92 protein-coding genes and 1 pseudogene (2 of these 93 only partly in view) are annotated in these 115,343 nt (G+C 71.5%); 42 read left to right on the plus strand and 51 right to left on the minus strand.

Annotated features, from left to right (window positions below; genetic code table 11):
- The 4 genes from B4N89_RS26155 to B4N89_RS26170 all read left to right on the plus strand — a co-directional run.
- Positions 1 to 10 carry the end of an ABC transporter ATP-binding protein gene (locus B4N89_RS26155; protein WP_235618793.1) on the plus strand. The gene continues 803 nt to the left of window position 1, outside the view, so the window shows 10 of its 813 coding nt (coding positions 804-813); the start codon falls outside the window, past its left edge; it ends in the stop codon at positions 8 to 10.
- Positions 11 to 82: 72 nt separating this feature from the next.
- The gene (locus B4N89_RS26160; RefSeq protein WP_078978245.1) at positions 83 to 565 is read left to right on the plus strand and encodes a (2Fe-2S)-binding protein; all 483 of its coding nucleotides are present in this window, start codon (positions 83 to 85) and stop codon (positions 563 to 565) included.
- Between the two features lie 5 nt (positions 566 to 570).
- Entirely contained in the window at positions 571 to 1,560 is a 990-nt protein-coding gene (locus B4N89_RS26165; protein ID WP_078978246.1) for an FAD binding domain-containing protein, read from the plus strand.
- Positions 1,557 to 3,764: a xanthine dehydrogenase family protein molybdopterin-binding subunit gene (locus tag B4N89_RS26170; protein ID WP_078978247.1), complete on the plus strand. Its 2,208-nt coding sequence runs from the start codon at positions 1,557 to 1,559 to the stop codon at positions 3,762 to 3,764. Before B4N89_RS26165 ends, B4N89_RS26170 begins: the two co-directional genes overlap by 4 nt.
- On the opposite strand, the gene B4N89_RS26175 is transcribed toward B4N89_RS26170, so the two are convergent.
- Together B4N89_RS26175 and B4N89_RS26180 are read right to left on the minus strand one after the other, a co-directional pair.
- Entirely contained in the window at positions 3,732 to 5,402 is a 1,671-nt protein-coding gene (locus B4N89_RS26175) for a sensor histidine kinase (RefSeq protein WP_201260906.1), read from the minus strand. The genes B4N89_RS26170 and B4N89_RS26175 overlap by 33 nt on opposite strands.
- Before the next feature lie 115 nt (positions 5,403 to 5,517).
- Positions 5,518 to 6,024 carry a DUF2269 family protein gene (locus tag B4N89_RS26180; protein WP_078978248.1) on the minus strand — a complete coding sequence of 169 codons (507 nt, stop codon included), beginning with the start codon at positions 6,022 to 6,024 and terminating at the stop codon, positions 5,518 to 5,520.
- 237 nt (positions 6,025 to 6,261) lie between these two features.
- Between B4N89_RS26180 and B4N89_RS26185 the strand changes: the two genes are divergently transcribed.
- Both B4N89_RS26185 and B4N89_RS26190 read left to right on the plus strand, forming a co-directional pair.
- Positions 6,262 to 7,983, plus strand: a complete 1,722-nt coding sequence (locus tag B4N89_RS26185; RefSeq protein WP_201260907.1) for a glycoside hydrolase family 13 protein — start codon at positions 6,262 to 6,264, stop codon at positions 7,981 to 7,983.
- 60 nt (positions 7,984 to 8,043) lie between these two features.
- Positions 8,044 to 9,207 carry a N(5)-(carboxyethyl)ornithine synthase gene (locus tag B4N89_RS26190; protein ID WP_078978249.1) on the plus strand — a complete coding sequence of 388 codons (1,164 nt, stop codon included), beginning with the start codon at positions 8,044 to 8,046 and terminating at the stop codon, positions 9,205 to 9,207.
- Positions 9,208 to 9,349: 142 nt separating this feature from the next.
- On the opposite strand, the gene B4N89_RS26195 is transcribed toward B4N89_RS26190, so the two are convergent.
- The 8 genes from B4N89_RS26195 to B4N89_RS26230 form a co-directional block, all read right to left on the minus strand.
- Positions 9,350 to 10,528, minus strand: coding sequence for an MFS transporter (locus B4N89_RS26195; protein ID WP_161500813.1), 1,179 nt, complete (start codon positions 10,526 to 10,528; stop codon positions 9,350 to 9,352).
- Positions 10,529 to 10,924: 396 nt separating this feature from the next.
- Positions 10,925 to 11,959: an N-acetylglucosamine kinase gene (locus B4N89_RS26200; protein ID WP_078978251.1), complete on the minus strand. Its 1,035-nt coding sequence runs from the start codon at positions 11,957 to 11,959 to the stop codon at positions 10,925 to 10,927.
- Positions 11,947 to 13,233, minus strand: coding sequence for a 6-phospho-beta-glucosidase (locus B4N89_RS26205; protein ID WP_078978252.1), 1,287 nt, complete (start codon positions 13,231 to 13,233; stop codon positions 11,947 to 11,949). Before B4N89_RS26205 ends, B4N89_RS26200 begins: the two co-directional genes overlap by 13 nt.
- Positions 13,230 to 14,135 (minus strand): carbohydrate ABC transporter permease, encoded by a 906-nt coding sequence (locus tag B4N89_RS26210; RefSeq protein WP_078978253.1) that lies wholly within the window; start codon positions 14,133 to 14,135, stop codon positions 13,230 to 13,232. The genes B4N89_RS26205 and B4N89_RS26210 overlap by 4 nt, the downstream gene beginning before the upstream one ends.
- Before the next feature lie 82 nt (positions 14,136 to 14,217).
- Positions 14,218 to 15,183, minus strand: coding sequence for a carbohydrate ABC transporter permease (locus tag B4N89_RS26215; RefSeq protein WP_078978254.1), 966 nt, complete (start codon positions 15,181 to 15,183; stop codon positions 14,218 to 14,220).
- A gap of 4 nt (positions 15,184 to 15,187) precedes the next feature.
- Complete coding sequence (locus tag B4N89_RS26220; protein ID WP_078978255.1) at positions 15,188 to 16,477, minus strand: ABC transporter substrate-binding protein; 1,290 nt, start codon at positions 16,475 to 16,477, stop codon at positions 15,188 to 15,190.
- A 351-nt stretch (positions 16,478 to 16,828) separates the two neighbouring features.
- Positions 16,829 to 18,040, minus strand: coding sequence for an ROK family transcriptional regulator (locus B4N89_RS26225; protein WP_078978256.1), 1,212 nt, complete (start codon positions 18,038 to 18,040; stop codon positions 16,829 to 16,831).
- A 360-nt stretch (positions 18,041 to 18,400) separates the two neighbouring features.
- Positions 18,401 to 20,749, minus strand: coding sequence for a M4 family metallopeptidase (locus tag B4N89_RS26230; protein WP_078978257.1), 2,349 nt, complete (start codon positions 20,747 to 20,749; stop codon positions 18,401 to 18,403).
- A 390-nt stretch (positions 20,750 to 21,139) separates the two neighbouring features.
- On the opposite strand from B4N89_RS26230, the gene B4N89_RS26235 reads away from it, so the two are divergent.
- Complete coding sequence (locus tag B4N89_RS26235) at positions 21,140 to 22,606, plus strand: sugar porter family MFS transporter (RefSeq protein ID WP_101897355.1); 1,467 nt, start codon at positions 21,140 to 21,142, stop codon at positions 22,604 to 22,606.
- 43 nt (positions 22,607 to 22,649) lie between these two features.
- Here B4N89_RS26235 and B4N89_RS26240 read toward each other — a convergent pair whose 3' ends face one another.
- Both B4N89_RS26240 and B4N89_RS26245 read right to left on the minus strand, forming a co-directional pair.
- The gene (locus B4N89_RS26240; protein WP_078978259.1) at positions 22,650 to 24,296 is read right to left on the minus strand and encodes an ABC transporter permease; all 1,647 of its coding nucleotides are present in this window, start codon (positions 24,294 to 24,296) and stop codon (positions 22,650 to 22,652) included.
- Complete coding sequence (locus B4N89_RS26245) at positions 24,293 to 25,216, minus strand: ABC transporter ATP-binding protein (RefSeq protein WP_078978260.1); 924 nt, start codon at positions 25,214 to 25,216, stop codon at positions 24,293 to 24,295. The genes B4N89_RS26240 and B4N89_RS26245 overlap by 4 nt, the downstream gene beginning before the upstream one ends.
- A 117-nt stretch (positions 25,217 to 25,333) precedes the next feature.
- On the opposite strand from B4N89_RS26245, the gene B4N89_RS26250 reads away from it, so the two are divergent.
- Positions 25,334 to 25,831 (plus strand): GbsR/MarR family transcriptional regulator, encoded by a 498-nt coding sequence (locus B4N89_RS26250; RefSeq protein WP_078978261.1) that lies wholly within the window; start codon positions 25,334 to 25,336, stop codon positions 25,829 to 25,831.
- Between the two features lie 409 nt (positions 25,832 to 26,240).
- Here B4N89_RS26250 and B4N89_RS26255 read toward each other — a convergent pair whose 3' ends face one another.
- Positions 26,241 to 26,942 carry an HNH endonuclease family protein gene (locus B4N89_RS26255; protein ID WP_235618794.1) on the minus strand — a complete coding sequence of 234 codons (702 nt, stop codon included), beginning with the start codon at positions 26,940 to 26,942 and terminating at the stop codon, positions 26,241 to 26,243.
- Positions 26,943 to 27,224: 282 nt separating this feature from the next.
- Between B4N89_RS26255 and B4N89_RS26260 the strand changes: the two genes are divergently transcribed.
- Positions 27,225 to 28,718 carry an APC family permease gene (locus tag B4N89_RS26260; RefSeq protein ID WP_078978263.1) on the plus strand — a complete coding sequence of 498 codons (1,494 nt, stop codon included), beginning with the start codon at positions 27,225 to 27,227 and terminating at the stop codon, positions 28,716 to 28,718.
- Positions 28,718 to 30,310, plus strand: coding sequence for a serine hydrolase domain-containing protein (locus tag B4N89_RS26265; RefSeq protein WP_161500814.1), 1,593 nt, complete (start codon positions 28,718 to 28,720; stop codon positions 30,308 to 30,310). The genes B4N89_RS26260 and B4N89_RS26265 overlap by 1 nt, the downstream gene beginning before the upstream one ends.
- Here the strand turns inward: B4N89_RS26265 and B4N89_RS26270 are convergent.
- Positions 30,295 to 31,863: a helix-turn-helix domain-containing protein gene (locus tag B4N89_RS26270; RefSeq protein WP_235618795.1), complete on the minus strand. Its 1,569-nt coding sequence runs from the start codon at positions 31,861 to 31,863 to the stop codon at positions 30,295 to 30,297. The genes B4N89_RS26265 and B4N89_RS26270 overlap by 16 nt on opposite strands.
- A gap of 183 nt (positions 31,864 to 32,046) precedes the next feature.
- Here B4N89_RS26270 and lysA point away from each other — a divergent pair, with 183 nt between their 5' ends.
- On the plus strand, positions 32,047 to 33,357 hold the full coding sequence (lysA, locus tag B4N89_RS26275) for a diaminopimelate decarboxylase (protein ID WP_078978266.1): 1,311 nt from the start codon (positions 32,047 to 32,049) through the stop codon (positions 33,355 to 33,357).
- Between the two features lie 32 nt (positions 33,358 to 33,389).
- A complete protein-coding gene (locus tag B4N89_RS26280; protein ID WP_143658086.1) occupies positions 33,390 to 33,917 on the plus strand; it encodes a hypothetical protein in 528 nt (175 codons plus the stop codon).
- A gap of 32 nt (positions 33,918 to 33,949) precedes the next feature.
- Here the strand turns inward: B4N89_RS26280 and B4N89_RS26285 are convergent, their stop codons facing one another.
- Positions 33,950 to 34,645: a hypothetical protein gene (locus B4N89_RS26285; protein WP_143658087.1), complete on the minus strand. Its 696-nt coding sequence runs from the start codon at positions 34,643 to 34,645 to the stop codon at positions 33,950 to 33,952.
- 45 nt (positions 34,646 to 34,690) lie between these two features.
- Positions 34,691 to 35,119, minus strand: a complete 429-nt coding sequence (locus B4N89_RS26290) for an ATP-binding protein (protein WP_201260908.1) — start codon at positions 35,117 to 35,119, stop codon at positions 34,691 to 34,693.
- A gap of 246 nt (positions 35,120 to 35,365) precedes the next feature.
- Here B4N89_RS26290 and B4N89_RS26295 point away from each other — a divergent pair, with 246 nt between their 5' ends.
- Together B4N89_RS26295 and B4N89_RS26300 are read left to right on the plus strand one after the other, a co-directional pair.
- Complete coding sequence (locus B4N89_RS26295; RefSeq protein WP_078978270.1) at positions 35,366 to 36,229, plus strand: helix-turn-helix domain-containing protein; 864 nt, start codon at positions 35,366 to 35,368, stop codon at positions 36,227 to 36,229.
- Positions 36,226 to 36,420 (plus strand): DUF397 domain-containing protein, encoded by a 195-nt coding sequence (locus tag B4N89_RS26300; RefSeq protein WP_078978271.1) that lies wholly within the window; start codon positions 36,226 to 36,228, stop codon positions 36,418 to 36,420. Before B4N89_RS26295 ends, B4N89_RS26300 begins: the two co-directional genes overlap by 4 nt.
- Positions 36,421 to 36,495: 75 nt before the next feature.
- Here the strand turns inward: B4N89_RS26300 and B4N89_RS26305 are convergent, their stop codons facing one another.
- Together B4N89_RS26305 and B4N89_RS26310 are read right to left on the minus strand one after the other, a co-directional pair.
- Positions 36,496 to 37,617: a methyltransferase gene (locus B4N89_RS26305; RefSeq protein WP_078979645.1), complete on the minus strand. Its 1,122-nt coding sequence runs from the start codon at positions 37,615 to 37,617 to the stop codon at positions 36,496 to 36,498.
- A 285-nt stretch (positions 37,618 to 37,902) separates the two neighbouring features.
- Positions 37,903 to 38,352, minus strand: coding sequence for a carboxymuconolactone decarboxylase family protein (locus tag B4N89_RS26310; RefSeq protein ID WP_078978272.1), 450 nt, complete (start codon positions 38,350 to 38,352; stop codon positions 37,903 to 37,905).
- Between the two features lie 83 nt (positions 38,353 to 38,435).
- Here B4N89_RS26310 and B4N89_RS26315 point away from each other — a divergent pair, with 83 nt between their 5' ends.
- Positions 38,436 to 39,302, plus strand: a complete 867-nt coding sequence (locus B4N89_RS26315) for a sigma-70 family RNA polymerase sigma factor (protein WP_078978273.1) — start codon at positions 38,436 to 38,438, stop codon at positions 39,300 to 39,302.
- 58 nt (positions 39,303 to 39,360) lie between these two features.
- Here the strand turns inward: B4N89_RS26315 and B4N89_RS26320 are convergent, their stop codons facing one another.
- The 3 genes from B4N89_RS26320 to B4N89_RS26330 all read right to left on the minus strand — a co-directional run bounded on the left by B4N89_RS26320 (position 39,361) and on the right by B4N89_RS26330 (position 41,891).
- Positions 39,361 to 40,545, minus strand: a complete 1,185-nt coding sequence (locus B4N89_RS26320; protein ID WP_078978274.1) for an epoxide hydrolase family protein — start codon at positions 40,543 to 40,545, stop codon at positions 39,361 to 39,363.
- A gap of 77 nt (positions 40,546 to 40,622) precedes the next feature.
- Entirely contained in the window at positions 40,623 to 41,141 is a 519-nt protein-coding gene (locus B4N89_RS26325; protein WP_078978275.1) for a DUF4240 domain-containing protein, read from the minus strand.
- Positions 41,142 to 41,240: 99 nt separating this feature from the next.
- Positions 41,241 to 41,891: a TetR/AcrR family transcriptional regulator gene (locus B4N89_RS26330; RefSeq protein WP_078978276.1), complete on the minus strand. Its 651-nt coding sequence runs from the start codon at positions 41,889 to 41,891 to the stop codon at positions 41,241 to 41,243.
- Positions 41,892 to 41,957: 66 nt separating this feature from the next.
- On the opposite strand from B4N89_RS26330, the gene B4N89_RS26335 reads away from it, so the two are divergent.
- The gene (locus tag B4N89_RS26335; protein ID WP_078978277.1) at positions 41,958 to 42,488 is read left to right on the plus strand and encodes an SRPBCC family protein; all 531 of its coding nucleotides are present in this window, start codon (positions 41,958 to 41,960) and stop codon (positions 42,486 to 42,488) included.
- A gap of 3 nt (positions 42,489 to 42,491) precedes the next feature.
- On the opposite strand, the gene B4N89_RS26340 is transcribed toward B4N89_RS26335, so the two are convergent.
- From B4N89_RS26340 to B4N89_RS50800, 4 genes are all read right to left on the minus strand, one after another.
- A complete protein-coding gene (locus B4N89_RS26340) occupies positions 42,492 to 43,076 on the minus strand; it encodes a MepB family protein (RefSeq protein ID WP_078978278.1) in 585 nt (194 codons plus the stop codon).
- 173 nt (positions 43,077 to 43,249) lie between these two features.
- Positions 43,250 to 46,444 (minus strand): M28 family peptidase, encoded by a 3,195-nt coding sequence (locus tag B4N89_RS26345; RefSeq protein ID WP_078978279.1) that lies wholly within the window; start codon positions 46,442 to 46,444, stop codon positions 43,250 to 43,252.
- Positions 46,445 to 46,706: 262 nt separating this feature from the next.
- The gene (locus tag B4N89_RS26350; protein WP_414646392.1) at positions 46,707 to 48,134 is read right to left on the minus strand and encodes a helix-turn-helix domain-containing protein; all 1,428 of its coding nucleotides are present in this window, start codon (positions 48,132 to 48,134) and stop codon (positions 46,707 to 46,709) included.
- Between the two features lie 550 nt (positions 48,135 to 48,684).
- Positions 48,685 to 49,452, minus strand: coding sequence for a winged helix-turn-helix transcriptional regulator (locus B4N89_RS50800; RefSeq protein WP_201260909.1), 768 nt, complete (start codon positions 49,450 to 49,452; stop codon positions 48,685 to 48,687).
- A 172-nt stretch (positions 49,453 to 49,624) separates the two neighbouring features.
- Between B4N89_RS50800 and B4N89_RS26360 the strand changes: the two genes are divergently transcribed.
- Complete coding sequence (locus tag B4N89_RS26360; protein ID WP_235618796.1) at positions 49,625 to 51,061, plus strand: MFS transporter; 1,437 nt, start codon at positions 49,625 to 49,627, stop codon at positions 51,059 to 51,061.
- 185 nt (positions 51,062 to 51,246) lie between these two features.
- Here B4N89_RS26360 and B4N89_RS26365 read toward each other — a convergent pair whose 3' ends face one another.
- The 3 genes from B4N89_RS26365 to B4N89_RS26375 form a co-directional block, all read right to left on the minus strand.
- Positions 51,247 to 51,843 carry an HhH-GPD-type base excision DNA repair protein gene (locus B4N89_RS26365; protein ID WP_078978282.1) on the minus strand — a complete coding sequence of 199 codons (597 nt, stop codon included), beginning with the start codon at positions 51,841 to 51,843 and terminating at the stop codon, positions 51,247 to 51,249.
- Positions 51,844 to 51,925: 82 nt separating this feature from the next.
- On the minus strand, positions 51,926 to 52,609 hold the full coding sequence (locus B4N89_RS26370; protein WP_078978283.1) for a response regulator: 684 nt from the start codon (positions 52,607 to 52,609) through the stop codon (positions 51,926 to 51,928).
- On the minus strand, positions 52,606 to 53,679 hold the full coding sequence (locus B4N89_RS26375; RefSeq protein ID WP_078978284.1) for a sensor histidine kinase: 1,074 nt from the start codon (positions 53,677 to 53,679) through the stop codon (positions 52,606 to 52,608). Before B4N89_RS26375 ends, B4N89_RS26370 begins: the two co-directional genes overlap by 4 nt.
- A gap of 189 nt (positions 53,680 to 53,868) precedes the next feature.
- Between B4N89_RS26375 and B4N89_RS26380 the strand changes: the two genes are divergently transcribed.
- From B4N89_RS26380 to B4N89_RS26400, 5 genes are all read left to right on the plus strand, one after another.
- Positions 53,869 to 54,798 (plus strand): ABC transporter ATP-binding protein, encoded by a 930-nt coding sequence (locus tag B4N89_RS26380; protein ID WP_078978285.1) that lies wholly within the window; start codon positions 53,869 to 53,871, stop codon positions 54,796 to 54,798.
- The gene (locus B4N89_RS26385) at positions 54,798 to 56,291 is read left to right on the plus strand and encodes an ABC transporter permease subunit (protein WP_078978286.1); all 1,494 of its coding nucleotides are present in this window, start codon (positions 54,798 to 54,800) and stop codon (positions 56,289 to 56,291) included. Before B4N89_RS26380 ends, B4N89_RS26385 begins: the two co-directional genes overlap by 1 nt.
- The gene (locus tag B4N89_RS26390; RefSeq protein WP_078978287.1) at positions 56,288 to 57,076 is read left to right on the plus strand and encodes an ABC transporter permease; all 789 of its coding nucleotides are present in this window, start codon (positions 56,288 to 56,290) and stop codon (positions 57,074 to 57,076) included. Before B4N89_RS26385 ends, B4N89_RS26390 begins: the two co-directional genes overlap by 4 nt.
- Before the next feature lie 260 nt (positions 57,077 to 57,336).
- Positions 57,337 to 58,131: a DUF5984 family protein gene (locus tag B4N89_RS26395; RefSeq protein ID WP_235618797.1), complete on the plus strand. Its 795-nt coding sequence runs from the start codon at positions 57,337 to 57,339 to the stop codon at positions 58,129 to 58,131.
- A gap of 80 nt (positions 58,132 to 58,211) precedes the next feature.
- A complete protein-coding gene (locus B4N89_RS26400; RefSeq protein ID WP_143658088.1) occupies positions 58,212 to 59,312 on the plus strand; it encodes a nucleotidyl transferase AbiEii/AbiGii toxin family protein in 1,101 nt (366 codons plus the stop codon).
- Here B4N89_RS26400 and B4N89_RS26405 read toward each other — a convergent pair.
- Positions 59,309 to 60,982 (minus strand): AMP-binding protein, encoded by a 1,674-nt coding sequence (locus B4N89_RS26405; RefSeq protein WP_235618798.1) that lies wholly within the window; start codon positions 60,980 to 60,982, stop codon positions 59,309 to 59,311. The genes B4N89_RS26400 and B4N89_RS26405 overlap by 4 nt on opposite strands.
- 216 nt (positions 60,983 to 61,198) lie before the next feature.
- Between B4N89_RS26405 and B4N89_RS26410 the strand changes: the two genes are divergently transcribed.
- On the plus strand, positions 61,199 to 62,071 hold the full coding sequence (locus B4N89_RS26410) for a helix-turn-helix transcriptional regulator (protein WP_078978289.1): 873 nt from the start codon (positions 61,199 to 61,201) through the stop codon (positions 62,069 to 62,071).
- Positions 62,072 to 62,558: 487 nt separating this feature from the next.
- Here the strand turns inward: B4N89_RS26410 and B4N89_RS50805 are convergent, their stop codons facing one another.
- Both B4N89_RS50805 and B4N89_RS26420 read right to left on the minus strand, forming a co-directional pair.
- The gene (locus B4N89_RS50805) at positions 62,559 to 62,708 is read right to left on the minus strand and encodes a hypothetical protein (RefSeq protein WP_201261031.1); all 150 of its coding nucleotides are present in this window, start codon (positions 62,706 to 62,708) and stop codon (positions 62,559 to 62,561) included.
- 25 nt (positions 62,709 to 62,733) lie between these two features.
- Positions 62,734 to 63,117, minus strand: a complete 384-nt coding sequence (locus B4N89_RS26420; RefSeq protein ID WP_078978291.1) for a hypothetical protein — start codon at positions 63,115 to 63,117, stop codon at positions 62,734 to 62,736.
- 228 nt (positions 63,118 to 63,345) lie between these two features.
- On the opposite strand from B4N89_RS26420, the gene B4N89_RS26425 reads away from it, so the two are divergent.
- Both B4N89_RS26425 and mtnC read left to right on the plus strand, forming a co-directional pair.
- Positions 63,346 to 63,927, plus strand: a complete 582-nt coding sequence (locus B4N89_RS26425; RefSeq protein WP_078978292.1) for a 1,2-dihydroxy-3-keto-5-methylthiopentene dioxygenase — start codon at positions 63,346 to 63,348, stop codon at positions 63,925 to 63,927.
- The gene (gene mtnC, locus B4N89_RS26430; protein WP_078978293.1) at positions 63,924 to 64,676 is read left to right on the plus strand and encodes an acireductone synthase; all 753 of its coding nucleotides are present in this window, start codon (positions 63,924 to 63,926) and stop codon (positions 64,674 to 64,676) included. Before B4N89_RS26425 ends, mtnC begins: the two co-directional genes overlap by 4 nt.
- A gap of 74 nt (positions 64,677 to 64,750) precedes the next feature.
- Here mtnC and B4N89_RS26435 read toward each other — a convergent pair whose 3' ends face one another.
- From B4N89_RS26435 to B4N89_RS26470, 8 genes are all read right to left on the minus strand, one after another.
- Positions 64,751 to 65,548, minus strand: coding sequence for a ferredoxin reductase (locus B4N89_RS26435; RefSeq protein ID WP_235618799.1), 798 nt, complete (start codon positions 65,546 to 65,548; stop codon positions 64,751 to 64,753).
- On the minus strand, positions 65,541 to 66,155 hold the full coding sequence (locus B4N89_RS26440) for a sulfite oxidase-like oxidoreductase (protein WP_078978294.1): 615 nt from the start codon (positions 66,153 to 66,155) through the stop codon (positions 65,541 to 65,543). Before B4N89_RS26440 ends, B4N89_RS26435 begins: the two co-directional genes overlap by 8 nt.
- Positions 66,152 to 67,501 carry an amidohydrolase family protein gene (locus B4N89_RS26445; protein ID WP_078978295.1) on the minus strand — a complete coding sequence of 450 codons (1,350 nt, stop codon included), beginning with the start codon at positions 67,499 to 67,501 and terminating at the stop codon, positions 66,152 to 66,154. The genes B4N89_RS26440 and B4N89_RS26445 overlap by 4 nt, the downstream gene beginning before the upstream one ends.
- Entirely contained in the window at positions 67,498 to 68,277 is a 780-nt protein-coding gene (locus B4N89_RS26450) for a nucleoside phosphorylase (protein WP_078978296.1), read from the minus strand. The genes B4N89_RS26445 and B4N89_RS26450 overlap by 4 nt, the downstream gene beginning before the upstream one ends.
- Positions 68,274 to 69,242, minus strand: coding sequence for an ABC transporter permease (locus tag B4N89_RS26455; protein WP_078979649.1), 969 nt, complete (start codon positions 69,240 to 69,242; stop codon positions 68,274 to 68,276). The genes B4N89_RS26450 and B4N89_RS26455 overlap by 4 nt, the downstream gene beginning before the upstream one ends.
- A 2-nt stretch (positions 69,243 to 69,244) precedes the next feature.
- Complete coding sequence (locus tag B4N89_RS26460) at positions 69,245 to 70,444, minus strand: ABC transporter permease (RefSeq protein ID WP_078978297.1); 1,200 nt, start codon at positions 70,442 to 70,444, stop codon at positions 69,245 to 69,247.
- A gap of 13 nt (positions 70,445 to 70,457) precedes the next feature.
- Positions 70,458 to 72,068: an ABC transporter ATP-binding protein gene (locus tag B4N89_RS26465; protein WP_078978298.1), complete on the minus strand. Its 1,611-nt coding sequence runs from the start codon at positions 72,066 to 72,068 to the stop codon at positions 70,458 to 70,460.
- Positions 72,069 to 72,164: 96 nt separating this feature from the next.
- Positions 72,165 to 73,241: a BMP family ABC transporter substrate-binding protein gene (locus tag B4N89_RS26470; protein WP_078978299.1), complete on the minus strand. Its 1,077-nt coding sequence runs from the start codon at positions 73,239 to 73,241 to the stop codon at positions 72,165 to 72,167.
- Between the two features lie 662 nt (positions 73,242 to 73,903).
- Here B4N89_RS26470 and mtnA point away from each other — a divergent pair.
- Together mtnA and mtnB are read left to right on the plus strand one after the other, a co-directional pair.
- Positions 73,904 to 74,899, plus strand: a complete 996-nt coding sequence (gene mtnA / locus B4N89_RS26475; protein WP_078978300.1) for an S-methyl-5-thioribose-1-phosphate isomerase — start codon at positions 73,904 to 73,906, stop codon at positions 74,897 to 74,899.
- Positions 74,900 to 75,152: 253 nt separating this feature from the next.
- The gene (gene mtnB / locus B4N89_RS26480) at positions 75,153 to 75,797 is read left to right on the plus strand and encodes a methylthioribulose 1-phosphate dehydratase (RefSeq protein WP_078978301.1); all 645 of its coding nucleotides are present in this window, start codon (positions 75,153 to 75,155) and stop codon (positions 75,795 to 75,797) included.
- A 13-nt stretch (positions 75,798 to 75,810) separates the two neighbouring features.
- Here mtnB and B4N89_RS26485 read toward each other — a convergent pair.
- Positions 75,811 to 76,793: pseudogene (locus B4N89_RS26485) on the minus strand (LysR family transcriptional regulator).
- Positions 76,794 to 77,055: 262 nt separating this feature from the next.
- Between B4N89_RS26485 and snpA the strand changes: the two are divergent.
- The 3 genes from snpA to B4N89_RS26500 all read left to right on the plus strand — a co-directional run bounded on the left by snpA (position 77,056) and on the right by B4N89_RS26500 (position 78,810).
- Complete coding sequence (snpA, locus tag B4N89_RS26490) at positions 77,056 to 77,718, plus strand: snapalysin (RefSeq protein ID WP_078978302.1); 663 nt, start codon at positions 77,056 to 77,058, stop codon at positions 77,716 to 77,718.
- A 161-nt stretch (positions 77,719 to 77,879) separates the two neighbouring features.
- On the plus strand, positions 77,880 to 78,281 hold the full coding sequence (locus B4N89_RS26495) for an NTP pyrophosphohydrolase (protein ID WP_101897178.1): 402 nt from the start codon (positions 77,880 to 77,882) through the stop codon (positions 78,279 to 78,281).
- Between the two features lie 73 nt (positions 78,282 to 78,354).
- The gene (locus tag B4N89_RS26500) at positions 78,355 to 78,810 is read left to right on the plus strand and encodes a hypothetical protein (protein ID WP_078979650.1); all 456 of its coding nucleotides are present in this window, start codon (positions 78,355 to 78,357) and stop codon (positions 78,808 to 78,810) included.
- Between the two features lie 7 nt (positions 78,811 to 78,817).
- On the opposite strand, the gene B4N89_RS26505 is transcribed toward B4N89_RS26500, so the two are convergent.
- The gene (locus B4N89_RS26505) at positions 78,818 to 79,762 is read right to left on the minus strand and encodes an XRE family transcriptional regulator (protein ID WP_143658090.1); all 945 of its coding nucleotides are present in this window, start codon (positions 79,760 to 79,762) and stop codon (positions 78,818 to 78,820) included.
- Between the two features lie 338 nt (positions 79,763 to 80,100).
- On the opposite strand from B4N89_RS26505, the gene thpR reads away from it, so the two are divergent.
- Both thpR and B4N89_RS26515 read left to right on the plus strand, forming a co-directional pair.
- On the plus strand, positions 80,101 to 80,688 hold the full coding sequence (thpR, locus tag B4N89_RS26510; RefSeq protein WP_078978304.1) for an RNA 2',3'-cyclic phosphodiesterase: 588 nt from the start codon (positions 80,101 to 80,103) through the stop codon (positions 80,686 to 80,688).
- Positions 80,689 to 80,823: 135 nt separating this feature from the next.
- Positions 80,824 to 82,086: a sulfite oxidase gene (locus B4N89_RS26515; protein ID WP_078978305.1), complete on the plus strand. Its 1,263-nt coding sequence runs from the start codon at positions 80,824 to 80,826 to the stop codon at positions 82,084 to 82,086.
- 55 nt (positions 82,087 to 82,141) lie between these two features.
- Here the strand turns inward: B4N89_RS26515 and B4N89_RS26520 are convergent, their stop codons facing one another.
- Positions 82,142 to 84,361, minus strand: coding sequence for an NADP-dependent isocitrate dehydrogenase (locus B4N89_RS26520; protein ID WP_078978306.1), 2,220 nt, complete (start codon positions 84,359 to 84,361; stop codon positions 82,142 to 82,144).
- 196 nt (positions 84,362 to 84,557) lie between these two features.
- Here B4N89_RS26520 and B4N89_RS26525 point away from each other — a divergent pair, with 196 nt between their 5' ends.
- On the plus strand, positions 84,558 to 85,856 hold the full coding sequence (locus B4N89_RS26525; RefSeq protein WP_078978307.1) for an NAD(P)/FAD-dependent oxidoreductase: 1,299 nt from the start codon (positions 84,558 to 84,560) through the stop codon (positions 85,854 to 85,856).
- Positions 85,857 to 85,950: 94 nt separating this feature from the next.
- Here the strand turns inward: B4N89_RS26525 and B4N89_RS26530 are convergent, their stop codons facing one another.
- Together B4N89_RS26530 and B4N89_RS26535 are read right to left on the minus strand one after the other, a co-directional pair.
- Positions 85,951 to 87,072, minus strand: a complete 1,122-nt coding sequence (locus tag B4N89_RS26530; RefSeq protein ID WP_235618800.1) for a glycerophosphodiester phosphodiesterase — start codon at positions 87,070 to 87,072, stop codon at positions 85,951 to 85,953.
- A gap of 180 nt (positions 87,073 to 87,252) precedes the next feature.
- A complete protein-coding gene (locus tag B4N89_RS26535; RefSeq protein ID WP_078978308.1) occupies positions 87,253 to 88,383 on the minus strand; it encodes a saccharopine dehydrogenase family protein in 1,131 nt (376 codons plus the stop codon).
- Between the two features lie 548 nt (positions 88,384 to 88,931).
- On the opposite strand from B4N89_RS26535, the gene B4N89_RS26540 reads away from it, so the two are divergent.
- The 4 genes from B4N89_RS26540 to B4N89_RS26555 all read left to right on the plus strand — a co-directional run bounded on the left by B4N89_RS26540 (position 88,932) and on the right by B4N89_RS26555 (position 99,053).
- Complete coding sequence (locus B4N89_RS26540) at positions 88,932 to 91,370, plus strand: AfsR/SARP family transcriptional regulator (RefSeq protein ID WP_078978309.1); 2,439 nt, start codon at positions 88,932 to 88,934, stop codon at positions 91,368 to 91,370.
- Between the two features lie 719 nt (positions 91,371 to 92,089).
- Complete coding sequence (locus B4N89_RS26545) at positions 92,090 to 95,533, plus strand: non-ribosomal peptide synthetase (RefSeq protein WP_161500815.1); 3,444 nt, start codon at positions 92,090 to 92,092, stop codon at positions 95,531 to 95,533.
- A 960-nt stretch (positions 95,534 to 96,493) separates the two neighbouring features.
- Positions 96,494 to 97,894 carry a M1 family metallopeptidase gene (locus B4N89_RS26550; protein ID WP_078979652.1) on the plus strand — a complete coding sequence of 467 codons (1,401 nt, stop codon included), beginning with the start codon at positions 96,494 to 96,496 and terminating at the stop codon, positions 97,892 to 97,894.
- Positions 97,895 to 97,994: 100 nt separating this feature from the next.
- Positions 97,995 to 99,053, plus strand: coding sequence for a hypothetical protein (locus tag B4N89_RS26555; protein WP_143658092.1), 1,059 nt, complete (start codon positions 97,995 to 97,997; stop codon positions 99,051 to 99,053).
- An 88-nt stretch (positions 99,054 to 99,141) separates the two neighbouring features.
- Here B4N89_RS26555 and B4N89_RS26560 read toward each other — a convergent pair whose 3' ends face one another.
- The 7 genes from B4N89_RS26560 to B4N89_RS26590 all read right to left on the minus strand — a co-directional run bounded on the left by B4N89_RS26560 (position 99,142) and on the right by B4N89_RS26590 (position 105,265).
- A complete protein-coding gene (locus B4N89_RS26560) occupies positions 99,142 to 100,653 on the minus strand; it encodes an FAD-dependent monooxygenase (protein ID WP_201260911.1) in 1,512 nt (503 codons plus the stop codon).
- Positions 100,654 to 100,689: 36 nt separating this feature from the next.
- Positions 100,690 to 101,823, minus strand: a complete 1,134-nt coding sequence (locus tag B4N89_RS26565; protein WP_078978313.1) for a zinc-binding dehydrogenase — start codon at positions 101,821 to 101,823, stop codon at positions 100,690 to 100,692.
- 82 nt (positions 101,824 to 101,905) lie between these two features.
- Positions 101,906 to 102,832 (minus strand): ketoacyl-ACP synthase III, encoded by a 927-nt coding sequence (locus B4N89_RS26570; protein ID WP_078978314.1) that lies wholly within the window; start codon positions 102,830 to 102,832, stop codon positions 101,906 to 101,908.
- Entirely contained in the window at positions 102,829 to 103,077 is a 249-nt protein-coding gene (locus B4N89_RS26575) for a phosphopantetheine-binding protein (RefSeq protein WP_078978315.1), read from the minus strand. The genes B4N89_RS26570 and B4N89_RS26575 overlap by 4 nt, the downstream gene beginning before the upstream one ends.
- 30 nt (positions 103,078 to 103,107) lie before the next feature.
- A complete protein-coding gene (locus B4N89_RS26580) occupies positions 103,108 to 103,356 on the minus strand; it encodes a lipoyl domain-containing protein (RefSeq protein ID WP_235618801.1) in 249 nt (82 codons plus the stop codon).
- The gene (locus tag B4N89_RS26585; RefSeq protein WP_078978316.1) at positions 103,353 to 104,351 is read right to left on the minus strand and encodes an alpha-ketoacid dehydrogenase subunit beta; all 999 of its coding nucleotides are present in this window, start codon (positions 104,349 to 104,351) and stop codon (positions 103,353 to 103,355) included. Before B4N89_RS26585 ends, B4N89_RS26580 begins: the two co-directional genes overlap by 4 nt.
- Positions 104,348 to 105,265, minus strand: a complete 918-nt coding sequence (locus B4N89_RS26590; protein ID WP_235618802.1) for a thiamine pyrophosphate-dependent dehydrogenase E1 component subunit alpha — start codon at positions 105,263 to 105,265, stop codon at positions 104,348 to 104,350. Before B4N89_RS26590 ends, B4N89_RS26585 begins: the two co-directional genes overlap by 4 nt.
- 619 nt (positions 105,266 to 105,884) lie before the next feature.
- Here B4N89_RS26590 and B4N89_RS26595 point away from each other — a divergent pair.
- From B4N89_RS26595 to B4N89_RS26615, 5 genes are all read left to right on the plus strand, one after another.
- A complete protein-coding gene (locus B4N89_RS26595; protein WP_078978317.1) occupies positions 105,885 to 106,103 on the plus strand; it encodes an MbtH family protein in 219 nt (72 codons plus the stop codon).
- Complete coding sequence (locus tag B4N89_RS26600) at positions 106,100 to 107,686, plus strand: amino acid adenylation domain-containing protein (protein ID WP_078978318.1); 1,587 nt, start codon at positions 106,100 to 106,102, stop codon at positions 107,684 to 107,686. The genes B4N89_RS26595 and B4N89_RS26600 overlap by 4 nt, the downstream gene beginning before the upstream one ends.
- A 35-nt stretch (positions 107,687 to 107,721) precedes the next feature.
- Entirely contained in the window at positions 107,722 to 107,952 is a 231-nt protein-coding gene (locus tag B4N89_RS26605; RefSeq protein WP_078979655.1) for an acyl carrier protein, read from the plus strand.
- 86 nt (positions 107,953 to 108,038) lie between these two features.
- Complete coding sequence (locus B4N89_RS26610) at positions 108,039 to 109,226, plus strand: NAD(P)/FAD-dependent oxidoreductase (RefSeq protein ID WP_078978319.1); 1,188 nt, start codon at positions 108,039 to 108,041, stop codon at positions 109,224 to 109,226.
- Between the two features lie 43 nt (positions 109,227 to 109,269).
- Positions 109,270 to 115,343: the 5' portion of a non-ribosomal peptide synthetase gene (locus B4N89_RS26615; RefSeq protein ID WP_078978320.1), read on the plus strand. 1,705 nt of this gene lie beyond the right edge of the window; the window shows 6,074 of its 7,779 coding nt (coding positions 1-6,074); the start codon lies at positions 109,270 to 109,272; its stop codon lies off the right edge, out of view.

Genomic DNA, 115,343 nt, shown 5'->3' on the forward strand with positions numbered 1-115,343 from the left:
GGTCGTGTAGCGCGCGTGGAGGGCGGGTAGCAGCGCTGATCCCGGGTCGGCACGGCTCGGGTGCGCCCACCCCGGAGGGACCATGTCGATCGAGGCCGCCGCCGACGAAGTGGAACTGCGGGTCAACGGGGACCCGCGCCGGATCCGCGTCGACCCGCGCGTCACCCTGTTGGACGCGCTGCGCGACGAGTTCGGGCTGACCGGCCCGAAGAAGGGCTGCGACCTGGGCCAGTGCGGCAGTTGTACCGTGCTGCTCGACGGTCGCCGGATCACCTCGTGCCTGACCTTCGCGGTGATGCACGACGGGTGCGAGGTGACCACCATCGAGGGCCTGGGCGGGGATCCCGAGGGGGAGTTGCACCCCGTACAGCGGGCGTTCGTCGACCACGACGCGTTCCAGTGCGGTTTTTGCACGCCCGGGCAGATCATGGCCGCGGTCGCGCTGCTGGACGAGGGCCACGCGGGGGACGACGACGAGATCCGCGAATGGATGAGCGGCAACCTGTGCCGGTGTGCCGCGTATCCGAACATCGTCACGGCGATCGCCGCCGCGGCCGGGCGGTAGCCGCGATGCGTCCCTTCACCTACACCCGTCCGGACGAACCCGCGCATGCCTGGGCCGAGCTGGGCCCGGACGCGATGTACATCGCCGGCGGCACCAACCTCGTCGACCTGATGAAGTGCGGTGTGGCGGACCCGGCCCGGCTGGTCGACATCGGCGGGCTGCCGCTGGGCGGGATCGGGCCCGACGGCGACACGCTCCGGATCGGCGCCCTCGTCCGCAACAGCGACCTGGCCGCGCACCCCGTGGTGGCCGAGCGCCTGCCGGTGCTCGCGCAGGCCCTGCTCGCCGGCGCCTCGCCCCAACTGCGCAACCTCGCCACGCTCGGCGGCAACCTGATGCAGCGCACCCGGTGCGGCTACTTCCGCGACCCGTCGATGCCGTGCAACAAGCGGCTGCCGGAGAGCGGCTGCGCGGCGCTGGACGGCGACCACCGGGGGCACGCGGTGCTCGGGACCAGCGAGCGGTGCATCGCCACCCACCCGTCCGACCTCGCGGTCGCGCTGCTCGCGCTGGGCGCCCGGGTGCGGATCGACGGGCCCGGCGGCCCGCGCGAGGAGCCGATCGACGCCTTCCATCTGCCGCCGGGGGACACCCCCGAGCGGGAGACCACGCTCGTGCACGGCGAGTTGATCACCGGGGTCGAGGTGCCGCTGACGGCACTGGGTGCCCATTCGTACTACCTCAAGGTGCGCGAGCGGGCCTCGTTCGCGTTCGCGATGTGCTCGGTGGCGGTCGCCCTGGACGTCCGTGAGGGCACCGTTCACGACGCCCGGATCGTGCTCGGCGGTGTGGCGACCACGCCGTGGCGGGCGGTCGCGGCCGAGACCGCGCTGATCGGCGCGCCGCCGAGCACCGCCGCGTTCGCCCGGGCGGGGGAGGCGGCCACCGAGGGCGCCCGGCCGCTGCGGGACAACGGGTACAAGGTCGAATTGATCCGTCGCGTCGTCGCCCGGGCGCTGACCACGCTGACCGCCGGGGAAGGGGAACGCGGATGAGCCCGGAACAGGCGTGGATCGGCCGACCCCTGACGCGGGTGGACGGCCCGGTCAAGGTCACCGGTACCGCGATGTACACCGGCGACACGGTCCTGCCCGATCTCGCCCACGCCGTGCTGGTGCAGAGCACCGTCGCCAAGGGCCGGATCCTCGAGACGGACGTCGCCGCCGCCGAGCGCGCGCCCGGTGTGCTGGCGGTGTGCGCCTCCGACGGCTCGTTGGGCATCGGCCCGGTGGCGTCCTTCTACTCGGCGGACGGCGGGCCGATGGGCGACGGCCGGACACCGCTGTCCGACGCGGTGATCCACCACCACGGGCAACATGTCGCGATGGTGGTCGCGGAGTCCCGGGAGCAGGCGGTTGCCGGCGCCGAGTCGATCCGGATGCGCTATCGGGAAGAGGCACCGCTGACGCGGATCGAGGACGCGATTGCGCAGACTCCGCCGGGTCGCGAGGACGTGGTCCGGGGCGACCTGGCCACGGGTCTGGCGGTGGCCGACGCGACGGTCGAGGCGTACTACGAGACCCCGCCGCAGCACATGAACGCGATGGAGCCGTGCACCACCACCGCGCGCTGGACGGGCAATCGGCTCACCGTCTACGACTCGACGCAGTACGTCTTCGGGGTGCGCGCGGCGCTGGCCGAGGCATTCGGGCTGCGGCCCGAGGACGTTCGGGTGTTGTCCGGGTTCGTCGGCGGCGGCTTCGGCAGCAAGGGCACGGTGTGGCCGCACGTGTTGTTGGCCGCGGCGGCGGCGCGGCTGGTCGGCCGACCGGTGCGCCTCGCGCTCACCCGGCCGCAGATGTTCACCTCGTGCGGCGTGCGCCCGCCCACCCGGCAGCGGGTGGTGCTCGGCGCGCGGCGGGACGGCCGGTTGACCGCGATCGCCCACGACGGCACCACGGCGACGTCCTTCGGGGAGAACGTGGTGGAGAACACCGGCGGGCCGACCGCGATGTTGTACGCCTGCCCGAACGTGACGATCCGGCAGCGCATCGTGCGGCTCGACATGCAGCCGCCGACCTTCCAGCGTGCGCCCGGCCGCGCCCCGGGATCGTTCGCGCTGGAGTCGGCCCTGGACGAGTTGGCGCACGAACTGAGACTCGACCCGGTGGAGTTGCGGCTGCGCAATCACGCCGACACCGATCCCTCGTCGGGTCGACCGTGGTCGGGTAAACACCTGCGCGAGTGTTACCGCCTGGGCGCCGAGCGGTTCGGCTGGGACCCCACCGACCGCACGCCGGGCACCCGTCGCGACGGCGATGTGCTGATCGGCAGCGGGATGGCGAGCGCCACGCACGAGATGGACCCGGGGCCGGCCGCGGCCTATGCCGAACTGCGCGTCGACGGCACCGCCGTGGTGGGCGTCGCCTCGCACGAGATCGGCACCGGGACGTACACCGTGTTCGCGCAGATCGCCGCCGACGTGCTGGGCATCGGGCCGGATCGCATCTTCGTCAGGCTCGGCGACAGCGAACTGCCCGAGGCGCCACCCTCGATCGGCTCCCAGACCGTGGCCTACGTCGGCCCGGCGATCCGGCGGGCCTGCGAATCGGTACGGGACGACCTGCTGGCCGGCGCCCTGGCCGACCCGGAATCGCCGCTGTACGGGCGGGAGATCGCCGGGATCGAGTTCGGCCCCGACACCTTCGTGGGCGAGCTGTCCCGGATCGGCTCGCCGTCGATCTCGGCGATCGGCCACGCCCATCCGGACGCCGGATCGCCCTACGCCGTGCACTCGTTCGGCGCGCAGTTCGCCGAGGTCGCGGTGGACGCGCTGACCGGAGTGGTGCGGGTGCGGCGGATGGTCGGCGCGTTCGACATCGGCCGGGTGATCAATCCGCGCACGGCGCGCAGCCAACTCCTGGGCGGGATGACCTTCGGTCTGGCCCAGGCGTTGATGGAGGCGACCACGATCGACCCGCGCCGGGGGCACGTGGTCGAACCGCACCTGGCGGGCTATCACCTGCCGGTGAACGCCGATGTCGGCGCGCTCGACGTGCTGTTCGTGGACGTCCCCGACCCGCATATCGGCGACGTCGGCGCGCGGGGCGCGGGCGAGATCGGCGTGGTCGGCGCGGCGGCGGCGGTCGCCAACGCGGTCTTCCACGCGACGGGGGTACGGGTGCGAACGTTGCCGATCGCGCCGGACCGGGTGGTGGCGGCCGGGTCAGGGCTGGGGTGGGGGGACTTCGGCGAGTGACCGGGGTTTCCCGCCACGGTGGGCCGTGCGGCGCTCGGACGCGGTCTCGGGGCCGGGGCGTTCGGCGTCGGGTCCGTCGGCCGACGGGAGGGTGAACACGATGCGGGTACCGGTCGTGTACTCGGGGTCCAACCCGATCGTGCCGCCGTGGAATTCGACGATCTTCTTGCACATCGCCAGGCCCATGCCGTTGCCCGAATAGGCCTCGCGGGTGTGCAGGCGCTGGAATATCACGAAGATCCGGTCGGCCTGGGACGGATCGATGCCGATGCCGTCGTCGGATACGGAGATCCGCCACATGCCGTCCATCGCCTCGGCTTCGACCGAGACCCGGACCGGCCGGTCCGGCTTGCGGAACTTCACCGCGTTGGCGATCAGGTTCTGCATGACCAGGGAGAGCTGGGTGCGGTCGCCGCGCACGGTGGGCAGCGGATCGTGCCGGACCTCGGCGTGGGCGTCCCGGATGGCCAGATCCAGATCACCGATCACCGTCTCGTACACGGCGTTCAGGTCCACCGACGTCTCCGTCGCCGGACTGCGGCCCACCCGGGAGAAGGCGAGCAGGTCGTCGATCAAGGTCTGCATCCGCACCGCGCCGTCCACCGCGAAGTCCAGGTAGCGGTCGGCCCGTTCGTCCAGCTGCCCGTGGTATCGCTTGTCCAGCAGGCGGCAGAAGCTCGCGATCTTGCGCAGCGGCTCCTGGAGATCGTGCGAGGCGACGTAGGCGAACTGCTCCAGGTCGGCGTTGGAGCGGCGCAGTTCGGTGGCCTGCTCGTCCAGGCGGCGCCGGGTGTCGTCGGAGAACGCCAATTCGTCGGCGAGTCGGCGGCGCATCGCCTCCATCGCGTCGGCCAGCGCGCGCAGGTCGGCGGGGCCGGTGGGGGTGATCTCATGCCGGAAGTCGCCCCCGGCCACCGCGTTGGCGTCCGCCACCAGTCGGCTCATCGGCCGGGTCACGCCGTGCCGCAACCCCGCGAACACCATGATCGCGCCGCCCACGACCACCAGCGCGATCCCGCTGAACACCCAGGTGCGCAGATCGCGGACGTCCTGGAGGTCGGCCCTGGCGCTGTCGCGCTGCCGCTGGAGCCGGTGCTGCTGTTCGCGGGCGGCGGTGCGCAGCGCCGGATAGGCGGAGGTGTCGGCGACGGCCGCGCGCACCTCCGCCGGCGGCTCGCTCCCGGGCGGGACGGCGAGCACGGGCCGGACCACCCGGTCCTGCCACGCCCGCGCCCGCTCCTGCACCACCCGCAGCTCGTTGCTCGCGGTCGGGTCGTCGCGAAACAGCTCGCGCAGTACGGCCGCCTGCTCCTGCTCGGTGGCGCGGCCCATCGCGTAGCCGTCCAAAAGCGAGGCGTCGCCGGTCCACACGTAGCCGCGCACCGCGGCGTCCTGGTCGGCGTACGCCGTCTCCAGGCGCACCGCGGCGATCAGCGCCGGCGAACTGTAGTCCACCAGCCGTCCGTTCACCGCGGTGGAGTGCGAGAACACCCACGCGCCGAGCGCCGAGAGCAGGGCCGATACGACCAGCGTCGTGGTGACCCCGACGAGCAGCCAACGTCTGGTGTCCCAGGCGTGCCGCCGCGTTCCGATCCGCGGCGCCCCCGACCCGGCGCCGCCCCCCTCGTGTCGCTCCACCACACCGTCCCCATCGTGCCCATCGCGCCGAGCCCGCCGGCGGCGGACCGGACATCGTGCGAGGACCGATACCTGCCCGAAACGGCGATCTTTGCACCTGCCGGGCGGCGGGGGATCAGGCGCCGGTGGAGGATCCCGGCCGGGCGATCATCAAGACGGTCACGGTGGCCCAGAGGAGGTTGAACACGCCGGTGAGCATGCCCAGGCGCACGGTCGCGCGGTGGAAGGGGGACACGGGATCGGCGGCCGGGGCCGTCGCGGTGGCCGTTCCGTCGTCCGCCGTCCCGATGTCGGCCAGCAGCGCGCTCTGTCGGGGCAGTACCGCCGACCCGAGGAGCGCGGCGGCGATCGCGGTCAACACCATCGACACGACCAGCCACGCGTCCCCCACCACGCCCATCTGCACGGCGACCCCGAACCCGAAGACCGGCACCACCACGCCTACGACCGCGTAGATCCGACAGGTCCGATGCAGCCCGCGCACCACGGCCGCGGCCTGCTCGTCCTCCGGATGGGCCCGCGCCTTCCGGGCGGCGGGCGGGAACATACTCGCGGCAACGGTCACCGGCCCGACCGCCAAAATCGCGGCAAGCACATGTACGGCAAGCAGAAACTTGGTCACCCGCCGAGGCTAAAACTCACCCCTGCCCGACAGGAGTGGCAACGGTGCCACTTGCCAACGGATTATCGCCAAGGGCTGCCGCGCCGCCGGCCCCCGCGTGCCGCGCTTGAAATCCGGGGTTCGCGGACGCGGGGGCGGCCGGCGGGTGACAGTGGAGGGGCCGGGGTGCTCCGGGCGCTCCGCGTGCTTCGTGTTCGTGCTTCGTGCTTCGTGCTTCGGGAGAGGGGTTGGTGGGGCGTGGCGAGTGGTGACGGGGAGTGGGTGGAGGAGCCCTGGTGGAAGTCGGCGGTGGTCTATCAGATCTATCCGCGCAGTTTCGCGGACTCCGACGGGGACGGGATCGGGGATCTGGGCGGGATCCTGGCTCGGCTCGATCATCTGGTCGGGCTCGGGGTGGATGTCCTGTGGTTGTCGCCCGTGTATCCGTCGCCGCAGGACGACAACGGGTACGACATCAGCGACTACCGGGACATCGAGCCGATGTTCGGTACGTTGGCCGACTTCGATCGGCTGGTGGCCGCCGTACACGAGCGTGGGATGCGGCTGGTGATGGACCTCGTGGTCAACCACACCTCGGATGAGCACGCGTGGTTTCGGGAATCGCGCGAGGGGCCGAACAGCGCCAAGCGGGACTGGTATTGGTGGCGCCCCGGGCGGCCGGAGCGCGGGGTCGTGGGGGAGGACTCGGCTGCGCCGAACAACTGGGGGTCGTTCTTCTCCGGGTCGGCGTGGCAGTACGACGACGCGAGCGGGGAGTACTACCTGCATCTGTTCTCGCCGAAGCAGCCCGATCTGAACTGGGAGAACCCGCAGGTCCGCCAGGCGATCCACGCGATGATGCGCTGGTGGCTCGACCGCGGGGTGGACGGGTTCCGGATGGACGTGATCAACCTGATCTCGAAGCGTCCGGACCTGCCGGACGGCGAGTCGGCGGGCGACGGGCTGTACGGCGACGGGTCGCCGTACTACGTATGCGGGCCCCGGGTGCACGAATACCTCGCGGAGATGCGTCGTGAGGTATTCGCCGATCGTCCGGAACGGGTGCTCACCGTGGGCGAGATGCCCGAGGTGACGCTGGAGCAGGCGCGGCTGTTCACCGACCCGGCGCGCGGCGAGGTGGACATGGTGTTCCAATTCGAGCACGTGGGGCTGGACTTCGGGCGGCACAAGTTCGACGTGCGGCCGCTGCGGCTGACCGCGCTCAAGGAGTCGTTGGGCCGGTGGCAGACGGGCCTGGCCGAGGTGGGCTGGAACAGCCTGTACTGGAACAACCACGACCAGCCCCGGGTGGTGTCCAGGTTCGGCGACGACGGGCCTCGATACCGGGTGCGCTCGGCGACGATGCTGGCCACCGTTCTGCACCTGCACCGGGGCACGCCCTACATCTACCAGGGCGAGGAACTGGGCATGACCAACGCGCCGTTCGCCTCGATCGAGGACGTGCGGGACATCGAGGCGCTGGGCCACTATCGGCAGGCGATCCGGGTCGGCGAGGATCCGGAACGGGTGCTGGACGGACTGCGGGCGCGGGGGCGGGACAACGCGCGTACGCCGATGCAGTGGGACGCGTCCGAACACGCCGGGTTCACCACCGGCACACCGTGGTTGCCGGTCAACCCGAACCACACCACGATCAACGCGGCGGCGGCACTGGCCGACCCGGAGTCGGTGTACCACCACTACCGGCGCCTGATCGCCCTGCGACACAGTGAACCGACCGTCGTGCACGGTGACTTCACGATGCTGCTCGCGGAGGACGAACGGCTGTACGCGTTCACCCGGCGCCACCGCGACACCACCTTGCTGACGCTGGCCAACTTCACCGGCGAGCCGGTCGAGCTTCCGGCGGCGCTCGCGAGCGAGTGGGCATCGGCCCCGCTCGTCCTCGGCAACGTGGGCACGGCGATCGACCCGACGGTGCTGCAACCGTGGGAGGCCCGCGTACAGCGAAAGGGATAGCCGGCCGGGTGGGGAATACTGGGGGTCTACCAAAGGAATCTCATGATTCGCAGGACCCGCATGACTCTCGGCATTCTCGGCTCCTCACTCAAGGAGAACGAGCACCGATTGCCGGTCCACCCGCTGCATGTCGAGCGGATCGCGCCGGACGTCCGCGAACACCTCTTCCTGGAGGAGGGCTACGGCGAGCGCTTCGGCGTCGCCGACGCGGAACTCGTGCGGCACGTGGCCGGCCTGCTTCCGCGCAAACGCCTGCTTGCCGAGAGTGACGTGGTGCTGCTCCCCAAACCGACCCACGAGGACGTGGCCGCGATGCGCGACGGCCAGGTGTTGTGGGGCTGGCCGCACTGTGTGCAGGATCCGACGATGACCCAGCTGGGCATCGATCGCAAGCTGACGATGATCGCGTGGGAGGAGATGAATCACTGGACCGCGGCCGGCGCGTTCAGTGTCCACGTGTTCCACAAGAACAACGAACTCGCGGGCTACTGCTCGGTGTTGCATGCCCTCGCACTCGGCGGCGCGACCGGCAGCTACGGCCGCCGGATGCGCGCGGCGGTGCTCAGCTTCGGCGCGACGGCGCGCGGCGCGGTGATAGCCCTGGAGGCGATGGGCATCTCGGACGTCACGGTGTTGACCGCGCGCGACGCGGTCGCGGTGGCGTCGCCGATGCCCTCGGTCGTGATGAGTCACTTCCGCTTCGGCGAGGACGACCCGTCACGTCTGGAGGCGCTCACCGAGGACGGACCGGTGCCGTTGGGCAGCCACCTCGCCGGCTACGACATCGTGGTGAACTGCATTCGGCAGGACACCGACGCGCCGTTGACGTTCGTACTCAACGAGGATCTGCCGCGGTATCGGCCCGGTTCGTTCTTCATCGACGTCTCCTGCGACGACGGCATGGGCTTCGAATGGGCCCACCCGACCACCTTCGACGCACCCGCCTTCACGGTCGGGGACAACTGCCACTACTACGCGGTCGACCACAGCCCGTCCTATCTGTGGGACTCCGCCACGTGGGAGATCAGCAAGGCCCTCGTCCCCTACCTCGACACGGTCATGGCCGGCCCGACCGCCTGGGACGCGGACGCGACCATCGCCAACGCGATCGAAATGCGCGACGGCGTGATCCGAAACCCGAAGATCCTGTCCTTCCAGAACCGCTCGACCGACTACCCACACGCCCGCGCGGTGGGCGCGGGGGTCTCACCCGGCGGGTCATAGGGCCGGGGCGGGGGCGGTCGGCGCCTGGAAGGGATCTCCGGCTCGTGCGACTCGCGTTTGCCGGGTTCGCATAGACACCCGTTATCGGCCCTGATCACGGCAACAGTGGCGCGGGTGTTGCGGGCCCGAGCGGGGTGCCGGGTCAGGGGCGGGGGGTGGTGGCCTGGCGGAGGATGGGGAGCGAGGCCAGGAGCAGGATGGGCAGGAGCAGGAACGCGGTGCGGACCGGCATCAGGTCGGTGGCCACGCCGAGCAGGAAGGGCGCACCGCCGGCGGCCAGGGTGGTGGCCCCGGCGAGGCGGGAGACGGCCAGGTCGGTGCGCCCGCCCGCCGCGCGGATCGCCGTCGCGGTGGCGAGGGGGAACTGTACGGACAGGCCCAGGCCGGAGAGGAACAGGCCGGTATAGCCGAGCCACGGCACCGAGGCCGTCCAGAACACCGCGAAACCGACCAGGTTGACCGCGACGGCCCCGCCGTACAGCCGATCCAACGGCACGCGCAACATCAGCCGCCCGCCCGCCAGTCGACCCAGACACAGGCCGGCCACCACGGCGGTCATCGCGGTGGCGGCGGCGCTCTCCGACATCCCCGTGCGGTCGCGCAACAGCGTGGAGGCCCACAGCGACAACGAGAACTCCACCGCCACCGAACACACCGTCAACGACCAGGCCCACCAGTAGGCGCGCGGCAGCCCCCGGGTCGGCGCCTCGGGACGGTCCGGTGTCGGTCGGGTCGGCGGGGGTGGATCCGGGATCGGGGTCCGGCCGTACACCAGGGCCAGAGCGGCGAAGAGCACGGGGACCACGACCATGGCCCAGCGCCAACCGGGGCCGGAGGAATCCATCACGCCGATCAGCAGCGGAGCGGCGGTACCCACGCCGGCCGCCAGGCCGTTGGCCTCGCTGAGCGCGCTCGGCCCGGCGATCGGGCCGTGGTGGTCGGCCAGCGCCGTACCGGCCACGTTCACCACCAGGAACGCACCGAACCCGCACAGCAGCGCCGCGCCCAACGACACGGCCGCGGTGGCCGCCGCGCAGTACGCGAGCACACCCAGGCACAGCACCACACACCCGGTCCACAACGTGCGCCCGCGCCCGAAGCGGCGCATCGGCCGGTCGCCGAGCAGCGCGATCAACACGCCCGCCGCCGCATAGGCCGTACTGTGCAGCGCGGCCACCGCGTTGCTCACGCCCAGTTCGTTACCGAGCAGCGTGACGGAGGGGCCGAAGCAGTACAGGAAGTAGCCGAACGCGGCCATGTGCAGGTACAACGACCAGGTCGCCCGGTCGCGGACAAGGCCCGGCGCGGAGCCGTCGATCACGCGAGATCGCCCACAGTCGTCCCCATCCGCATCGTGTGGGCCCCGTCGCGGATGAACCCGCCCCCGCCCGGATCGTATGCGATCCATATGAACGCCCGATGCCCAAACGACCACAGAACCCGGACCCGGGCCGCACGAGCCTTCGGCCACGAGCCTCGGCCGCACGGGCCCGCGCACACTGGCCCCGGACAGACAGCGGCCGCATGCCGCCACGTGGCCACGCCCCGAAGCGGTCACGCCCCCCGCGCTCCGAAGCCGGCCGGCGCGACGCCCGCCCGACGCCCCGGCCACCCCCGGCCGGCCCGATCCGGACCGCCCGCCCCCGTCTCCCCGTCTCCCCGTCTCCCCCCGACCCCCGACCCCCGTCCCCCTCCCGCACCGACGCCGACCGCCCGCTCAGCCCACCCCCGCCGACCACCCTTCCCGCAGCCGCCGCTCCGCCGCCCCGTCCTCGTCAACTGGCGCCCGGCCCTCGCCGCGCAGGCGATCGAGTCCGAGCAGGGCAGCGCCCACCACCGGAGGATCCGACGCGACCTTCAGCACCGCCCTCGGCGCGACCCCCAACACCCGCCGGGCCACCGCCGCCATCAGCAGCGGCGGCTCCGCGGCCAGCACGCCGCCGCCCAGGACGACGTCGGCCGCCTCGCCCAGCAGGTCCAGCCGACCCAGCGCCGTCACCGCCAGGACCGCGATCTCGGCCGCCTGCCGCTCGACCACCTCGCCCGCCACCGGGTCGCCCGCCTCGGCCACCCGGAACAACAACGGAACCAGTTCGTGCAGCCGCTCGGCCGGCAGCTCGCCCAGGTGCACCGCCTCGGCCACCGCGGTCGCCGACGGCAGGCCGAAGTGCTCGGACGTGGCCGCCGCCAGTGCCGTGGCCGGCCCCCGACCGTCCTCGGCCCGTACCGACGACCACATCACCTCCTCCATCAGGCCGATCCCGCCGCCCCAGTCGCCGGTCATCCGCCCGAGGGCCGGGAAGCGCGCGGTGCGCCCGTCCGGCAGCAGACCCACACAGTTGATCCCCGCGCCGCACACCACCGCGACCCCGCGCGGCGCGTCCGTGCCCGAACGCAGCACCGCGAAGGTGTCGTTCCCGACGGTGACCGTCCGGCTCCACCCCCGATCCTCGAACTCCTTGCGCAGCCGCAACTCCTCCACCGGCAGGTCGATGTTGGCCAGGTAGGCCGCGACATGCTCCACCGGCCCGACCCCCGCCGCCGCCCGCAGTACCTCCTCGACCAGCTCGGCGACCGCCTCCGCCGCCGCTTCGTGGCCGAGCACGTACGGCTTGTAGCCCGGCCCCCGCGCCCGGCCCCATACCCGACCGTCCGCGTCGACCACCGCGACATCGGTCTTCGAATTGCCCGCGTCGATCGCGAGCACGGCCGGTGCCGGCGGGGGCGAGGCGTCCCCGGTCACCGCGCCCACGGAAGGTGCTCCTTGCCCGCGGCAAGGAGCCGATCGGTGAGCGACTCGGCGATGTCGTACTGCCCGACCAGCGGGTGCGCCAACAACGCGGTGAACACCCGGTCCCGCCCGCCGTGCAGCGCCGCGTCCAAGGCCAACTCCTCGTACGCCGCGACATGCGCGATCAGCCCGGCCTGCAACGGCCCCACCGGCGCCACCGGCAGCGGCGTCGCGCCGTTCGCGTCGATCCGGGACTGCACCTCGATCACCGCGTCGTCCGGCAGGAACGGCAAAATGCCGTTGTTGCGCACGTCGGCGACCTGGACCCGGGCCGCCTCGTCGGTGCCCTTGCCCATCAGCGCCGCGACCAGCGCCACCGCCGCCTCCGAGTAGTACGCCCCGCCCCGGCGCTCCAAAAGCTCCGGCTTGGTGTCCAGGGTCGGATCCTTGTACAGCTCCAGCAGTTCGCGCTCGATCGCGGCCACCTCCTCGGCTCGCGAACCGGTGTGCCGCTGCGCGGACACCACCGCGTCGTGTGCGTAGAAGTAGCGCAAGTAGTAGGAGGGAACCGTGTTCTGCCGGTACATCAGATCCACCGGCAACTCGATGTCCGCCGCGATCGTGGCCCCGTGCTCGGCCAGCAGGCGCGGCAGCAGGTCCGGCCCGGGCGCGCCCAGGTCGTCCACCACGTGGATGCCCCGCTCCCAGGTCAGGTGGTTGAGCCCGACATGGTCCAGGCGCAGCCGATCCGGCGCCACGTCCAACAACGCGGCGAAACGCCGCTGGAAGGTGATCGCGACGTTGCACAACCCCACCGCACGATGGCCCGCGTCGAGCAGCGCCCGGGTGACGATGCCCACCGGGTTCGTGAAGTCCACGATCCACGCCTGCGGCGCGACCCGGCGGACCCGCTCGGCCGCGTCCAGCACCACCGGCACCGTGCGCAGCGCCTTGGCCAGGCCGCCCGCCCCGGTGGTCTCCTGCCCCACGCAGCCGCAGTCCAGCGGCCACGCCTCGTCCTGCGCCCGGGCCTGCTGACCGCCCACCCGGAGCTGGAAGAGCACCGCGTCGGCCCCCTCGGCGCCCGCGTCCAGGTCGTCGGTCAACACCACCCGGGCCGGGTGTCCGTAGCGGGCCAGGATGCGGCGCACGACCGCGCCGACCGATTCCAGGCGTTCCAACACCGGGTCCACGAGCACGAGTTCGTCGACCGGCAAGGTCTCGCGCAAGCGGCCGAGGCCGTCCGCGAGTTCGGGAGTGTAGGTGGACCCACCGCCCACCACCGCAAGCTTCAACCCTTTACTCCCGTCAGTGTCACGCCCTCGATGAACGCCTTCTGGGCGAAGAAGAACACGAGGATCACCGGCGCCATCACCAAGAGGGTGGCGGCCATCATGAGATTCCAATTGACCTGATGTGCGCCCTTGAACGACTCCAGGCCGTACGACAACGTCCACGCGCCCGGATTCTCCGAGGCGTACACCTGTGGACCGAAGTAGTCGTTCCAGCAATAGAAGAACTGGAACAGCGCCACCGCCGCGATCGCCGGCCGGATCATCGGCAGCACGATCGAGATCAGGATGCGCAGCTCGCCGCACCCGTCCACCCGGGCCGCGTCCAGGTACTCGGACGGGATGGTGAGCAGGAACTGGCGGAGCAGGAAGATGGTGAACGCGTCGCCGAAGGCCATCGGGATGATCAGCGGCCACAACGTCCCGCTCAGGTGCATCTGCTTGGCCCAGAAGATGTACATCGGGATGACGATCACCTGGGGCGGCAACATCATCGACGAGATCACCAGCATCAGCGCCACGCCCCGGAAGCGGAACCGGAACTTGGCCAGCGCGTAGGCCACCGGCAGGCTGGAGACCACGGTGAACAGGGTGCCGAGCCCGGCGTACATCAGCGTGTTGCGCCACCACGTGCCGAAGCCGGGGGTCTTCATCACCTCGGTGTAGTTGCCCCACTCCCACGACGTGGGCCACAGGTGGCTGGTCAACGCCTGTTTGTCGGACATCACCGAGGTCAGGAACAGGAACACGAACGGAAGGATGAAGAACAGCACGGCGGTGACGGCGAGCGTGTGCACGCCGATCCAGCTCAGTACACGCTTGCGCCGATGCGGCTGCGCCGGTGTCCGGGCGGGCACGGGCGGCGGCACGACGCCGGCCGCCTCGACCGTGACGGTCTGGGCCATGTAACCGATCCCTTCTGGGCACGGTGGATCGTCGAACTCGAGGTTTCGGCAGGGTGTTTCGCCGAGGAACGGGCAGCCGGGCTCAGTCGTCGTCCAACAGCCCCGACCGCCGCCGAAGCAGCACGAACGTGAACGCCATCGCGATGGCGAACAGGATCAGCGAGATCACACACGCCGCACCGGTGTTGAAGGTGGAGAACCCTTCCTGGTACACGAGTTGCGGCAGCGTCAGCGTGGTGCCCTGCGGATACCCCGGCTCGAACGGCTGGCCGGAGTTGCCGATGATGCCGCTGGCGACCTTCCCGGCGACCATCGCCTGCGTGTAGTACTGCATCGTCTGGATCACCCCGGTGACCACCGCGAACAGCACCACCGGCGTGATCGCGGGCCAGGTGACGTAGCGGAACTTCTGCCACGGCCCGACACCGTCCAACTCGGCCGCCTCGTACTGCTCGCGCGGCACGTCGAGCAGCGACGCGGTGAAGATCACCAGCAGGTCGCCGATGCCCCACAGGGCGAGCAGGGTGAGTGCCGGCTTGGACCAGTCCGGGTCGGTGAACCAGCCCGGCTGCGGCAGTCCGGCGTCGCCGAGCAGGTTGTTCACCGGTCCGGTACCGGGGTTGAGCAGGAACGCGAAGCCGATCGTGGCGGCCACCGGCGGCGCCAGATACGGCAGATAGGACAGTGTGCGGAACAACCCGGCCCCGCTCTTGAGCCGGATCGCCAGCATGCCCAGAGCGAGCCCGAAGATCACCCGCAGGGTGACCATCACCACGACCAGCCACAGCGTGTTGCGCAACGCCTGCCACAGCGCCGGATAGTCGTTGAGGACGTAGTTCCAGTTGCGGGTGCCCACCCACACGGGCGGGTTGATCAGGTCGTAGCGCGTGAACGAGTAGTACACGGTCGCGCCGAGCGGATACGCGAAGAAGACCGAGAAGCCGATCAGCCACGGGGACAGGAACGCCAGCGTGCGCAGGTTCCGCCGGCGGCGCTGCCTGCGCAGCGCCGCCGGGACCTTCGCCGCCGCGGGGGCGGTCGTGGTCATCGGATCACTGGACCTGGGCCACGTCGGTGTCGATCTGCTTGTCCAGATCGGCCAGGCCCTTGCTCGGGTCGCCGCCCCCGCCGGCCTCCCACTTGTACGCGAACTCCTGGAACGTCACCTGGTACTTGCCCCCGTTGGGGCTGGCGGGCGTGGTGTTGCTCGCCGGGTGCTTGAAGGCGTCGATGAAGGGCTTGAAGTGCTCGTCGTTCGCCAGCGGCGACGCGGCCAGCGCGGCGTTGGTGGTGGGCACGTTGTGGATCGCCCCCGCGAGCTGGTTCAGCGCGTCGGTGTCGGTGGTGACGAACTTGACGAACTCCCAGGCGGCCCGCTGGTGGTGGCTGGACTTGGCGATGCCGATGGTGGTGCCGGTCAGGTAGCTGCGGCCGTACTTGTCCTGCTGGTCGTCCGGGACCGGGAACGGCGCGGTGCCGTAGTTCAGGTTCGGCGCGTCCTTCGCGATCATCGCGGTGCGCCACTCGCCGTCCATGGTCATCGCGAGCTTGCCGCTCATGAACGGGTTCTCCGCGGAGAACTCCTCACCGAAGGTGGTGCGGAACTTCTCCAGCTTGTCGAACCCGCCCTGGCTCTCCACGAATTGCTTCTGCCAGGCGAGGAACTGCGGGACGCTCGGGTCCTTGGACAGGGCCGACTTGCCGTCGGGCGTCTGGTAGGTCGGACCGTACTGGGCGAGCACGTGCGCCGGAGTGAACTCGTAGGCGTGGAAGGTGGGCAGGAAGCCCGCGACCTTGAACGTGCCGTCGCCGTTGAGTTGATTGAGCTTCTTGGCGGTCTCGACGAGTTCGGACATCGTCTTCGGCGGCCCCGCGATGCCCGCCGCGGCGAACATGTCCTTGTTGTAGTAGAGCCCGTAGGAGTCCGCGAGCAGCGGCAGCGCGCAGCGCTTGCCCTGGAACTGGGTGTAGTCCATCACCGCCTTCGGGAAGGTGGTGGCGGGGTCGATGTTGGACTGCGCCAGCCACGGCGCGAGGTCGATCCACGAGCCCGACGAACAGAACTGGCCGACGTTGTCCGTGGTGAACGAGGAGACCACGTCCGGGCCCTTGCCCGAGCGGATGCCCTGGGTGATCTTGTCGTCGGTCACGTTGGAGACGATCTTGACCGTGATGTTCGGGTGCGACGCGTTGAACTTGGCGACCAGGTCCTTGACGGCCTTGGTCTCGCTCTCGGCGCTCCAGCCGTGCCAGAAGGTGATGGTGACCTTCTTGTCGGGCGCCTCCGAGGCGCCGGTGCCGGACCCCGAGCCGCCGTCGTCGCCGGCGCACGCGGAGGCCATCAGGGCGAGCGTGGCGGCGCACGCGAGGGTCGTGAGGGAACGACGGAGCCGTGGGAGTCTGTGCACTGGGTCCTCCTCCGGAGATGGCGGCGGCGCGGCCGGGACGAGCGGCGCCGTGGTCCTGGCGGTGGTACTGGTGCTGCCGGTGGCGCTGAGGTGTGCCTGGACGGGGGTGTGCCCGGGCGAGGGTGGGCCCGAGGCGGGATACGCCCGGGTGCCGACGGGTCGCGGCGATGGTCGGCGTCGGGTGGCGCGCGTACGGGGATGGGCGTACGAGGACGGGCGTGCGTGTATGAGGTGGGCGTACCGGGTGTGCGTGCGGGTGGGGCCTGCGGGCGGTGCCGTGGTGCGTCAGGTCGTGGTGAAGACGACGTCGCGGGCGACGTCGAGCGCCGCGTGCACGGCGCCGGTGAGCACGGGGTTGGCGGGGACGTCGCCGAGCACGACGCGTGGGCGCGGGATCGCGAGGCGGTGCAACTCGTCCACCACGCGTGAGCGCAGCGCTTCGCCGCCGGCCATCGGGATGGCCCCCGACAACACGACGAGCCCCGGATCCAGGACCGAGACGATCACCGCGATCCCCACCGCCAGCCGGTTCGCCAGCTCGTCGAGGAAGGCGCCGCCGCGCGGTTCGGTCGCCCGCACCGCCCGGGCGACGGCCTGGGGCGCGGTACGACTGCCCACGCCGTAGGCGCGGGCCAGGGACAACACCGCGGGGGCGCCCGCGAGTTGCTGGAAGCCGCCGGTATTGCGCCGGCTGACGTCGTGCGGCAGCGGCGCGCCGGGCATCGGCATGTAGCCGACCTCGCCCGCGCCGCCGGTCGAGCCTCGGTGCAGTCGGCCGCCGATCACGATCGCGCAGCCGATTCCCTCGTCGACCCACAGCAGCACGAAGTCGCCCGCGTCGCGGGCCGATCCGTCCCGCTGCTCGGCGAGCGCGGCGAGGTTGACGTCGTTCTCCACGTCCACTGTCAGGCCCAGCGCCTCGCGGATCTGGTCCAGCACCCCGGGGGAGTGCCAGCCCGCGAGGTGGCGGCCGTAGCGGAACTGCTCGGTGGTCGGGTCGAACGCGCCCGGGATGCCGATCACCATGTGCGCGAGATCGGCGAGGTCGAGCCCGGCCGGCTTGGCGGCGGCCCGGACCGCCTCCCGGATCCTTCCCGGAGTATCGGCCGACTCCCGGCGAGGGGTGGACAGTTCGTGCTCGCCCACCACCCGCCCGGTCAGATCGGCGATGGCCACCCGGATCCGGGCGGGTGTGACGTCCAGGCCCGCGACGTGCCCCGCCGCCGGGTTGATCTCGTACAACTGGGCGCCGGGCCCCCGGCCGCCCTCGGTGGTACCGACCCCGACGACCAGGCCCGCCGCCTCCAGGCGGGAGAGCAGCTGGGAGGCGGTCGGCTTCGACAAACCGGTCATCGAGCCGATCTGGCCCCGGGACAGCCGCCCGTGCCGCAAGAGGAGTTCGAGCGCGGCCCGGTCGTTGATGGCCCGCAAAAGGCTCGGCCGCCCGGCCTGCTCCCGCCCGGACGCTGCCGCGCCGCGCTCGGTGCTCCCGGCCATGAGCGGTCTCCCTTTCGCCACTGTTAGGAAACCTTCCTAAGAGTTGTAGAGGAAATTAGGCCCGCTCTCTCGGCACTGTCAAGGGTGTCCGGCAAGGTCGTTCGCCTTGCCCGACAAGGGAGTCCGTCCACTCGGGCCGGCGAAGGGCCCCGACGTGCGGCTGCCCGGCAGGCCCACCTGCGGGCCTGCCGGGCAGCACGATCGAAAAACCGGAAACGGGAACCACGAGTGGAACCACGGATGGAACTACGAGTGGAACCAGGGGTGGAGCTGCGGACGGGGGCTACCGGTGGGTACTACCGACCCGAGATACCCACGGATCGCCTCGACTTCGCGCGGGTTGCGCGCGGGCCGGCGTCCTCAGCACGGTCCGAGGTCGAGCCACACCCCCCACTGTCCGGTCGTTCCGGGAGTCTCGCCCTGGGTCCACCACTTGGCGCGGTAGGTGTGCCCCTGGTACGAGACCGTGTTGCCGCCCACGTAGACGGTGTTGGCGTCCCAGGCGGGTGCGGAGCAGTTGCCCGGACCGGTGCCGACCGTCAACCGGTAGTCCACGCTGTGCGTGGTGCCGGTGCCGGTGGCGGTGACCGTCACCGTGTACGTGCCCGGCGTCGCCGCGGAACTGGCGGACAACTTCAGCGACGACGACGCGCCGGACTGGATGGTGTCGGGAGTGAACACGGCGGTCACGCCGCCGGGCAGGCCCCCGGCGGCCAGCGTGAGCTGCTGCGGGGTGCCACTGATGGTCGCCGTGGTCAGCGACGTGGTGACATCCCCGCCGGGCGTCACGGTGCCCTGGGTCGGGTTGAGCGAGAGGGAGAAGTCGGGGTTGCCCGGACCGGAACCGACCGTCAGCTGATACTGCGCGCTGTGCGTGGTGGCGGTGCCGGTTGCGGTGATCGTGATCGGGAACGTCCCCTGGGCCGCACCCGAACTCGCCGTGAACTTCAGCGACGAGCTGCCGCCCGACTGGACGGTGCCCGGGGTGAACACGGCGGTCACGCCGCTGGGCAGGGTCCCGGTGGACAGGGTGAGCTGCTGTGCGTTGCCACCCGTGGTCGCGGTGGCGACGGAGGTGGTGACGTCACCGCCGGGCTGCACGCTGCCCGAGGTCGGGTTGAGCGAGAGGGAGAAGTCGTCCGGGTTGCCGACGCAGGTCGGGTCGCCGGTCTGGGCCGGCAGGCTGACGGCGTCCCACGCGGCCTTGGTCTTGTTGAACAGCGCGCAGGTCGGGTCGAGGCTCTTCGCCGCGGTCAGCGTCGTGGTGCGGTACTTCTTGTAGGTCATGCCGCTGGTCTTGAGCAGCATGCCGCCGTAGAAGACCTTGCCCGCCTGCTGGATGCCGACGCCGGACAGGGTGGTCTGGTTGCAGGTCGGGCTGCCGGGCTTGCCGGGACCGTTGGCGGCCGTGCCCTCGGCCAGCAGGTAGAACCAGTGGTTCAGCGGTCCGGCCGCCTTGTGTACCTCGGTGCTGGGAATCGAGGAGCTGTAGCAGTCGGGGTCGCCGTTGGTGGACGGCTTGTACATGTAGCGGATCGGGCCCTGACCGACCAGGTTGACGGTCTCGCCGACGGTGTAGTCGGGTGTGTCGTACGGCGACGGCTCGGCGGTGTACGCCTCGGTCAGCGCACCGAAGATGTCGCCGGTGCCCTCGCCGAGTCCGGCCTCGCGGCTGGTGCCGCCGGGGGTGAACTGGTCGATGCCGTGGCCGAATTCGTGGCCCACGACGTCCATCGAACCGATCCACTGGTTGGACTGGTTGTGGCCGATGGAGACGGAGGAGCCGTCCCAGTAGGCGTTGACGTCGTTCAGGCCGACCTTGACCGGCCAGCTGCCGCCGCTGCCGTTGTGGCCGTTGCGACCCAGCCAGTCCTTGAGCATGTTCCATTCCTTCTGCGCCGCCCACATGACGTCGACGCAGCCGGTCTCCTTGCTCGACGCCTGACCGTTGCCCCACGAGTCGGTGGACTTCGTGAAGACCTGGCCGGTGGCGTTGTCGGCGCAGCTCAGCCCCGGGCGGGTGGTGTCGCGCAGGGAGTAGGAGCTGCCCGAACCGCTGGTCTGGATGGTCAGCGGATTGGGGCCGTTCCACTGGCTGTTGCCGGTGCCCGCCTTGACGTCGTCGACCTTGTCGAGGACCTGGCCGGTGTTCGCGTCGACGAACACGTGCAGGCGGCTGGGGGCGGTGTCGGTACGGCCGGCGACCACCGTCTCCCACGCCAGGTTGCTGTTGCCGTCCAGGACGTGGACGACGAGGCGGTGCGATTCGACCTTGTCCACGACCGGAAGCTGCGCCTTGGACGTGGCCTCGGCGGTACCGGCGGCCACGGTCGCCCGGGTCGGGACGGCTATCTGCGCGCTGGTCGCGGCCTGGGTCCCGCGGACCCGGCCCTGACCGTCGGCCATGACCACCGCGTCGCCGCCGACGACCGGCAGGCCGCGGTAGGTGCGCTGGTACGCGACCGAGTACAGGTCGTTGATCCAGGGGGTGACGAGCTGACGTTCGAACTTCTCGTCCGGGCCCTTCGCCAGGGCGTCCAGACCGTTCGCGACTGCCCGGTCGGCGGCGGATACCGCCTTGTCCTGCGAGCTTGCGGGGGGAGGGGTGGAAAGTTCGTCGGTACCGGCCGAGGACGAGCCGGCCGCGCCGATCGCCAGGCCGGCGATCAGGGCGAGGACGGTCCCGGCCGTGGTCGTTCTGCGATTCATCGAGGCTCCTTGGGAGGGGACATGCCTCGACCACGTCGCCGACGTGCACCGCGGCGCTGGGGAGCGACACGGGCGACCGTGCAGGCCGGGTACGTGCCCGAGCGAGCGAAACACTCACACGGGTGTGGGGCGGCGGAGAAGCGCCCGGCGGCGATCGGCTAGTTCTGGCAAATGCTCGGGGCCGAACGGGATCCCGGGGAACGCCTTCCGGCCGCCTGCCGATGATTAGCGGCGAAATATCGGGCAACTCTCAAGATCCGGCAACCGGGCCGGATCCGGGACACCGTACGGGCCGCCCCGGACCGGACGGGCGCACCGGGTCGGGACGGGGCGTCCCGACTCGTGCGGGGCGCACCGACCCGCACGGACGCACGGATCCAGGAGGCGACGTTGGCCGGCAGCACAGCGACGACCGGGCAGTCGAGCGGCGGTGGCGACGGAGCCTCGGGCGGTGGTTCCGGCGGCGGCTATTCGGAGAACCTCGGCCACGTCATCTTCATCACGGCCGCCGCCGCCATGGGCGGATTCCTCTTCGGCTACGACAGTTCGGTGATCAACGGCGCGGTCGAGGGCATCCGGGGCAAGTTCTCGCCGGGTTCCAGCCTGCTCGCCCAGGTGGTCGCCGCCGCGCTGGTCGGTTGCGCGATCGGGGCCGCGATCGCCGGCCGGATCGCCGACCGGATCGGACGCATCCGGGTGATGCAGATCGCCGCCGTGCTGTTCGCGGCCAGCGCGGTGGGATCCGCGTTGCCGTTCGCGCTGTGGGACCTGGCCCTGTGGCGGGTTCTGGGCGGTACGGCGATCGGGATGGCCTCGGTGATCGGTCCGGCGTACATCGCCGAGGTCGCCCCGCCGGCCTATCGCGGCCGGCTCGGCTCGTTCCAGCAGGCCGCCATCGTCACCGGCATCGCGGTCTCCCAGTTGGTCAACTGGGGCATCCTCAACCTGGCCGACGACGACCAGCGCGGCAAGGTGATCTTCGGCTTGGAGGCGTGGCAGGTGATGCTCGGCGTGATGGTGCTGCCGGCCGTGCTGTACGGCCTGTTCACCTTCACCATCCCCGAGTCGCCGCGCTTCCTGCTCTCCGTCGGGCGGGAGGCCCAGGCGCGGAAGGTGCTCGCCGAGGTCGAGGCCGACGGCGTCGACCTGGACGCGCGGGTGGCGGAGATCCGCGACGCGATGCGGCGCGAGCACAAGTCCACGTTCAAGGACCTGTTGGGCGGCGGCGGGTTCGTGTTCCTGCCGATCGTGTGGATCGGCATCGGGCTGTCGGTGTTTCAGCAGCTCGTCGGGATCAACGTGATCTTCTACTACTCGGCGTCGCTGTGGCAGTCGGTGGGCATCGACCCGAACAGCTCGTTCCTGTACTCGTTCACCACCTCGATCATCAATATCATCGGCACGCTCATCGCCATCTCGCTGGTCGACCGGGTGGGCCGCAAGCCGCTCGCGCTGGTCGGTTCGACGGGCATGGCGATCTCGCTCGGCCTGGTGGCGTGGGCCTTCTCGGCCCGCACCGGGAAGGGCGAGAACATCAAGCTCCCGGACACCGAGGGCACCGTCGCGCTGATCGCGGCCCACTCGTTCGTGCTGTTCTTCGCGCTGTCGTGGGGCGTGGTGGTGTGGGTCTTCCTCGGCGAGATGTTCCCCAACCGGATCCGCGCGGCGGCGCTGGGGGTGGCGGCGTCGGCGCAGTGGATCGCGAACTGGGTGATCACGGTGTCGTTTCCGACGTTGTCGGACTGGAATCTGTCGGCCACGTATGTGATGTACGCGTGCTTCGCGGTGTTGTCGATCCCGTTCGTGCTGAAGTTCGTGCCGGAGACGAAGGGCAAGACGTTGGAGGAGATGGGGTGAGGGCCGGGGCCGGCCTGGGTCGAGGTGCGGCTCGGGCTTCGGCTCAGTCGAGGTCGCGGTGGCGCAGGCCGGTCAGGCCCACGATGGGCAGGATGGCGGCGAGGGTGAGCAGGTAGGCGTACGGCGTGGCGGTGACGTCGGCGCCGGGCAGCTTCGGCAGGTGGGCGAACGGTGATACGTCCAGGAGCGCCTGCGGCAACTTCAGCGCCGGGCCGAGCCAGCCGAGTGCGATGACCAGGCCGACCAGGCCCCAGACCGCCGGGGTGAGGCGGGGCAGCGCGCCGACGATCAGGACGGCCAGGCCGGTCATCACCCACACGGCGGGCGTCTGGGCCAGGGTGGCGAGCAGGACGCGGGGGAGTTGGCCGGAAACATCCCCCACGGTGATCCCGTACGACAGGCCCATCGCGAGGCCGCCGGCGGTCAGGACGACGGCCGTACCGAGGTAGGCGGCCAGCAGGTGTCCGCCGGCCCAGCGCAGTCGGCCGACCGCGTTGGCGAGCAGCGGTTCGGCCCGGGCGGCGGTCTCCTCGTCGCGCAGGCGCAGGATCGAACCGGCCGCGAACACCACGCAGATCAGGCCGAGCAGGCCGATCAGGGTGGACAGGAACGCGTCGGTCAGGTCGACGTGGCCGCCCATGCGGCGGACCAGGTCACGGGTGCCGTCGTTGTCGCCGACGATGTCCTTGGCGCCGTCGGCGATGCCGCCGAACACCGCGCCGCCGAAGGCGAGGCCGACCGCCCAGGCCGCGAGGGTGCCGCGGTGGAGGCGCCAGGCCAGGCCGTATACGCCGGCCAACGACGAGGGGGCGTGGGCCGGTCCGGGGCGTGGGCGGATGAAACCGGCGCCGATGTCGCGCCGACCGGCGAGGGCGTACGCGAGCACGGCGCACCCGGCCGCGAGGGCGGCGGAGGGGAGCAGGGCCCACCAGCGGTCGCCGGCGAAGGGGCGGACGTTTTCGGCCCAGCCGAGCGGGGTCGCCCACACGAGTGGATGGCTGCCCCCGTCGGCCGCGGGCCGCGCCGCGTCGCCCGCGGCGCGCAGGACGAAGGCGACGCCGAGGGCGGCGACGGCGATGCCGCGGGCGAGGCGGGTGTTCTCGGTCAGTTGCGCGGCCACCGCCGCGATGCCGGCGAAGACCATGCCGGTCAGCGCCACGGCGGTGCCGAACGCGAGGGAGCCGGCGGTGGGTTGGCCGGCGCCGCGCAGGACGGCGGTACACAGGACCAGGAGCGCGAGGTTGGCCAGGGCGGCGCCGACCAGGGCCGCGGTGAGGGGCGCGCGGCGGCCGACCATCGCGGCGGACAGGGCCTCCTGGCGGCCCGTCTCCTCCTCGTCACGGGTGTGCCGGATCACCACGAGCACGCTCATCAGTCCGGCGAGCAGGGCGACGGTGGCGCCGACGCGCCAGACGGTGAGGGCGCCGTAGGAGTCGGCGTAGACCGCGCCGTACAGGGCCCGGAACGAGCCGTTGGCGTTCATGTCGTGTGCGACGTCGGCGCGCTCGGCGGCGGTGTCGTACAACTTTTCGAGGGAGCGTTCGGTGCTGGATAGGGTGCCGACCAGGGCCACCACCCAGACCGGGATCAACACGCGGTCGCGGCGCAGCGCGAGGCGGATGAGGGTGGGGGTGCCGGCGAGGTGGCGGGCCGACGCGGTGGGGGCGGCGGCGATGGTGGCGGCGGTCATCGCGACACCGCCGCGTGCTCCGGCGCGGGCCGGGTGTCCTCGGTGCGGTAGTGGCGCAGGAACAACTCCTCCAGGGTGGGCGGGCTGCTGGTCAGGCCGCGTACGCCGATGTCGGCCAGCCGGCGCAGCACCGGGTTCAGGTGCTCGTTGTCCACCTGGAGGACGGTGTGGTCGGCTTCGCCGCGCAGGTCGTGGACGCCAGGGAGGTCGGCCAGGCCGTCGGCCGGGCCGGTGAGTTGGGCGCGTACGGTGGTCCGGCTCAGGTGGCGCAGGTCGGTGAGCGAACCGGACTCGACGGTGCGTCCGTTGCGGATGATGCTGACCCGATCGCACAGCGCCTCGACCTCGGCCAGGATGTGGCTGGACAGCAGCACGGTGCGGCCGCGGTCGCGTTCCTCGGCGACGCAGGTGCGGAAGACCTCCTCCATCAGCGGGTCCAGGCCGGAGGTGGGCTCGTCCAGGATCAGGACGTCCACGTCGGAGGCGAACGCGGCGACCAGGGCCACCTTTTGCCGGTTGCCCTTGGAGTAGGCGCGGCCCTTCTTGGTCGGATCGAGTTCGAACCGCTCCAGCAGGTCGGCGCGCCGGGCCGGGTCCAGGCCGCCGCGCAGCCGGCCGTACAGGTCGATCACCTCGCCGCCGCTGAGATTGCGCCAGAGGGTGACGTCGCCCGGTACGTAGGCGATCCGCCGATGCAGGGCCACCGCGTCGCGCCACGGGTCGCCGTCGAGGAGGGTGACGTCGCCCCGGTCGGCGCGGATCAGGCCGAGGAGGACGCGGATGGTCGTGGACTTGCCGGCGCCGTTGGGGCCGAGGAAGCCGTGTACCTCGCCGGTCGCGACCTGGAGATCCAGGCCGTCGAGGGCGTGCGTGCGTCCGAAGGACTTGTGCAGACCGGAGACGCTGATCGCCGTGTTCATGTTTCAGAACATACGCGTCCTTCAGAAAGTTGTGAAGTTAAGGAAAGTCAAGAATCATGAAGACGGAGCAGCAGCGTGCTTCGTGGGTGCCCGGAGGGTGGTCGTAAGGTGAGCCGGATGCGAGAAGAAGAGTCGGTGGCGAAGCGCGACGAGGCGGCCGTCGCGCGCTATGTCGAGCGCTTCGCGGGCGAGTTGACGGATGCGGGCATGCAGCGGATGGGCGCGCGAGTGTTCGCAGCCCTCCTGGCGGCCGACTCGGCGAGCATGACCTCGGCCGAACTGGCCGAGTCGCTGCGGATCAGCCCGGCGGCGGTGTCCTCGGCGATCGGCTATCTCACCCAGGTACGGATGGTCCACCGCGAACGCGAGCCGGGTTCGCGGCGGGACCGCTACTGCCTGCACGACGAACTCTGGTACGAGACCTACGGCGAGCGCGACAAACTCCTGAGCCGCTTCGAGGCGATCCTGCGAGACGGCGCCCAATCCCTGGGCCCGGACACCCCGGCAGGCGCCCGAGCCCTGGAATCCGCCGACTTCTTCGCCTTCCTCCAGGAAGAATTCATCGGAGTAATGCAACGCTGGCGCTCCCGAACCACCAAACACCCCAGCCCCTGACCGACCCCCCGGCACCCCGTCCGGCGTTCGAGGACGCCTACGCAAGTACGCGCGAACGGCAGCCTGGCTCGCCGAAGCCACCTATCTCAGCCCGTCCGGCGTTTGAGGACGCCCGCGCAGGCACCCGCGAACGGCAGCCCGGTTCGCGGAACCCATCCATCTCAGCCCGTCCGGCGTTTGAGGACGCCTGCGCAGGCATTCGTGAACGGCAGCCCGGTTCGCGGAACCCATCCATCTCAGCCCGTCCGGCGTTTGAGGACGCCTGCGCAAGCATGCGTGAACGGCGACCTGGTTCGCCGAACCCATCTCAGCCCGTCCGGCGTTTGAGGACGCCCGCGCAGGCACCCGCGAACGGCAGCCCGGTTCGCCGAAGCCGACCCAGCCCAGCCCGCCCGGCGCATGAGGGCCCTCAGAGCGTGCCGGGCTCGATCGGCACGTTGGGACACTGCGCGCTCAGGCGCTGGAGCGTGTCGAACTCGGTCGGGTCGACCGCCAAGTCGTACTTGGTCTTCACGGTCACCCAGTCCGTCAGGTACGTACAGCGCGCCCCCTCATACGGCGGCAGCCACGTGCTCGGGTCCTGATCGGCCTTGGAGCGGTTGTACTTCCCCGTCACGGCCACCAACGCCCGCGGCTGGTCGAGGTCGTTGGCATACGCCTCACGCTGCTTCGGAGTCCACGCGGATGCGCCCGAGTCCCACGCCTCGGCAAGCGGGACCATGTGGTCGATGTCCAGACCGGCCGCGCCGTCGACGTAGGCGTCCTCGTAATAGGAGTACCAACGGCCGCCGGTCAACGCGCACTTGGCGCCGATCTCGGGCGGGTTCACCGCCTCGTCGATCAGCACCTCGTGGCGGGTCGTGCAGCCGTTCTTGTCCGCGTCGATCCAATGCCGGAACGCGGACCGGTCGTAGCCGGAACGATCCTCCTCCGCCACCCGGAGATTGGCGATCGCGTCCCGTAGCGGAATGCGCGTGGCCGACGCCGCCGCGCCCGTGGCCGGCGCCGCCACCGCCGTGCCCGGCGTGAACAGCAGCGCGCCGATGCTCGTGGCCGCCACCACAAGGGAGGCCATCCGGCGCCCGGTGGTCCTCGTCCTCGTCACCGTCATGTGAGTCGTCGTCATCGTGTCGCCCCGGAGTCGTCGTGATCAGGTTCGCGGTCCCGTTGTAGCGACTGCCGGGACGGGATAGGCGACGACGCGGATCAGGCCACTCGAAAGAGTGGACCGGCATGGGCGGATCGGGCCTCGGCGTGTTCCGGGTGGATCGCGGCCCGGGGTTGGTGGCGGCGACAATCCGGGAGCCGCCGCTTTGACGGGAGCGACGACGACGGCCCCGGTACTCCCCCGTACGTTGTGCCGACCAGGCGCGAACGGAGAGTGGAGCCCAGGATGAGCGAACGAATACCGTCGGAGATTCCGCGGTCGGCGCCCGCGGCCGGCAGACGCACGCTCGGCGTACTGCCCCTGGTCGGAATCTTCTTCTTCACGGTGTCCGGCGGCCCCTTCGGGCTCGAAAACTCACTCGCCGCCGCCGGTCCGGGCATGACCCTGTTGATGATCGTCCTGGTGCCGGTGGTCTTCGGCGTCCCCAACGCGCTGGTGGCAGCGGAGTTGAGTGCCGCGATACCGGTCGACGGCGGTTACTACCACTGGACGAAGATCGCGCTCGGCAAAGGTGCGGCATTCGTGTTCGGAGCCTGGAATTCGATCGGGTCCGTGCTGAACCTCGCCCTCTATCCGATCCTGCTGGTCGACTACCTGGCCACGTGGGCCCCCGACATCGCCCGCGGGAAGGGCCTGGTGATCGTGGACCTGTTCCACGGCGGTTTCGTCGTGGACCTGCACTGGATCGTCACCGTCGCCCTCATCCTCCCGATGGCGTACCTGAACTACCGCGGCTCGAAGGCGGTGAGCGAGTACTCGGTCGGGATGATGCTGGTGATCCTCACACCGTTCGCGGTGCTGACGGTCCTCGGCATCCGGCACGCGGTCGGCAACGGGATCGACGTGCTCTCGCCCTTCACGGTGCCGGATCAAAGCGTGCACTCGTCGGTGGCCGGCGCGCTCGGCGTGATCGTGTGGCTCTACCTCGGCTTCGACGGTCCGAGCACCGTGCTGGGCGAGGTCGCCGACGCGCACCGGACCTACACCCGGGCCCTGCTCATCTCGGTACCGCTGATCATCACCGCCTACCTGCTGCCCACCATCGCCGCCGTCGGCAGCGGGTTGCACCGGGATTCGCCCGCCGACTGGGTCCAGGGCGACTTCGTCGTGGTCGGTGACGCCCTGGGTGGAATCTGGCTGAAGGTGCTGATCTCGCTGGGATCGGCGCTCTCCCTGGTCGGGCTGTTCATGGCGATCCTGCTGACCAGTACCCGGGTCCCGCGGGCGCTCGCCGCCGACGCGTACCTGCCGCGCTGGATGGCCCGGGACAGCAGACGCTTCAACACGCCCGTGGGTGCGCTGGCGGCCAGCACCACCGTCGTCATCGTGCTCGCCGCCGTCGACTTCGGCTCGATCCTGCGGGCCACGGTGCTGCTCACCCTGGCCTCGATCCTGCTGGAATTCGCGGCCTTTCTGGTCCTGCGCTGGAGGTATCCGCAGATGTCGCGGCCGGTTCGCGTCCCCGGCGGTTGGCCCGGGGCGGTCCTGGTCGTCGCGCTGCCCACGGCGATGATCGTGTACCTGGCATGGAGTACGGCGGTCGACGAGCCCGCGACGTTCGCCACGAGTGTCGTGGTGGCGCTAGTGGCCGTGCTGCTGTACCCACTGTGCCGACGTTTCGTCAAAGGCGATCGGCCGGACGCCGAGATCGACTCCTCCCGGGTCGAGTTGGGTCCGGACCGTTTCGCGGGATTCGGTTCTCGGAAAGCGAGTGTCTGATGGATGTGAAACCGGACGTGCACCAAGTGCTCTCGGGCCTTGCGGAGCAGTTGCGGACCCGGTGGCCGGTGCCGGGGATCGCGATCAGCGTCGTCGACGGGAGCGGCGAGTCGGCGTTCGTCACCGCGGGATTCGCGAACGCGGAGTCCGGGGCGCCGATCTCGCGTCGCACGCGCTTCGAGATCGGCTCCATCAGCAAGACCTTCACCGCCTTCCTGTTCGGCGTACTGGCGGACGAGGGGAAGGTGGACCTCGACGCGGCCGTCGCCGATCACCTGCCCTGGTTCGCCCCGAACGGCGGCTCCCGCGCGATCACCGTCCGCCACCTTCTCCAGCACACCTCCGGCCTGGTGGCCGGGGCCGACGCGCTGCCCGATGCCGCCGCACGCGGCTACGCGCTGCGCGATGCGCGGACCTGGGTCGAACCGGGTGAGCTGTTCCACTACTCCAACGAGGGCTACAACCTGCTGGGGTTGATCGTCGAGCAGGTGACGGGGCAGTCGACGGCGGACGCCATGACCGAACGGCTGCTGCGGCCCCTGGGCATGCGCGACTCGGCGGCGCGGATCGTCCACGAGGAGATCGCCGAACTCGCCACCGGATACCGGTTCCTGCGCGACGACCGCCCGCCGCTGCCGTCGGCCCCGCTCGCGCCGGCCGGCTTCTTCGAGTACGCGTCGGCCGACGGGAACGTCCTGGCGACCGCTTCCGACCTGGGCCGGTTCGCCCGCATGTTGCTGGGCCGGGGCACCCTGGACGGAGCCACGATCGTCGAGCCCGAGCGTTTCCGACAGCTCCTCACGATGCCGGCCGACACGGTCGGTCCCGACTACGCGTGCGGCGTGGGCGTGGAAACGATCGACGGCCGCACCTGGCTGACACACGCCGGCGGGATGGTCGGATACCGCTCGTACCTCGCCGTCGACATCGACGGCGGGCACGGTGTCGCCGTGCTGACCAACGCCCCCGGCGAGTGCCAGATCATCAGCCGCTTCGCCCGCCATGCGCTCGCCGTCGTCCAGGGAGCCCCGGCGGACCCGGCGCTGTTCGACCCGGAGCGGATCCCCGACGCCCGGCGCTACGTCGGGGTCCACGGAACGGCGCCGCGTGGGATCCGCGTCGAGTCCGTCGGAGACGATCGCCTCTCGCTCACCTCGGAAGGGGTGACCGGCAAGCTGTACGACGCGGGGGACGGGCGGCTGGTGTGCGACCACCCGAAGTGGTCCGCCTACCACCACTCCTGGGACGGACGCTGGCTCTACGGACCCGAGTCACTGGGCCCAGGCCCCTCCGCGCCGACCGCCCCACCGCGCGCACTCGTGGGTCGCTACCGGAGCTACACCCCCTGGTATCCCGCTTTCGACATCGTGCAACGGGCGGGACGCCTGCACATGATCGCCGCGACCGGCGTGGAAGCGCCGTACGACGAACCGGAACTCGTTCCGCTCGACGACGAGACGTTCCGCGTCGGAGCCGACCCCCGGCTGCCGGAGCGACTGACGGCGGGACCCGCCCCGGACGGCGCGGTGCTCTGGGTCGACGTGGACGGGTGCCGCTACACGCGCTCGTTCCGGGATCAGCCGGAGTCGTGAGAAGCGCTCGTCCGCAGCTCGCGCACCCGCAGTTGGAGGTGCGCGAGCAGCATGGCGTCGGCATCGGCGAAGTCGAGCCCGGAGACCTCGCGGATGCGGCGCAGCCGATAACGCATGGTGTTGGGGTGGATGTGCAGGGCCTCGGCCGCGGTGTCGGTGGCTCCCGCGGCGGCGAGGTAGGCGGCCAGGGTCGCCGCCAGCGGACCATCGCTGCCCTCTTCCCGGCGCAGCCGCCGCAGCGCGCCGCCGGCCTCCGGCAGACCCAGCGCCTCGGTCGCGTCGGCGAGGTGCAGGAGCAGCACCGCCAGCGCCGTGTCCTCCACGGTGCGCACGGCCGGTCCGCGGACGGCCGGATGCCGCAGCGCCCGCAACGCGGCGTCCGCCTGCGCCCGCACGTCGGCGACCCGGCCCATCGATTCGGCCGGGCCGCCGACGGCGACCACGTAGTCACCGGCCAATGGGGTCCGGGCGAGGAAGTCGCGGGCCAGGGCGACGGCCGACTCCGCGGCCGTGGCATGTTCCGCGGGCCAGGCGGCCAGTACGTACACCACTCCGGTGCCGGTCACCACGGCTGAACGCGGGTGCACCGCCGCCAGAAAGTACTCCAGCGTGTCGGCGAACCGGCGCAGCCCGGCGGCGGCCGGCGCGTCGGAGCCCGCGTCTCCGGCCGCCCGTGGGGCCGCGGCCAGGACGCAGATCGGGCCGGGGCCCAGGTGGAGCCGGCCGGCCTCGACCGGGTCGGCGGCCCCGCCGAGTACCGCGGCGGCCAGCTCGCCGCGCTGGCGGCGGGCGTAGCCGGTCTCCGTGCGCAGACCCACCAGTTGCAGGGCGACCACGGGCGCGAATTCGCGCAACCGGGCCGTGGCCTCTTCGTCGAGCGGCCCGGTGACGGCGGCCCAGATGTAGCCGAGGACGTCCGAACCGGCCCGGACCGCGATCGCCACCCTTGCCAGCCGGCCCGCCCCGGTCGCCGCCATGTACACCGGTTCGGTGCCGGCATGGAGCCGCTCGAACTCCTGGCGCGCGCGCTGTTCGGCGAGCGTGCGCTGATGCACGGCCCGCCCCAGGATGGTCTCGATTCGCTCGGAGTCGGTCCGGTCCTGCCCACGCGACCAGGCGACCAGCGCGGAGAAGCGGTCCTCGATGGTGACCGGGGCGCCGACGGCCTCGTAGATGGCGTTCGCCAGTGCGAACAGCTCCGCGCCGCTGTCGGCCGAGCGCACACGTGTCCGCGCATCCGCGAGCAGCTGCTCGCGCACCGTCGTCGCCACGTGCATCCAGGACGCGTCCCGGTTGACCTCGATGATCGCCGGCGCGTCGTCGGCCGACGACGGCACCGGAGCCTTGACCGCCAGCACCTCCGCGCCGGCCTGCCGCATGGCCGCGGTCAGCTCGCGCAACTCGGCCTCCGTGGTCACGCCGACCCCCAACACCACGCACCCGGGTCCGAGTTGTGTCGGCGCACCGGGGGCATGGATGGCGACGTCGGTGAGCGGCCCGCCGCCGGTCCCCTCCTGAACCAGGCGCAGCAGCGCCGGACCGATGTTGTCCACAAGCTGACGGACAGGCGGGTTCCCCCGGGCGCCGGACTCCCGCATCGTGCACTCCCGACTCGACGGACTGTGGTGGGCGTCAAGTCTGGGAGGCCCACATTGACGATGTCAACGATGATCCACAGTGATCGGAGCGCGAGCATGACGGGAGAGCGGGACGGATCACCGGCACAAGGAGCGCGGATGGCAGCGACACAGACGCAGACGCAGGCGGGTCGGGCACTGCTGGGGTTGTTCCCGCCCGGGACCACCCGGGACGGGAGCGGCGCACTGGTCATCGGCGGCGTACGGGCGGCCGAACTCGCCGAGTCCTACGGCGCCCCAGCGCTGATCCTCGACGAGGCGTCGGTACGCGCCCGCGCCCGCCGGTACGCCGACGGCCTGGCCGCCCGTTGGCCGAACTCCCGCGTCACCTTCGCCTCCAAGGCATTCCCCTGCACCGCCGTCATGCGGCTGCTCGCGGAGGAGGGCATCGGCATCGACGTGGCCGGCGGTGGCGAGTTGACCCTCGCCCTCGCGGCAGGCGCGGACCCGGCCGGGCTGGTCGTGCACGGCAACGCCAAGACCGAGGAGGAACTGCGCCTCGCCGTCGAGGCCGGCGCCGGGACGATCGTCGTCGACAACTTCGACGACATCGACCGGCTGGAGAAGATCCTCGCCGGCACCGCGGTGGAGCAGGGAGTACTGGTCCGGCTCACACCCGGCATCCGCCCCGACACCCACGCCGCCGTGTCCACCGGCCAGAACGGCTCCAAGTTCGGTCTGCCCCTGCCGCAGGCCCGGGAGGCGATCGCGCGACTGCGCGGCAGCGACCGGCTGCGGCTGGACGGCGTCCACGTGCACGTCGGGTCGCAGATCCTGGACCTGGCACCCTTCGCGCAGGCCGTCGAAGCGGTCGCCGAACTCGGCGAGTTCGCCGTCTACGACCTGGGCGGCGGCCTCGGATCGCGCTACACCTACGCCGATCGACCGCCCACGGTGGAGGCGTACCTCGACGCGGTCACCGACGTCGCCCGGCGCCTGCTGCCCGCCGACGCCCGCATCCTCGTCGAGCCGGGCCGCTCGATGGTCGCCGAATCCGGCGTCTCGTTGTACCGGGTCGTCTCCGTCAAGCGCGGCGGGGGACACACCTTCGTCGCCGTCGACGGCGGTATGGGCGACAACCTCGAAGTCTCCCTCTACCAGCAGCGCTTCGAGGCCGCCGTCGCCGACCGCCCGACGGGCGAGGGCGAGCTGTGCCGCCTGGTGGGCCGGCACTGCGAGTCCGGCGACACCCTCAGCGCCGGCGTCCCGCTGGCGGACCCGCGCGTGGGGGATCTGATCGCCGTGCCGGTCACCGGCGCCTACACCTACGCGCTGAGCAACAACTACAACGGCGCGCGCCGCCCGCCGCTGGTCTTCGTCCGCGACGGCGCGCACCGCGCCGTGGTGCGCCGCGAGACCTACGCCGACCTGATGCGGCGGGACCTGCCCTCGTGGGCTCCGAACCCGTGACGGTCGAACGCGTGGTCGGGCATCGTGTGCCCATGGACGAAATGGAGAGCCCGCTCGGGCCCGAAGCTCGGTCGGGGGCTGCCTTCATGGCGCTGTCGGAGGTGGCGTGGTGCTACCCGGTGGACGAGGTCGAGCCGGCGGATCTGCCGATGATCGCCGCCGAGGCGTTGGCGGCCGGGTTGGAATCGCCGGCGCTGTGCGAGTTGGCGGGGCTGGGCCGGGGTGACGATGTTCGTGACCTGCGGGATCTCTTCGAGCAGGCGCTCGCGGAGACGGGGATCGAACTGCCGAGTTCCGGTCCGGCGTGGCGCTACGCGCTGCGGCGACTGGCGGCGAGGATCATCGACGGAAATGTTGTTCTCGCCGATGTGGCTTGGGGCGGTTGGTCGGACCTGGCGGTCGAGACCGAGGAGGAGCGGGAGTTCGTCTCGCTGTTGCCCGAGTGCGCGTGTTGCGTGGAGTACACCTTGGGGTACGACGCGGAGCGTTGGGCGAGCGAGGTGCGGGCGGCGGCGATCGTGTTGAATTCGTCGCCCGGGCGGGTCGGTCCCGCGCGCTGATTCGTTGTGGTCGAGCCGGTGTCAGGGTGTGGTCAGGGCCGGGCTTCGCGGAGGTCTTCCCACGACGGGTGATGGTGCATGGTGTCCCGGCCGCAGGGGCAGTAGAGGGCGGCTCGCCGGTCGAGGACGAAGACGATGCCGATCCAGTAGTGGCGGAGGGCGCGCAGGCACCACTGGTAGGGGAGGACTTCGTCGCCCGGGGCCAGGCCGGCCAGGTAGGTGCCGAGGTTGGCGCCCAGTGGTACGAGGTCCATCGGTTGCGGGAGCAGGGTTTGCCAGATGCCCCGGTCGGTGAGGACGAGGCCGGCGTCGTCGTCGGTGACCACGCCGATCGTCATGGGGCGGTCGGGTGCGGAAGGGTGTTCGGTCGTCGGGCGCCGGAAGGTCGCCGACGTGCCGTTTGCCGCAGTCGCCTCCAGATCCCCGGCGCGGTGGGCGCCGACCGGCCAGACGTGCATGGTCGCGTCGACCCGGCCCAGGTACTCCGGGACTTCCTCGAACCAGCCGACCAGGTTTCGTTCGTCGTCGAACGCGCGGGGGATGGGGGTGCCGGGCGCGCTCCAGGCCAGGGTTGCGTGGCCGCCCGGGACGCTCGGGAGGAGGTGGACGTCGGCCAGGGAGAGGCATCTCAGGAAGGTACGAGCGGTCTCGAATGTCTGAAGCAGCCCGACCACTCTTTCGGGTGACATCAAGTGGCTGCCGGTGGCACAGGGTTGGTTTTCGGACACGACAACTCCGTTTCGTTGCAAGAGAATCCGGGGGCGGCGTCCGGTTCAGCCCAGCTCGGACGCCGCGCCGAACTCGCCCGCGTTCATGTCGAGTTCGGTGGCAATCACTGCCCGAACCCACTTGCCGCCACCGCGAACGGGCCCCGACCCGAGCCCGCATCCCAGGGCCCAGACAAGAAACAACCCACGCCCGCAGCAGTCTTCCTCGTCGGGCGGCGGTTCCACCCGGAGTGCGAACGGGCCGCCACCGTCGACGACTTCGACCACGACACCCCGGTCGCCCACCACGCACGAGATGGACCGGGCCCCACCGCCATGCCGGACGGCGTTACCCACCAACTCGGACGCCACGAGTCGCAGCACGTCCACGACATCTCCGGCGCCGTGCGCGGTGCTGGATATGGCTACGAACTCCCTGGCGGCAGCGGCGGCTTCGGGGCCGGGCGGCAGATCGATCCGGCTCGTCGTGGGCATTTGGGGCATCACGCTCACTCCTCACTGTCACAGGGCGCGGAGATACCGCACCGTTCCGCGCCTCGTGATCGTTCGGGCGCAGAGGGTGACTGAAACGAGACTGCTCTCTCGTCGTGCGTACGTCAAGCTGGTTTCACGCAAAATGCAAGAGGGATGCATACGAGGTGATCGATGGATACGCTCCAGCTGTCCGCAATGCTGTCCGCAGCGCGATCACTCATCCGCGTACCAGGACGAGGGGAAGACATGGCGAGCACAGGACCAGGCAACTTGAAGGCCCGGCGAGACCTCGGTGATCAGCTCCGAAAGCTCAGGGGAAAACGCACTGCGACGAGCGTCGCGGCGGAGATCGGCGTGAGCCCGTCCACCGTGACACGCACCGAGACCGGCGAACGCCTGTGCACCGAGGAGTATTTCCACACGCTGGCCGACGCTTTGGGCCTCGCCGGCGAGAAGCGCCAAGCGCTCGAAGAACTGGCCATGGCGGTTTGGGATGCGGATCCTCCGTGGTGGGCCAAGTTCGCCGACGTCCTGTCGGCGAACTACGGCGCGTTGCTCGAATACGAGGAGACGGCGCTCAGTCGTCGGGACTACCAAATCAACCTGGTCCCGGCTCACCTGCAAACAGCGGCATATTCCGAAGCGGTCACGGCTGTGGATTTCGCGGGATTGAGTCGCGACACGATCGACGATCTCGTTGCCGTCAGACTCGAGCGTCAGCGCCGGGTGTTCGGCGGGACGGACCCGCGCCTTGAGATCGAAGCCGTCGTGACGGAAGGGGTGTTGCGATGGGTGGTAGGCGGTCCCGTGGTGCATCGCGAACAATTGGCGCGGCTCTTGGAGGTCACGGAACTGCCGAACGTCTCACTGCGGGTGATCCCGTTCTCGGCCGGGGCGGGTGGTACCTACGCCAGTTCGTTCCAGATCCTGTCGTACGGTGGCGAGGAGCCCGAGGTTGTGTTCGGTCAGGGCGTGTCCGGAAGTACGTTCATGAACGACCCGCGCGAGGTGCGGCGATTCGGCCGGTTGTTTGCCACCCTGTCCAAGCACGCACTGAGCTTGGAAGATAGCCGTGCACTGATCGCAACCATCAAGAAAGACACCACATGACTCCGGTTACAGGTACCAACACCCCTCTGACCTGGCGGAAGAGCACGTTCAGTGGAGCCAACGACGACTGTGTCGAGACGGCGCCGACTTCAACCACCATGGCGATACGGGACAGCAAGGACCCCTCCGTTGGGCTCCTTGCTGTCCCGAAGGGCTCCTGGACATGCCTGACGGAGGCCCTCAAGGGCTGAGCGCGAGGCCGCCTCTGGTGCTTCGGAGCGGCCTCCGGGGCACCGGTGGCTTCGGTGTGTCGAAGTTCGTTCGGGTCAGGTGGCGGTCAGGCGCCACAGGGATGTGGTTTCTGCGGCTCGGGCTGTGTGTAGTGGGGTTTTGGGGTTGCTTGCTCTTGGGTGGTGGGGCTTGGTCGTGAACCTGTCCCGCACCTTGAGGCCGGCTGCTTCGATGGCGTCGGGGACCTCGTGGGGGGTTCTGAGGCCCAGGTGTTCGGCGAGGTCCGACAGGATCAGCCAAGCCTCGCCGTCCGGTGTGAGGTGGGAGGGCAGACCCTTCAGGAAGGCTCGGAGCATGGTGCTGTTCGGGTCGTAGACGCCCTGTTCCACTACGGATGTCGGGTGGGCCGGGATCCAGGGTGGGTTGCAGACGACCAGGTCGGCGCGGTCTTCCGGGAAGAGGCACGGGCCGACCACTTCGATGCGGTCCGTGAGGTCGAGTCGGCGGATGTTGTCCCGGGCGCAGGACAGTGCTCGCGGATTGATGTCGGTGGCCACCACGTGGTCGATTCCTCGGTGGGCCAGGACTGCGGCGAGTACGCCCGTTCCCGTGCCGAGGTCGAAGGCGGTGCGGCCGGGGCCGTCGCCGGAAAGCGGTGCCTGTGCGACCAGGTCGACGTACTCGCCCCTGAGCGGAGAGAAGACGCCGTAGTGCGGATGGATGCGGGCGTCGAGCGCCGGAATCTCCACGCCCTTCTCGCGCCACTGCCGCGCTCCGATCACGCCCAGCAGCTCGGAGAGCGAAACCGCCGAAGGGCCGCATGGTGGACCGTACGCCTCGGTGCACGCCCGACGGACGTCGGGGGCTCTGCGCAGCACCAGGGAGTGGTCCTCTTCCAGCAGTACGAGGAGTTTGCCCAGTACCCGGGCCCGGTGACTTCGGGCACGCCGGTGGAGATGGAAGGACTCGGCCGGACTGTCGCCCGAACGGGGAGGCTTCCGGTCGAGACGGTGGTTCATTGCGCGCAGCAGCTGCCGTGCGTTGTGGTAGTCGCCGCGCCACACCATCGCCGTGCCTTCGCAGGCCAGACGGTATGCGGTATCGGCTTTCATCCGGTCGTCCGCGACGACGACGCGTCCGGGAGGCGGTGCTGCGCTCTCGGAATGCCAACGGGCGGATCGGACCGTGTGGGCTTCGGTCCAGTGGATCGTGGACACCACGTACTCCTCGTGTGATCGAACGTGCGGGGCACGAAGAGCACTTCGACGAGGAGCACGAGGAAACGACGCGCGTGCGCTACGGCACAGGCGCGCGTGTCGGGGCAGGCAGGGCTACCGCTCCCGCGTCGAAGCGCGAGAGGAGACGTCGCCGAGAACCATGCCGAGCGTCACGACCGACCCTTTCAGGGAGGTGGTGGAGAGATGACAGGTGAGGCTCGCACAGTTCTCGGCGCACGGGCAACCCGGGGGAGGCGCGGGCCCCCCGGGTGATGCCCCGTTTCGCTACCAGGACTTGCCGGCCTGCTCGTTCGTGGTGCGGTTGATGCGGTTGAAGAAGTTGGTCAGGGCGATCTCCAGGGTGATCGCGCCCAGTTGCTCCTGGGTGAAGTGCCCGGCGGCGGCCTCCCAGATCTCGTCGGTGACGCCCGGGGCGCCGTCCTGGATGCGGGTGGCGGCCTCGGTCAGCTCGAAGGCCGCCCGCTCGTCGTCGGTGAAGAAGGGTGTTTCGCGCCAGGCGGCCACGCTGTGCAGTCGCTCGTCCGTTTCGCCGGCCTTCTTAGCCGCGTCGATCGAGGCGTACACGCACGGGCTGCAGCTGTTGATCTGGCTGACCCGCAGATGGATCAGCGACAGCAGGCGCGGCTCGACGCCTCCGGCGTGGATCGCCTTGAAAAGGTGTTGGAAAGCGGTGGTCAGGTCGGGACCGGGCGCGCTTTTCAGCCGTGCTTCCATGGGTCCTGCTCCTTCATCGGTTACCTGCGCCCCTTCGGGCCCGTCATCACCCATGACGGAGCGGATCCGAGGAAGGTAACAACATGTCCGGCACCACCCCGATGGTCGAGGCGTTCGAATCCCGGCGTGAGCGACTGCGCGCCATCGCCTACCGCATGCTCGGGTCGCACTCCGACGCCGAGGACGTGGTCCAGGAGGCCTGGCTGCGGCTCTCCCGCCAGGACGCGGTGACCATCCACAACCTCGGCGGCTGGCTGACCACGGTGGTCGGCCGGATCAGCCTGGACGTACTGCGCTCGCGGCAGGCCCGCCCCGAGGCGTCCTACGACGAGCGGCTGCCCGAACTGGTCGTGACGATCGACGACGGCCGCGCGCCGGAGGACGAAGCGGTGCTCGCCGACTCGGTCGGGCTCGCGCTCCTGGTCGTGCTCGAATCGTTGCGGCCGAACGAACGGCTCGCGTTCGTGCTGCACGACCTGTTCGCGGTGCCGTTCGACGAGATCGGCAGGATCCTCGGCAAATCCGCCGACGCCACCAAGATGCTCGCCAGTCGCGCCCGCCGGAAGGTGCGGGCCACCGAGCAGCCGGCGGAGGGCGGGCCGGAACAGCGGGAAGTGGTGCGGGCCTTCCTGGCGGCGGCCCGGCACGGCGCCTTCGAGGAGTTGTTGCGGGTGCTCGACCCCGAGGTGCGGCTGACGGTCGACAGTCCCGGGGGTACGGTCGTGGTCATCGGCGCCACCAAGGTCGTCGCCGGTGCGCGGTTGGCCGCCGGCGCGGCCAGGGGGCGGCCGGTGTTCGTCGACGGCTCTCCCGGGGTGCTCTCGTGGGACGAGGACGGCTCCCCGCTCGCGCTGCTCGCCTTCGGTGTGGTCGACGGCCGGATCGTGGAGATCAGGGCCCTGGTCGACCCGGCCAAGCTGGCCCTGTTGGACCTGCCGGATCCGGAGTGAGCCACGGCGGGCGCCCGTTCCGGACCGGTCGGTCGTCCGCCGGCACCCCGCGGGGGTGTCAGCTCGGGTTCGGGCCTGGCGTGCGGAACGGGCGGAAGAACGTGCGCAGTTCCTCGGCGTACAGCTCGGGCTCCTCGAACGCCGCGAAGTGGCCGCCGCGTTCGGCCTCGGTCACCCGCACGACGTTCGTGCTGCGCTCCATCCACGCGCGCGGCGGGCGGACCAGGTCGCCGGGGAACAGCGTGAATCCGGACGGGACTTCCACGCGGCGGGCGAGCTGCGCGGGCGGGATCGAGCCGTTGGCGCGATACATCCGCATCGACGAGCCGATCGTCTCGGTGAGCCAGTAGATGGTGACGTTGGTCAGGATCTCGTCCTTGGTGAAGCTGCGCTCGATGTCACCGTCGCAGTCGCTCCACGCGCGAAGCTTCTCCACGATCCAGGCGGCGAGGCCGGCCGGCGAGTCGGTGAGGCCGACGGCGGCGGTCTGCGGCTTCGTACGGTGCATCGCGGCGTAGGCGCCCTCGGCCGCCCCCCAGGCGGCGACCTCCCGGAACCACTCGCGCTCCTCGGGCGTGAACTCGGCGAGATCGCCGGAGACGACGGGTACACCGGCGTCGGTGCGGTGCACGGCCACCACCCGGTCGGGGTGGTCGAGGGCAAGGTAGCGGCTGACGTGGCTGCCGATGTCCCCACCCGCCGCGCCGAATCGGGCGTAGCCGAGCCCGTCCATCAACTCGGCCCACAGACCGGCGACGGCGACGGAGTCGAGGGGCGGACCGGTCGGGCGATCGGAATACCCGTAGCCCGGCATGTCCGGTACGACGACGTCGAACGCGTCGGCCGGATCACCGCCGTGCGCGCCGGGATCGGTCAGCAGCGAAATCACCTTGGTGTAGCGCCAGAACGAATCCGGCCACCCGTGCGCGAGCACCAACGGCAACACGGGCCCGGTCGGCGCGACGGCCCGGGCATGCACGTAGTGGATCCCGAGCCCACCGACCGTCGCCCGAAAGCGCGGCAGCCGATTGAGCGCGGCCTCCTGCGCGTCCCAGTCGAACCCGTCCGCCCAGTAGCCCACCAACTCCCGGAGGTAACCGAGATCGACCCCGAGCCCCCAACCGGCCTCCTCCGGCGCATCCGGCCACCGCGTGGCCCGCAACCGCGCCCGAAGGTCGGAAAGCACGGCGGGCTCGGTGCGCCCGACGAACGACTGCGGCTGGGAAACCTTTTCCTCCGACATGGGGGCATGCTAACTCCGCGACGATCACACCCCGAAGCGGACACGCGCCCCCGCCGACCCGGCCGCGACGGCGGCGGTCATGTGCGGAAGCGGGCCCACAGGTTGGGGTATTGGGTGGCCAGGGTGTCGTCGAATTCCAGGTTGACCGCGGTGCCGGCCGGGTCGACCGGTTGGGGTGGGAGGCCGATCGGGGGCATGGGGGCGCCGGTCATTTGTTCGTAGGCCTCGTCGCCGGCGTAGCCCAGGTCCTCGCCGTCGCCGTCGATGTCCGGATCGAACGTGTCGAGGAGGTCGGCCAGGTCGTCGGGGTCGCGGAGGGCCCCCTCGAAGACATCCCGGCCCTGGCCGATCAGCCAGCAGCGGAACGCGTCGAAGACGTCGTCGCTCGCGCCTTCGAGCAGGACCGCCGCCGCGCCCCAAAGGTCCCAGCGGTAGGCGCGGGTGTAGCGCGCCTCGAAGTGTTTGGCGAAGTCGCAGACGGATTCGGGATCGAGCTGTGTCAGGCGCTCCACCAGCAGGTCGGCCTGCTCCTCGGGGTCGCCCTCGGCCGCCTCGCGCGTGGCGTCAATGAGTTCCCAGAACTCGCTCTCGTCCATCACGGTCGGATCATCGCACGCGCGGCGCCCAACGCCCGGGAGGACATGAAGGGCAATTCGGTTCGCCCGCCCGGCTCGACCCCAGGCCCGACCCCGGGCTCAACGCTCGGCGTGCGAGCCGGCTCCGTCCAGGATCACCGCCACGGTACGCCGGGCGAAATCCGGCTCGACCGGAACCTGGCGGAAGACCACCCGCAGCCAGGCGGCACCGGCCAGCAGGTCCATCAGCAACATCGGGTCCGCGCCGGCGGCGAGTTCGCCCCGGGCGACGGCGCGCTCGAAGACGGGACGTTCGCGGGCCAGGCGGCCGGCGAAGAAGGTGCCGGCGTGTCCGGCGAGTTCGGCGCTGTGGGTGACCGCGCCCAGGGCGGCGACGGCGATGTCGGCCGTCGGCGGGGTGGTGAGCAGGGACACCATGGCGTCCAGCAGCGCCTCGAGGTCACCCCGGAGGCTGCCGGTGTCGGGCATGGGGAACTCCAGGCGCCGGGCACCGGCGAGCGCGGCGCCGAGGAGGGCCCCCTTCGACGGCCACCAGCGGTAGATCGTGGTCTTGTTCACCCCGGACCGCTCGGCTACTCCCTCGATGGTCAGCCCCGCGTAGCCCTTGTCGGCGAGAAGGTCGAGGGTGGCGTCGAAGATCGCCTGGGCCTTGCGCGGGCCGCCGCCGGACCCGGAGCCCGTGGCGATGCTGCCGCCGGTGCCGCTGCCGCCGCCGTCGGTGGGTTCCGCCGGGTGTTGTTCGTCGTTCATGCCGGGAGACTAACAGCTCGAATGCAACGCTACGTTGCGTTGCGTTTTGCTGCTAGCGTGATGCCCATGAAGCCTGGGAAGCACCACCCCGACCCCGACCCCGATCCCGAGCCGGTGGCGTCGACCGCGCGCGTCTGGGAGATCGAGGAATCGCTGACCGTGCCGCTCGCGCCGGAGGTCGTGTACCCGATCGTCGCCGACGTCCGGCGGATGAAGGACTGGAGCCCGGAGCTCTTCGCCGTTCGGTGCCGCGGGCGAGGCTTCGTCGGCTTCAACCGGCGGGGTCCGTGGGTCTGGTTCACCGTCTGCCGGATCGTGACCGCCGACCCGGGCCGGGAGTTCGCGTTCGACGTCACCTCCTTCGGCCTGCCCATCGCCCGCTGGGGCTACCGGTTCGCCCCGACGGAGGGCGGGACGGCGACGCTGGTCACCGAGTACTGGATCGACCGCCGCCGCGACGGATGGCGCCGCCGAGTCGCCGAGATACTCGGACTGGTCTTCACCGGTACCCCGGCCGCGCGGCGTGCCGAGCGCAACCGCGAGGGCATGCGCACGACGCTGCGCCGCCTCCGAGCCGCGTGCGGCGGCGCCCCCTGACCGCTACCGGGCCCCGCCCGCCCCGTACAACCGCCGGATCCGCGCCGAGTCCGCCGGCACCTCGCCCGACAGCGTGAGGAAGTGCTCGACCTGCCAGGCGCGCGTGCGCTCCGCCTGCCTGCCGGCCGGCGTAACCCACGGCGGGTACACCCGAAATCCCCGCTTGCCCCCGACGCCGCCCACGGACAGGATGCCGCGCTCCGCCAGGACCGCCGTCGGAAACACGAACTGCCCGACGTGTTCGCCCTGTCGGCAACCGATCACCACCAGGTCGATCGCGTCCTCGACCGCCGACGGCTCGATCGGCCCGGCGGCCGAGCGCCGCCACAGGGTGACGAACAGGCCGACCTTGGTCGGCGTGGTCCGCGCGCTCCGAAAGCGGATTCGGGCACCGGCCACGGTGAGGGTGTACGCCCCGTATTCGGCGCTCTCCGGCTCGGCGACCGGATGGGTACACCCGAACCCGATCGGGTCGTAGACCATTTCCTTGGCGGCCGTCAGTTCGGCGGGCAGGGACGACGGCCCGTCGGCGGGCCAGGGCTCGACCCCCGGATCGGATCCGGGCGAAAGACCGGGGTTCGTGACCATTCGGGCATCCTGCCGGCATGCCCCGACACCCCGGGAGCCGACCCCGAACGCCGACCCCGGACGGTGTGATGCCCGGTGACCCAAACCTCGGGCCACCGGGCATCACAATCGGGGAAAGCGGTCGTGCCGACTATCTACGTGCTACGTGCTACGTGCTGTGTCGGTGTGCGGCCTCAGCACGGTCCGAGGTCGAGCCACACCCCCCACTGCCCGGTGGTCCCGGGGGTCTCGCCCTGGGTCCACCACTTGGCGCGGTAGGTGTGGCCCTGGTACGAGACCACGTTGCCGCCCACGTAGACGGTGTTGGCGTCCCAGGCGGGCGCGGAGCAGTTGCCCGGACCGCCGTCGCCGACCGTCAGCGTGTACGTGGTCGAGTGCACGACCGAGCCCGTGCCCGTGATGGTGATCGGGTACGTACCGGCCGCGGTGCCCGCCGCGACGGTGATCGTCGCGGTCGAGGAGGTGCCGCTCTGGACCGACGTCGGGCTGAAGCTCACGCTGATGCCCGCCGGCGCGTTCGAGCCGAGCGTCACCGTCTGCGCCGTACCACTGGAGGTGGTGGTGTTCACCGTCGTGGAGACGGTGGCACCGGGCTGCGCGTTGCCGGAGGACGGAACGGCCGAGATGGTGAAGTCGTTGGTGGGCGTGGTGCCGCCGACCGCGGTCTTCCAGATCGTGTACGCGACACCGTCCGCGCTGCGGTTGAGCACCGTGGCGCTGATGTTGGAGGTGGTGTCACACGAGGAGTGGTAGCAGGAGTCGTAGGACTGGTTGGCCTGCCCGCCCCACTTCGTCGCCTGTGCCGAGGTCTTGCGCGCGTCGGCACCGGCCGCGTAGCCGGAGGTGGGGATGCCGGCCTGCTGGAAGGAGTAGTCGTCGGAGCGTCCCTGGCCCTCGACGTTCTCCTCCGGGCGCAGGTTCAGCGAGTCCCAGTAGGCCTTCATCGGCGCGGCGGTGGCGGAGTTGATGTTGTTGATGAAGTAGCCGCCGTTGGGCGAGCCGACCATGTCGAAGTTGTAGTAGCCCTTGATCGCCGCGCGCTGCGTGGAGCCGAGCTGGCTGACGTAGAACTGCGAGCCCTGGAGGCCCTGTTCCTCGCCGGCCCACCAACCGAAGCGCACGTGCTTGGTCAGGCTGGGGTTGGCCTGGGCGAGCGCGAGCGCGTTCTCCAGGAGCGTGGCGGAACCCGAACCGTTGTCGTTGATGCCGGGGCCGGCACTGACGCTGTCCAGGTGGGCGCCGAACATGACGACCGAGTCGGCGGGGCCGCCGGGCCAGTCGGCGATCAGGTTGTTGGAGCGGTAGGTGCACGAGGTGCAGGTCTGCTCGCTGACCTGGAAACCGGCCGCCTGGAGCTTACCCTTCACGTACGCCACCGACGCGGTGTAACCGGCGCTGCCCGCACGGCGGTTGCCGCCGTTCTGGTTCGCGATCTGGTTGAGCTGCGTCAGGTGCGACTGCACGTTCGCGACGTTGATGTCCGGCGGGTCGCTCGGGTTGCCCGGCCCGCTGCCGACGGTCAACGCGTACTGCGCGGTGTGCGAGGTCGACGAACCGGTGCCCGTGATGGTGATCGAGCTGGTGCCCGCGCTCGCCGACGCGCTCGCCGACAGGGTCAGCACGGAGGACTGGTTCGTGCCGATGGTCGCCGGGTTGAACGACGCGGTGACCCCGGCCGGGAGCGGACCCGCGGACAGGGTGATGTTCTGCGCCGGACCCGAGACCAGCGTGGCGGTCACGGTCGTGGTCGTGGTGCCGCCGGGCGTCACACTGCCGCTGGTCGGGCTGACCGCGAGGCTGAAGTCCGGAACCGGGTCGCCGTTGCAGACCGGGTCGCCGGTCTGGGCCGGCACGCTGATCGCGTCCCACGCCGCCTTGGTCTTCTTGAACAGGTCACACGTGGGGTCGAGCGTCTTGGCCGCGGTGAGCGTCGCGGTGCGGTAGCGCTTGTAGGTCATGCCGCTGGTCTTGAGCAGCATGCCGCCGTAGAAGACCTTGCCGGCCTTCTGGATACCCACGCCGGTCAGGGTGGTGTTGTTGCAGGTCGGGCTGTTGGGCTTGCCGCCGCCGGGGTTGGTGCCCTCGGCGAGCAGGTAGAACCAGTGGTTGAGCGGTCCGGCCGCCGCGTGCTCCTCCGTGCTGGGAATCGAGGAGCTGTAGCAGTCGGGGTCGCCGTTGGTGGACGGCTTGTACATGTAGCGGATCGGGCCCTGGCCCACCAGGTTCACGGTCTCGCCGACGGTGTAGTCGGGAGCGTCGTACGGCGAGGGCTCGTTGGTGTACGCCTCGGTCAGCGCGCCCATGATGTCGCCGGTGGCCTCGCCGAGTCCGGCCTCGCCGCTGGTGCTGCCCGGGGTGAACTGGTCGATGCCGTGGCCGAATTCGTGGCCGACGACGTCCATCGAGCCGATCCACTGGTTGCTCTGGTTGTGCCCGATGGAGATCGACGAGCCGTCCCAGTAGGCGTTGACGTCGTTCAGACCGACCTTGACCGGCCAACTACCGCCGTTGCCGTTGTGCCCGTTGCGACCGAGCCAGTCGCGGAGCATGTTCCATTCCTTCTGCGCCGCCCACATGACGTCGACGCAGCCGGTCTCCTTGCTCGACGCCTGACCGTTGCCCCACGAGTCGGTGGACTTCGAGAAGACCTGGCCGGAACTGTAGTCGGCGCAGGTCAGGCCGGGGCGGCTCGGGTCGCGCAGGGAGTACGAACCCCCGGAGTTGGTGGTGTCGATGGTCAGCGGGTTGGGCCCGTTCCACTGGCTGTTGCCGGTGCCGGCCTTGACCTCGTCGGTCGTGTCCAGCACCTTGCCGGTGGTCGCGTCGACGAACACGTGCAGCCGGCTGGGCGCGGTCGCGGTACGACCCGCCACCACCGTTTCCCAGGCCAGCGCGCTCTTGTCGTCCTTGACCCGGACGACGAGACGGTGCGATTCGACCTTGTCCACGACGGGGAGTTGGGCCCGGGACGTGGCCTCGGCGGCACTGGCCGCCACCGTCGGTTGGGTGGTCACGGAGATGCGCGCGTCGGTCGAGGCCTGGGTCGCGTGGACTCGGCCCTTGCCGTCGGCCATGACCACCGCGTCGCCGCCGACGACCGGCAGGCCGCGGTAGGTGCGCTGGTACGCGACCGAGTACAGGTCGTTGATCCACGGCGTGACGACCTGGCGTTCGTACTGCTCGTCGGGACCCTTGGCGAGGGCGTCCAGGCCGCTTGCGGCCGCCCGGTCGGCGGCGGAGACCGCGAGTGCCTGCGGGTTTGCGGGGGGAGGTGACGGGTCGGCGACGGCCGGTGCTCCGGCCGTGCCGATCGCCAAGCCGGCGAGCATGGCCAGGACGGTCCCGGCCGTGGTCGTTCTGCGATTCATCGAGGCTCCTTGGGAGGGGACATGCCTCGACCACGTCGCCGGCTTGCGCCGCGTACGCCTCGTGAGCGACGCGGGCGACCGTGCAGGCCGGGGTTCGTGCCCGAGCGAGCGAAACACTCACACGGGTGTGGGGACTTGGTGAAGTGATCGGCAACGGCCGGCAAATTCTGGCAAACGCCAAGCAGCCCCCGGGAGTCGCGGGAGTGCCTGGTCACCCGGTCGGGCGGCGGTGCGATGCCCCGACGAGTTCGCCGACGACCGTTCAGTGACCCGGCATCTGCTCCAAGAGGTCGCGCACCTCCGGCAGATCGCTCCAATGTTGGGTCAGACGTCGGCGCAGGCCCAGTAGTTCCCGATTCGTGGTCGCGGTGCCCAGACCGGCGGCCTCGTGGACGACCGGAGCCGCGGTGATCACCGCCGCGTCGGGTCGGCCGGCGCAGGCGAGCGCGTCGGCCAGCCGTACGGTCAGCAACACCCGGGCGGGGCGCAGCGGAACGGGCAGCAGGTCCAACGCGGCCTCCACCGACTGGACCGCCGACCGGGCCGAGGCGAGATCGCCGGTACGCGCGGCCAGATCACGCAGCGCGCCGCCGATGGTGGCCTCCATGCGGAGTCGGCCGGCCAGTCCGGTCAGCCACGGTGCCTCGGCGCGATCGCGTTCGTCGAACCGGTTGATCTGCCGATGCGCGGTGGCGATTTCCTGGCGACACTCGCCGATGTTGCCGCCGAGCGCGTGGCCGCGGGCCTGGTAGAGCTTGGCGAGCGTGGTGATCCAGGCCCGGCCGGTGTCCACCGCCTCCAGTGCGCGGGCGTAGGCCAGTGCGGCCGTCGCGTCGCCGTCGAGGCGGGCCAGCGAGCATACGTCGCCGAGCAGCGAGGCGCGGGCGCCCGGACTCTCGCAGACATCCGCCCAGTTGAGGCCGCGGTCGTACCAGGCCATGCCGATCACGCTCTGACCCTGTTGCATCCGGAAGCGCCCGGCGAGTTGGGCGTAGTCGGCGGCCAGGCGCAGCTGCGCGTGCGGCGAACGGCCTTGCGCGTTCAGGGATTCGGCCCAGCTGACGATGCGGCGCAGCACGTACTCGACGGAGCCGACCAGGCCGGTGGTGGTGCCGCCGTGCAGGCCGGCCTGGGTGTAGCCGCCGAGCAGGGCGGTGAGTACGTGGACCACGTCGGGGTCGACGCCGGTCGGGTTGTTGCCGTCGATGCCGGCGAGGATGGTGAGCGCGTCGGTGTACGGCGGGACCTCGCACTCGTGGCAGCCGTCCTTGCCGTGCAGGGGGCAGGGCAGGCCGTGATAGGGCAGCCGATCGGGCCAGAACCGGTCGGCGAGGGGGGCGAGTCCGGCCGGGGCCTCGCCGCCGGGTATCACCGAGAAGTGCGTGCGGTGCAGCGCGGGCGGCGGGATGGCGCGGCTGGTCAGGAGGGCGGACAGGTCGCCGCCGGTGTCGAGGAGGTCGTCGAGCCGGCGCGGCAGGCCGGCCGGCGGCTCGCGCAGGCCCGCCTCCAGCTTGCTGATCAGGCTGTGGTGATAGCCGACGCGGAGCCCGAGTTGCTGCTGGGTCATTCCGGCGAGGCGGCGCCGGGTCCGCAGCGTGCGGCCGAACTCCGCCCACAGCGGTGTGGACGCGACCTTTAGAGGTGTGGACGCGACCTGTGTGGTGACGGGTGCGTTCGGGAGCCTGTTCACGTTCGTCCTCCCCGAGGTAACTCCGGATGGTCGACGGTTGGTCACTGCCCGGAGCAGGGTGACAGACGGGAGTGCGAGTTGTCTCCGATGGAACGAGGCATTCCGCTTTTGGCGTGTGGTGGGGGTGGGGTTGGGTGGGGGGTGGGTGGCACGGGACGCGGTGTGACATATCACCCCGGGTTGGCGGGGGCGGGGTCGGCGGGCGGGCCACGCGTGGTTGGGGGCGGGGGTGGGCCCGTGCGCCCGTTGGGTTGTTTGGCCTCCTGTGCCCGTTGGGTTGTTGGCCTCATGCGCCGGCCGGGCTGGTCTGGCCTCAAGCGCTGGCCGGGCTGGTCTGGCCTCAAGCGCCGGCCGGGCTTCTTGGGCTCAAGCGCTGGCCGGGTTGATCTGGCCTTATGCGCTGGGCGGGCTTTTTGGCCTCAAGCGCCGGCCGGGCTACTTGGCCTCAAGCGCCGGCCGGGCTGGGTGGCCTCAGACGCCGGCCGGGCTTCTTGGCCTCAGACGCTGGCCGGGTTGATCTGGCCTTATGCGCTGGGCGGGCTTTTTGGCCTCAAGCGCCGGCCGGGCTACTTGGCCTCAAGCGCCGGCCCGGCTGAGTGGCCTCAGACGCCGGCCGGGCTGGGTGGTTCAAGTGCTGGTCGGGCTGGGTGGCCTGAAGTGCTGGTTGGGCTGGTTTGGGCTCATGTGCTGGTTGGGCTGGGTGGGCTTGTGTGGTGGTTCGGGTGTTTGGGCTTGGGGGGTGGGTGGGTTGGGTGAGGGTTGGTTTGGCGGGGGCTGGGGGTGGGTGGGTTGGGCTGGAATGGGGCTTGTGGTCGGTGGGTGGGTTAGGCCGTGGGGGTGGCCGTTGGGGGAGGTTTTTCAGGAGGCCGTCCTTTGCGCCTGGGCCCGGGGTTGCCTTCAGGGTTTCGGGGGTCAGGGGTTTCTGGCAGGCGGAGCAGATGTGGATCGCGGTTGTGGGGTGGCCGCACGCGGTGTGCTTGACGATCACCGGGGGGCCGTCGGGGGCGGCCCACTGGTCGCCCCATTGGCGCATGGCGTTGAGTACCGGCCACAGGGCGCGGCCCTTGTCGGTCAGGCGGTAGTCGTAGCGGACCGGCTTGTCCTGGTAGGCCGCGCGTTCGACGATGCCGTGCTCGATCAGGTGCTCCAGGCGCTGGGTGAGCACGTTGCGCGAGATGCCGAGCCGGTCGTGGAAGTCGTCGAAGCGGGTCACGCCGAGGAAGGCGTCCCGCACGATCAGCATCGTCCACCACTCGCCGCCCACCTCGAGGAACTGGGCGACCGAGCAGTGCATGTCCTGGAAGCTCTTGCGGCGCATGGCGTCAGTGTAATGGGTGAGTTGCATGATTGGACTCAGTTAGTTGCTTTATAGAACTCGCTCGCTCTAGGTTGGCTGAGTTGCTTCATAGGACTTACTTGCTCGGTGACCCGGGAGGGCTCTCGTTATGGCCGGTAGTGGTTCGGATCGGCCGCCGCGTGCGTTTGCGGCGGTGTTGGTCTGTGCGGGCGTGGTGCTCGTCAACCTGGATCTGTTCATCGTCAACGTCGCGATGCCCTCGCTGGCCGAGACGTGGTCGGGCTCCTCGCTCGCCGATCTGTCCTGGGTGCTGAACGCCTACACGGTCGTCTTCGCCGCCCTCCTCGTGCCGGCCGGGCGGTTGTCCGATCGGATCGGGCACCGCCGTGCGTTCCTGGCCGGCGTCGCGGTCTTCACCCTGGCCTCCGCGCTGTGCGCCGCCGCGCCGGAGTTGGCGGTCCTGGTGGTCGCCCGACTCGGCCAGGCGGTCGGCGCCGCGCTGTTGATGCCCGCGTCGTTGGGGCTGTTGCTCACGTCGTACCCGCCCGAACGTCGCGGTACGGTGATCCGCGCCTGGGCCGCGATCGGCGGAATCGCCGCCGCGGTGGGCCCGGTTCTGGGTGGTCTGCTGCTCGAACCCGGTTGGCGCTGGGTCTTCGTGGTCAACCTGCCGATCGGTGTGCTGACGCTGGTATTCGGCGCACGCCGACTGCCCGACCCCGCGCCGACCGATCGCGGGCCGCTGCCGGACCTGGTGGGAGCCGCGCTGCTGACCGCCGCCATCGGCGCGTTGTCGCTGGGTGTGGTGCGGGCGCCGGACTGGGGCTGGTGGTCCGGCCGTACGGTCGGGGTGTGGGCGGCCACCCTGGTGTTGGTGGCCGGATTCGTGGTGCGCAACGGGCGGCATCCGCGTCCGGTGGTCGAGGGCGCGCTGGTGCGGAATCGGGTCTACGCGGTCTCCGGGGTGGCCAACATCCTGTTCGGTGTCGCGTTCGCCGGGATGCTGATCTCCGCCACGATGTGGATGCAGACCGTGTGGGGCTGGAGTGCGCTGCGGACCGGCTTGGGGACCGTTCCCGGGCCGCTGTGCGTGCCGTTCGTGACGGTTCTGGCCGGGCGGTACGCGGCCCGGGTCGGACCGGGGCCGCTGGTCGTGCTCGGCGGAATCTCGTTCAGTGCCGGTTTGGGTTGGTGGATCCTCCGACTCGAACCGCACGCGCACTACGCGCGCGACTTCCTGCCCGGTTCCATCCTCGGGGGCATCGGCGTCGGCCTGATCCTGCCGACCCTGATCGCCACCGCGACCGGTGCGTTGACCCCGGATCGGTTCGCCACCGGCTCGGGCGTGATCACCATGCTGCGGCAGGTCGGTGCGGCGCTGGGGGTCGCGGTGTTCGTCGCGGCGGTCGGTACGGAGGCCACCCTCGACGGCTACGACCGAGCCTGGTACATCCTCGGCGGCGCGACGCTGCTCACCGCGCTCGCCGCCCTGTTCCTGCCGAGGGCGGGACGCGGCGCGGGTGCGGGAGCGGGCGTGGGTTCGGGACCCGGAGTGGGCACGGGGGCTGAGCCGGCCTCGGGAGCGGCGGCGGCTTCGGCCGGCTCGGCGGCTTCGGCCACGGTGAACTGACGGAACGCGAGGGGCGGGGAGCGCGAGGTGGGGGCGCCCGGGCGGGCGGTATGCCGGGACGGGCGGGGGCCGGCTCCGGCCGGGACTTCCGTCCGCTCAGGGCCCCTCCTCCGACCGGGATGCCTGCTGTCGGGGCTCCCCGGGGTCGGGCCTGTCGGCTCGGTTGGGGCTCGCTCCCTCCCCGGTCAGGTTTCCTTGGTTGCCTTCGCGGCCTTGGCGGCTCGTTTTGTTTCCTGTTTGTGGGCGCGGACCTTGGCCAGGGAATCGGGGCCGGTGATGTCGGCTACCGAGCGGTAGGAGCCGACCTCTCCGTAGGCGCCGGCCGCTTCGCGCCAGCCCTTGGGGGTCACGCCGTATTGTTTGCCGAGCAGGGCCAGGAAGATCTGCGCCTTCTGCTTTCCGAAGCCGGGCAGTTCCTGGAGCCGCTTCAGCAGCTCGGTGCCGGTCTTCGCGTCGGCCCAGACCGCGCTCGCGTCGCCGTCGTAGTGCTCGACCAGATATCGGCACAGCTGCTGGACGCGGTGGGCCATCGAGCCGGGATAGCGGTGTACGGCGGGCTTTTCGACGAAGAGCGCGGTGAAGGCGTCCGGGTCGTAGGCGGCGATCTCGTGAGCGTCCAGGTCGGTGCCGCCCAGGCGTCGGGTGATCGTGTACGGGCCGGTGAAGGCCCACTCCATCGGGATCTGCTGGTCCAGCAACATGCCGGTCAGCGCCGCCAACGCACTGCGTCCCAACAACTCGTCGGCCTCGGCCTGCTGGGCGAGGTGCACTGTCGTGTTCATCCCCCGATGATCCCCCGGCCGGCCCCGGACCCGCACCCGGACTCGCCGCCGACCGTACCGCGCGCCCACCTCGTCGATCGGCTCAGCGGCCGCCGGTGCGCGGTACGACCAGGCCCGACTCGTACGCCACGACCACCGCCTGGACCCGGTCGCGCAGGCCGAGTCGGCGCAGCACCCGGCTCACGTGCGACTTGACCGTCTCCTCGCCGACCACCAGGTGCGCCGCGATCTCGGCGTTCGACAACCCCTGGGCGACCAGGCGCAGCACGTCCACCTCCCGCGGCGTCAGGTCGGCCACCCCGGGCGGATTCGGGCGCGGGCGCAACCGGGTGAACTCGCCGATCAGCCGCCGGGTGACGGTCGGCGCGAGCAGCGCCTCACCGGCGGCCACCACCCGCACCGCGTCGAACAACCGCTCGGCGGTCGCGTCCTTGATCAGGAATCCGCCGGCGCCCGCCACCAGCGCGTCGTAGACGTGCTCGTCGAGGTCGAAGGTGGTCAACATCAGGATGCGCGGCGGCCCGTCGTCGGGGGTGCCCTCGCGGATGCGCCGCGTGGCCTCGATGCTGTCCATGACCGGCATCCGCACATCCATCAGCACCACGTCGGGACGCTCCTCGCGGCACCGCCGAATGGCCTCGGCGCCATCGGCGGCGGTGCCGACCACGTGGAAATCCGGTTGGGTGTCGAGGAGCGCGGCGAAGCCGGCCCGCACCACCTCCTGGTCGTCGGCCACCACGATCCGCAGCACCGGCCGCTCGCTCACGCCACCACTCCCACACCCGCCGGACGCGACGCGGGAAGGGTGGCCTCGACCAGGAAGCCGCCCACGCGCGGCGTGGCGGTGCGCAGTTCGCCGCCCACGCTGGCGGCGCGCTCGCGCATGCCGAGCAGACCGTGTCCGCCGGGTATGCCGTCGCCGTTCGGTCCGGGACCGTTGTCCCGGACGCGCACCAGCAGTACCTCCTCGTCGGTGTAGTCGAGCAGTACGTCGACCGCGGCGCCCGGAGCATGCCGTCGGGCATTGGTCAGCGACTCCTGGACGATGCGGTAGGCCGCGAGTTCGACGCCCGGGTCGAGCACCGCGATCCGGCCGCGCACGATCAGCCGCACGCCCGCACCGGCATGGTCCCGGGACTCGTCGATCAGTTCGAGCAGTTGTTGCATTCCGGGCTGCGGCCGGCGGGTCGGCTCGGCGCCGGCGTCCTCGCGGAGCACGCCGAGCAGACGGCGCATCTCGGTCAGCGCCGCCCTCGCCGTGTCGCCGATCGCCAGCAGGCGCTCCGCACCCTCCTTCGGCATGCCCGGGGTGGTCAGTCGGGCGGTCTCGGCCTGCACCGAGATCATCGAGATGTGGTGGGCGACGACGTCGTGCAACTCCCGGGCGATCCTGGCCCGTTCACCGCGTGCGGTGAACTCCAGGAGGGTGCTCTCCAGGGCGTGCCGGGAGGCGTCGTGCGCCGCGCTGCGGATGCGGGCACCGCGCAACCGCCCCAGAAGTGACGCCGTCCACCCGATCAGCACCGCGATCGAGGCGACGATCGGCACCCCGTCGTAGAGCACGCCGACCGGCACCGCCGCCGCCGTGATCAGGACGGGCGCCGCTAGCGGGCGCCGGGCGACGAGGGCCAACGGCACGGTGGCGCACAGACCGAGCAGCAGGGCCGCGGGCAACAAACCCGCCGCGGCGCGGGTGCCCGAGAAGGTGCGCACGACCGACTCCGGGAGCGAGAGCGCGCCCAGTGCCACCGCGATGCCGAGCGGATGCCACAGCGACTCCAGCCGTCGGCGGCCGGAGCCGGCGGCGCGGGTGGGGAGGCGGTCGCTGCGTTCCATGCGGCCATTGTCTCGGGCGGGCTCGGCGGCCGGCTTCCCCCAGGCCGGGGAATCGGCTTCCCCCGTGCAGGGAAAACCACTTCCCCCATGCAGGGGAGCCTGAGAGGGCACCCTCCCCCGCGCCGGGGGGACCGGATTGGCTCGCTCGCGTGATGCCCCGCAGGTGTCCGGATTCGTAGCCTCTCGGACATGGAAGCCACCATCGAGGTCCGGGACCTGAACAAGCGCTTCGGCCCGCACGTCGCCGTCGACGGCCTGTCCTTCACCGTGGAGCCCGGGCAGGTCACGGGCTTCGTCGGACCCAACGGCGCCGGCAAGTCCACGACGATGCGGATGATCGTCGGCCTGGACCGGCCCGACACCGGATCCGCGCTGGTCGACGGCCGGCCGTACCGCACGCTGCGCACCCCTCTGCGCCGCCTGGGCGCGTTGCTGGACGCGGCGGCGATACACCCCGCCCGCCCGGCCCGCGACCACCTCCTGTGGATGGCGCACTCCAACGGGCTGCCCGCGCGCCGGGTCGACGACGTGCTCGACCGGGTCGGTCTCGCCTCGGCCGCGCGCCGGCCCGCCGGCGGCTTCTCGCTGGGCATGCGGCAACGGCTCGGCATCGCCGGGGCGTTGCTCGGCGACCCGCCGATACTGATGCTCGACGAGCCGGTCAACGGCCTCGATCCCGAGGGCGTGGTGTGGATCCGCGGCCTGCTGCGCGCGCTGGCCGCCGAGGGGCGCGCGGTACTGGTGTCCAGCCACCTGATGAGCGAACTGGAGGACAGCGCCGACCACCTCGTGGTGATCGGCCGGGGCCGGTTGATCGCCGACACGAGCATCCGTGAGCTGCTCGCCGCGGCCTCGGGCGGCCGGATCGTGCTGCGCACGGCGCGGCGCCGCGAGGCGATGACCGTGCTCACCGGCGTCGGCGCGACCGTGGCCGCCACCGAGCGCGACTCGTTGACCGTCACCGGCCTGACCGCCGAACGCATCATCGGGCTGCTCACCGAAAACGGGGTCGCGTTCTCCGGCATCGCCGAGCATCGCGCCTCGCTGGAGGAGGCATATATGGAACTCACCCGCGAAGCCGTCGACTTCCGCGCCGCCGTCGACGCCGAGGAGCGGTGATGGGCACCCCCGCGAGCACGCCGTATCGCAGTCCGCTGACCGGCGGCCGCGACACCTTCGGCCGGCTCCTGCTGTCCGAGTGGATCAAACTGCGATCGGTGCGCCGCTGGTTGCTCACGCTCACCTCGGCCGCGCTGCTGACCGTCCTGGTCGGCCTGCTGATCGCGCTCGGCGCCGGGAGCGGCACCTCGACCGACGGCGGCGAACAGGGCCGGGTCAGGTTGGCCGACCACTTCGACGACCAGGGCGAGTTCGTCGGCCGCGACCTGAGCGGCGACGGCGAATTGGTCGCCCGGGTGAGTACGCAGGACCGCAGCCCCGGTCGGGCCAAGGCGGGCCTGATGATCAGGGCGAGCGACGCGCGCGGCGCGGGCTACGCGGCGGTGATGGTCACCCCCGACCACGGCGTGCGGTTGCAGAGCGGGTTCCGTACCGACACGGCCGGCAGCGGCGGCGGCGTGCCGCGATGGCTGAAACTGGTTCGGGCCGGATCCTCGATCACCGCGTACGAGTCGGCCGACGGCGCGGACTGGCGTCGGGTCGGCCGCATGACGGTGGGCGGGCTGCCGCAGATCGCCCGGATCGGCATGTTCGTCGCGTCACCGGACGAGGTGAAGGTGGAGCGGCAGTTCGGCGGGGAGGGCATCTCCGGCGAGACCACGAAAGCCCGGGCCACCTTCGACCACGTCGGGCTGACCCCCACCCGGTCGCAGCCGGTCGGGGCCTGGTCCGCCCGACCCGCGCCGGGCGGACCGGCGGGATCGGCCGGACCGGCCGACCCGGGCGCCGACCGGCCCGATGCGGGACCGCCTCCCGGATTCACCGAGGTCGACGGCACATTCACGCTGATCGGCGCCGGCGACATCGGGCCGAACCGCTTCGGCGACGACAACATCCAGACGATCCTCGGCGGCGTCCTGGTCGGTCTGATCGCGGTGGTGGCGCTCGGCGTGGTGTCGATCACCGCCGAATTCCATCGGGACACGATCCGCACCACCTTCGCGGCCACCCCTCGACGCGAGCGGGTGCTCGCGGCCAAGGCGCTCGTGCTCGGCGGGGTCACGTTCGTCACCGGACTCGCCGCCACGTTCGGCGTGTTCCTGGCCACCGGGCCGGTGCAGCGCTCGAAGGACCGCATACCGCCGGGGCTCACCGACGCGCATGTGCTCCGGGCGCTGATCGGTACGGCCGCGCTGTTCGCCGTGGTCGCGGTCCTCGCGCTGGCCGTGGGGGCGATCGTGCGCCGCGGCGCGCCCGCGATCGCGCTCGTGCTCGCGCTGCTGCTGATTCCCCGGATCGTCGGCACGGGTCTGCCGGTATCCACCGCCGGATGGGTGGAACGGCTCACCCCCGCCGCCGGATTCGCCATCCAGCGCACCTTCGACCGATACGACAGCACGACCGGGCCGTGGAGCGGATTCGCGGTGTTGTGCGCCTACACCGCGCTCGCCCTGCTCGTCGCGGGTCGGCGGCTGCGGGAGCGGGACGCATGAGGTACGCCGTGCACGCCGAGTGGACCAAACTGCGCACGCTGCGCTCGACCGCCTGGCTGCTGCTCGGACTGGTCGCGGCGACGGTCGTGGTCGGCGTGTCGGTCGCCTCGGCCGTCGACACCTCGCACTGCCCGACGCCGGCCCGATGCTTCGAGGACACCACCAAGGACAGCCTGACCGGCGTGCGGGTCGGGCAGATCGCGGTGGTCCTGCTCGCGGCGTCGATGATCGGCACCGAATACGGCACGGGGACGATCCACACCACGCTGACCGCGTTCCCGCGCCGCGTGCTGCTCCTCGGCGGCAAGGCGAGCGTGCTCGCGGGGGTGGTCGCGGCGGCGGGTACGGTCGCGGTGCTCGGCGCGTTGTGGGCGGGGCACGCCGTGCTCGCCGCCAACGGCTTCACCCCGGCGAACGGCTACCCGGACCCGTCTGTGACCGATGGGGCGACGCTGCGCGCGGTCGGCGGGACGGTGGTGTACCTGGTGCTGGTCGCGCTGCTGACCTTCGGCGTCGGTGCGGCGCTGCGGAACACGGCGGGCACGACGACGGTGCTGCTCGCGCTGCTCTACATCGCGCCGCTCCTGGTCCAGGCGGTCTCCGACCCGGACTGGCATCGCCGACTGGACGGGATCACCCCGATGACGGCGGGGCCGGCGGTCCAGACCACGCGGGGGTTGGAGCGCTTGCCGATCGGACCCTGGCCGGGGATGGCGGTGCTGGGCGGATACACCGCTACGGCCCTGCTGGTCGGCGGCGTGCGATTCGTACGGCGTGACGCGTGACGCGGGAGGGCGGGGCGATGCGGACGGGGGTTCGTGGTCGGCCCAGGGCTGTTGGGGGAGCCGGCCGTTCTCGACCGCCGAGGTGGCCGGCGAACACGCCGACACCGCGGCGGTCATGCTCGTGCGAACGATCGCCACCATGATGGTCCGATGGACCACACGATGTATCACGGCACGGCGGGCGGGCGCGCTCACCCGCTCCACCTCGGCCTGCCCCGGAGCCGGTCATCGACAGCGGGCGCTCCGAACGAGGCATCGGCGTGACGGTGCGGTTCCGGTTCGTGTTGCGGGCGGTGGAGGCGGTGCGGCCCTGGGGGGACGAGGCGCCCCGGTTGGGCTGGTTCATCCTGACGGACGGCTGGTACTGGATCGAGGCGGGCGGCCACGAACTGCTGCGCTACGCGGACCCGGCGCGGGCCGAGGCGTTCGCCGGTCCGGACGCGGTGCGCGAACCACCGTACGTCGACTATCACGTGGTCCGGCTCTGGGAGGACCTGGTCGATCTGATGCCCCGGATCATGGAGCCCGTCCCGCCGGACCTGGCCGACTTCGTGCCGGATCGACGGCTCCGGGTCGAGGGGTCGGCCGCGCCCGATGCCGAGGCGGCGATCTCCTGGGCGGAGGGGCACGTGCTGGACATGGGCCACCTGCGGGCGGCGCCGGACATCCGGTTTCGGCGCGCGGTGTCGGGCGGGGACGACACGATGACGATCACCTGGGCCCACGCGTCGGAGCCGGACGACGACGACCCGATCCGCTTCACCGCGCCGGCGACCGGTCGGGTCAGCGTGCCCACCGAGGCGTTCACCGCCGCCGTGACGGACTTCGACCGCGACCTGTTCGCCGCGATGGAGGAGCGGGTCGGGGCCCTCGAAGCATCCGGCCCGCCCCCGGGCGTCGAACTCGACACGATCCACCTCCGCCACGAACACCGCGACCGCGCGACCTGGTTGCGCCGAGCCCTCGACCGCACACCCGACACCGACTGGCCGGCGGTGCGATCCGGCGCAGAACTCCTCGGCCGACCGACCGGGACCTCGGCGGAGAGGGCTTGAGACCGATCGGGTCCGATGTGGCGGTCGTTCGGCGCGCGCCGGCGGTTGCTCCGCCGCCCGGCGACGTGGAGGATCGGGCGATGCCCGTGCCGCCGTCCCACCTCGACCCCGACTCGGCGACACGATGGCGGCGCGCCCGCGCCCGGGCCGTGGACCATCTTTTGGCGGCCGTGGCCGGGTGCCGCCGGGTCGACGAACTCGTGGTGCGCGGTAGCGTGTTGCTCAAGGCGTGGTACGGCGCGGCGGCCCGCGAGCCGGGTGACCTCGACTTCGTGGTGACGACGAAGGGATGGGGGCCGGAGGACGGCCGTACCGACCGGATGTTCGCCGAGATCGCGCGCCGCGCCGAGGAGTCGTCCGGGACGGATGTGTCCGGCGTACGGGTCGTCGCGACCCGGGCCCTGGACGAAACGCTCCGGGCCTACGACCGCGCGCCCGGCCGCCGATTCGGACTGCCGTGGCGGGCCGAGGGGTTGCCCGGCGGGACGGTGTATCTGGACTTCGTCTTCGACGAACGGTTGCCGAGCGCACCGGAGTTGGTCGAGATCCCACACTCGGACGGCACCGGTACGCACCTGCTGATCGGCGCCACCCCCGAACAGTCGTTGGCCTGGAAGTTGTTGTGGCTGGTCGAGGACGACCACCCGCGCCCGCAGGATCTCCACGACGCGGTATTGCTCGCGGAGCACGTGGCGTTGCCCGTCTCGCTGCTGCGCACCACGTTCATGGCGTTCGACCCCAGCCACGGCGGCCACCCGTTCACCGTGGATTCACTGGCCCTGGACCGGGTGAAACCCTTCGCATCGAACCACGATCACCCCGGGTCGACTGACGGCGAGCTGCCGGCACGACTGATCCGGGCGCTTGCACCGACCTTTGCCGCAGGGGCCGGGGCCGGTGCGAGCGGATATGTGCGGGCCGCGCGGCGGTTGAGCCCTTGGATCGAGAAGTGCCGTGCGCTGCGCGGGGATTCGCGGGCGCTGTTGGCTGTGATCACGGCCGACTCGTGGCATCTGGACTCGGCTCTGGTGGTGTATCGCGAGGTGATCGGGCCGGGGACGTGCGACCTGGCCGAGGCCGCGCGGGTGGTGACCGGCCACTGGGACGCGCGGCCGGCGCAGGTCGGACACGAGGGGTGGCATCCGCATGTGGTGGCGGAAGCCTTCGGGCGGTTGGGCTAAGGGCCGGGTGGGGGTTGGGTGAGGAGTTCGAGGGAGCGTTCGCGCATTTCGATTTTGCGGATCTTGCCGGTCACCGTCATGGGGAACGCGTCGACCAGGTGGACGTAGCGCGGGATCTTGTAGTGGGCCAGCCGGCCGGTGCAGAACTCGCGGAGGGCGTCGGCGGTCAACTCCGGTGCGCCGGAGCGGAGTTTGATCCAGGCCATCAGTTCCTCGCCGTAGCGGGCGTCGGGGACGCCGACGACCTGGACGTCCTCGATGTCCGGGTGCGCGTACAGGAACTCCTCGATCTCGCGCGGGTATACGTTCTCGCCACCGCGGATCACCATGTCCTTGATCCGGCCGACGATGGAGACGTAGCCGTCCGCGTCCATGGTGGCCAGGTCGCCGGTGTGCATCCAGCCGTCGGCGTCGATCACCTCGGCGGTGCGCTCGGGGTCGCGCCAGTAGCCGAGCATCACCGAGTAGCCGCGCGTGCAGAATTCGCCGGGGGAGCCCTCGGGGACGGTCGCGCCCGTGGTCGGGTCGACCACCTTGATCTCCAGGTGCGGGTGGACCCGGCCGACCGTACCGACCCGGCGCTCCAGCGAGTCGTCGCGGCGGGTCTGGGTGGACACCGGCGAGGTCTCGGTCATCCCGTAGCAGATGGTCACCTCGGCCATGCCCATCCGGTCGATCACCCGCTTCATCACCTCCACCGGACACGGTGAACCGGCCATCACGCCGGTGCGCAGCGAGGAGAGGTCGTACTTGCCCGCCTCGAAGTCCGGCAGGGCGAGTTCGGCGATGAACATGGTCGGCACGCCGTACAGGACCGTGCAGCGCTCCTCGTGCACGGCGCGCAGCGTGGCGGCCGGGTCGAACAGCGCGGCCGGGATCACCATGCACGCGCCGTGGCTGGTCGCGCCGAGATTGCCCATCACCATGCCGAAGCAGTGGTAGAAGGGCACCGGCAGGCATACCCGGTCGGCGGCGGTCCAGCCCTGGATCTCGGCGACCAGGAAGCCGTTGCCGAGGATGTTGCGGTGGGAGAGCGTGGCGCCTTTCGGGAAGCCGGTGGTGCCGGAGGTGTACTGGATGTTGATCGGATCCTCGGGCCGCAGCGTGGCCTCGCGGGCGCGCAACCGGTCGAGCGAGACGTCGGCGCCCTCGGCGAGCAGGGCGGGCCAGTCCGGAGTGCCGATGTGCACGACGCGTTCCAGGTCCGGGCAGGTGGGGCGGACCTCGGCGACCATCGCGGGGTAGTCGCTGGTCTTCACGCGCGAGGCGGCGATCAGGAGTCTGGTGCCGGATTGGGCGAGCGCGTATTCGATCTCGTGCACCCGGTAGGCCGGGTTGAGGTTGACCAGGATCGCGCCGACGCGGGCGGCGGCGTACTGGACGAGGGTCCATTCCGCGCAGTTGGGCGACCAGATGCCGACGCGGTCGCCCGCCTCGATGCCGACGCCGATCAGGGCGCGGGCGAAGTCGTCGACGGCGGTGTCGAACTCGGCATACGTCCAGCGCCGGCCGCTCGCGCATTCGACGAGGGCGTCGTGGGCCGGGTACGCGGCGGCGATCCGGGCCAGGTTGGCACCGATGGTCTCGTGGGGGAGGGGCGGCGTGCGCTCTCCCTGGCGGGAGGACGGGGGGATCTCGGCCTGTGGCGGGGCGGGCACGGGGGTGGTCATCGCGGGTCACCTGCCTGGACGGGGTGGGTGGCGGGGCCGGGTTTTCGGTGCGGGACGGCTGTGTGGTCGCGACGGTAGGTGGGGGCGGGTGTGGGCGGCGAGCGCAGTACCCCCGAATGGGGGTGATGCCGGGCGGGGCTCGGCAGTACGGTGCCCGGGCGTGGTGTGGGTGTGCCCGGGACGGGTACGACGCGAGCCTGAGTGTGGGGAGGGGCCATGGGCGGACCGGCGGGCTCGGTCGAGGATCCGTTGGCGCGGGCCGTCGAGCGGTTTCGGGCGCGGACCGGGGTGGACGTGGCATTCGCCGGGCCGTGTCCGAGTACGGCGGACCGGTTGGTGATCTCGTACCTGAGCGGCACCTCGACGCGCGTGCTGGCCGGGTTGACGGTGGTCGCCGGGAGCGGGGTCGGCGGCAAGGCGATGACCACACGGCGGCCGGTGCGGGTGGTGGACTATGTCGCGGCGTCGGCGATCAGCCACGAGTACGACCGGGCGGTCACGACCGAGGGGGTGCGGGCGGTGTTCGCTGTGCCGGTTCCCGTGTCGGGGGCTGCCGGTGGGCGGGGCGGGGTGGCGGCGGTGCTGTACGGGGCGTTGCGGCGGCCGTCGGACTTCGGGGACGGCATCCTGACCACGGCCTGTGACGCGGCGCGGGAGGTGGGGCACGAGATCGCCGTGGCGCGTGAGGTCGAGCAACGGATGGCGCGGGCGGCGGAGTTGCCGGGGTGGGCGGCGCTGGAGATCCGGCTGGCCCACGCGGATCTGCTGGCGCTGGCGGGGGCGGCCGCGGAGGACGACCCGGTGCTGGGGGAGCGGCTGCGGGCGGTGTGCGGGCGGTTGGCGCGGACGGCGGCCTCGGTCGGGGAGGGCGGGGGTGGCGCGCGGTCCGGGCAGCCGCGGTTGACGGTGCGGGAGACGGATGTGTTGGCCCTGGTGGGGGTGGGGCGGACCAATGCCGAGGTGGGGCAGGCGCTGGGGGTGGGGGCGGAGACGGTGAAGAGTTACCTGCGGTCGGCGATGCGGAAGTTGGGGGCGCACAACCGGGTGGAGGCGGTGGGTGCGGCGCGGGCGGCGGGGCTGTTGCCGTAGCCCTTGCGGGCGGCGTGGGGTGGTTGCCCGGTGCGGGCGGGCTTTCGCCCGGAGGCCGGCGTCTCGTCCCGGGCTGTCCTCAAGCGCCGGACGGGCTGGGTTGGTTGCGTCCTGTGTGTGGGTTGTGGTTGTGCGTTGGTGCGGTTTTGTTGTCCTCAAGCGCCGGACGGGCTGGGTTTGGCTGCCTTCGGCGTGGAGGCTGCGGTCCGGGACGCCTGCGGCGGGCTGTCCTCAAGCGCCGGACGGGCTGGTTTGGTTGCGTTCTGTGTGTGGATCGCGGTTGTGCGTTGGTGCGGTTTTGTTGTCCTCAAGCGCCGGACGGGCTGGGTTTGGCTGCCTTCGGCGTGGAGGCTGCGGTCCGGGACGCCTGCGGCGGGCTGTCCTCAAGCGCCGGACGGGCTGGTCCTGGGGTGGTCGCTCCGATTTGGGTCGCGATGAAGTTCCTGGCCCGTCGGCGGACTGGGCCAGGGGCTTCGCTGCGTGTGGATCATGCGATGACCTGGACCACCGTGATCAACAGTCGGCTGTTCGTGATCTGATAGACGACGAACACGCTTCCGCATGTCGCCTCTCGGCGGTCCTTGCTGTAGGTCGGGCTGGACCCCGACCCGTATGGGTCCTGGGCGATGCGCTGCATGCCGTTGTCCAGGTCCCGCCGCTGGTCAGGGGCGAGTTGATCGCGCGCCCTTTGCGATTTGGGATCGTAGGTCACGTCGTACGACATCGGGATCCTCCCCCATGATCACCCGCGCGTCGGCTTCCTCGGCCAGGCGCTGGATTCTGTCGTGATCGCGCTCCACTGCTTCCACCATCTCCGGTGGGCGCGCCCACCGGACCATCGCCGCGAAGATGTCCCTGGCGGGAGTGTTCTCGATCGCTTCCGTGAAATTGGCGCGCTGCTCTTCCGGCAGGGCCGCACGGATGCCCGCGATGGTGGCCGGCATGGTGACCCACTCGTCCCCGACGACCGTCCGGAACAGCCTTCCGCCTTGGGTGTCGGGAACGGTCGGGTCGTGGTCCTGTGGTTCGTCTGGAGTGTCGTTCATGCGCTTCCTCGGGTATTCGTTGTCCGGTTGCTCTCAGTGTGCCCTCGAAAGCACATCGTGATCCAGGGTTCGGCGATGCGGGCATATTCCGTAGTTACGGGACCGGGGTGGGGGGAATTGGGGGAGACGGTAGTTTTGGGGATGGGGCGGGGGGTCCTTGGTGTTTGGTGTGTAGTGGGTTTGGTGCTCGGGGAGTTTGCCCCGATCGAGTACTCGTGGAGGGACGCCATGTCCTTGTTGACCGTGTGGCCTGAGAACGATGCCGCCGAGGTGATTGTGCGGACTTCGGAGCCGGGGGAGATTGCTCGGGCGCTGGAGCCGATCGGGGTTCGGTTCGAGCGGTGGACGGCCGATGTGGCGTTGCCCGACGGGGCTACGCAGGATCAGGTGATCGCGGCCTACCGGACCGAGGTGGATCGGATCAGCGCGGCCGAGGGGTACATCCTCGTGGACGTGATTCGGCTGCAGCCGTCCGACGATCCGGAGTGGCCGGCCAAGGCCGCCGGGGCGCGGGCGAAGTTTTTGACCGAGCACACGCATGAGGATGACGAGGTGCGCTTCTTCGTCGAAGGGGCCGGCATCTTCTACCTGCACATCGCCGGTCGGGTGCACGCGGTGTTGTGCGAGGCGGGCGATCTGCTCTCGGTGCCCAAGGGCATCACGCACTGGTTCGACATGGGCGTGGAGCCGTCGGTCGCCGCGATCCGGTTCTTCCACGACGAGGACGGCTGGGTCGGCGACTTCACCGGTGACCCGATCGCCTCGCGCTTCCCGGACTTCGACGAGATCTGGGCCGGGTACGCCGCGTGAGCTCAGGCACGAACCCGATCGACGCCCCGCTGACGGTGGTCGTCGACATCGAGGGCACCACCAGCGCCACCGGCTTCATCACCGAGCAGTTGTATCCGTACTCCCGGGCGCACTTCGGCCGTTGGCTGGACGAGCACGGCGACGACCCCGACGTGGTGCGCGCCGTCGAGGCCGTGCGTGAGCTGATCGGCGAACCGGACGCGGACGACCGGCGGATCGTCGAGGCCTTGAACGGCTGGCTCGACCGGGACGAGAAGGTCACTCCGCTCAAGGCGCTCCAGGGCATGATCTGGGCCGAGGGCTTCGCGTCCGGCGAACTCACCTCGCACTTCTACCCGGACGCCATCCCGGCGCTGCGCGCGTGGCACGCGGCCGGGCATCGGCTGTACATCTTCTCCTCGGGCTCGGTGGCCGCGCAGCGCGCGTGGTTCGGCAGTTCGCCCGAGGGGTCGCTGCTGCCGCTGTTCTCGGGGCACTTCGACACGGAGAACGCCGGCCCCAAGCGGGTCGCCGACTCGTACCGCGCGATCGCGGCGCGGATCGGCGAGCTGCCGGAGCGCCTGGTCTTCCTGTCCGACGTGGTCGACGAGTTGGACGCGGCGCGCGAGGCCGGGTGGTGGACCATCGGCGTGCGCCGGCCGGATGCCGACGAGCCGTACTACGACCGGGGCGTGGGCGATCACCCGGAGACGGCCACCTTCGCCCGGTTGGATCTCGACGGCGATCGGCCGATCCTGCGCGAGCCCTGAACCATCAGCGCAAGAAGGGCGGTCGGCGGCACGAACTCCCGTGCCGCCGAGCGCCCTTCGGCGAACGAGCAGGCTCAGCCGAAGCGCTCCACCCGGATCCGGGTGGTCGGTACGCCCGCCGCGGTGAGCAGTCGACCCGCGTGTTCGGCGAATCCGGTCGAGCCGCAGACGAAGACCTCGTAGCGCTCGTCCGCGACGGCCGCCGCCGCGTGCGGGGCGAGCGTGTCCGGGGCGAGCCGGCCCACCGGATGCGGATACCCGGGCGGCGCCGCGCGGCTGTACAGGACGGTGTGCTCCTCGCCCGGCCGCGGGGCCAACTCCGCCGCGTACAACAGGTCCTGCGGAGTGCGGGCGCACGCGACCAGGCGCAGCGGCACGGTCAGCGCGCGGCGGCGCCGGTGGCGCACCATCGCCATCAGCGGGACCAGGCCCGACCCGCCCGCCACGAGGAGCACCGGCCGATCGCCCGGCCAGGCGAAGAACCCGCCCAGTGGGCCGCGTACTTCCAACGCGTCGCCGGGCCGGGCCACGTCGTGCACGAAGCCGGACACCTCGCCGCCCGGCATGCGGTCGACGGTGAACTCGATGTGCCCCTCGTCGTCCGGCGCGGAGGCGACCGAGTAGTGCCGCTGCGCGGTGTAGCCGTCGGCGGCGGTCAACCGCAACATGTAGTGCTGGCCCGCCACATGCGCGTTCCAGACCGGCAGCGCCAGACGCACGGTCACCGCGTTGGGCGTCTCGCGCCGTACCTCGACCACGGTCGCGTGCTGCCAGTCCACGCTGCCGCGCAGGCTCGGCGCGGCCCGGCCGGGCGCGGCGAAGGCGGGGATCGGCGGGAGGTGCGCCAGGCCCGCCGGGGTCGACTCAGTCACCGGAGTACCGCTCCTCTGCCCACGGGTCGCCGCGATGGTGGTAGCCGTTGACCTCCCAAAAGCCCGGCTCGTCGTGGTCCAGCAGGCGCAGGCCCGCGATCCACTTGACGCTCTTCCAGAAGTACAGGTGCGGCACCAGCAGCCGCGCCGGGCCGCCGTGTGCCGGGGTCAGCGGCTCGCCCTCGAAGTCGAAGGCGATCCAGGCCCGGCCGCCGGTCAGGTCGGCGAGGGCGAGGTTGGTGGTGTAGCCGGTGTGCGAGAAGGCCACCGCGTGGGTGGCGCCGGCGCGCGGTCCGGCCTCGGCCAGGAACACGTCCAGCGACACGCCGGCGAAGTCGGTGCTCAGCTTCGACCAGGACGTGACGCAGTGGATCGGGCCGTCGTACCTCTCCCGGGGCAGCGCGCGGGCCTGGTCCCAACTCCACGAGCGCGGCCGCTCGACCAGCCCGTCGATCCGGAACGACCAGTCGGCCGGGGCCAGTTCCGGAGTGACCTCGGCGGAGAGCACAGGGAAGTCGTGGCGCGCGTCGTACTGCCCCGGAGGCAGTCGCGGATCGCGCTCGGCGGCGGTGTGCCGGCCGACGAAGCCACGCGTGGTGGAACTCATGTCGTCTTCTCCCTTCGCGTCGTCGGACCGGCACCGGGGCCGGCGACCCGTCCCCGCAATGTCCCCGCGAGCGCCTCGACCTCCTCGATCGCCGCGCCCTCGTCGATCGTAAGCAACCGCCGGTCGCGCAGCACGACGCGGCCGTCGATCACCGTGTCCCGCACGTCGGCGGCCCCGGCCGCGTAGGCCAGCATCGACCACGGGTCGTGCCGGGGCGTCAGGTGCGGCCGGTTCAGGTCGAGCACCACCAGGTCGGCCGCCTTGCCCACCTCGATCGACCCGGTCAGCGCGCCGATCCCGATCGCCCGCGCGCCGTCGACGGTGGCCATCCGTACCGCCGTGCGCGCGCCGACCAGGGTCGGGTCGGGCGCCCCGGAACCGACCCGGTGCAGCGTCGCCGCCGCACGGATCGGGCCGAACAGGTCGAGCGCGTTGGCGCTGACCGCGCCGTCCGTACCCAACCCCACCGGCACCCCGGCCGCCAGCAGTTCGGGCAGGCGGGCCACCCCGGAGGCCAGTTTGAGGTTGGACACCGGGCAGTGCGCGACGCCCGCGCCGGAGTCGGCGATCAATCCGATCTCCTCGTCGGTGAGGTGCACCGCGTGCGCGAGCAGCGTGCCGGGGCCCAGCAGCCCCAGATGGTGCAGGAGTTCCACCGGCCGGCGGCCGTGCCTGCGCCGAACGGTCTCCGCCTCGGCCGCGTTCTCCGCCGCGTGGATGTGCAGCAACGCCCCGTGTTCGCGGGCCAGTTCGGCCACCGCCAGGAGCCGGTCCGGGTCCAGCGTGTACGTGCTGTGCGGCGTCACGCAGCGGATCGCCGTTCGGGCCAGCAACTCCGGCGCGAGCCGCAGTCGGGCCGCGAAGTCGAGCCCGTCGGGCGGCCCGGGCACATCCATGAACGTCGGCCCCGTCACCAGCCGAAAGCCCGCGTCGGCGGCGGCCTCCAGGCCCGCCTCGGGGAACCAGTACATGTCCATCGCCGTGGTCACGCCCGCCCGGATCGACTCGGCCAGCGCCAACCGCACCGCGGCGCGCACCACCTCGGCGGACAACACCGCGCTCTCCGCGGCGACCAACCGGTCCAGGAACACCTGGAGATCGACGTCGTCGGCCGTACCCCGAAACAGCGTCATCGCCGCATGGGAGTGCGCGTTGACCAGCCCCGGCACCACCAGGCACCCCCGCGCGTCCAGGGTCGGCGCACCCGGGAAGCGCGCCCCCAACTCGGCCGCCGGCCCCACCGCGACGATCCGCCGGTCGGCGATCGCCACCGCGCCGTCGGCCACGTACGTATCGGCGGCGTCGGCGGTGAGCACCGCGCCGCCGGTGACGAGCAGATCGATCACGCGCCGTCCGCCGCCTCGTCCTCGGCCAGCCGGTACAGCGCGTCCAACGCCACCACCACGCCCCGCTCGACGCCCTCGGCGACCACCGTGCGGTGCGGGTCGTAGGTCGACGCGCCCGACTCGTCGACCAGGTCGTCGGCCGCGATGCCGTCCACGACCAACACCCCGCCGGCCCGATGCCCACCCAACGCGGCCCAGACCAACAGCGCCGACAACTCCATCTCGATCGCCAGCACACCCGCCGCCTGATACGGCTTCATCGGCAGTTCCAACACACCCGGCATGAACGCCGCACGGGTCCACACCGTGCCCCGGTGATGTGGCGCGCCGTGCGCGCGGGCCGCGCCCTGGAGCGCGAGCACCACCTCCGGCGTGGCGGACGCCGGGAACTCGGCGGGCACCAACTGCTGGGTGACCCCGTCGTCGCGCACCGCGCCGGTGGCTATCACCAGGTCCCCGTCGTGCACCCCGCGCGCCATCGCACCCGCGGTGCCGAGCCGGACGAAGGTGCGTACCCCCGCCTCGGCCAACTCGCCGAACAGGCACACCGCGCCGGGGCCGCCCACGCCGTGCGAGGACACCACCACGGGCAGCCCGCGCCAGGTGCCCGCGTAGCTGACGTACTCCCGGTTGGCGCCGATCCGCCGTGCGTCGTCCAGGCGTTCGGCGACCAGCGCGGCACGCGCCGGGTCGCCGACGACCAGCGCGTGCGCGGGCAGCCCGCTGCTGGGGATCCGGGTGATCGGCAACACGGCGGGGCGGGTGGTGGTGGTCATGAGGGCGACTCCGTGGTGGTGCGCGCGATGCGGCGTGGACGGGGGATGCGGCCGGTGAGCCGGCCCGGCGGCGCGCCGCCGCGTCGGCCGCGCGAACGGGTGGCCAGGAACAGCGCGACCAGGGTCATCACATAGGGCGCGGCGTCGGCGGCCTGCTGGGGCATGCCCTCGCCCTGGAGCCGGAAGCCGATCGCCTCGACCAGCCCGAACAGGATGCCGGCGAGCAATACCCCGACCGGCAGCGCCCGGCCCAGCATCACCGCGACCACGGCGATCCAGCCGCGCCCGGCGGTCATGTTCTCCGAGAACAGGGTCACGTTGCCCAACGCGAGCTGCGCGCCCGCGAGCCCGCACAGCGCGCCCGAGGTCAGGATCGCGGCATAGCGGTAGCGGGCCACGCTGACCCCGAGCGACTGGGCCGCCTCGGGGGCCTCGCCGACGCCGCGCAGCCGTACACCCCACGGGTGCCGGGACAGCAGGACGGCGATCACCACGACCGCGACCCAGGACAGGTACACCAGCGGCGAGTGGCCGGACAGCGCCGGGCCGACGAAGGGCACCGACTCCAGGCCGGGGATGTCCACCGGTCGCAGGCCCTCCAGGTCCGGGTCGCCGAAGGTGCCCTGCTTGCCGAAGACGGTCCGCAGGAGGAAGCCGGTCAGGCCGACCGCGAGCAGGTTCAGCGCGATGCACAGCACCACCGCGTCGGCGCCGAGGGTGACCGCGCCGATGGCGAGCAGCAGCGAGAAGACCATCGCGGCCACGACCGCGGAGATCACCCCGATCCACACGCTGCCGCCGAACCAGCTGCCGGTGACGGCGGCGAAGCAGCCGATCAGCATGGTCCCTTCGAGGGACACGTTGAACACGCCCGCGCGTTCGCACAGCGCGCCGCCGAGGGCGGCGAACAGGATCGGGGTGAGGGCGCGCAGGGCGGAGAAGATCAGTTCGGCGTCGAAGGACATGGTCACTTACCTCCGTCGCCGCGCGCGGGCGCGGGCACATTCGGGTCGGGATCCGGCGGCGACACCGTCGCGGGTGGCCCGGGATCGGCCCCTCGCCCCAGTCGGCGCAACCACCCGCCCTTGCGGAACACCCCGCCGCGCACGGCCAGGAAGATGATCACCACGGCCTGGAGCACCGAGGTCAACTGCTGCGGTACGGCCGTCTCCTGCTCCATGCCGAAGCCGCCGATGGTCAACGCGCTGAAGAAGAACCCGGCCGCGACCGTGCCCAGCGGGGAGGCGGCGGCGAGCAGCGCGGCGAGCAGCCCGGTCCAGGTGTAGCCGGGCGTGGTCAGCGAGCCGTCGACGAGCCGGTACGGGAAGCCGAGTACGGCGATCGCGCCGACCAGGCCGGCCAGCGACCCGGAGGCGAACATCAGCCGCAGGGTCAGCCGGGCGCGGTCGACCCCGGCGTAGCCGGCGAAGCGCGCACCCAGGCCCGTCATCCGCACCTCGTAGCCGGCCGCGGTGCGGTGGTCGACCACGAAGTAGATCAGCGCGGCCAGCCCGATCAGCACGATGCCCACGCTGACCCCGGTGCCGGCGCCGGATCCGGCGGCGAACTCGGGCAGCTTGACGCCCTCGGGCAGCCGATCGGTCTGCGGAATGCCCGAGCCCTTCTGGAGCAGCGGGAAGCGCACCATGTAGGACACGAACGACATCGCCGGGTAGCTCAACAGCAGGCTGCTGACCAGGAGCGGGACACCGCACCGGGTCTCCAGGACGGCGGCGAGCGCGGCCCACACACCGCCCGCGAGCATGCCCGCGAGCAGGGCCAGGACAACGGTGACCGCGCTGGGGAAGGGCGAGTACAGGCCGACCGATACCGCGGCCAGGCCGCCCAGGACGAGTTGGCCGTCGCCGCCGAGGTTGACCAGCCCCGCGCGCAGCGGGATGGCCAGCGCCAGGGCCAGGCCGACGATCGGGATGCTCTCGCCGAGCGTGTCGCCGATGCCCTCGGAGCCGAACGCCCCGGTGAACACCGCGCGATAGGCGGTGAGCGGGTCGGCGCCGGTGCCGGCCAGGATGATCGCGCCGAGCAGCAGCGCGGCCACGATGGACGCGGTGACCGGGGAGAGCACCGCGCCGCGCAGGCGCAGGGCGGCGTACCGGGCCGGTCCGGGGGCGTGCTCGATGGCCGTACCGGCCTTGATGGCAGTCATGTCTGATAACCCGTCAGGCCAGGTGGGCGGGAGTGGGTGCGGGGCCGGGATCGCGGCCCGGCTCGGGGTCGGTGGCCGCCTCGATCGTGCCGCCCGCCATGGCCAGGCCGATCCGGTGCGGATCGGCCTCGGCGCGCGGGAGTTCGGCGACGACGCGGCCCTCGTACATGACCAGGACCCGGTCGGCCAGTGCCAGGATCTCGCTCAGCTCGGCGGAGACGAGCAGTACGCCGTGGCCGGCGTCGCGATACTCCACCAGACGCGCGTGGATGTTCTCGATCGAGCCGATGTCCACACCCCGGGTGGGCTGTTCGACCAGCAGCAGCGGCGCGTCGTGGGTGATCTCCCGGCCCAGGATGGCCTTTTGCTGGTTGCCGCCGGACAGCGTGCCGATGGTCACCGCGGGGGAGGCGGCCTTGACCCCGAAGCGCTCGATCACCCGCGTGGCGTGTTCGCGGATCGCGCTCCGGCGCAGGAAGCCGCCGCGCGCGACGAGCGGCGCGGTGCGGTGGAAGCCCATCGCCAGGTTGTCCGCGAGCGAGGCGTCGCGCGCGGCGCCGACCGTGGCCCGGTCCTCGGGGACGTAGGCCAGACCGGCCGCCCGCCGCCGCTGTACCGAGGCGCCGCTCACGTCCCGGCCGGCCACCAGCACCCGGCCCTCGGCGGCGGGCCGCAACCCGGCCAGGGCCTCGACCAGTTCGCTCTGCCCGTTGCCCGCCACGCCCGCCACGCCGACGATCTCGCCGGCGCGAACGGTCAGCGACACGTCCTCGACCAGCGGTTTGGCGCCGCGCCCGGCCGACACGGTGAGCCCGCGCACCTCCAGCACGTCGGCGGCGGGGGTGCCGGCCGGGTGGGTGCGGTCCAGGTCGATCCGCCGGCCCGTCATGGCCAGCGCGATCTCGGCCGGTGTCGTCTCGGCGGTGGCGAGGCGGGCGGTGACCCGGCCGTCGCGCAGCACGGTGACGCGGTCGGCGACCGCCATCACCTCGCCGAGCTTGTGGGTGACGAGCAGCACGGTGCGCCCGGAGCGGGCCAGGCCGCGGATCACCTCCAGGAGGCGATCGGCCTCGGCGGGGGTGAGTACGGCGGTGGGCTCGTCCAGGATCAGCACACGCGCGTCGCGGTAGAGCAGTTTGAGGATCTCCACCCGCTGCTGCACGCCGACCGGCAGGTCCGCGACGCGCGCGTCGGGCGGTACGCGCAGGCCGTGCGTCTCGACCAGTTCGGCGACCCGGGCGCGGGCGGCGGCCCGGTCGACCAGGCCGCGTCGGGTCGGCTCGCTGCCGTAGACGACGTTCTCGGTGACGGTCAGGGAGGGGAAGAGCTTGAACCCCTGGTGCACCATGCCCAGTCCGGCCGCGATCGCCTGGACCGGCGAGCCGAAGGAGTGTTCGGCGCCGCGCAGCAGGATGCGGCCGGAGTCCGGGCGTTGCAGGCCGTACAGGATCGACATCAGGGTCGACTTGCCCGCGCCGTTCTCGCCCATGACGGCGTGGATCTCGCCGGTCCCCACCCGCAGATCGACCCGGTCGTTGGCCAGCACGCCGGGGAAGCGCCGGACGATGCCGCGCATCTCGACCTCGGCGACGTTCCCGGGGGCGGCGGCGTGCTGATCGTTCATCGGGCGTCTCTCCGGTGGGAAGGGTGCGGTGGGACGGGCGCTCGCCGGGGTCGGGGCGCGGTGTGTGCCGCGCCTCGACCCCGGCGAGCGAACTCGCTACTTGGCCGCGGCCGGGTCGGCCACGGTGACGGTGCCCGCCACGATCTGGTCGCGCAGACCCTGGACCGTCTTGATCACCTCGGGACGCTGCGCGATCAGGCACTGCGAGGTCTCCACGCCGCTCTCCAGGCCGGTGAGGGTGATGCCGCCCTCCTTGAGGCCGTAGGAGGTGACGCCGCCGGGCTTGCCGCCGACGATCTGCTCGACGCCCTTGTCCACCGCGACGTCGGTGCGCTTGATCACGTTGTCCACGACCGTGCCCGGTGCCGCCGAGCACTGGTTGACGTCCACGCCGAACGCCTGGAGACCGGCCGACTTGGCCGCGTTGAACACGCCGAGGTTGCCCGCGGCGGAGGCGGCGCCCATCACCTGGTCGACGTCCTTGGCCTTGAGCGACGCGGTCTGCTCGCCGGCGCGGGCCGGGTCGTTGAACGGCTTCTGGCCGCCGACGAACAGTTGGGTGAAGGAGCTTGCCGGGTTGGTCTGCTTGGCGCCCGCGCCGAACGGGTCGGAGAAGCGGCGGATCTGCGGGCTGTCCAGCGCGACCACCGCGCCGACCTTGCCGCTCTTGGTCAGCAGGCCCGCCTCGGCGCCGGCGAGGAAGGTGCCCTCGTGCTCGCGGAAGGTGGCGCAGGTGATGTTCGGGTACGGCTTGGTGGTGCACGAGTCCACGAACAGGAACTGCTGCTTCGGGTTGGCCTCGGCCTGCTGGGCCAGCACGTCGGCGAACTCGAAGCCGACCGCCACCACGACGGCGGGCTTTTGCCGGACCGCGGCCTCGACGTTCTGCTGGATCGCGCTGGTGTCCTTGCTCTCCAGGACGGTCGCGGTGCCGCCGGCCTTCTTGGCCGCGTTCTGCGCGCCGGTGGCGGCCAGCTTCAGGAAGTCGTTGACGCCGATCGGCTCCGGGGTGACCAGCACCACGTTCTTGCCGGCGCCGCCGCCCGTGCCGGCGGCGGCCGGGGTGTTGCCCTTGTCCTTGTCGGCGGAGGCGTTGCAGGCGGTGGCGGCCAGCGCGGTGCCGACGAGGAGACCGGCCACGGCGAGGCGGTGGCGGAAGGTGTTGCGGTACATGAGCGTCCTTGGGAGGAGTGTCGACGCCGGTGGTGCGGTGTGTGGCGTCGGTGGTTCGGGGACGGAGACCTCGCGATCCCGGACTCGGGTCTCGGGATCCCGGTGCTGTGGGAGCCGTGCGAGCGGCGGACGATGCGGCGTGATCGGTGCGGGTGTGCCGGTGCGGGACGACCGGTCAGTGCGAGCGCCGACAACAGCGGTCGGCGCGGCGCGCACCGGCGTCGAGGACGCCGCGCTCGTCGGGCGAAAGGGGCGGACGGTGACACGCCATGGAGCGGCCGCAGCACTCGACGCGTACGTTGTCGCAACGCCACGCTTTGGCCACAGCCGACTCCTTTCCGATCGAACCAGGCACGCTCGAATGTCGATGTGATGATCACATGTGACTGGTTTCGGGGGGAGGTTAGCACCCTCACCAGGCACTTCTCTCACTTGTTCAGGATGTGGACAGATTGTCCATGATGTGGCCGTTGGGCGGGCGTGGGGTACACGGGTTCGTCCCGGATGGCGGGCGGGGGTCCGCCGGGCGTGGGGCGGCGACGTAGCATCCGTGGTGCCGGACCGTGCGGTTGCCGCGTCCGCCGCCGCACTGCGGCCTGCCGCCGGCCGGTGTTCGCGCCGCCCGCGCGGCGCTTGATCCACCCGCCCGGAAAGGACCCCCGATGGCCTCCGAGATACGCTCGCTCGCCTGGCACGACACCGGCCTGCGGCTGCTCGACCAGACCGCGCTGCCGCAGCGGATCGTGTACCTCGACATCACCGACGTGGACGCGCTGATCGACGCGATCCGCCGACTCGCGGTGCGCGGCGCGCCGGCGCTCGGTGCGGCGGGCGCGTACGGCGTCGCGGTGGCGATGCGCCAGGGCGCGCGGGAGGGCTGGGACGCGGCGCGACTGGCGGCGGAGATCGGGCGGATCCGGGACGCCCGGCCGACCGCGGTCAACCTGGCCGGCGGCGTGGACCGGGTGTCGCCGTTCGCGGCCGACGGTGTCGAGGCGGTGCTCGCCGAGGCGGACGCGGTGGTCCGGGAGGACGTCGAGGCCAATCGCGCGATCGGCCGGCACGGCGCCGACTGGATCCTGTCCCGGGTCGGGCGTCGTCCGCTGCGCGTGCTCACCCACTGCAACACCGGATCGTTGGCCACCGCCGGGTGGGGGACCGCGCTGGGCATCGTGCGCGAACTGCACGCGCGCGGCACGCTGGAGGTCGTGTACGTCGACGAGACCCGGCCGCTGCTCCAGGGATCCCGGTTGACCGCCTGGGAGTTGGCCCAGGAGGGCATCGCGCATCTGGTCCAGCCGGACGGCGCGGCGGCGAGCACGATCCTGCGCGGATTGGTGGACGTCGCGGTGATCGGGGCGGACCGGATCGCGGCCAACGGCGACACGGCGAACAAGATCGGGTCCGTGGGCGTGGCGCTGGCCTGCGCCGACGCGGGGATCCCGTTCGTGGTCGCGGCGCCGCTGACCACCTTCGACGACGCGACGGCGCACGGGGACGAGATCACCATCGAGGAGCGGCCCGAGTCGGAGGTGCTGGAGGTGGCCGGCGTGCGGGTCGCACCGGCCGAATCGCGGGCGTTCAACCCGGCGTTCGACGTCACGCCGGCGCGGTTGATCAGCGTGATCGTGAACGAGGCGGGTGTGCGGGAGTACTGAGCCCGGACCCGGCGGCCGATCCGTGCCGCGGCGACGGAGAACCCATCCGTTTCGCGCGCTCGCTCCATCCACATCCGTCCCGATCCAGGGCCGGCCCGCTCCGGGTGGGAGGATGGCTCGTCGGTTCCGGTCCGAGGTCCGGATCGATCCCCACCCGACACAGCCTCGTGAACGACAGCCGTGTGAACGACAGCCGTGTGAACGACAGTCTTGTGAACGACAGTCTTGTGAACGACACAGTGAGGAACCTCCCATGACGACCCCCGACGCCGGAATCCCCGCCTCGGTCTCGGATCCCGTCCACGCCGCCGGGGCCGTCCTCGCCCGGGAGGCCGCGCGCTTCGCCGGGCTCGGCTGGATGCGCGGCACCTCCGGCAACCTGTCCGTGGTGCTCTCCCGCGACCCGCTGCGGCTCGCGGTCACCGCCTCCGGCCTGGACAAGGGCGAACTGGCGACGGACGACCTGGTCGTGGTGGACGCCGCCGGCGCACCGGTCCCCGAGGCGGCGAGCACCCCGCCGCGCCGCCCGTCCGCCGAGGCCGGCCTGCACGCCCGCGTGGTCGCGCTGACCGGGGCGGGCGCGGTCTTCCACGTACACACCCTGGCCGCCGTGCGCGCGGGCAGGCGCTGGCCGGCCGGGATCGAACTGCGCGACCTGGAAATGCTCAAGGGCATCGGCCGTTCCGCGCACGACGAGACGGTCACCATCCCTGTGATCGCCAACAGCCAGGACATGACCGAACTCGGCGACCGCCTGGAGGCCGCCCTCGTCCCCGGCGTGCCGGCGGTCGTCGTCGCCTCGCACGGGATGTACGTCTGGGGCGAGACCCCGATCCAGGCCCGCCACCACGTCGAGATCGTCGAGTGGCTCCTCGAATACCGCATCGCCGAGGGCTGACCCCCGACGTGCGCTACGTGCGGCCGCGGGTCTGGCCGTCGTAGCGCAGGATCGGGCTGTCCTCGCGCAGCAGGCGTTGACGATAGGCCACGGCCAGCCAGGCGGCCTCGCGGTATGCGGCCTCCAACTCGTGATACACCGTGTCGATCAGCGCGGGCGCCGGGCCGTTCTCGGTGCGGTAGGCCAGGAACAGCCGTACCGCGAGCGGATCCCCGGCCAGCGGACGCACCGCCATGTCGGGACGCGGACGGGAGGTGGGCTGGCAGGGTGTGACCACCTCGCCGATCGCGACCAGGGAGGCCGCGGTCAGGTAATCCCCGTGCAGGATCCGGGGGTTGATGCCCGCCTCGGACAACACCTCGCGCAGGCCCTCCCATTCGCCGTCCACACTCGGATCGACCATCCACTGGTCGTCGGCCAACTCGGCGAGTTTGACCTCCGGTTCGGTCACCGCCGGATGATCCGGCGACAGGGCGATGAACTGCGGTTCGCGCTCGACGAGTACGCGGCGGCGCATCCCGTCCGGGACGCGCAGCGGGAAGCCCTCGACCTCGTGCACGAACGCCACGTCGAGCTGGCCGGCGGCGACCATCCCGAGCAGCGTGCTCGCCGATACGTCCACCCGGAGATAGGTGTCGGTGGTGGGCAGGCGCAGCCGAAGCCGGCGCAACCAGTCGGCGATCACCCGGTTCGCGGTGCCGCCGATGCGCAGGTTCGGTCCGGCGGTGCGGACCGCCTCGGCCTGGGTGTCGATGACCAGCGCGCTCATCTCGGCCATGATGGGTCGGGCCCGGTGCAGCATCGTGAGGCCGAGGGGGTGGGTCGGCTGCCGGTCCGGTCGCGCACGAACAGGGGGGCGCCCAGGGCGTTTTCGATGCGTCTGAGCTGGGCGGTCAACGAGGGCTGGGTCATGCCGAGCAACCTGGCCGCCGCGTGCAGGCTGCCGGTGTCGCCGATGGCACACAGTGCGCGGAGGTGCCTCACCTCGAGCTCCATGATGCGGAGGATAGGACGCTCCACCGAGGTCGTACCAGACACGTGTGCACGCGAGATCGGCCGCGGGCGGTGAATCCGGCGTAACACGATGCGTGGATGGCCGGGAACGCGGGGTGTCGCCGCGGGGGCGGTGCGGGAACGGTGCGCGAACGCGTGGTGATACGACCGTGCTATCGCCGGTTGTCATCATCCGGGCCGGACCGGGCGCCCATGAGACTCGTTTCCGCACCGAACTGGTCTTCGGCACCCAAGGAGCACCGCCATGTCCCCTGCGCGTCCCCGAACCCCCCGTAAGACCGTGATCACCGCCATCCTCGGCCTCGGCCTCGCGGCCGGAGGAATCGCCGCCCCCGCGGCGTCGGCCGGCCCCAGCGATGTGGCGGCCCCCCTCCGCCACTCCGCCAACTACTCCGGCAACGAGGATCAGGCGCAGAACCAGGCGTTCCTCGACGCGGTGATGCGGTCCGTGGCCGCCAAGCGCGCCGCCGCGCCGGGCGCCGCCGTGGTCACCGTCACCTACAGCTCGTCCAGCGCACCCACGTTCCGCACCCAGATAGCGCGTTCCGCGCAGATCTGGAACAGCTCGGTCACCAACGTCCGGCTCCAGGAGGGCAGCAACCCCGACTTCCGGTACTACGAGGGCAACGACTCGCGCGGTTCCTACGCGAGCACCGACGGCCACGGCGGGGGCTACATCTTCCTCGACTACCGGCAGAACCAGCAGTACAACTCGACCCGGGTCACCGCCCACGAGACGGGCCACGTGTTGGGTCTGCCGGACCACTACTCCGGGCCGTGCAGCGAACTGATGTCCGGTGGCGGCCCCGGCCCGTCCTGCACCAACCCGAACCCGAACGCTCAGGAGCGCTCGCGCGTCAACGCCCTGTGGCGCAACGGCCTGGCGGCCTATTCCGCGAAGTCCTGATCCGGCTCGCGGCGCCCACCGGGTTCCTCCCCGGCTCCCTTCCCCTGGGCGCCGCGTCGTCCCCAGAACCGGCACCCGATCGTCGCCGCTGCGACGGTCGGGTGCCGTTCCATGCGGTCCGGAAGGGGTTTGCGCGGTGGGTTCGGCGGGAGGATGGGGGGATGGAGAACCTGGTGCCGCTCGTGATCGTGGATTCGGCGAATGTGGTGGGGGCCGTGCCGGACGGATGGTGGCGGGATCGGGTGGGGGCCACCGAGCGGTTGCGCGACGCGTTGGTGGACGTGGCTTCGGCGGGGGTGCCGGCCGGGGCATCCGTGCCGGAGTGGGCCCGTGGAGGCCCGGTCGAGGTGGTGTTGGTCGTCGAGGGGGCGGCCGGTGCGGTGGTCGGGGTGGAGGGTGTGCGGGTCGTGCGGGCGGAGGGGAGCGGGGACGATCGGGTGGTCGACGTCGTCGCGGCCGAGCCAGGGCGTCGACGCCTCGTGGTGACCGCGGATCGGGGCCTTCGGGCGCGCGTACTCGCCCTCGGGGCCGAGGTGGCCGGACCTCGCGCGGTGCGGCCGTAGGTCGGGCTCCGGATATTGTGGGGGGTGGTGGTTCGGGTGCCGCCTTGGACGTGGGTGAGTGGCGGAGGGCCGGATGACCACCAATCGGGTGCGTAAAGGTGTGATTCGGGGGCGGATGGCCGCCTCCGGCGAGTCGTATGTCGTGGCGGCGAGGCGGATGGCCGTGCCGCGCGGGGCCAAGGCTCCCGACGCGCGGACCGCGGCGGCGTTGCGTACCCGGTACTGGGAGCCCGCCGAGTCGTTCGACGTGCCCTGTCCCTGTGGGGGGACCTGCGCGCCGGGTGAGCGGTGCGAGCGCTGCCACGCGACCTGTCGGCACGCCGCCCGGGTGCCCGGGAGTCGGGTCGACGTCGAGGTGTGGCGGGATCGGTACGACTGCACCGGGTGCGCCAACACGTACTCGTTCGAGGTGACCCTGCCGGACCGGCCCTGGGGCGTGGTGCGGACCGTCCCGCAGCGGGGCGGGCGGGAGCCGATCGTGCGGGTCGAGGTGTTCGAGGGCGTCGACCACCCGGACCCGCCGCGCTGACGGTGGATCAGCGCACGCGTTCCAGGCGGAACCGTTGGTCGGCGGCGCCGGAGCAGGTGGACTGTTCCGCCTCGGCCCCGTCCGAGATCTCGGCCGGGCCGCCGATGATGCCCACACACAACCCGCTGTGCACCGGGCGCATCCGGAAGATGCCGGGATCGACGGGCTCGAACAGGAAACGTTGGTGTGCGGCGCCGGTGCAGTCGATCGGGCTGAGCAACCCGCCGGGCCCCATCATCGCGTCGTCCACGCGCAGACAACCGACGCCGTCGACCGGGTTGCGCCATTCGATCTGGTACACGTCCGGGGCCACCACGACCAGATAGGTGTCCGGGAACACGTTCTTGCACGACCGCTGGACGGCTATGGGTCGGTCGGTGCGGCCGTTGCGTTCGCGGCCCTCGCCCAGGCACAACGATCCGTCGGGGATGTGGGCGGGCTTGATCAGATACTTCCCGTCGGGGAGACGACCGCGTGGCGCGTCGAGGTGGTCGCCGCCGTCGCCCCGGACCGCGAAGATCACGGCGGTGGCGATCATCGCGGCCGCCACGACCGCGGCGGCCGGCCACATCCACGGGCGTCGGCGCTTCGCGGTCGGTTCGACCGGCGGCTCGGCGGGCGGGGGCGGCAGCGGCTCGGTCTCCTCGGCGCGTTCGACGACCCGGCCGGCGGCCAGATCGTCGCGGACCTCCAGCCAGTGGGCGGCGTCCGCCGCGTCCAGTCCGCAGGCGATCACCAGCGCCTCGACCAGCTCCGCACGGGGCAGGGTGGCACGGCCGAGCGCGGCCGCGACCGTGCTGGCGGGCAGGACCCGCCCGGACGCCTCGGCCTTGGCCGCCAGTTGCCGGTAGGTCAACGCCGACCACTCGCGTAACTCGCGTAACGCGGCCACGTATTCGGCCGCCGTGGTCGCCGTGTCCGGCCGAGGAGCACCGTCGTCACGCACTGTCACAAGACCCCCGTTGGGTACGTCGGCACCTACCCACCGTCGCTGATGCGCGACCCATGGTGCCGGCAGTTCGGCGGAGCGGCGAGCCCCAGAAAAGCGATATAGCGGACGGAGCGCGCGGGCGTCGCGATCGGGCGGCGGGCCCCGGGTCCCGTCCGGGACACGTTCGGGACGGGGGCGCCACCTGCCGGGACGCGGCTCCAACGTTCGAGACGGGTGTGGTGCCTTGCGCGGGGAGGGGTGCACACCCCCTGGTCGACCGATCGGTTGGGGAGGGGTTCCCGAGGTGTGCCGGTGGGCCGCCGCGCGGTGGGTCGGAGGGATGCGGTACGACATCTGCTGTGATCGACGAAGCCCCCACTCCGCCACGGTCCGTACGCCTGTTCGTGGCCCTTGCCCCGCCCGACGACGCCAAGGACGAGCTCGCGCACGCCCTGCGGCCGGTGCGTGCCGCGCATCCTCGGCTGCGCTGGAATCGCATCGAGGACTGGCACATCACGCTGGCCTTCCTCGGCGAGGTCGCGGTCGACGTGGTCGAGGCGCTGCGGCCGCCACTCGCGGAGGTGGCCGCAGCGGCCGCGCCGGTCACGCTCGCGCTGCACGGCGCCGGGCAGTTCGACGAGCGGGTGTTGTGGAGCGACGTACGCGGTGATTTGGACGCGCTGCACACGCTGGCCGACGCGGTCCGGGGCGTGGTGGCGGACTGCGGAATCCCGCTGGAGGGCCGGCCGCTGCGGGCCCATCTGACCCTGGCCAGGGCCCGCCGGGACAACCTCGACGGCATCGCGGCCGCCGCCGCCGAACTCGCCGACTTCGCCGGACGGAGCTGGCCCGCCCGCAAGGTGCACCTGGTGGCGAGCAACCAGGGCCGCGGACCCGGACCGATCCACTACCGCGACGTCGACGCCTGGCCGCTGCCGACCCGATAGCGCCGAGGTGTACGGGAGTTGGCCACCACGCCCGAACCGGGGGATTGCCGGGGGTACGCGCGCGGGTACCTGCTTCCGTGCGATCGTGAGGTCGCCCGGTGTGGTGAGGTCGTGTTTCGTTCGGTGGAGGTTGCGATGACGTCGATCAGCGAAAGTGCCTACGACCGCCGCCGGTTGCGGCAGCTCGTCGCCGGCGGCGCGCGTGCCGACGGGCCGGGTCGGCGCGATGTGCTCAAGATGCTCGCGGCGGCCGGCGCGCTGTCGGTGTTGCCGACCACCGGTGCCTTCGCGGCGGGATCGGCCGCGCCGGGCATCGTCAAGCCGCTGCCGTCCGAGTTGTTCACCGTGCGGGGCACCAACGCCGAGAGCAACTTCGCGGCGCTGAGAGACACCGGATACCTCACACCCGTCGAGCGCTTCTTCGTGCGCAACCACACCTCGACCCCGCAACCGGCCGCCCGGGATTGGCGGTTGCGGTTGTGGGGGAGCGGACTGCGCACAAACGTCGGATACGACGAGGCGATCACCCTCGACCTGGACCACCTGCGCCGACTGCCCGCGCATACGCACACCGCCGCCATCGAGTGCGCCGGCAACGGCCGCAGCCTCTACGCCTCCCAGCAGGGCGAGACCGTCGCGGGCACACCCTGGACGCTGGGCGCGATCGGGGTGGCCCGGTGGCGCGGCGCGCGGCTGTCCGACGTGCTGCGCCGGGCCGGACTGCGGCCCGACGCGGTCGACGTGATGCCGCGCGGACTGGACGATCCGTACGTCGGCGGCGGGATCGACTACGGCCGGGTGCGTCGGCCGCTGCCGGTGGCCAAGGCGCTCGACGACGTGCTTTTGGCGTACGAGATGAACGGCGAGCCGCTCGCGCCGGACCACGGCGCGCCGGTGCGGGTGGTGGTGCCCTCGTGGGTGGGCATCTCCTCGATCAAGTGGGTCGGCGACATCGAGGTTTCCGCGCAGCCGCTGTACTCGCCGTGGAACACCGAGTTCTACCGGATGTTCGGCCCCGCCTTCCCCGAGGGCGGGGGACCGCCGCTGACCCGGCAGACCCTCAAGAGCGCGTTCGAGCTGCCCTTCGGCGCGCGGCTCGCGGCCGGTGCCACGCACCGGCTCACCGGTCGGTCCTGGTCGGGCGCGGGCGGCGTGTGCCGGGTGGAGGTCAGTACGGACGGGGGTGTGCGATGGCGGCACGCGCACCTGTGGGACGAGCCGAGGCGGGACGGGTGGGTGCGCTGGAGTGTGGACTGGCGACCCGCCGGGGTCGGGCCGGCGCTGTTGCTTGCCCGGGCGAGCGACACGGCCGGGCGCACCCAGCCGGACCGCGCCACGTTCAACACCCAGGGGTATCTCTTCGACGCGGTCGTTCGCCACCCGGTGACGATCGGCTGAACCGCCACCGCCCCGGTCGGTGTGGGCCGGCCGGGGCGGTGGGGGTGGGAACGGATCAGGCCAGCGTGGCGAGCGCGCTGTTGAAGGTCTTCGACGGGCGCATGACCGCCGAGGCCTTGGCCGGGTCGGGGCGGTAGTAGCCGCCGATGTCGGCCGGCTTGCCCTGGACCGCGATCAGCTCGTCGACGATCGTCTGCTCCTGCTCGCGCAGCGTGTGCGCGAGCCCGGCGAACGCCTCGGCCAGGGCCGCGTCCTCGGTCTGCGCGGCCAGCTCCTGCGCCCAGTACAGGGCCAGGTAGAAGTGGCTGCCCCGGTTGTCGATGCCACCCAGGCGCCGGCTCGGCGACTTGTCGTTGTCGAGGAAGGTGCCGGTGGCCCGGTCCAGGGTGTCCGCCAGCACCTGGGCGCGGGCGTTGCCCACCGACTGGGCCAGGTGCTCGAAGCTGACCGCGAGGGCCAGGAACTCGCCCAGGCTGTCCCAGCGCAGGTAGTTCTCCTTGACCAGCTGCTGCACGTGCTTGGGCGCGGAGCCGCCCGCGCCGGTCTCGAACAGGCCGCCGCCGTCCATCAGCGGGACCACCGAGAGCATCTTGGCGCTGGTGCCCAGCTCCAGGATCGGGAACAGGTCGGTCAGGTAGTCGCGCAGCACGTTGCCGGTGACCGAGATGGTGTCCTCGCCCCGACGGATGCGCTCCAGGGAGAACGCGGTCGCCTCGACCGGCGACAGGATCTCGATCCGCAGGCCCTCGGTGTCGTGCTCGGGCAGGTACTGCTTCACCTTGGCGATCAGGTTCGCGTCGTGCGCGCGGCCCTCGTCCAGCCAGAACACGGCCGGGGCGCCGGTGGCGCGGGCGCGCGAGACGGCGAGCTTGACCCAGTCCTTGATCGGCGCGTCCTTGGTCTGGCACATCCGGAAGATGTCGCCCGCGGACACGACCTGGGACAGCACCTCGGTGCCGGCGCCGTCGACCACGCGCACCGTGCCGGCGGCGGGGATCTCGAAGGTCTTGTCGTGGCTGCCGTACTCCTCGGCCTTCTGCGCCATCAGACCGACGTTGGGCACCGAGCCCATGGTGGCCGGGTCGTAGGCGCCGTTGGCCTTGCAGTCGTCGATGACGACCTGGTACACGCCCGCGTAGCTGCTGTCCGGCAGCACCGCGAGGGTGTCCGCCTCCTTGCCGTCCGGGCCCCACATGTGCCCCGAGGTGCGGATCATGGCCGGCATCGAGGCGTCGACGATGACATCGCTGGGCACGTGCAGGTTGGTGATGCCCCGGTCCGAGTCGACCATCGCGAGCGCCGGACCGGCGGCCAGCTCGGCGTCGAAGGACTCGCGGATCTTCGCGCCGTCGGGCAGCGCTTCCAGGCCCTTCAGGATGGCGCCCAGGCCGTCGTTCGGGCTCAGGCCGGCCGCCGCGAGCGCCGCGCCGTGCTCGGCGAACGTCTGCGGGAAGAAGGCGCGGACCGCGTGACCGAAGATGATCGGGTCGGAGACCTTCATCATGGTGGCCTTCAGGTGCACCGAGAGCAGCACGTCCTCGGCCTTGGCCTTGGCGACCTGGGCGGCCAGGAACTCGCGCAGCGGCGCGGCGCGCATCACCGACGCGTCCACCACCTCGCCCGCGAGTACCGGTACCGACTCGCGCAGCACCGTGGTGCTGCCATCCTCGCCCACCAGCTCGATGCGCAGCGCGCCCGGCTCGGCGATCACGGCGGACTTCTCGGTGGACCGGAAGTCGTCGGCGCCCATGGTCGCGACGTTGGTCTTCGAGTCGGCGGTCCAGGCACCCATGCGGTGCGGGTGCGCGCGCACGTAGTTCTTCACCGACGCGGGGGCGCGGCGGTCCGAGTTGCCCTCGCGCAGGACCGGGTTGACCGCGCTGCCCAGGACCTTGCCGTAGCGGGCCCGGACGTCCTTGTCCTCGTCGGTCTTCGGGTCGTCCGGGTAGTCCGGCAGCGCGAAGCCCTGCTCGCGCAGCTCGGCGATGGCGGCCTTGAGCTGCGGGATCGAGGCGGAGATGTTGGGCAGCTTGATGATGTTGGCTTCCGGCGTCTTGGCCAGATCGCCCAGCTCGGCGAGCGCGTCGTCGAGGCGCTGCTCGGCGGTCAGCCGCTCCGGGAAGTGGGCGATGATGCGCCCGGCCAGGGAGATGTCACGGGTCTCCACCTTGACCCCGGCCGTCGCCGCGTACGCCTGGATCACCGGCAGGAACGAATACGTCGCCAGCGCCGGGGCCTCGTCGGTGTGCGTATAGATGATGGTCGGGTCAGTCACAGGATGCTCCGCTCCATGTCCGCAACATTGCTCGACATCAAGATATCTTGCGGCGGGTGATGGTGCGTCGCGGGCCCTGCCGGTTCCGGGACGCGATGTGGGGGCGGCGCGACATACGGCGACAGTCTGGCTGTACCGGGGCGGCCGGCCGGTCAGACTGTGACGTGTCGCACCGCATCTCAGGGAGGAAGCCCGGATGAGTACGGACGTCGTGGTGATCGGCGCGGGGGTGATGGGCGCCTCGATCGCACTCGAACTCGCCCGCGCGGGACGGCGGGTGATCGTGGTGGACAAGGCCGGCGGGGTGGGTCTGGGCTCGACCGGCGCGTCCAGTGCGATCGTGCGGTTCAACTTCTCCACGCACGCCGGCGTGGCCGCGTCGTGGGAGGCGCTGTTCTGCTGGCGGGCCTGGCCCGAGCACCTGGGCTGCGAGGTCGCCGACCCGGTGCGTTTCGAGCGGTGCGGGCTGGCCCTGCTCGATGTGGACGCCGCGCCGCGCGAGGCCTACCTGCCGCTGTTCGACGCGGTCGGGGTGCCCTATGAGGAGTGGGACGCGGATACCCTGGCGGCCAGGATCCCGGGTCTGGACACCGGTCGCTACTGGCCGCCGAGGCGGCTGGACGACGAGGGCTTCTGGGCGCCGGCGACCGGCAGGCTCGGGGCGGTGTTCACCCCCGACGCGGGCTACGTCAGCGATCCGCAACTGGCCGCGCAGAACCTGGCCGCCGCGGCGAAGCGGCACGGCGCCGAGTTCCGGTTCCGGCGTACGGTGACCGCGATCGAGTCGACGGCCGGTCGGGTGCGCACGGTCGTGCTCGACGACGGCTCCCGGCTCGCGTGTGCGACGGTGGTCAACGCGGCCGGGCCCTGGTCCGGGCGGATCAACGAACTGGCGGGCGTGGGCGCCGACTTCACCATCGGGGTGCGACCGCTGCGGCAGGAGGTCGAATACCTCCGGGCACCCGACGGCTACAACCCGCGGGGCGGGGCCGGGGTCGCCGTGGCGGACCTGGACCTGGGCGTGTACCTGCGCGGTGAGGTGGGCGGCGGGCTGCTGGTCGGCGGGACCGAGCCGGAGTGCGATCCGCTCCAGTGGCTGGACGACCCGGACCAGGCGAACCCCAACCCGACGCAGGCCGTGTTCGAGGCGCAGGTGACCCGGGCGGCCCGGCGGCTGAGCGGGCTGACCGTGCCGAACCGGGCGCGCGGGGTGGTCGGGGTGTACGACGTCGCCGACGACTGGACGCCGATCTACGACCGCACCGAACTGGACGGCTACTACGTGGCCATGGGCACCAGTGGGAACCAGTTCAAGAACGCCCCGCTGGTGGGGCTGATGATGGCCGCCCTGATCGAGGCGGTGGACAACGGGGCGGACCACGACGCGGATCCGGTGTGCTTCGTCGGCACACACACCGGCGAGCGCATCGACCTGGGCGCGTTCTCCCGCCGACGCAGCGTCAACACCGCCAACTCCGGGACGGTCTTCGGCTGATCCCCGGGACGACGGGCCCGGCCGGTCGCCGGATACGGCACAGGCCCCGTACCGCCGTGACACGGGCGGTACGGGGCCCAGCGGGTGCCTGGGGTCAGAGGCCGAGGCCGGCGCGGGCCGCGACGGCGGTGTCCGGATGGTCGGCGAAGACGCCGTCCAGGCCGAGGCCGTAGAAGAGTTCGTATTCGGACGTGATGTCACCGCGCGCGTTCGGGTCGGCGCCGAGCCGGAAGTCCAGTGGCAGGAACTGGTTCTCCGCGCGGAACGTCCAGGAGTGCACGAGCAGTTGGTTGCGGTGCGCGTCGCGGATCACCGAGGTCGGCGCGAGCAGCTTGCCCGCGGCGTCGCGCGGCACGATCAGGTTCTTGTTGACCCCGATGCCGTCGGCGTAGGTGTGGATCCACTTCAGGTTCTCCGGCTTGGCCAGATCCTGGTACGTACGCGGGTCGTTCGCCACCACCAGGTCGTACGGCCGGCCGCTCGCGTCCAGCAGTTGGATCAGCCTGTTGTCGGTCATCCGGTCGAGCTTGCGCAGGTTGGCCGTCTCGAAGGACTGGATGAACACCTTGTCCTTGCGCCCGGTGAGCCGGTTCTGCCTGAGAACCCGCACCAGCGGCTCCTCCAATGCCAGACCTATCGACTGGAAGTAGCTCGGGTGCTTGGTCTCCGGGTACACGCCGATGGTGCGGTCGAGCCGGCGGCCCTCGGCGCGGACCAGGTCCAGGACCTCCTGGAAGGTCGGGACCTCGAACTTCCCGTCGAAGGTGGTGTTCGTGGGCCGCACCTGCGGCAGTCGCTCCTTCGCGCGCAGCGTCTTGAGCTCGGCCAGCGTCAGGTCCTCGGTGAACCACCCGGTGACGGGCGTGCCGTCGATGGTCTTGGTGGTCTTGCGCGCGGCGAACTCCGGGTGTGCGGCCACGTCGGTGGTGCCGGAGATCTCGTTCTCGTGCCGGGCGACCAGCACACCGTCCCTGGTGGACACCAGGTCGGGCTCGATGTAGTCGGCGCCCATCCGGATCGCGAGGCGGTAGCTCTCCAGGGTGTGCTCGGGACGGTAGCCACTGGCCCCACGGTGCCCGATCACGATCGGGTGGGCCGACGGCCGCGACGCACCGCGGGACGTGTCGTCCTGGGCCGCGGCGGCGGGAACCGCGATCACGGTCGCGAGCAGCACGCCGGCCACACCCAGCGCGGGAAGGATACGTCGCAACGCCATCTCCTCTGTCATCCCGACACGGGCGGAGCCCCGCGCGGGAGCACGAATCGTGCGAACACGCCGAGTCAATCGCCGGCAGACGACGTGCGGTGCGGATGAAGCGGGCGCGTGGATGAACCTCCGGAGAACGTCCGGCGGCCCGGGTCCGATGCGACGGTGCCCGGGCCCGGCCGATCCGGGTCAGCGGGCGGCGCCGGCGGTCGTGGTGTGCTGTTCGGCCTCCGCTGTGTGCGGTTCGGCGTCCGCGCTCGGGAGTTCGAGGCGGGTCAGGTGGTCCGGGGTGAGCGCGCGCAGGAAGTCGGCCGCGTCGAAGGCCTCGCCCGCGGCCAGGACGCCGGTCGTGGTGTGCCGTCCGGAAAGGAGCCGTTCGGCGGCCTCGACCACGAGCGGCGCGGTGACCGCGTAGATGTCGTTGCCGCCGGCCACCGCGCGGTGTTCCCGGTCGCCGGTGCGGGCGACCACCTCGACGAGGAAGGTCTGCGCGGAGCGGCCGAGGGCATCGGCGGGGGAGGGGGACGGGGTGGGCGTGTTCGCGTCGTTGACATCCCGGAGCGGGGCCAGGTTCATCACCGCGCGGACCTCCGGGGTGTGCAGGTGGCGGGGGATGGTGACCTGGTCGGCGGTGGCGAACTCGGTGACCGCGAGGGCACCCATCGGCGCGGGGAAGCGCCACTCGGACTGCTCCTCCGAATAGGAGAAGGGGCGCAGCCGGCCGCCGGTGAACACGAGGTGTCGTCCCGCGTTGGTCCGGCCGGTGAGTCGGCTGCCCTCGGTGGGCAGCCAGCTGTCCAGGCCGAACGCGATGGTGATCTCGTCCGCCTCCGACCGCTCGCCCAGCGCGGCGGTGGCCAACAGGTCGCCCAGCGCGCCGTAGAAGGCGAACGACGGCGCCAACACCAGCCCGGCGGCCCGCGCCTGCTCGCCCCGGGTGTCGAACAGCGAGGCGGTGGCCGCCTGTTCGGCGGCCACGTCGAGATAGTGCGCCCCCGCGCGGATCGCCGCGTCGGCCACCGGGAGGGTGGTCTCCGAGAACGGTCCCGCGCAGTTGATCACGGCGCCGGCGCCGGCGAACGCCCGGTCCAGCGCGGCCGGATCGGCGACGTCGGCGACCCGGATCGGCGCATCCGGATACCGCTCGCCGAGTTCCCGGAGTTTCTCCTCGTTCCGACCGGAGAGAATCACCGTCCGGCCCCGGCGGTGCAATTCGGCGACCACGAAACGCGCGGTGTGTCCATAGGCTCCATAAACTACGACCGCGCTTTCCCGGAGAGCGGCGTCGGCGGTCGGCGTATTCGTGGCGATGGCGTTCATGATTTCGCTTTCCGGAACCGGGGCCCGACCGGAAGACCCGGTCGGGAGGAGCATGCACACATCCTCTGCGCTCGTCGCCTGCGCCACGAGTGTCGGGAACGACATGGTCCGTGCAATTTCGGACACGGCGAGCGCGGGAGCCGAGGATGCCGGCTCGGGCCGGGTGCGCGGGCCGCCCCGAGGCTTCGCCGACCGGACCGGGATTCCCGGCGCTGATATACGGGCCGACCGACTGTGCCGATTATCAAGGGATATGGGTGGTTCCGTGATTGCGGACGGCGAGCGAATCGTGCCACGGAGTCATTGACCGACGAATTTCCGTTGTGTCAATGTCGTCTCCAGGTACCCGCGACCCGCCCGTCGCGTCGTCCGCCCACCACGGGCGACCGGCGGGCGGGTCGGCATACCCGGGCCGACCCGAGCGGCAGCGGGAGGAGCGCGCGCGGGGGGCTACGCGCGTGGAGACACATCCGTCCGACCGACGGCTCGACTCTCCGCGAGACACCCCGAGACCGTCGCGACACCACCGCGCTTGACTGGAGGGTTCCATGGAATTCCGGATTCTCGGCCCGCTCGAATCGGTCCACGACGGCACACCGGTGGACATCAAGGGCACCCGGCAGCGCACCGTGCTGGCCCTGCTCCTCCTGGAGGCCAACCACATCGTGCCCACCGACCGGCTCGTGGACGGTGTATGGGACAAGGCGCCGCCGACCACCAGCCGAGGGCAGATCCAGATCTGCATCTCCTCGCTGCGCCGGCAGCTTCCGGCCGCCGCGTTACCCGGGCTGATCACCACCCGATCACCCGGCTACCGACTACGCGTCGCCGACGGCCAACTCGACCTGCACGCCTTCGAGTCCGGGGTGGCCGCCGGCCGCCGCGCCGCGGCCGAGCGGCAACCGGACCGCGCGGTCCGCGAGTTCCGGGCCGCGCTCGACCTGTGGCACGGACCGGCGCTGGCCGGGATCGACAGCCGACTGGTCCGGCACGGCGTCGCGCACCTGGACGAACGCCGCCTGGTGGTGCACGAGGAGTGCCTGGAGTTGGAGTTGGCCACCGGCGCGCCGCACGGGCCCGCCGGCGAACTGGCCGGCCTGGTCGCCGCGCATCCGCTGCGCGAGCGGCTGCGGGTGCTGCTGATGACGGCGCTGTACCGGGCCGGCCGGCAGGCCGAGGCGCTGGAGGAATACCGCAGGGCCCGGGAGATCCTGATCGAGGAACTGGGCATCGAGCCGGGCGAGGACCTGCGGCGGCTGCACCGGGCCATCCTGAGCGGCGACCCGGATCTCGTGCGACCTCCCGCGCCGGCGATGACCGAACCGGTCGTGATCGCGCCGACCCGGGTACCGCGCCTGCTGCCGGCCGACTTCGCCGACTTCACCGGACGGGTGGGCCTCGCCCGGGAGTTGACCCGGCCTCGCGACACCGCGGGGCCCGGCACGGCGGTACCGATCACCGTGGTCACCGGGCGGTGCGGCGTGGGCAAGACCACCCTGGCCGTGCACGCCGCACACCGGCTGGCCCCGGACTTCCCCGACGGCCAACTCTTCGCGCACCTGACCTCGGCGGGCGGCCCGGTGGACCCCCGCGACGTGCTCGGCCGTTTTCTGCGCGCGTTGGGCCTGAGCGGAGCGGCGATCCCGGACGGCCTGGAGGAGCGCGCGGAGACCTATCGCGACCTGCTCGCCGGGCGCCGGGTGCTGGTGGTTCTGGACGACGCGTCCGCGGAGAGCCAGGTCCTGCCGCTGCTGCCCGGCACCCCGCAGTGCCGGGTGCTGGTCACCTCCCGGCGCCGCTTCACCGGCCTGCCCGCCGCCGATCGGCTCGAGGTGCCCGCCTTCGACCCGGACGGCTCGGTCGACCTGCTCGCCCGGATCGTGGGCCGGCACCGGATCGCCGCCGAGCCGGACGCGGTGGCCGCGCTGTGCGCCGCGTGCGAGCACCTGCCGCTGGCGCTGCGGATCGTGGCCACCCGGCTGGCGGCCCGGCCGCACTGGACCGTGTCGGACCTGGTCGCCCGGCTCGGCAACGGCTCCCGGCGACTGGACGAGCTGTGCTACGGCGAGGTGAGCGTGCGGGGCAGCATCGCGCCCACCTACGAGGGCCTGACACCCGACGCCCGGCGGCTCTTTCGGCTGCTCGCCCTGCTCCAGGCCCCCGGATTCGCGTCGTGGGTCGGCGCGCCGCTGCTCGGTACCGACCCGCTGCGGGCACAGGACCCGCTGGAGGAACTGGCCGAGTGCTATCTCCTCGACGTCGAGGTGAACGCCGCCACCGGAGCGGCCCGCTACCGATTCCCCGAGCTGGTGTACACCTTCGCCCGGGAGCGGCTGGCCGCCGACGAGCCGGCCGGGGTGCGCCGCGCGGCGCTGGAACGCACCCTGGGCGTACTGCTGTTCCTGCTCGGCGAGGCTCGGCGGCGACAGCGCGGGATGCGGGCGAGCGGACCGCACGCGGGCGGGCGACAGCGGGTGTTCTCCGCCGAACTGGTCGAGCGGCTGCTGGTCGATCCACTCGCGTGGTACGCACAGGAGCGCCCGTGGATCCTGGCGGCCATCCGACAGGCCGCCGCCGCCGGGTTCCCGGAGCACGCGCGCGGACTGGCGATGAGCACGGTCACCCTGTCCGAGGCGCGGACCTCCCCGGACGCCGGGCCCGAGGAACACGGCGGGGAGATTCGTACGTTGCTCGATCCGGCCGATGCCGGGTACGGGCGCGGCGAGGAGCGGCAGGCGGGCGTGTCGGCGGTGACCGCCCGGGCGCTCGCGGCGAACACGGCGCGGCCGCGGGCCGACTCCGCGCCGTCGTCGTTGTTCGGGGAGCGCGTCGAACCGGGCCTCGAAACGGGTGCGTTCGGGTCCGGAGCCGGTTCGGTGGGCGATGTCGGCGCGTGGGTCCGAGCGGTGATCCCGCATGTGCGTGCGCTGCGCGTGGAGGGTTGCCCGTCGGGTGGATCCGGTGGTGCGGCGGTGCGTGCGGAGTAGGCGGCTCGGTCGGAGCAGGTGGTTCGGTCGGACCGGGTGAGTCGGTCGGATCGGGCGGCTCGCGCGGAGGATCGTGTCCGGCGGGGAACTCGTTCCGAGTGGGCGGCCAGGCCCGGCCGTCGTCCGGCCGTACGCGCGGACCCTGGCCGAGCCCGCGCGTACTCCGTCCGGACGACGACACGGGTCCGGCCGCCCACCCCTGCCGGTGCGCTTCCGGCCCCCACCCTCGCCACGTCCCGCCCTCCCCTGGGGACGCGCGATGGCCCCGGAACGCTCCCGGTTCGACGCGTGCTTTCGGATCCGGAGCCCGTTCCGGCGCCGGACACGCTCCCACTTCCGCACGCGTCGTGGATCCGAGGACGCCGCCCCCGGACCCGGACCGTCCGGGAACGTCTCCCCGGACCGGGCTCGCCCCACCCGCCTCGCCGATCACGGTGCCACGCGCGTATATCGGCGTCACGGTGCGAGTGGGCTCTCCCCCTCGACATGCACGATAGGGCGACCGTCTTTCCTTTTCCTATCGGTGCGTTCTCCGTTTCCTATCCTTGACGCCCTCGTATTCGCGTCCTTACGGTGCGAACGTTTGCCGACGAACACATCGCCACGGGGCTTCCGCCGAGGTATCGCACCGAATGGGAAGGGGTCACGATGGGCCGCGACTCCGGGCAAGGGCGGGGAAATTCGAAGGCGTTGCGGGGGAACGAGAGGGGTCGTGGACGATGAACGGCGCGGGTGCGGCCGACGGGCGGATCGGGTCCGCCGCGGGCAGGTCCGGTGGTCGTGACGGTGCTGTCGCGGCCGGTTGGCGGGCGGCGGTGGCCGGTGCCTGGCGAGGCGGGCTCGGGTGCGGCGCCGACGGGGCTTCGGTTCGGGACGACGCGGACTTCTTCGCCGAGGGTGGCGACTCGGTCGCCGCCGTGGAGACCGCGATCGCGCTGCGGGAGCTGACCGGCTCCGACGATCTGGCGCTCGACATCCTCTACGAACACCCGGAGTTCGGCCGGCTTCTCGCGGCGCTCGGCGACGGGTGCGTGGCCCCGGGACAGGACGAGTTTCGCGAACTCACCCCGGCCGAGGAGCATCTTTGGGAGGCCGAGCAGCGGCACCCAGGGACGCCGATCCACCACATCGACGCCCACTACCGGTTCGCCCGCTCGCCGAACGTGCCCCGGCTGATCGCCGCGCTGGACGAGGTGGCCGGGCGGTACGCCGCGCTGCAACGCGGATTCGCGGCGCCGGGACGGGCCTTCGAGGTGTCCGGGGTGTCGGTGCCGGTGCGCTGGGTGGATGCCCAGGGCGTGCCCGACGCGGTGGTACGCACCCTGCTGGACGACGAGATCCGGACCCCGTTCGAGCTCGCCCACCCACCCCTGCTGCGCGCCCTGGTGGTGGACCGGGGCGAGGTCGGCGCCGAACTCCTGATCACCGCACACCAGCTCGTCTGCGACGTCGCCTCGCTGGCGCTGCTCGAAGGCGAGTTGCAGCGCCGGTACGCGGGAGCACCGGACCCGGTCGGACGGACGAACCCATACGGACCGGCCTCGGCCTCGCTCGTCGCCCGCCCGGCCGCGCCGTCCGCCGCCGACTCGGCCGCCGCGCTCGCCTCCTGGCGGGCGACGCTGGCCGGGTGCCCGCGCGCCATCGCGCTGCCGCACGACCTGCCCCGGCCCGGGACACTCGACGTCGCCGGCGGCGTGCACCGCATGGTCGTCCCGGCCCGGGCAAGCGCCGCGCTGCACGCGGTGGCCGCCGGGGAGCGGCTGAGCCCGTTCATGACCTGGGTGGCCGGGTACCTGGTCGGGCTCGCCGCGGTGACCGGCGAGCGCGACCTCGTGGTGGCCGTACCGGTGTCCACCCGCCGACCCGAACAGCGGGACGAGGTCGGCGCGTTCGTGGACACCCTGCCGCTGCGACTGACCCTGACCCCGGGCCTGACCGCCCGCGCGTTGGCCCGGCGGGTCCGCCGGGTGGTCGCCGAGGCGCTGGCCCGGCGGCATGTACCCTTCCGGCGCATCGTCGCGGCGCTGCCGCCGGCGCCCGGCGAGCACTCGCGCGCCCCGCTCACCCAGGTCGGACTCACCTACCTGGACACCTCGGAACGGGGACTGCGACTGGGGCGATCGTGGGCCGGCCGCACGTCGATGCCGACCGGTGGCACGAAGTACGAACTGCTGTGGGCGGTGACCCGGCGGGGCGACCGTACGATCGCCGAACTGGAGTATCGCACCGGCCTGTTCAGCGAGCAGGCCGCGGCCGACCTGCATGCCCGGATGATGACCGCGATCGAGACGGCCTTCGCCGATCCGGACGTGGAACTGCCGCTCCCGGCCGGGGTGTTGCCCAGGCGCACCGCACGGCGGCGCGCGATGGGGGAGCGGGCCGCCCGGATCGAGGCGGTGCCGCCGCGGGCCGTGGACGCGATCGGGCTCGGGCCGGACGTCGAGGCCGGAAAGGCCCCGCGGGGACAAACCTTCGGCCTCGCCGCCGGGTTCGTCGAGGCCCGACGGATGGCGAGCCCGGTCGTCGAGGACGCGGAGTACGTGCCGGTGCACGAACTCGTGCGCCGACACGCGCGGGAGCGGCCGGACGCGATCGCCATCCGGCACCGCGAACGCGAGCTGACCTACCGCGAGTTGGACGAGCAGGCCGCCGAAGTGGCCGCCGGACTGCGGGCCGCCGGGCTGCGTCGGGGCGCGGTGGTCGCCGTCCCGATCGGCCGCGGCGCCGACCTGGTCATCGCGTGCCTGGGCGTGCTGCACGCCGGATGCGCCTACCTGCCGGTGGACGTACGGCAGCCGACCGCCCGCACCCGCAGCATCGTTCGGGCCACCGCCCAGGCGGCACTGGTCGCCGACGAGACCACCGCGGCGCTCGTGGCCGACCTGGTACCGGTGTTGTGCCTGGAACTGCTGGCCGAGCGGCGCCGTTCCGGGGCCCGGACGGCGCCCTCGGCGACGCCGCCGCGGGTGCACGGGGACGACATCGCCTACGTGATGTCCACGTCCGGGTCCACCGGTACGCCCAAGGCGGTGATGGTGCCGCACCGGGCGATCAGCCGGCTGGTCCCGCACGCCGAGTATCTGCGGATCGGCGTCGAGGACCGGGTCGCGCAGTTGTGCAATCCGGCGTTCGACGCGTCGACGTTCGAGATCTGGGGCGCGCTGTCCGGTGGCGCCACGCTGGTGATCGAGGACGCCGACGTAGTGCTCTCGCCGACCCGCCTGCGGGCCTTCCTCGCCGAGCAGCGGATCACCGTGTTGTGGCTCACCACCACGCTGCTCAACCAGGTGATCGACGTCGCGCCCGACGCGCTCGGGCGGTTGCGGGTGCTGCTGGCCGGGGGCGAGCCGCACGATCCGCGCCGCCTGGAGAAGTTGTTCGCGGGCGGCCGGCCGCCGGCCAGGGTGGTGAACGGGTACGGGCCCACCGAGAACACCACGTTCAGCACCACCCACGACATCACGCCGGACGACCTCCGGGCCGGCGTGGTGCCCATCGGCCGGCCGTTCGGCGACGGCACGGCGTACGCGCTCGACTCGAGGGGGCTTCCGGTCGCGGCCGGCGAGGAGGGCGAACTGTACGTGGGCGGTGAGGGGTTGGCGCACGGCTACCTGAACGCCCCCGCGGCCACCGCCGCCGCGTTCGTACCGGACCCGTTCGACCCGCGCGGCGGGCGCCGGCTGTACCGCACCGGCGACCGGGTGCGGCAACTGCCGTGTGGGTCATTCCAGTTCCTCGGGCGCCGGGACCACCAGGTCAAGGCCAAGGGGGTCCGGGTGGAACTGGGCGAGGTGGAGGCGGTGGTGCGGCGCCAGCCGACGGTGGCCGACACGGTCGTGTTCGGCCGGCCCACGGACAACGGCACCGAGATCGTCGCGTGTGTCACCCCGGCGCCGGACCCGGCCGTGATCGGGGCGGGCGGCGGCGGTGCGGCCGTGACCGTGCCGGCGCTGGACGTGGCGGCGCTGGGCGAGCGGCTGCGGCTGGAGCTCCCGGAGTACATGCTGCCCACGCTCGTTCCGCTGGACCGGATCCCGATCGACGCCGACGGCAAGGTCGACCGCGCCGCACTGGAAGCGGCCGCACGCCCGACGCCGGAGGCACCACGACGGGCGAACCTCACGACCCCCCAGGTCTTGGTAACCAACGACGTGAAGTGGTAGGCCCCCGGTGACCCGGTGACCCGGTGACCCGGTGACCCGGTGACCCGGTGACCCGGTGACCCGGTGACCCGGTGACCCGGTGACCCGGTGACCCGGTGACCCGGTGACCCGGTGACCCGGTGACCCGGTGACCCGGTGACCCGGTGACCCGGTGATCCGGTGATCCGGTGACCCGGTGGCGCGGTAACCCGGTGGCGCGCTGGCGCGGTGGCGCGGTGGCGCGGTGACCCGCTGGCGCGGTGGCGCGGTGGCGCGGTGGCCCGCTGGCGCGGTGACCCGCTGGCCCCGTGGCCCGCTGGCGCGGTGGCCCGGTGGCCCAAGCCGGGATGCCTCGATATCCGGAGTGCGGTTGCGTGAGGCCCGGTTGCCCGGGTGTACGCGTCTCGCGATCCGCGCCCTCGCGCCCTCGCGGTCCATGGCCTCGTGGCCTCGCGACCCACGGGTGGCCCGGTGGCCCGAGCCGGGATGCCGGGGGCCCGGAGTGCGGTTGTGCGGAGCCCGGTTGCCCGGGTGTGTCGTCTCGCGGCCTCGCGGCCTCGCGGCCTCGCGGCCTCGCGGCCTCGCGGCCTCGCGGCCTCGCGGCCTCGCGGCCTCGCGGCCTCGGCGCCCACGCCTCTCGACCCCCGCTGCCTCCGTCGGGGCTGCGTCTGCGTGTTCGTCTCGTCCCGGCTTCGTGAGCCGGTGCGTACGCCGGGTGGTCGACGGTGTGCCTGCGGTGACCTCGGGCGATGCCGGGTCGGCGTGCGGATGCGGTGATGCCCGTTCGTCACTCGGATGACCGCGCGCAACCTGTTTATCGCCCGGGAGTTCGACCGTAGAGTGATGGCCGCCGTGGCGCGCCGGGCGGTTTATCCCGTTCCACGCGCGTCGCGGGAAGTCGATCGTGCGCCACGTCGGACCCGCCGCCGCGGTGTTGTGCAGCCGAGGCGGCACCCAGCCACGACACAGGAGGCCATCACCTTGGCATCGAAGATCGCCCGTCCCCTCCTCGCCCTCGTCGCGACTCCCGTGCTCGCCGCCCTCCTGGTGGGTGCCGGAACGCACGGGGGCGCTGCCACGCCCGGTGCTCCCGGGGCGGGCGACCCGTACTTCCCGGATTCCGGGAACGGTGGGATCCACGTCGTCCACTACGGCCTCGACCTGGACTACACGCCCACCACCAAAAACCTCGTGGCGACCGCCGATCTCACGGTTACCGCCACCCAAAAGCTCAGTTCGTTCAACCTCGACCTGTCCGGACTGACCGTGGACAGTGTGCGGATCGACGGCCGACGGGCCGCCTTCAGCCGCGCGGGCAACGAACTCACGGTCACCCCGTCCCGGGCGCTGGACAAGGGCCGCAGGTTCCACGTGGTCGTCGCCTACTCGGGCGTACCCGCCCACGTAAACGACCCGGACGGCTCCCCGGACGGCTGGATCATCCAACCCGACGACTCGGTCTTCGTGGCCAGTGAACCCCAGGGCGCGATGACCTGGTTCCCCAGCAACAGCCACCCCAGCGACAAGTCCACCTACGACGTCGAGGTCACCGTCCCCGACGGCTGGACCGCCGTATCCAACGGCCGGTTGCGCGACCGGCGCAGCCGAGGCGGCAAGACCACGTTCGCGTGGCGCGAGTCGCAGCCGATGGCCGCCTACCTGGCGACGGCGAGCATCGGCCGGTTCCAGACCGAGCAGTACACCACCCGCAGCGGGCTGCCCGTGTACAACGCGGTCGCCCCGAGCCAGGCCGCGGCCGCCAAGCCGGTGTTGGACCAACTGCCCGCCGTGATCGAGTTCGAAAGCAGGCTTTTCGGTCGATACCCGTTCGATGCGGCAGGCTCGATCGTCCAGGACGCGCCCGACGTCGGCTACGCCCTGGAGACCCAGACCCGGCCGATCTACGACCGGGCGCCTCGGCTGGACACGCTGGTGCACGAGACGGCGCACCAGTGGTTCGGGAACTCGGTGACGCTGACGAAGTGGCAGGACATCTGGCTCAACGAGGGATTCGCCACCTACGCTGAATGGCTGTGGGACGCCGAGCACGGCGGCCCGAGCACGGCGCAGAGGTTCGCCACCGACTACGCACTGCCGGAGACCGACGCGCTGTGGTCCTTCCCGGCCGGCGACCCGGGCGACGGCGGGCACATCTTCGGCAAGCCGCCCTACGCGCGCGGTGCGATGGTGTTGGAGAAGCTGCGCCAGACCGTGGGCGACCGGGACTTCTTCGCCATCCTCCGGGCCTGGGCGAGCGAACACCGGTACGGCCACGCCGACTCGGCCGGGTTCATCGCGCTGAGCAAGCACATCTCCGGCAAGAACCTGGACGGCATGTTCGCGACCTGGCTGTACGGCCGCGGCAAGCCGGCCACCCCGTAACACGACCGACGACACGACGGAACACGCCCGAGAGCCCCGGGTCGGATTCGACATCCGACCCGGGGCTCTCGGGGCCCATCCCCCCGAACCGAGGAGAGTCATGAAACATATGAGCGGCCTGACCCGCGGCCTACTGTCCACTGCGCTGGTGGCGACGATGGTCGGCGCGACGGCGCCCACCGTCGCCGCCGCCGAAACGAGAGCCTGCGCGTGGACGCCGGCGGTCCTGGCGATGCCCGCGGGCGCGCTCGCCGGCGATGTGTCGGCGACCGACGGAAGCGGCGGCTACGCGGGCACGATCTCCTACGGCGCGGATTCCGTACAAGGGGCCCGGGCGACGCTGTGGAAGGACGGCAAGTTAACCGACTACGGATACCTGAACGTTCCCGGATACCAGAAGTGGGTCGAGGTCCTGGGCGTCAACAAGGCCGGGACCGTCGCCGGCAACGCCTTCCGGGACACCGGCCCCTCCAGCGCCGTCCGCTCGCGCAACGGCGGGCTGGAGCGGCTGCCCGAACTGCCCGGTGCCTCCGGCTCGCAGGCGACGGGCATCAACGACCGCGGGGACATCGTCGGCGCGGTCGACACCGGGACCGACGGCACGTCGTATTGGAATCCGGTGATCTGGCCCGCCGACAAGCCCGGGACAGTGGTCAAACTGACCGGATTGCCCAACAGCGAGGGCGCCGCGACCGGGATCGATCAGGACGGCACCGTGCTGGTCGAGGTGGACAAGAACTTCACCACGTTGCCCTACCTGTGGAAGGCGGGCCGGGCGCGTGCGGTGCGCGTCCCCGCCGGGGCCACCGACGTCGTCACCCGCGGCATATCCAACGGCCGCTTCATCGGCCAGGTCACCTATCGTTCGGGCAACGGCGCGCCGAGCGTGTTGTGGGATCGCGACGGCGTGCCGCGCGCCGTGTCCCGGGCCGCGGATGTCACAGGCATCAACCGCGACGGTCGGATCGTCGGACGTACCGATGATCCCGACTGGCGGGAATTCGGCGTCTGGCGGTCCTCGGCGCTCGAATCCACGTTGAGCTACGCCCCCGACCGCGGGCTCGAGATCGCGGTCGCCAGCGACGACGGCACGATCGCCGGCCGGAGCTGGAAGATTCCCGGCGGCCGGGACGAGCCGACCGTGTGGACCTGCCGCTGACCGGAACGACCGCGCGGGCGGTGCCCGTTCCGGACGCGACGACGGGCCCGCGGCTCGACGGCCGCGGGCCCGTCTCGGCGGTGGGGTATCAGGGTCGGCGCGGCGGGCCGAACCAGGTGGTGAGGGCTTGGCGCAGGGCCGGGATGTCCGGGCGGGCGTCGAGGTCGGCCCCCCAGGCGACGTGGCCGTCGGGGCGGATGAGCAGCGCGGCCGGGGCGGCGACCTCGCTGCCGGGCGGGACCGGCCAGTGCTCGTCCTCGCTCCGGGCCTCGACGAGGTCGACCCGATCCGACCAGTCCCGGACCGCCTCCGCCAACTCCGCGTCGCCCCGCAGGTCGAGCAGGACCGGGCGGGCGTCGCGCAACAACTCGTGGATCCGGCCGACGCCCCCGGACGTCTTGAGGTCGGCGTCGGGGACCCGCCGGCCCACCAGCGCGTGGTCCCCGTCGATCGGGTACCGGATGTCCAGCGCGGTGAGCATGGCGCACAGATGCCGGTTGACGTCGTCGAACACGATGAGCGAGCCGAACACGTCGCGCAGCGCGTCCGTTTGCGGCCCGGGGCGGGTCAGGGCCGACTGCGCCCGGGTGTTGTGCAGCACCCGCTCCGCGACCGGGTGGCGTTCGTCGTGGTAGGTGTCCAACAGTCGCTCCGGGGCCCGGCCGAGTACCACCGAGGCGAGCTTCCAGCCGAGGTTGACCGCGTCCTGGACACCCACGTTCAACCCCTGCCCGCCGGCCGGGAAGTGGATGTGCGCCGCGTCGCCCGCGAGCAGCGCCCGGCCGACCCGGTAGCGGGCCGCCTGCCGCGCGGCGTCGCCGAACCGGGAGATCCACCGGGGGTTGCGCATGCCGTAGTCGGTGCCCGCGAGTCGCGTCAGCGAGTCCCGGAGCTGCTCGAACGTCGCCGGTTCGTCGCGATCCGCGACCCGGTCGTACGCGGACGTGATCACCCGGTACCAGCCCGGCTCGAAGCCGATCACCGAGAACTCGCCGTCCGGGCGACGCCGCGCCCAGATGTACTCCTCGTCCAGATCGGGGAGTTCGACGTCGCCGATCAGCGCGGTCATGGTGGCCGGCGTGCCGGGGAAGTCGATGCCGGCCAGCTTGCGCACCGTGCTGCGTCCGCCGTCGCAACCCACCAGCCAGCGGGCGCGCAGCGTGGCGGGTTCGTCCCCACCCAGCTCGACGGTCACCCCGGACTCGTCCTGGTGCAGCCCGGTCACCTCGGCCGATCGCCGCACCCGCACGCCGAGTTCGCCCGCCCACTCCTCCAACAGCCGCTCGATGGTGGACTGTGTGATCATCAACGGGAGGGGGTGCCGGGACTCGGACTCGTCGAAGTCCAGCCAGATGCCGGAGAAGTGGCCCACCGACTGGAGTTCGCCGAGCGCCAGGAACCGGTCCAGTACCCCGCGCTGGTCCAGCACCTCCAGGGTGCGGGAGTGCATCCCGCCGGCGCGCGCCTCACCCGTGCGGTCCGCGCGGCGCTCGACCACCGCCACATCGACGCCCGCCAGCCGCAGTTCGCAGGCCAGCATCAAGCCCGTCGGCCCGGCGCCCGCGATCACCACATCCGCGTCCATGCCGGTGTGTGCCACGTCGATTCCCCCTGATTCCACTGCGTCTCCAACCGGTCAGAGCGGGTTCACGCGGTACATCGGGAAGTACGACCCGATCCGGGCGTTCGCGTAGTCGTCGGCCAACTCCGGCACCCGGTCGAAGTCGTAGATCACGTCGGACCCCTTCGGCGCGATCCAGCCCTCGGCCTCCTGGAAGTCGCGGATGCCGGGCGAGTCCGGCAGGCGCCAGACGTGCGTGTTGATCAGGAGGTGCCGGCCGATGCTCTCCGCGCCGCGCAGATGCGACAGGCGCATCCCCGCCTTCCAGCCGCAGGTGGTGACCACCCCCTCGCGGGCCAGCGCGGTCAGGGTGATGTCGTACAGGGGCTCGCCGATGTTGTCCACGAAGATCGCGACCCCGTGGCCGTCGCTGAGTTCGTTCACCAGCTCCAGGAACTCGCGGACCGACGTGCGCCGGCGCTGATGCCGCTCGCGGTCCGTGCGCTCCGCCCGGGTGGGCAGCGAGAGGGCGGGGAACCGGCGGCGATCCACCGGCGTGATGCCGTTCTCGCGCAGGAAGGCGATCCGGTCGTCCGAGCCCGCGGTCATCGCCACGCGGAACCCGGCCCGCTTGGCCAGCATCAGTTCGGCGAAGGCCACGCCGCCGCCCCAGCCGAAGACCAGATGGTTCGCGGGGTCGTCGTCGATCACCTGGGTGCGCCAACACCCGTACGCCTTCTGCCAGTTGTCCCACGCGGTGAAGTACCGCCCGTACGTGGTCCACTGCGGCAGCGAGTAGGCCGTGCCGTCCGGGATGGGCAGCAGCAGCCGGGCGTCCATCTTCGTCCGCTTGGCCAGCAGGCCGATGGTGTGGGGGCAGTCGTAGGCGTAGGCCAGTTCGGCGTAGCCGAAGCGGTCGAGCTTCCCGAAGGGCATGAGCAGGCACAGGTCCCCTTCGCGGACCCGCACGTCCCGACCGGCGGCGTTCACGTCGAGCACGCGCACCACGCCCAGGTTGCCCAGGACCACCGCGTCCTCACCCCGACTGCTGCACACGTCGATCGGTGAACGGGTCAGCGCGTGGTCCATGTTGGCCTCCCAGGAGCAGAGGATCGGCTCCACCAGCGCCTCCCCCTCCTCCAGCGGGCCGAAGGCGAACCGATCGCGTTGCAGCGCGCTCCCGGGACTGCCGTCGTGCGCACCGGTCATCGCACCGGAGCGCAGGACCCAGGCATCTGGCGAGTAGATGACAACCTCCTGTGATCGACTGTGTTCGCGAAGTCCTGAAGCTTTAGAGGCCCACCCGGTAGCCCACCGACACCCCGCCCCACGCCTCGCCCGCCCCGTAGGCCACCGCTCCGAGTCGGCCGGTGGTGGGCAGGGAACCGGCCGCCAGTTCCTCGGCGAAGGCCAGCGGGATCGTCGCCGACGACGTGTTCCCGGAGTGCTCGATGCGATTCACGAACGGCACGCCGAGATGGGAGGTGAAACTGCGGACCTGCTCCAGGATGCGGCCGTTCGCCTGGTGACCGACCACGACGGTCGGCGCGGGGCCGTGATCGAAGAGGTACTGCGCCGACTCCGTCATCCGGCGCACGGCACGGTCGTACACCTGCATCCCGTCCAGGTGGATGCCGCCGCCGTCGAGTTCGCGCATCAGCGCCTCCTGGGCGCCGTCGCAGCCGGACACCTGGCGGAATCCCTCGAACTCCGGGCGATCCGACAGCAGTACGGCCGCGGCGCCGTCGCCGAAGATGCACGCCGTCTGGCGGTCGGTCCGGTCCACCATCCGGGACATGGCCTCGACCGAGCACAGCAGGACCGACCGCGCCGATCCGGCGTCGCACAGCGAGAGTCCGGTGACCAGGCCGTAGACGAAGCCGCAACAGGCCGCGTTCATGTCGAACGTCAGCACCGAGGGCCCCAGTCCGACGAGTTGCGCCACCTTCTGCGCGATCCCCGGAACCCGCTGCGGAGACGAGGTGCTGACCACGATCAGGGCGCCGATCTCGGCGGAGTCCGCCATCCCGGTCACGATCGGCGCACAGGTCTCCGCCGCCACCTCCGCCAACGAGGCCTCGTCCGGCAGCCAGGAGCGGGACGCGATGCCGCTGCGGCGCCGGATCCACTCGTCGGTGAGGCCGATCGAGGCGAAGTGGTCGTTGTCGATCCTCCGACCCGGCTTGGCGGTGGCGATGTCGACGATGCCCGCGCTCATCCCCGGCTCGCCAACTTCACGAAATAGGTGGTGAAATCGTCCAGGAAGGCGAATCCCGCGGTTTCCTTCAGATCGCCCTTGACCTGGAGCTCGCTCTCCAACTGCTGGTGCAGCTCGACCAGGTCGAGGGAGTCGAGGTCGAGGTCGGCGATCGGCCGGGCGAGGTCGTCGGGACCCAACGCCGGGTCGCGCTCGCGCAGTTTGGCCAACATGGTGTCCGCGATCCGGCTCTCGATGTCGCTCATGTCCTTCTCCGTTCTCCGTCCCCGGGGGAACTACTCGACCGCCAACCGGTACAGCACCTCGCCGGACTTGAGGATGGTGCCCACCGCCGCGGCGTGGGCCGTGATCCGTCCGCCGCGTTCCGCCTCGATCTCGGTACTGGCCTTGTCGGTCTCCACGACCGCGATCACATCGCCGCGCTCGACCCGGTCGCCGACACCGGCGACCCACTCGATCAACAGGGCCTCGCCGAGACCGTGGCCGAAGCCGGGAACCCGCATGTCCTCGGAGGTGTCGCTCACTTCGTCATCACCAGCACCTCGTCCTTGATCTGCCGAACACCGATCAGGTATTCGTTCTCGAAGTTCGCCGGGGGGTAGATGCGCCGTTCGGGGGCCAGCCGGCGGATCGGGCCCCGGAGCGTGTCGAAGCCGCGCTCGGCCACCTCCGCGGCGATCTCGGCGCCGATGCCGACGTCCTTCGACCCCTCGTGCACGATCAGCAGCCGGCCGGTGCGGGTCACCGACTCCAGCACCGTGTCCATGTCGAGCGGAGCCACCCACCGCAGGTCCACCACCTCGACGTCGACATCGGGGGCGAGTTCGTGCGCCGCCTCCAGCACCTCGTGGGTGATCGCGCCGAATGTGGCGATCGTCAGGTCCGTGCCGCGCCGGACGATCCGGGCCGCGGTCGGCGACCGGGCCGGCTCCGGGTCCCGCACGGGCGTGTCCCGCCGCCAGTACAGCCGGATCGGTTCGTACACCACCACGGGCGAGCCCAGCGTCACCGCGTGGCGCAACACCTGGTCGGCGTCCTCGCCGGTGGACGGGCACGCCACCGAGATGCCCGGATACCGGGCGAACAGCGCCTCGTTGGACTCGCTGTGGTGCTCGACGCCCCGGAAGCCCCCGCCGGTCGGGATGCGCACCACCAGACTCGGGCTCACCTGCCCGTTCCACCGGTAGCCGATCCGGGACGCCTGGGTCACCAGTTGGTTCACCGCGGGGTAGGTGAACCCGTCGAACTGGATCTCGCAGATCGGCACGAGGCCGCTCATCGTCATGCCGACGGCCTGGCCCACGATGGTGGACTCGGCGAGCAGCGCGTCGCGTACCCGCTCCGCGCCGAAGCGCTCCCGCAGGCCCCGGGTCACCCGGAACACGCCGCCGAGGCGGCCGATGTCCTCGCCGAGGAGCAGCAGTTGCGGCTCGTTTTCGAGCAGGTCGGCAAGGGTCGCGTTGATCGACTCCGCGAACGTGGGGGTCCGCACGGTGCTCGTCTCGACGGTGCTCGTCACGCGTACTCCTTCATCAACCGTTCGCGCATCTCCCGTACCTCGGCCTCGACGCCGTCGAGCCACGCGGTGTCCACCACGCCCAGGCCGCTGAGCCGGGCCGCGTACGAGGTCACCGGATCCGCGGCCACGCTGCGCGCGATGTCGTCGCGGGTGCGGTAGACCTCCTGCGAGTCGGTGGTCGTGTGACCGCGGATGCGCCCGACCTGGATCTCGACCAGATAGGGCGCGCGTTTGCCGCGAATGTGGGCGGCGGCGCGCGAGCAGGCCGAGAACACGGTCTCCGGGTCCCGACCCGAGATCCGGACCGACTCGATCCCGAAACCGCGGGCCCGTTCGGCCACCGAGGTGCGCATCTGCTCCTCGGCCGGCTTCGAGATGGCCCAGCCGTTGTTCTGGCACACGAACAGCACGGACGCCGACTCGACGGCGGCCAGGTTCAGCGCCTCCGACATGTCGCCCTCGCTGGTGGCGCCGTCGCCGACGTACACGACGACGAAGTCCTCCCGCCCCTGCAGCCGTTGCCCGATCGAATAGCCGACCCCGTGCAGGGTCTGTGCGGCCAGGACCAGCGTGTAGGGGAAGAACCGCAACCGATAGGGATCCCAGCCGCAGAACGTGCGGCCGGCCCACTGCGCCAGCAGCTCGTCCGGCGCCACGCCCCGAAGCAGTGCGATGGCGTGCTCGCGGTAGGTGGGAAAGACCGTCGCCTCCGGGCCCGCGGCGAGCGCGGAGCCCACCTGCGCGGCCTCGTGCCCCTGGCCCGATGCCCACAGGATGAGCCCGCCCTGCTTCTGGAGCCGATGCGCCTCCTCGTCGAGACCTCTCGCCACGAGCATGTGGCGCAACAACGACCGCCGCGTGTCGTCGTTCAATTCGGTCGCGTACTCGTACTCGGATTCCGACTTCAAGACCATGGATCACCAGCCGTAGGTTCGTCGATGAGCTTTCTGTCGTCGTATCGCGGTATCGCGCGCACCATCCCGATGACCTCCGGGTGACGGCGAACCGTACGTCGGCGGTCGGGGTGCGGCTTTTCCGGCATTTCCCCGTCCGGGAGATCGCGCCTCGGCGGGCCGGCCGCGCGGACCCGTAATCGACTGCGCGCTCTCGATCGCCTCCGGAGAGGAGATGGGCGGAACCCGAATTCGAGCAGACCCGTCCACGGGCCGATGCCCGGTCATGGTGGCACAGAACTCGGTGGGGTACAGGTCCGGTGGATGCCCGGGAGGTCGGCACTCCCGCAGCCATTGTTCGGCGCGCCCGTCGCCATTGTGACGTGGGCGGTCGGGTTCTACGGTGTGGCCTCGGAACCGCGGTGTGGCCGGCCGATGCCGGGTGTCCCGTCGACGGGACGACGCCGAACGGCGAAACCGCGTCCCGGCTCGAAGATGTGCGATATCGAGTCGCCGGCAACGGTCGGGGGTGAGGATCCTCCGCCGAATTGCCATCCGAGTCGCCCCGTGATCGCCTGGGGCCGCTCGGCCCTGGCATTTTCCATTCCCAGTTGTGTCGCGACGATCAAGGACGGTGCCCGTGAGCACGAACCCCTTCGACGACGAGGACGGCCGTTTCCAGGTCCTGGTCAATGACGAGGAACAACACTCCCTGTGGCCGGTGTTCGCCGACGTGCCGGAGGGCTGGCGGGTGGTCTTCGGCGAGGCGAGCCGGGCCGAATGCCTGGAATACGTCGAGCGGAACTGGACCGACCTGCGCCCGAAGAGCCTGCGGGAGGCCATGGCGGCGGACCGGTGATCCTGCGGGGAAAGCGGGTCGCCCTGCCACCGAATCCCGTCGTGCACCGGCGGTTCGAGGCGCACGCGCGAACCACGCCCGACGCCGTCGCGGTGCGGTGGGCCGACCGGGAGGTGACGTACGCCGAACTGGACGCGCGCGCCAACCGGTTCGCCCGCCTGCTGCTCGCGCGCGGACACGGCAGAGGAGCGCGGGTCGGCCTCTGCCTCGACTACTCGATCGACCTGCTCGTCGCCATCCTCGGCACGCTGAAGGCGGGCGCGGCCTACGTCCCGCTCGACCCGGCCTACCCGGAGGCGCGACTGCGGCTGCTGCTGGGCCAGGTCCCCGATCTCGCCATGATCGTGGCCTCCCCGGCGACGTTCGCCCAGGTCGAGTCGGCGACCGCCGAGGTGGTCGTCTTCGATGAACTGGCCGACTACCTCGCCGGGCTCGCCGGCACCGCCCCCGACGTCGAGGTCACCGGGGACGACGTGTGCTACGCGGTCTTCACGTCCGGGTCCACCGGTACGCCGAAGCTGACCGCGGTGCGGCACGAGGGCTGGTTCAACCTGTTGAACTGGCTGATGCTCGAATACGGCCTGGACTCCGGGTCGGACAACCTCGTGGTCAGCGCGTTCGGGTTCGACCTGTCGCAACGCAGCCTGATGATGCCGCTGTTCTGCGGCGCGACCCAACACCTGCTCGCCAGCCGCAACTTCGACGCCGCCATGGCCTACCGGCTGCTGAACCGACACGGGATCCGGGTCGTGCACTGTGCCTCCAGCACGCTGTATCTGCTGGTGGACTGGGAGACGGCGCGCAAGGGCGACGCGCTGACCCGGCTGGATTACGCGATCTTCGGCGGTGAGCCGCTGCACGTGGAGCGGCTCACGCACTGGATGCGACGCGAGGGCAATACCTGCACCCTCCTGCACCAGTACGGGGTCGCCGAATGCACCGACGTGGCGTCGTCGTACGACCTGGCCGACTACCGGCCGGGTGAACACGACATCGCCCCCGTCGGCCGACCGGCGTACAACACCGACCTGTACATCGTCGACGAGCACATGCGCGGCGTCGCGGCGGGCGAGTACGGCGAGATCCTGATCGCCGGCGCCGGCGTCGGCGCGGGCTACCTCAACGGCACCGGGCCCGAATCCGAACGGTTCACCACGATCGAGGTGGACGGCGCACCGCGCCGGGTGTACCGCACCGGCGACCGCGGCCACGTCGACGCGAACGGCGATCTGGTCATCGCCGGCCGGATGGACGCGCAGGTGAAGGTGCGCGGGATGCGCATCGACCCCACCGACATCGAGCGTGCGCTCGGCCGGTTGCCCGGCGTCCGGCAGGCCGCCGTGGCGGTCGGGCACACCGACTCGGGCGACGTCGAGCTGATCGCGTTCCTCGTCCCGACGGGCGACGATCTCGCCGAGGACGACGTGCGCGCCGGTCTGTCGAAGACGTTGCCGCGAAACATGGTTCCGGCCCGGTTCGTCAACACCGCGCGGATTCCGCTGAGTCCGCACGGGAAGGTGGATCGGCCCGCGCTGGTCGAGGAGTTCCGCAGGAACTTCGCCGACAGCGGCACCCCGGCATAGTCGACGGACCTTGATGACAACCGAGAGGACCTGTGATGATTGCCGAAAGAGTCCTGTCCATCTGGTGTCGGGAACTCCGGCGCGACGATATCTCCGTCGACGACAATTTCTTCGCCCTCGGCGGCCAATCCGTGATTATGGCCGGTATCCAGGGTGCGTTCATCGACGAGCTGGACGTCGAGGTGCCGATGGACCAGTTGTTCCTCAATCCGACGGTGTCGTCGATTTCCGCGTACATCGAATCCATGGGCGCGACGACCTCATAGCGTCGGCCGGTCGTTGCGGCGACTTCGACGACTTTCCGGCTGCGGCCGCTTCGGGATCCAGATAACCACCAAGTGAGAGAGGCACCATGTACGACGTCATTGTCATCGGTGCCCGTTGCGCGGGTTCGCCAGCGGCCATGTTGTTCGCGCGTCAGGGATATCGAGTCCTGCTCCTGGAGAAGGCACGATTCCCCCTGGACACGCTGTCCTCGCATTACATCCACCAGCCGGGAGTGGCGCTGCTGGGCCGCTGGGGGCTGCTCGACGACCTCCGCGCCTCGGGCTGCCCGCCGATCGACCACGAGAGCTACGACGGGCCCGGCGTGCGACTGGACGGCTTCTCGCTGCCGGTCGACGGCTACCGGACGACCTACGCGCCCAGGCGGTTCGTGCTCGACCCGATCCTGGCGCGCGGGGCGGTGGCGTCGGGTGTGGACTTCCGGGAGTCCTGCGCGGTCACCGACCTGATCTTCGAGGACGATCGGGTGGTCGGCGTGCGGTACACCACGCCCGAGGGCACCGAGGCGACGGACCGGGCCCGGCTGGTGATCGGCGCGGACGGCATGCGCTCGCTGGTGGCCCGCAAGGTCGGCGCGCAAAACGTCGTCGAGCACCCGCGGGCGACCTGCGTCTACTACAGCTACTGGGCCGACGTCCCGTCGAGCTTCGAGCTGTTCGAGCGGCCGGGGCGCTGGATCGCCGCCATCCCGACCAACGACGACCTCACGCTGATCATGACCTACTTCCCGCAGGACGAGTTCCCCACCGTCCGCACCGCGGTGGAGCCGGCCTACCTGGAGGCCGTTCGCACCACCAATCCCGTGCTGTTCGAGCGGATGGCGGCGGGCAAGCGGGTGGAGCAGATGTACGGCACGGGGCACCAGGAGAACTACTTCCGCAAGGCATACGGGCCCGGGTGGGTCCTGCTGGGCGACGCGGTGCACCACAAGGACTCGATCACCGCCCGCGGGATCACCGACGCCTTCATCCAGGCCCAGACGCTCGTCGACCACATCGGCGACGGCCTGCACGACGACGCCGTGCTCAAGCGGGCGTTGCGCCGCTACGAGAACGACCTGAACAACAACTTCCTCAACCTCTATCAGGGTGTGCTCAACGTGGCCGAGCTCAAGCCCGAGGGGCGCACGGAGATGTTGCGCAAGCTGGTCGGCCACCAGGACCTGATCGACCGCTACTTCTCCACGGTCTCGGGTGCGTGCTCCCTCGACGACTTCTACAACGCCGATCTCTTGACGGTGCTCGATCAGAACTGAGTGGCGGATTGCTCCTGTGTAGTTCTGCCGATTTGGAGACACAATGATTCCGTTGTCGTTCGCGCAGCGTCGGCTGTGGTTCGTGGACCGCTTCGAAGGCCCCTCGCCGACCTACAACGGCGCGTTCGCCCTGCGGTTGACCGGTGAACTGGACGTGCCCGCACTGGAGTCGGCGCTCCGCGATGTCGTCGACAGGCACGAGGTCCTGCGCACGGTGATCGTCGAGGACGGCGACGGAGTCCCCCATCAGCGGGTGCTGCCCTCCGATGCCGAGCCGCTGCGCCTGCCGGTCGTCGAGGTCGCCGAGCAGGAGCGGGCGGCGGCGGTCGACGAGGTGGCCACGAAGTGCTTCGACCTGGCCGCCGACATGCCGATCCGGGCCGAGCTGGTGCGGTGTGGTCCGCGCGAGCACACCCTCGTGGTGGTGGCGCACCACATCGCCGTGGACGGAGAGTCGTTCGGGCCGCTGTTCCGCGACCTGACCACGGCCTTCGCGGCGCGCCGCGCGGGCCGGGCGCCGGTGTGGGAGCCGCTGCCGGTGCAGTACGCGGACTACACGCTGTGGCAGCGCGACGTGCTCGGCGACGAGTCGGATCCGGAGAGCCTGGCGGCGCGGCAACTCGCGTATTGGCGCGAGGGATTGGCCGACATGGCGCAGCCGCTGGCGCTGCCGACGGACCGCCCGAGGCCGAGGATGATGACCGCCCGCGGCGACGCGGTCGGATTCGCCATCGACCCCGACCTGCTTCGCTCCGTGGAGAAGCTGGCCGCGCAGGCGGACACCACGGTCTCGATGGTCATGCACTCCGCGCTCGCGGTGCTGCTGCACCACCTCGGCTGCGGCGACGACGTGCCGATCGGCGCCCCGATCGCGGGCCGCACCGACGAGGAACTTCGGGATCTGGTCGGCTTCTTCGTCAACACCTGGGTGCTGCGCGTCGACCTCTCCGGGAACCCGACCTTCGGCGAACTGCTGGGGCGGGTGCGGGATCGGGCGCTGGCCGCCTACGACAACCAGGACATGCCGTTCGAGCGGCTGGTGGAACTGCTCAATCCGGACCGGTCCACCGCCTACAACCCGTACTTCCAGGTGATGCTCTCCTGGCAGCCGCCGGTGCCCGCGCTGACCATTCCCGGTCTGGAGGTGCGCGCGGAGCGGCTGGAGACCCGAACCGCCAAGTTCGACCTGTTCTTCGACCTGCTTCCCGACGCCTCGGGCGGGGCGCGGTGCCGACTGGAGTACCGCACCGACCTGTTCGACCGGGACACGGTCGAAACCCTCGCGGAGCGGTTCGTGCGCGTGCTGGGCCGACTCGCCACCGACGCGGAGCGCGCGATCGGCGGGATCGACGTGCTGGACGCGGCCGAGCGGGAGCGGCTGCTCGACACCTTCAACGACACCGCCACGACGCAGACCGGGCTGACCGTGCCCGAGCTGTTCGAAACCCAGGTGGCGACGACGCCGGACGCCCCGGCGATCGTGTGCGACGAGCGCACGCTGACCTATCGCGAACTGGACGACCGGGCCAACGCCGTCGCGTGGGAGCTGATCCGGCGCGGTGCCGGGCCCGAGGACCTGGTGGTGCTGGCCCTGCCGCGCACCGAGGACCTGGTGGTCGGCCTGCTGGGCATCCTCAAGTCCGGTGCCGGCTACGTGCCGATGGACCCGCAGTACCTGGGCGGGCGGGCGGAGACGGTGCTCGCCGAGGCCGGTCCGCGATTCGCGGTCACCGACACGCGGACGTGGCGGGACATGCCGGCCAACGACATCTCGACCGTGGACCTGGACCGGCGCGAAGAGTGGGACACGCCCGAGGGGGCGCCGGACGACGCGCGCCGGATCTCGCCGTTGGCGCCGGACCACCTGGCGTACGTGATGTACACCTCCGGTTCCACCGGCAAGCCCAAGGGCGCCGCGATCACCCACCGCAACGTGGTCAACGGCGTGCGGGAACTGGTCCGCGTGCTGGACGCGCCGCCCGGATGGCGGATGTTGGCCGGAACCTCGGTGAACTTCGACGTCTCGGTCTTCGAACTGCTGACCACCCTGTCCACCGGCGGCACGGCCGAGGTGGTGCCCAACGCGCTGGCCCTGGCCGAGCGGCCCGGCTGGGCGGGCCACGTGATCAGCGCCGTTCCCTCGGTGCTCGGCGAGCTGGTCGGACACCTGGAAAAGACCACCGACGTGCGCACGGTCGTCTTCGCGGGCGACATCCTCCCGGCCCGCCTCGTGCGGCAGGTGCGCGAGGCGCTGCCCGGCGTGCAGGTCGTCAACTCCTATGGGCAGAGCGAGAGTTTCTACGCCACCACGTTCTGCCTCGATGGATCCGAGGAGTGGACGGACGGTGAGGTCGCGCCGATCGGCACCCCGCTGGGCAACATGCGCGCCTACGTGCTCGGCCCGGGACTGGCCCCGGTGCCACAGGGTGTGGTCGGCGAGTTGTACGTGGTGGGCACCTGCCTCGGGCGCGGCTACCACGGCCGTCCGGGCCTGACCGCCGAGCGGTTCGTGGCCAACCCGTTCGGCCCGGCCGGCGAGCGGATGTACCGCACCGGCGACCTGGCCCGGTGGAACGCACGCGGGCAGCTGGAATGCCTGGGTCGCGGCGACGGCCAGGTCAAGGTGCGCGGCTTCCGGATCGAGACCGCCGAGGTCGAGGCGGTCTGCGCGGCGCACCCCGGGATCGGCGAGGCGGTGGTGCTCGCCCGCGAGGTGCCCGGCGGCGGCCGGCGACTGGTCGCGTACGTGGTGCACACCGAAGGGGAGCGTGTCGGCGACGACGGCGCCGGCGGGATCGGCGACGTGGACGTACAGTCCGGCGCCTCGGCCGCCGAACTGCGCAGGTTCGTCGCGGCCCGGCTGCCCGACTACATGGTGCCCTCGGCCTTCGTGGTGCTGGGCCGGATGCCGCTGGGACCGACCGGCAAACTGGACCGCTCGGCGCTGCCCGAACCGGAGTTCGTCGGCGAGACCTACCGGGAACCGCGCACCGAGGCCGAGGCGATCGTGGCTGCGGCATACGCGGACGTGCTCGGCGTGGAGCGGGTCGGCGTCGACGACGACTTCTTCGCGGTCGGCGGGGACAGCCTGCGCTCGATCCAGGTGGTGGCCCGGACCCGGGCCCGGGGCCTGGAGCTGACCACGCGGGAGATCTTCGAGTGCCGTACGGCGGCCCGGCTCGCCGAGGTGGCGAGCGCGCGGCGCGACACGATCCCGGCGCTCGCCGAGCACGAGGGCGGCGGCGTCGGCCCGATGCCGTTGCAGCCGGTGGCCCGGCAGGTGTTCGAGCACGGCGGCGGGATCGACCGGTTCGCCATGTCGATCGCCCTGGAACTGCCCGTCGGCATCGACGAGAGCGGCCTGGCGGCGACGCTGGACGCCGTCCTCGACCGGCACGACCTGCTGCGCGCGCGACTGGTGCGCGACGCCGACGAATCCTTCCTCGTGGTCCGCCCGAAGGGCGCGGTGCGGGCGGCGGAGCTGATCCGCCGGGTCCCGTGCGACGGCCGGTGGGACGAGCCGAAGCTGCTCGACCTGGCGCGGACGGAACTGGACGAGGCGACCGCACGCCTGGACCCGGAAGCCGGGACCATGGCGAACTTCGTCTGGTTCGCCGCCGATTCGGGCGCCGGCCGACTGCTCGTGGTGCTGCACCACCTCGTGGTGGACGGCGTGTCCTGGCGGATCCTGATGGCCGACCTCGCCGAGGCGTGGCAGCAGGTCCGCTCCGGCCGCACGCCCGAACTGCCCGCCGTCGGCACCTCGGCCCGCCGCTGGGCGTCGGCCCTGGCGGACGAGGCGCTGAGCCCGAAGCGGGAAGCCGAACTGGCGTTCTGGCGCGACATGTTGGAGGCACCGAACCCGCCGCTGGGCGCACGCGCGTTCGACCCCGCGATCGATGTGATGGCCACGCTCGACAGCGTGCGGGTGCAGGTGCCCGCCGACGTCACCGAGGCGGTGCTGACCACGCTCCCCGCCGCCTTCAAGGGCACCGGGACCGATGTACTGCTCGCCGCGCTTGCCCTGGCGGTCAACCGGTGGCAGGGCGCGGAACACTCCACCCTGGTGCGGTTGGAGGGCCACGGCCGCGAGGAGGACGTCGTCCCCGGCGCCGATCTCTCGCGCACCGTCGGCTGGTTCACCAGCATGTACCCGGCCCGGGTCGACGTGCGGGGCGTGGACCCGGCCGAGGTGTCGGCCGGCGGCCCCGCCGTCGCGCGGGCGATCAAGCTGGTCAAGGAGCAACTGCGCGCCATCCCCGACAAGGGCGTGGGATTCGCCCTGCTGCGTCACCTCAACCCGGAGACCGCCGAACAACTGGCCGAACTCCCGGCGCCGCAGATCGGGTTCAACTACCTCGGCCGGATCTCCGACGCCGACGTGCCCGAACACCTGCGCGCGCAGGGGTGGGGACCGGCGTCGTCCTGGTCCGCCGAACTGGTCCCGACACCCGACCCGGACCTGCCCGCCCTGTCCGCCCTGGAGGTCAGCGCGGTCGCCACGGACACCCCCGACGGCACCCGGTTGCAGGCCGCCCTCATGTTCCCCACCGGCCTGCTCACCCGCGAACGCGTCGCCGAACTGGCCGAGTCGTGGGTGGAGATGTTGCGCGGGATGGCCGCGCACGCCGCGCAGTCCGCGATCGGCGGACTGACGCCGTCGGACAACCCGCTGGTCACGGTGGGACAAAACGAGATCGAGACCTGGGAGGAGCGCTACGGCCGACTGGCCGAGGTGTGGCCGATGCCCCCGTCACAGTCCGGCATCCTGTTCCAGGCGGCGCTCGCCGACGGCTCCTTCGACGTCTACCACATGCAGTTCGTACTGCACCTGTCCGGACACGTGGACCCGGAGCGCACCCGGGCGGCCGGGCAGGCACTGCTCTCCCGCTACCCCAACCTGCGCTCCGCGTTCCTGACCGGAGCCGGCGGCGAGCCGATCCAGGTCGTGCCGGAACACGTCGACATCCCCTGGCGGCACATCGACCTGACCGACCGCGACGAGGTCGAACAGGACGCCGAACTGGACCGGTTCCTCGCCGCGGACCGGGTCGACCAACTCGATCCCGTCCGGCCGCCGCTGCTGCGCCTGGCCCTGCTCACCTGCGGGCCGAAGCGGGCCAAGCTGGTGATCACGGCGCACCACGCGCTGTTCGACGGCTGGTCGTCGCCGTCGGTGATCACGGACCTGGTCCGGCTCTACTCCGGCACCCACGAGATGACGCCGGTCCGCGGCTACGGCGACTACCTGGCCTGGCTGGCCGCACAGGACCGGGAGGCGTCGGCCGCCGCGTGGGCCGCGGAGCTGGCCGGATTCGACCGGCCCACCCTGGTGGCCCCCAGCACCGCGTTGCGGGAGACGGCGTCGGCCCTGGGCCGGATCGAGGTACCGCTGTCGATCGACAAGGGCCGCGAACTGGCCCGCCGCGCCGCCGAACTCGGGGTCACGCTGAACACGCTCCTCCAGGCCGCGTGGGCGATCCTGCTCGCCAAGCTGACCGGGCAGCAGGACGTGGTCTTCGGCGCCGCCGTCAACGGCCGCCCGGCGGACCTGCTCGGCTCCGACGAGATGGTCGGCCTGTTCATCAACACCCTGCCGATCCGGGTCCCGTGCCGACCCGACCGGCGTGTCGCCGACGTGGTCACCGAACTGCAGCGGCGGCAGACCGCGCTGCTCGACCACAACCACTACGGGCTGGCCGACATCCAGCGCGGCGTCGGACTGCCCGCCCTGTTCGACACCATCGTGGTCTTCCAGTCCTACCCGATCGACCGCGAGGGCATGATCGAGGCGAACACCTCGGCGGGCTTCTCCATCGACGCCATCCGGCCGTTCGCAGGCTCGCACTACCCGCTCACGCTCAACGCCTCCGACCCCTACCTGCGACTGTCCCTCGACTACCAGAACCACCTCTACGACCGCGCCGCGGCCGAGGAGGTCGCCGCCCGGCTCGTGCGGGTGCTGGAGCAGGTGCTCGCCGACCCGACCGTGCCGATCGGCGCCGTCGACGTGCTGGCGGCGGACGAGCGGGACCGGCTGGTGCGCCGGGTCAACGACACGGCGCACCCGGTGGCCCCCGACACCCTGCCGGGCGCGTTCGAGGCCCAGGTGGAGCG

It is taken from the genome of Embleya scabrispora (genome assembly GCF_002024165.1).
Lineage (GTDB): Bacteria > Actinomycetota > Actinomycetes > Streptomycetales > Streptomycetaceae > Embleya > Embleya scabrispora_A.

Excerpts from the sequence above, each read along its gene's own strand:
- B4N89_RS50800 (WP_201260909.1), bottom strand. The coding sequence starts at position 49,452 with ATGCGCCGCAAGAGCTTCCAGGACATGCACTGCTCGGTCGCCCAGTTC.
- B4N89_RS26605 (WP_078979655.1), top strand. The coding sequence starts at position 107,722 with ATGATTGCCGAAAGAGTCCTGTCCATCTGGTGTCGGGAACTCCGGCGC.
- B4N89_RS26590 (WP_235618802.1), bottom strand. The coding sequence starts at position 105,265 with ATGGTCTTGAAGTCGGAATCCGAGTACGAGTACGCGACCGAATTGAAC.
- B4N89_RS26540 (WP_078978309.1), top strand. The coding sequence starts at position 88,932 with ATGGAATTCCGGATTCTCGGCCCGCTCGAATCGGTCCACGACGGCACA.
- B4N89_RS26525 (WP_078978307.1), top strand. The coding sequence starts at position 84,558 with ATGAGTACGGACGTCGTGGTGATCGGCGCGGGGGTGATGGGCGCCTCG.
- B4N89_RS26295 (WP_078978270.1), top strand. The coding sequence starts at position 35,366 with ATGGCGAGCACAGGACCAGGCAACTTGAAGGCCCGGCGAGACCTCGGT.
- B4N89_RS26465 (WP_078978298.1), bottom strand. The coding sequence starts at position 72,068 with ATGAACGATCAGCACGCCGCCGCCCCCGGGAACGTCGCCGAGGTCGAG.
- B4N89_RS26315 (WP_078978273.1), top strand. The coding sequence starts at position 38,436 with ATGTCCGGCACCACCCCGATGGTCGAGGCGTTCGAATCCCGGCGTGAG.
- B4N89_RS26310 (WP_078978272.1), bottom strand. The coding sequence starts at position 38,352 with ATGGAAGCACGGCTGAAAAGCGCGCCCGGTCCCGACCTGACCACCGCT.
- B4N89_RS50805 (WP_201261031.1), bottom strand. The coding sequence starts at position 62,708 with ATGCAGCGCATCGCCCAGGACCCATACGGGTCGGGGTCCAGCCCGACC.
- B4N89_RS26250 (WP_078978261.1), top strand. The coding sequence starts at position 25,334 with ATGCGAGAAGAAGAGTCGGTGGCGAAGCGCGACGAGGCGGCCGTCGCG.
- B4N89_RS26365 (WP_078978282.1), bottom strand. The coding sequence starts at position 51,843 with ATGAACACGACAGTGCACCTCGCCCAGCAGGCCGAGGCCGACGAGTTG.
- B4N89_RS26330 (WP_078978276.1), bottom strand. The coding sequence starts at position 41,891 with ATGAACGACGAACAACACCCGGCGGAACCCACCGACGGCGGCGGCAGC.
- B4N89_RS26530 (WP_235618800.1), bottom strand. The coding sequence starts at position 87,072 with ATGGCGTTGCGACGTATCCTTCCCGCGCTGGGTGTGGCCGGCGTGCTG.
- B4N89_RS26260 (WP_078978263.1), top strand. The coding sequence starts at position 27,225 with ATGAGCGAACGAATACCGTCGGAGATTCCGCGGTCGGCGCCCGCGGCC.
- B4N89_RS26460 (WP_078978297.1), bottom strand. The coding sequence starts at position 70,444 with ATGACTGCCATCAAGGCCGGTACGGCCATCGAGCACGCCCCCGGACCG.
- B4N89_RS26425 (WP_078978292.1), top strand. The coding sequence starts at position 63,346 with ATGTCCTTGTTGACCGTGTGGCCTGAGAACGATGCCGCCGAGGTGATT.
- B4N89_RS26210 (WP_078978253.1), bottom strand. The coding sequence starts at position 14,135 with ATGGCCCAGACCGTCACGGTCGAGGCGGCCGGCGTCGTGCCGCCGCCC.
- B4N89_RS26340 (WP_078978278.1), bottom strand. The coding sequence starts at position 43,076 with ATGGTCACGAACCCCGGTCTTTCGCCCGGATCCGATCCGGGGGTCGAG.
- B4N89_RS26280 (WP_143658086.1), top strand. The coding sequence starts at position 33,390 with ATGGACGAAATGGAGAGCCCGCTCGGGCCCGAAGCTCGGTCGGGGGCT.
- B4N89_RS26450 (WP_078978296.1), bottom strand. The coding sequence starts at position 68,277 with ATGACCACCACCACCCGCCCCGCCGTGTTGCCGATCACCCGGATCCCC.
- B4N89_RS26400 (WP_143658088.1), top strand. The coding sequence starts at position 58,212 with ATGCCCGTGCCGCCGTCCCACCTCGACCCCGACTCGGCGACACGATGG.
- B4N89_RS26320 (WP_078978274.1), bottom strand. The coding sequence starts at position 40,545 with ATGTCGGAGGAAAAGGTTTCCCAGCCGCAGTCGTTCGTCGGGCGCACC.
- B4N89_RS26335 (WP_078978277.1), top strand. The coding sequence starts at position 41,958 with ATGAAGCCTGGGAAGCACCACCCCGACCCCGACCCCGATCCCGAGCCG.
- B4N89_RS26405 (WP_235618798.1), bottom strand. The coding sequence starts at position 60,982 with ATGACCACCCCCGTGCCCGCCCCGCCACAGGCCGAGATCCCCCCGTCC.
- B4N89_RS26380 (WP_078978285.1), top strand. The coding sequence starts at position 53,869 with ATGGAAGCCACCATCGAGGTCCGGGACCTGAACAAGCGCTTCGGCCCG.
- snpA (WP_078978302.1), top strand. The coding sequence starts at position 77,056 with ATGTCCCCTGCGCGTCCCCGAACCCCCCGTAAGACCGTGATCACCGCC.
- B4N89_RS26165 (WP_078978246.1), top strand. The coding sequence starts at position 571 with ATGCGTCCCTTCACCTACACCCGTCCGGACGAACCCGCGCATGCCTGG.
- B4N89_RS26390 (WP_078978287.1), top strand. The coding sequence starts at position 56,288 with ATGAGGTACGCCGTGCACGCCGAGTGGACCAAACTGCGCACGCTGCGC.
- B4N89_RS26230 (WP_078978257.1), bottom strand. The coding sequence starts at position 20,749 with ATGAATCGCAGAACGACCACGGCCGGGACCGTCCTCGCCCTGATCGCC.
- B4N89_RS26610 (WP_078978319.1), top strand. The coding sequence starts at position 108,039 with ATGTACGACGTCATTGTCATCGGTGCCCGTTGCGCGGGTTCGCCAGCG.
- B4N89_RS26215 (WP_078978254.1), bottom strand. The coding sequence starts at position 15,183 with ATGACCACGACCGCCCCCGCGGCGGCGAAGGTCCCGGCGGCGCTGCGC.
- B4N89_RS26160 (WP_078978245.1), top strand. The coding sequence starts at position 83 with ATGTCGATCGAGGCCGCCGCCGACGAAGTGGAACTGCGGGTCAACGGG.
- B4N89_RS26515 (WP_078978305.1), top strand. The coding sequence starts at position 80,824 with ATGACGTCGATCAGCGAAAGTGCCTACGACCGCCGCCGGTTGCGGCAG.
- B4N89_RS26255 (WP_235618794.1), bottom strand. The coding sequence starts at position 26,942 with ATGACGGTGACGAGGACGAGGACCACCGGGCGCCGGATGGCCTCCCTT.
- lysA (WP_078978266.1), top strand. The coding sequence starts at position 32,047 with ATGGCAGCGACACAGACGCAGACGCAGGCGGGTCGGGCACTGCTGGGG.
- B4N89_RS26290 (WP_201260908.1), bottom strand. The coding sequence starts at position 35,119 with ATGCCCACGACGAGCCGGATCGATCTGCCGCCCGGCCCCGAAGCCGCC.
- B4N89_RS26240 (WP_078978259.1), bottom strand. The coding sequence starts at position 24,296 with ATGACCGCCGCCACCATCGCCGCCGCCCCCACCGCGTCGGCCCGCCAC.
- B4N89_RS26410 (WP_078978289.1), top strand. The coding sequence starts at position 61,199 with ATGGGCGGACCGGCGGGCTCGGTCGAGGATCCGTTGGCGCGGGCCGTC.
- B4N89_RS26300 (WP_078978271.1), top strand. The coding sequence starts at position 36,226 with ATGACTCCGGTTACAGGTACCAACACCCCTCTGACCTGGCGGAAGAGC.
- B4N89_RS26500 (WP_078979650.1), top strand. The coding sequence starts at position 78,355 with ATGACCACCAATCGGGTGCGTAAAGGTGTGATTCGGGGGCGGATGGCC.
- B4N89_RS26325 (WP_078978275.1), bottom strand. The coding sequence starts at position 41,141 with ATGGACGAGAGCGAGTTCTGGGAACTCATTGACGCCACGCGCGAGGCG.
- mtnB (WP_078978301.1), top strand. The coding sequence starts at position 75,153 with ATGACGACCCCCGACGCCGGAATCCCCGCCTCGGTCTCGGATCCCGTC.
- mtnA (WP_078978300.1), top strand. The coding sequence starts at position 73,904 with ATGGCCTCCGAGATACGCTCGCTCGCCTGGCACGACACCGGCCTGCGG.
- B4N89_RS26190 (WP_078978249.1), top strand. The coding sequence starts at position 8,044 with ATGACTCTCGGCATTCTCGGCTCCTCACTCAAGGAGAACGAGCACCGA.
- B4N89_RS26420 (WP_078978291.1), bottom strand. The coding sequence starts at position 63,117 with ATGAACGACACTCCAGACGAACCACAGGACCACGACCCGACCGTTCCC.
- B4N89_RS26470 (WP_078978299.1), bottom strand. The coding sequence starts at position 73,241 with ATGTACCGCAACACCTTCCGCCACCGCCTCGCCGTGGCCGGTCTCCTC.
- B4N89_RS26375 (WP_078978284.1), bottom strand. The coding sequence starts at position 53,679 with ATGGAACGCAGCGACCGCCTCCCCACCCGCGCCGCCGGCTCCGGCCGC.
- B4N89_RS26555 (WP_143658092.1), top strand. The coding sequence starts at position 97,995 with ATGAAACATATGAGCGGCCTGACCCGCGGCCTACTGTCCACTGCGCTG.
- B4N89_RS26385 (WP_078978286.1), top strand. The coding sequence starts at position 54,798 with ATGGGCACCCCCGCGAGCACGCCGTATCGCAGTCCGCTGACCGGCGGC.
- B4N89_RS26345 (WP_078978279.1), bottom strand. The coding sequence starts at position 46,444 with ATGAATCGCAGAACGACCACGGCCGGGACCGTCCTGGCCATGCTCGCC.
- B4N89_RS26575 (WP_078978315.1), bottom strand. The coding sequence starts at position 103,077 with ATGAGCGACATCGAGAGCCGGATCGCGGACACCATGTTGGCCAAACTG.
- B4N89_RS26545 (WP_161500815.1), top strand. The coding sequence starts at position 92,090 with ATGAACGGCGCGGGTGCGGCCGACGGGCGGATCGGGTCCGCCGCGGGC.
- B4N89_RS26565 (WP_078978313.1), bottom strand. The coding sequence starts at position 101,823 with ATGACCGGTGCGCACGACGGCAGTCCCGGGAGCGCGCTGCAACGCGAT.
- B4N89_RS26220 (WP_078978255.1), bottom strand. The coding sequence starts at position 16,477 with ATGGCCTCCGCGTGCGCCGGCGACGACGGCGGCTCGGGGTCCGGCACC.
- B4N89_RS26440 (WP_078978294.1), bottom strand. The coding sequence starts at position 66,155 with ATGAGTTCCACCACGCGTGGCTTCGTCGGCCGGCACACCGCCGCCGAG.
- B4N89_RS26570 (WP_078978314.1), bottom strand. The coding sequence starts at position 102,832 with ATGAGCGCGGGCATCGTCGACATCGCCACCGCCAAGCCGGGTCGGAGG.
- B4N89_RS26170 (WP_078978247.1), top strand. The coding sequence starts at position 1,557 with ATGAGCCCGGAACAGGCGTGGATCGGCCGACCCCTGACGCGGGTGGAC.
- B4N89_RS26225 (WP_078978256.1), bottom strand. The coding sequence starts at position 18,040 with ATGGCCGGGAGCACCGAGCGCGGCGCGGCAGCGTCCGGGCGGGAGCAG.
- B4N89_RS26455 (WP_078979649.1), bottom strand. The coding sequence starts at position 69,242 with ATGTCCTTCGACGCCGAACTGATCTTCTCCGCCCTGCGCGCCCTCACC.
- B4N89_RS26265 (WP_161500814.1), top strand. The coding sequence starts at position 28,718 with ATGGATGTGAAACCGGACGTGCACCAAGTGCTCTCGGGCCTTGCGGAG.
- B4N89_RS26495 (WP_101897178.1), top strand. The coding sequence starts at position 77,880 with ATGGAGAACCTGGTGCCGCTCGTGATCGTGGATTCGGCGAATGTGGTG.
- B4N89_RS26245 (WP_078978260.1), bottom strand. The coding sequence starts at position 25,216 with ATGAACACGGCGATCAGCGTCTCCGGTCTGCACAAGTCCTTCGGACGC.
- B4N89_RS26535 (WP_078978308.1), bottom strand. The coding sequence starts at position 88,383 with ATGAACGCCATCGCCACGAATACGCCGACCGCCGACGCCGCTCTCCGG.